The sequence below is a fragment of the Leclercia sp. 1548 genome, assembly GCF_050435045.1.
In the GTDB taxonomy this organism is placed as follows: Bacteria; Pseudomonadota; Gammaproteobacteria; order Enterobacterales; family Enterobacteriaceae; genus Enterobacter; species Enterobacter adecarboxylatus.
Genome location: NZ_JBNDJP010000002.1, coordinates 171,297 through 286,639 on the forward strand (window position 1 = coordinate 171,297; position 115,343 = coordinate 286,639).

General features: G+C 56.8%; 104 protein-coding genes and 1 tRNA gene (2 of these 105 cut by a window edge). 71 read left to right on the forward strand and 34 right to left on the reverse strand.

What is annotated here, in order from left to right:
• Positions 1-732 carry the 5' portion of a LytR/AlgR family response regulator transcription factor gene (locus ABIE02_RS06140; protein ID WP_032612936.1) on the reverse strand. 6 nt of this gene lie to the left of the window's left edge, so 732 of the gene's 738 nt are visible here — the first part of the coding sequence; it begins with the start codon at positions 730-732; its stop codon lies beyond the left edge, outside the window.
• Positions 733-735: 3 nt separating this feature from the next.
• Positions 736-2,442, reverse strand: a complete 1,707-nt coding sequence (locus ABIE02_RS06145) for a sensor histidine kinase (protein ID WP_336994452.1) — start codon at positions 2,440-2,442, stop codon at positions 736-738.
• Positions 2,443-2,825: 383 nt separating this feature from the next.
• On the opposite strand from ABIE02_RS06145, the gene alaC reads away from it, so the two are divergent.
• Positions 2,826-4,067, forward strand: a complete 1,242-nt coding sequence (alaC, locus tag ABIE02_RS06150; protein ID WP_032612932.1) for an alanine transaminase — start codon at positions 2,826-2,828, stop codon at positions 4,065-4,067.
• A 56-nt stretch (positions 4,068-4,123) separates the two neighbouring features.
• Here alaC and ypdK read toward each other — a convergent pair whose 3' ends face one another.
• The 6 genes from ypdK to ABIE02_RS06180 form a co-directional block, all read right to left on the reverse strand.
• On the reverse strand, positions 4,124-4,204 hold the full coding sequence (ypdK, locus tag ABIE02_RS06155) for a membrane protein YpdK (protein ID WP_098946261.1): 81 nt from the start codon (positions 4,202-4,204) through the stop codon (positions 4,124-4,126).
• 351 nt (positions 4,205-4,555) lie between these two features.
• The gene (gene lpxP, locus ABIE02_RS06160; RefSeq protein WP_098946260.1) at positions 4,556-5,476 is read right to left on the reverse strand and encodes a kdo(2)-lipid IV(A) palmitoleoyltransferase; all 921 of its coding nucleotides are present in this window, start codon (positions 5,474-5,476) and stop codon (positions 4,556-4,558) included.
• Between the two features lie 236 nt (positions 5,477-5,712).
• Positions 5,713-7,158, reverse strand: a complete 1,446-nt coding sequence (locus ABIE02_RS06165) for a hypothetical protein (protein ID WP_336994453.1) — start codon at positions 7,156-7,158, stop codon at positions 5,713-5,715.
• On the reverse strand, positions 7,155-7,508 hold the full coding sequence (locus ABIE02_RS06170) for a hypothetical protein (RefSeq protein ID WP_032612923.1): 354 nt from the start codon (positions 7,506-7,508) through the stop codon (positions 7,155-7,157). The genes ABIE02_RS06165 and ABIE02_RS06170 overlap by 4 nt, the downstream gene beginning before the upstream one ends.
• Positions 7,509-7,666: 158 nt before the next feature.
• A complete protein-coding gene (locus tag ABIE02_RS06175) occupies positions 7,667-11,041 on the reverse strand; it encodes a CapA family protein (protein WP_336994454.1) in 3,375 nt (1,124 codons plus the stop codon).
• A 10-nt stretch (positions 11,042-11,051) separates the two neighbouring features.
• Entirely contained in the window at positions 11,052-11,975 is a 924-nt protein-coding gene (locus ABIE02_RS06180; RefSeq protein WP_223263899.1) for an alpha/beta hydrolase family protein, read from the reverse strand.
• A gap of 85 nt (positions 11,976-12,060) precedes the next feature.
• Between ABIE02_RS06180 and ABIE02_RS06185 the strand changes: the two genes are divergently transcribed.
• The 4 genes from ABIE02_RS06185 to ABIE02_RS06200 are packed head-to-tail and all read left to right on the forward strand — an operon-like array spanning position 12,061 to position 16,751.
• The gene (locus ABIE02_RS06185; RefSeq protein WP_200142086.1) at positions 12,061-13,722 is read left to right on the forward strand and encodes a Mur ligase; all 1,662 of its coding nucleotides are present in this window, start codon (positions 12,061-12,063) and stop codon (positions 13,720-13,722) included.
• 9 nt (positions 13,723-13,731) lie between these two features.
• Positions 13,732-14,427, forward strand: coding sequence for a cysteine protease LapG (gene lapG, locus ABIE02_RS06190; RefSeq protein WP_032612919.1), 696 nt, complete (start codon positions 13,732-13,734; stop codon positions 14,425-14,427).
• A 9-nt stretch (positions 14,428-14,436) separates the two neighbouring features.
• Positions 14,437-16,383 (forward strand): cyclic di-GMP receptor LapD, encoded by a 1,947-nt coding sequence (gene lapD, locus ABIE02_RS06195; RefSeq protein ID WP_059307453.1) that lies wholly within the window; start codon positions 14,437-14,439, stop codon positions 16,381-16,383.
• A gap of 26 nt (positions 16,384-16,409) precedes the next feature.
• Positions 16,410-16,751, forward strand: coding sequence for a hypothetical protein (locus tag ABIE02_RS06200; protein WP_032612914.1), 342 nt, complete (start codon positions 16,410-16,412; stop codon positions 16,749-16,751).
• A 478-nt stretch (positions 16,752-17,229) separates the two neighbouring features.
• Here the strand turns inward: ABIE02_RS06200 and ABIE02_RS06205 are convergent, their stop codons facing one another.
• A complete protein-coding gene (locus ABIE02_RS06205) occupies positions 17,230-17,400 on the reverse strand; it encodes a hypothetical protein (RefSeq protein WP_155167102.1) in 171 nt (56 codons plus the stop codon).
• Positions 17,401-17,509: 109 nt separating this feature from the next.
• Here ABIE02_RS06205 and ABIE02_RS06210 point away from each other — a divergent pair, with 109 nt between their 5' ends.
• From ABIE02_RS06210 to ABIE02_RS06230, 5 genes are all read left to right on the forward strand, one after another.
• Positions 17,510-20,548, forward strand: a complete 3,039-nt coding sequence (locus ABIE02_RS06210) for a hypothetical protein (RefSeq protein WP_429211242.1) — start codon at positions 17,510-17,512, stop codon at positions 20,546-20,548.
• The gene (locus ABIE02_RS06215) at positions 20,545-21,888 is read left to right on the forward strand and encodes a hypothetical protein (protein ID WP_336994456.1); all 1,344 of its coding nucleotides are present in this window, start codon (positions 20,545-20,547) and stop codon (positions 21,886-21,888) included. The genes ABIE02_RS06210 and ABIE02_RS06215 overlap by 4 nt, the downstream gene beginning before the upstream one ends.
• Before the next feature lie 179 nt (positions 21,889-22,067).
• Positions 22,068-23,417, forward strand: coding sequence for a TolC family outer membrane protein (locus tag ABIE02_RS06220; protein WP_032612906.1), 1,350 nt, complete (start codon positions 22,068-22,070; stop codon positions 23,415-23,417).
• A gap of 96 nt (positions 23,418-23,513) precedes the next feature.
• A complete protein-coding gene (locus ABIE02_RS06225) occupies positions 23,514-25,700 on the forward strand; it encodes a type I secretion system permease/ATPase (protein ID WP_051916048.1) in 2,187 nt (728 codons plus the stop codon).
• Entirely contained in the window at positions 25,687-27,051 is a 1,365-nt protein-coding gene (locus ABIE02_RS06230; RefSeq protein ID WP_419720651.1) for an HlyD family type I secretion periplasmic adaptor subunit, read from the forward strand. Before ABIE02_RS06225 ends, ABIE02_RS06230 begins: the two co-directional genes overlap by 14 nt.
• A gap of 42 nt (positions 27,052-27,093) precedes the next feature.
• On the opposite strand, the gene ABIE02_RS06235 is transcribed toward ABIE02_RS06230, so the two are convergent.
• The 5 genes from ABIE02_RS06235 to ABIE02_RS06255 form a co-directional block, all read right to left on the reverse strand.
• Positions 27,094-27,633, reverse strand: a complete 540-nt coding sequence (locus ABIE02_RS06235; RefSeq protein ID WP_032612890.1) for a DUF2058 domain-containing protein — start codon at positions 27,631-27,633, stop codon at positions 27,094-27,096.
• Between the two features lie 89 nt (positions 27,634-27,722).
• Complete coding sequence (locus ABIE02_RS06240) at positions 27,723-28,262, reverse strand: cysteine hydrolase family protein (protein ID WP_336994457.1); 540 nt, start codon at positions 28,260-28,262, stop codon at positions 27,723-27,725.
• 150 nt (positions 28,263-28,412) lie between these two features.
• The gene (locus ABIE02_RS06245) at positions 28,413-28,634 is read right to left on the reverse strand and encodes a hypothetical protein (RefSeq protein WP_144883013.1); all 222 of its coding nucleotides are present in this window, start codon (positions 28,632-28,634) and stop codon (positions 28,413-28,415) included.
• Between the two features lie 131 nt (positions 28,635-28,765).
• Positions 28,766-28,837: transfer RNA gene (locus ABIE02_RS06250), tRNA-Arg, on the reverse strand.
• Between the two features lie 75 nt (positions 28,838-28,912).
• Entirely contained in the window at positions 28,913-29,854 is a 942-nt protein-coding gene (locus ABIE02_RS06255) for a formate/nitrite transporter family protein (protein ID WP_032612885.1), read from the reverse strand.
• Positions 29,855-30,169: 315 nt separating this feature from the next.
• On the opposite strand from ABIE02_RS06255, the gene mlaA reads away from it, so the two are divergent.
• Complete coding sequence (gene mlaA, locus ABIE02_RS06260; RefSeq protein WP_032612884.1) at positions 30,170-30,922, forward strand: phospholipid-binding lipoprotein MlaA; 753 nt, start codon at positions 30,170-30,172, stop codon at positions 30,920-30,922.
• 47 nt (positions 30,923-30,969) lie between these two features.
• Here the strand turns inward: mlaA and fadL are convergent, their stop codons facing one another.
• On the reverse strand, positions 30,970-32,292 hold the full coding sequence (gene fadL / locus ABIE02_RS06265) for a long-chain fatty acid transporter FadL (protein ID WP_163603158.1): 1,323 nt from the start codon (positions 32,290-32,292) through the stop codon (positions 30,970-30,972).
• A 370-nt stretch (positions 32,293-32,662) separates the two neighbouring features.
• On the opposite strand from fadL, the gene ABIE02_RS06270 reads away from it, so the two are divergent.
• The 4 genes from ABIE02_RS06270 to sixA all read left to right on the forward strand — a co-directional run bounded on the left by ABIE02_RS06270 (position 32,663) and on the right by sixA (position 37,257).
• Positions 32,663-32,947 carry a YfcZ/YiiS family protein gene (locus ABIE02_RS06270; protein WP_032612881.1) on the forward strand — a complete coding sequence of 95 codons (285 nt, stop codon included), beginning with the start codon at positions 32,663-32,665 and terminating at the stop codon, positions 32,945-32,947.
• A 156-nt stretch (positions 32,948-33,103) separates the two neighbouring features.
• Positions 33,104-34,414: an acetyl-CoA C-acyltransferase FadI gene (gene fadI, locus ABIE02_RS06275; protein ID WP_077227439.1), complete on the forward strand. Its 1,311-nt coding sequence runs from the start codon at positions 33,104-33,106 to the stop codon at positions 34,412-34,414.
• Positions 34,414-36,561, forward strand: coding sequence for a fatty acid oxidation complex subunit alpha FadJ (gene fadJ, locus ABIE02_RS06280; protein WP_144836810.1), 2,148 nt, complete (start codon positions 34,414-34,416; stop codon positions 36,559-36,561). Before fadI ends, fadJ begins: the two co-directional genes overlap by 1 nt.
• 210 nt (positions 36,562-36,771) lie before the next feature.
• Entirely contained in the window at positions 36,772-37,257 is a 486-nt protein-coding gene (gene sixA / locus ABIE02_RS06285; protein WP_032612875.1) for a phosphohistidine phosphatase SixA, read from the forward strand.
• Between the two features lie 45 nt (positions 37,258-37,302).
• Here sixA and smrB read toward each other — a convergent pair whose 3' ends face one another.
• Positions 37,303-37,854 carry an endonuclease SmrB gene (gene smrB, locus ABIE02_RS06290; protein ID WP_032612873.1) on the reverse strand — a complete coding sequence of 184 codons (552 nt, stop codon included), beginning with the start codon at positions 37,852-37,854 and terminating at the stop codon, positions 37,303-37,305.
• 157 nt (positions 37,855-38,011) lie between these two features.
• Between smrB and prmB the strand changes: the two genes are divergently transcribed.
• The 6 genes from prmB to ABIE02_RS06320 all read left to right on the forward strand — a co-directional run bounded on the left by prmB (position 38,012) and on the right by ABIE02_RS06320 (position 42,581).
• The gene (gene prmB, locus ABIE02_RS06295; RefSeq protein ID WP_032612871.1) at positions 38,012-38,944 is read left to right on the forward strand and encodes a 50S ribosomal protein L3 N(5)-glutamine methyltransferase; all 933 of its coding nucleotides are present in this window, start codon (positions 38,012-38,014) and stop codon (positions 38,942-38,944) included.
• Positions 38,945-39,019: 75 nt separating this feature from the next.
• Positions 39,020-40,105 carry a chorismate synthase gene (gene aroC / locus ABIE02_RS06300; protein WP_032612869.1) on the forward strand — a complete coding sequence of 362 codons (1,086 nt, stop codon included), beginning with the start codon at positions 39,020-39,022 and terminating at the stop codon, positions 40,103-40,105.
• Positions 40,106-40,107: 2 nt separating this feature from the next.
• Complete coding sequence (mepA, locus tag ABIE02_RS06305; RefSeq protein WP_077227437.1) at positions 40,108-40,932, forward strand: penicillin-insensitive murein endopeptidase; 825 nt, start codon at positions 40,108-40,110, stop codon at positions 40,930-40,932.
• Positions 40,932-41,741, forward strand: a complete 810-nt coding sequence (locus tag ABIE02_RS06310) for a sulfite exporter TauE/SafE family protein (protein ID WP_032612865.1) — start codon at positions 40,932-40,934, stop codon at positions 41,739-41,741. Before mepA ends, ABIE02_RS06310 begins: the two co-directional genes overlap by 1 nt.
• The gene (locus tag ABIE02_RS06315; protein ID WP_336994459.1) at positions 41,741-42,286 is read left to right on the forward strand and encodes an elongation factor P hydroxylase; all 546 of its coding nucleotides are present in this window, start codon (positions 41,741-41,743) and stop codon (positions 42,284-42,286) included. Before ABIE02_RS06310 ends, ABIE02_RS06315 begins: the two co-directional genes overlap by 1 nt.
• A gap of 13 nt (positions 42,287-42,299) precedes the next feature.
• Positions 42,300-42,581, forward strand: coding sequence for a YfcL family protein (locus ABIE02_RS06320; RefSeq protein ID WP_032612861.1), 282 nt, complete (start codon positions 42,300-42,302; stop codon positions 42,579-42,581).
• Between the two features lie 96 nt (positions 42,582-42,677).
• On the opposite strand, the gene mnmC is transcribed toward ABIE02_RS06320, so the two are convergent.
• A complete protein-coding gene (mnmC, locus tag ABIE02_RS06325) occupies positions 42,678-44,681 on the reverse strand; it encodes a bifunctional tRNA (5-methylaminomethyl-2-thiouridine)(34)-methyltransferase MnmD/FAD-dependent 5-carboxymethylaminomethyl-2-thiouridine(34) oxidoreductase MnmC (protein ID WP_336994460.1) in 2,004 nt (667 codons plus the stop codon).
• Positions 44,682-44,839: 158 nt separating this feature from the next.
• On the opposite strand from mnmC, the gene fabB reads away from it, so the two are divergent.
• Together fabB and ABIE02_RS06335 are read left to right on the forward strand one after the other, a co-directional pair.
• On the forward strand, positions 44,840-46,057 hold the full coding sequence (gene fabB / locus ABIE02_RS06330) for a beta-ketoacyl-ACP synthase I (protein WP_032612857.1): 1,218 nt from the start codon (positions 44,840-44,842) through the stop codon (positions 46,055-46,057).
• Positions 46,058-46,124: 67 nt separating this feature from the next.
• Positions 46,125-47,303 (forward strand): MFS transporter, encoded by a 1,179-nt coding sequence (locus ABIE02_RS06335; protein ID WP_077227435.1) that lies wholly within the window; start codon positions 46,125-46,127, stop codon positions 47,301-47,303.
• Positions 47,304-47,344: 41 nt separating this feature from the next.
• On the opposite strand, the gene flk is transcribed toward ABIE02_RS06335, so the two are convergent.
• A complete protein-coding gene (gene flk, locus ABIE02_RS06340) occupies positions 47,345-48,349 on the reverse strand; it encodes a flagella biosynthesis regulator Flk (protein ID WP_336994461.1) in 1,005 nt (334 codons plus the stop codon).
• Positions 48,350-48,463: 114 nt separating this feature from the next.
• Between flk and pdxB the strand changes: the two genes are divergently transcribed.
• From pdxB to hisP, 15 genes are all read left to right on the forward strand, one after another.
• A complete protein-coding gene (pdxB, locus tag ABIE02_RS06345) occupies positions 48,464-49,600 on the forward strand; it encodes a 4-phosphoerythronate dehydrogenase PdxB (protein ID WP_336994462.1) in 1,137 nt (378 codons plus the stop codon).
• 67 nt (positions 49,601-49,667) lie between these two features.
• Complete coding sequence (locus tag ABIE02_RS06350) at positions 49,668-50,681, forward strand: aspartate-semialdehyde dehydrogenase (protein ID WP_059307462.1); 1,014 nt, start codon at positions 49,668-49,670, stop codon at positions 50,679-50,681.
• Positions 50,681-51,493 (forward strand): tRNA pseudouridine(38-40) synthase TruA, encoded by an 813-nt coding sequence (gene truA / locus ABIE02_RS06355; protein WP_032612848.1) that lies wholly within the window; start codon positions 50,681-50,683, stop codon positions 51,491-51,493. Before ABIE02_RS06350 ends, truA begins: the two co-directional genes overlap by 1 nt.
• Before the next feature lie 27 nt (positions 51,494-51,520).
• Entirely contained in the window at positions 51,521-52,180 is a 660-nt protein-coding gene (locus ABIE02_RS06360) for a DedA family protein (protein WP_059307463.1), read from the forward strand.
• A gap of 142 nt (positions 52,181-52,322) precedes the next feature.
• Positions 52,323-53,228, forward strand: a complete 906-nt coding sequence (accD, locus tag ABIE02_RS06365) for an acetyl-CoA carboxylase, carboxyltransferase subunit beta (RefSeq protein ID WP_032612845.1) — start codon at positions 52,323-52,325, stop codon at positions 53,226-53,228.
• A 68-nt stretch (positions 53,229-53,296) separates the two neighbouring features.
• Positions 53,297-54,565 carry a bifunctional tetrahydrofolate synthase/dihydrofolate synthase gene (folC, locus tag ABIE02_RS06370; RefSeq protein ID WP_059307464.1) on the forward strand — a complete coding sequence of 423 codons (1,269 nt, stop codon included), beginning with the start codon at positions 53,297-53,299 and terminating at the stop codon, positions 54,563-54,565.
• Entirely contained in the window at positions 54,555-55,262 is a 708-nt protein-coding gene (dedD, locus tag ABIE02_RS06375; protein ID WP_059309083.1) for a cell division protein DedD, read from the forward strand. Before folC ends, dedD begins: the two co-directional genes overlap by 11 nt.
• Positions 55,263-55,481: 219 nt before the next feature.
• Positions 55,482-55,970, forward strand: coding sequence for a colicin V production protein (gene cvpA / locus ABIE02_RS06380; RefSeq protein ID WP_032612840.1), 489 nt, complete (start codon positions 55,482-55,484; stop codon positions 55,968-55,970).
• 33 nt (positions 55,971-56,003) lie between these two features.
• Positions 56,004-57,521, forward strand: a complete 1,518-nt coding sequence (gene purF / locus ABIE02_RS06385) for an amidophosphoribosyltransferase (RefSeq protein WP_032612838.1) — start codon at positions 56,004-56,006, stop codon at positions 57,519-57,521.
• An 89-nt stretch (positions 57,522-57,610) separates the two neighbouring features.
• The gene (locus ABIE02_RS06390) at positions 57,611-58,180 is read left to right on the forward strand and encodes a UbiX family flavin prenyltransferase (RefSeq protein WP_077227431.1); all 570 of its coding nucleotides are present in this window, start codon (positions 57,611-57,613) and stop codon (positions 58,178-58,180) included.
• A 297-nt stretch (positions 58,181-58,477) separates the two neighbouring features.
• A complete protein-coding gene (gene argT, locus ABIE02_RS06395; RefSeq protein WP_032612833.1) occupies positions 58,478-59,260 on the forward strand; it encodes a lysine/arginine/ornithine ABC transporter substrate-binding protein ArgT in 783 nt (260 codons plus the stop codon).
• A gap of 240 nt (positions 59,261-59,500) precedes the next feature.
• Positions 59,501-60,283, forward strand: coding sequence for a histidine ABC transporter substrate-binding protein HisJ (hisJ, locus tag ABIE02_RS06400; RefSeq protein WP_059307466.1), 783 nt, complete (start codon positions 59,501-59,503; stop codon positions 60,281-60,283).
• Positions 60,284-60,371: 88 nt separating this feature from the next.
• Positions 60,372-61,058: a histidine ABC transporter permease HisQ gene (locus ABIE02_RS06405; protein WP_032612829.1), complete on the forward strand. Its 687-nt coding sequence runs from the start codon at positions 60,372-60,374 to the stop codon at positions 61,056-61,058.
• Complete coding sequence (locus ABIE02_RS06410; protein ID WP_032612827.1) at positions 61,055-61,771, forward strand: ABC transporter permease; 717 nt, start codon at positions 61,055-61,057, stop codon at positions 61,769-61,771. Before ABIE02_RS06405 ends, ABIE02_RS06410 begins: the two co-directional genes overlap by 4 nt.
• 8 nt (positions 61,772-61,779) lie before the next feature.
• The gene (gene hisP, locus ABIE02_RS06415) at positions 61,780-62,553 is read left to right on the forward strand and encodes a histidine ABC transporter ATP-binding protein HisP (protein ID WP_032612825.1); all 774 of its coding nucleotides are present in this window, start codon (positions 61,780-61,782) and stop codon (positions 62,551-62,553) included.
• A 128-nt stretch (positions 62,554-62,681) separates the two neighbouring features.
• Here the strand turns inward: hisP and ABIE02_RS06420 are convergent, their stop codons facing one another.
• Genes ABIE02_RS06420 through yfcG form a run of 4 tightly spaced genes read right to left on the reverse strand, consistent with a single transcriptional unit; the run spans position 62,682 to position 65,205 of the window.
• Positions 62,682-63,191 carry a GNAT family N-acetyltransferase gene (locus tag ABIE02_RS06420; RefSeq protein WP_164540728.1) on the reverse strand — a complete coding sequence of 170 codons (510 nt, stop codon included), beginning with the start codon at positions 63,189-63,191 and terminating at the stop codon, positions 62,682-62,684.
• A 57-nt stretch (positions 63,192-63,248) separates the two neighbouring features.
• Complete coding sequence (locus ABIE02_RS06425; protein WP_059307469.1) at positions 63,249-64,142, reverse strand: TIGR01777 family oxidoreductase; 894 nt, start codon at positions 64,140-64,142, stop codon at positions 63,249-63,251.
• A 19-nt stretch (positions 64,143-64,161) separates the two neighbouring features.
• Positions 64,162-64,524, reverse strand: coding sequence for a dihydroneopterin triphosphate 2'-epimerase (gene folX, locus ABIE02_RS06430; RefSeq protein WP_032612819.1), 363 nt, complete (start codon positions 64,522-64,524; stop codon positions 64,162-64,164).
• Between the two features lie 51 nt (positions 64,525-64,575).
• Complete coding sequence (gene yfcG, locus ABIE02_RS06435; protein WP_032612817.1) at positions 64,576-65,205, reverse strand: GSH-dependent disulfide bond oxidoreductase; 630 nt, start codon at positions 65,203-65,205, stop codon at positions 64,576-64,578.
• A 143-nt stretch (positions 65,206-65,348) separates the two neighbouring features.
• Here yfcG and yfcF point away from each other — a divergent pair, with 143 nt between their 5' ends.
• The 3 genes from yfcF to yfcD are packed head-to-tail and all read left to right on the forward strand — an operon-like array spanning position 65,349 to position 67,187.
• Positions 65,349-65,993, forward strand: coding sequence for a glutathione transferase (gene yfcF / locus ABIE02_RS06440; protein WP_163603174.1), 645 nt, complete (start codon positions 65,349-65,351; stop codon positions 65,991-65,993).
• Positions 65,994-66,037: 44 nt separating this feature from the next.
• Positions 66,038-66,589 carry a phosphodiesterase gene (gene yfcE, locus ABIE02_RS06445; protein WP_164540724.1) on the forward strand — a complete coding sequence of 184 codons (552 nt, stop codon included), beginning with the start codon at positions 66,038-66,040 and terminating at the stop codon, positions 66,587-66,589.
• A gap of 55 nt (positions 66,590-66,644) precedes the next feature.
• Positions 66,645-67,187, forward strand: a complete 543-nt coding sequence (gene yfcD, locus ABIE02_RS06450; protein ID WP_032612811.1) for an NUDIX hydrolase YfcD — start codon at positions 66,645-66,647, stop codon at positions 67,185-67,187.
• A gap of 55 nt (positions 67,188-67,242) precedes the next feature.
• Here the strand turns inward: yfcD and pta are convergent, their stop codons facing one another.
• Complete coding sequence (gene pta, locus ABIE02_RS06455; protein WP_032612808.1) at positions 67,243-69,381, reverse strand: phosphate acetyltransferase; 2,139 nt, start codon at positions 69,379-69,381, stop codon at positions 67,243-67,245.
• A 76-nt stretch (positions 69,382-69,457) separates the two neighbouring features.
• A complete protein-coding gene (ackA, locus tag ABIE02_RS06460) occupies positions 69,458-70,660 on the reverse strand; it encodes an acetate kinase (RefSeq protein ID WP_032612806.1) in 1,203 nt (400 codons plus the stop codon).
• Positions 70,661-70,996: 336 nt separating this feature from the next.
• On the opposite strand from ackA, the gene yfbV reads away from it, so the two are divergent.
• The 4 genes from yfbV (at position 70,997) to ABIE02_RS06480 (ending at position 74,619) form a co-directional block, all read left to right on the forward strand.
• Positions 70,997-71,452, forward strand: coding sequence for a terminus macrodomain insulation protein YfbV (gene yfbV, locus ABIE02_RS06465; protein WP_032612804.1), 456 nt, complete (start codon positions 70,997-70,999; stop codon positions 71,450-71,452).
• 91 nt (positions 71,453-71,543) lie between these two features.
• Positions 71,544-72,038 (forward strand): YfbU family protein, encoded by a 495-nt coding sequence (locus ABIE02_RS06470; protein WP_032612801.1) that lies wholly within the window; start codon positions 71,544-71,546, stop codon positions 72,036-72,038.
• An 11-nt stretch (positions 72,039-72,049) separates the two neighbouring features.
• The gene (locus ABIE02_RS06475) at positions 72,050-72,709 is read left to right on the forward strand and encodes a sugar phosphatase (protein WP_144883003.1); all 660 of its coding nucleotides are present in this window, start codon (positions 72,050-72,052) and stop codon (positions 72,707-72,709) included.
• Positions 72,710-72,786: 77 nt separating this feature from the next.
• On the forward strand, positions 72,787-74,619 hold the full coding sequence (locus tag ABIE02_RS06480; protein ID WP_336994463.1) for an SLC13 family permease: 1,833 nt from the start codon (positions 72,787-72,789) through the stop codon (positions 74,617-74,619).
• A gap of 39 nt (positions 74,620-74,658) precedes the next feature.
• Here ABIE02_RS06480 and yfbR read toward each other — a convergent pair whose 3' ends face one another.
• Both yfbR and ABIE02_RS06490 read right to left on the reverse strand, forming a co-directional pair.
• Positions 74,659-75,258 (reverse strand): 5'-deoxynucleotidase, encoded by a 600-nt coding sequence (gene yfbR, locus ABIE02_RS06485; RefSeq protein ID WP_032612795.1) that lies wholly within the window; start codon positions 75,256-75,258, stop codon positions 74,659-74,661.
• 96 nt (positions 75,259-75,354) lie between these two features.
• The gene (locus ABIE02_RS06490) at positions 75,355-76,569 is read right to left on the reverse strand and encodes a pyridoxal phosphate-dependent aminotransferase (protein ID WP_032612793.1); all 1,215 of its coding nucleotides are present in this window, start codon (positions 76,567-76,569) and stop codon (positions 75,355-75,357) included.
• A gap of 947 nt (positions 76,570-77,516) precedes the next feature.
• On the opposite strand from ABIE02_RS06490, the gene lrhA reads away from it, so the two are divergent.
• The 14 genes from lrhA to nuoN all read left to right on the forward strand — a co-directional run bounded on the left by lrhA (position 77,517) and on the right by nuoN (position 94,120).
• On the forward strand, positions 77,517-78,455 hold the full coding sequence (lrhA, locus tag ABIE02_RS06495) for a transcriptional regulator LrhA (protein ID WP_059307472.1): 939 nt from the start codon (positions 77,517-77,519) through the stop codon (positions 78,453-78,455).
• A 631-nt stretch (positions 78,456-79,086) separates the two neighbouring features.
• Positions 79,087-79,527 carry an NADH-quinone oxidoreductase subunit NuoA gene (nuoA, locus tag ABIE02_RS06500; RefSeq protein WP_032612789.1) on the forward strand — a complete coding sequence of 147 codons (441 nt, stop codon included), beginning with the start codon at positions 79,087-79,089 and terminating at the stop codon, positions 79,525-79,527.
• Positions 79,528-79,542: 15 nt separating this feature from the next.
• Positions 79,543-80,217 (forward strand): NADH-quinone oxidoreductase subunit NuoB, encoded by a 675-nt coding sequence (nuoB, locus tag ABIE02_RS06505; RefSeq protein ID WP_032612787.1) that lies wholly within the window; start codon positions 79,543-79,545, stop codon positions 80,215-80,217.
• Between the two features lie 89 nt (positions 80,218-80,306).
• A complete protein-coding gene (gene nuoC / locus ABIE02_RS06510) occupies positions 80,307-82,109 on the forward strand; it encodes an NADH-quinone oxidoreductase subunit C/D (RefSeq protein WP_114144824.1) in 1,803 nt (600 codons plus the stop codon).
• 2 nt (positions 82,110-82,111) lie between these two features.
• Positions 82,112-82,612: an NADH-quinone oxidoreductase subunit NuoE gene (gene nuoE / locus ABIE02_RS06515; protein ID WP_014071107.1), complete on the forward strand. Its 501-nt coding sequence runs from the start codon at positions 82,112-82,114 to the stop codon at positions 82,610-82,612.
• Positions 82,609-83,946 carry an NADH-quinone oxidoreductase subunit NuoF gene (gene nuoF / locus ABIE02_RS06520; protein ID WP_032612781.1) on the forward strand — a complete coding sequence of 446 codons (1,338 nt, stop codon included), beginning with the start codon at positions 82,609-82,611 and terminating at the stop codon, positions 83,944-83,946. Before nuoE ends, nuoF begins: the two co-directional genes overlap by 4 nt.
• Positions 83,947-84,091: 145 nt before the next feature.
• Complete coding sequence (gene nuoG, locus ABIE02_RS06525) at positions 84,092-86,818, forward strand: NADH-quinone oxidoreductase subunit NuoG (RefSeq protein WP_336994464.1); 2,727 nt, start codon at positions 84,092-84,094, stop codon at positions 86,816-86,818.
• Positions 86,815-87,792, forward strand: coding sequence for an NADH-quinone oxidoreductase subunit NuoH (nuoH, locus tag ABIE02_RS06530; protein WP_032612777.1), 978 nt, complete (start codon positions 86,815-86,817; stop codon positions 87,790-87,792). The genes nuoG and nuoH overlap by 4 nt, the downstream gene beginning before the upstream one ends.
• Before the next feature lie 13 nt (positions 87,793-87,805).
• Positions 87,806-88,348, forward strand: coding sequence for an NADH-quinone oxidoreductase subunit NuoI (gene nuoI / locus ABIE02_RS06535; RefSeq protein ID WP_003861491.1), 543 nt, complete (start codon positions 87,806-87,808; stop codon positions 88,346-88,348).
• 11 nt (positions 88,349-88,359) lie between these two features.
• Complete coding sequence (gene nuoJ, locus ABIE02_RS06540; RefSeq protein WP_032612775.1) at positions 88,360-88,914, forward strand: NADH-quinone oxidoreductase subunit J; 555 nt, start codon at positions 88,360-88,362, stop codon at positions 88,912-88,914.
• Positions 88,911-89,213, forward strand: coding sequence for an NADH-quinone oxidoreductase subunit NuoK (gene nuoK / locus ABIE02_RS06545; protein WP_032612773.1), 303 nt, complete (start codon positions 88,911-88,913; stop codon positions 89,211-89,213). The genes nuoJ and nuoK overlap by 4 nt, the downstream gene beginning before the upstream one ends.
• Positions 89,210-91,051 carry an NADH-quinone oxidoreductase subunit L gene (nuoL, locus tag ABIE02_RS06550; RefSeq protein ID WP_059307474.1) on the forward strand — a complete coding sequence of 614 codons (1,842 nt, stop codon included), beginning with the start codon at positions 89,210-89,212 and terminating at the stop codon, positions 91,049-91,051. The genes nuoK and nuoL overlap by 4 nt, the downstream gene beginning before the upstream one ends.
• Positions 91,052-91,126: 75 nt before the next feature.
• Positions 91,127-92,656 carry an NADH-quinone oxidoreductase subunit M gene (gene nuoM, locus ABIE02_RS06555; RefSeq protein ID WP_032612768.1) on the forward strand — a complete coding sequence of 510 codons (1,530 nt, stop codon included), beginning with the start codon at positions 91,127-91,129 and terminating at the stop codon, positions 92,654-92,656.
• Between the two features lie 6 nt (positions 92,657-92,662).
• On the forward strand, positions 92,663-94,120 hold the full coding sequence (gene nuoN, locus ABIE02_RS06560) for an NADH-quinone oxidoreductase subunit NuoN (protein ID WP_032612766.1): 1,458 nt from the start codon (positions 92,663-92,665) through the stop codon (positions 94,118-94,120).
• Positions 94,121-94,484: 364 nt separating this feature from the next.
• Here nuoN and ABIE02_RS06565 read toward each other — a convergent pair whose 3' ends face one another.
• Positions 94,485-95,489 carry a chemotaxis protein gene (locus tag ABIE02_RS06565; protein ID WP_059307475.1) on the reverse strand — a complete coding sequence of 335 codons (1,005 nt, stop codon included), beginning with the start codon at positions 95,487-95,489 and terminating at the stop codon, positions 94,485-94,487.
• Positions 95,490-95,555: 66 nt separating this feature from the next.
• Positions 95,556-96,473, reverse strand: a complete 918-nt coding sequence (rnz, locus tag ABIE02_RS06570) for a ribonuclease Z (RefSeq protein ID WP_059307476.1) — start codon at positions 96,471-96,473, stop codon at positions 95,556-95,558.
• 73 nt (positions 96,474-96,546) lie between these two features.
• Here rnz and ABIE02_RS06575 point away from each other — a divergent pair, with 73 nt between their 5' ends.
• The 10 genes from ABIE02_RS06575 (at position 96,547) to ABIE02_RS06620 (ending at position 106,626) form a co-directional block, all read left to right on the forward strand.
• Positions 96,547-97,008 carry a GNAT family N-acetyltransferase gene (locus ABIE02_RS06575; protein ID WP_103792203.1) on the forward strand — a complete coding sequence of 154 codons (462 nt, stop codon included), beginning with the start codon at positions 96,547-96,549 and terminating at the stop codon, positions 97,006-97,008.
• A gap of 62 nt (positions 97,009-97,070) precedes the next feature.
• Positions 97,071-97,376 (forward strand): stress response protein ElaB, encoded by a 306-nt coding sequence (elaB, locus tag ABIE02_RS06580; protein WP_032612753.1) that lies wholly within the window; start codon positions 97,071-97,073, stop codon positions 97,374-97,376.
• Positions 97,377-97,472: 96 nt separating this feature from the next.
• Positions 97,473-98,768 carry an isochorismate synthase MenF gene (gene menF / locus ABIE02_RS06585; protein WP_336994466.1) on the forward strand — a complete coding sequence of 432 codons (1,296 nt, stop codon included), beginning with the start codon at positions 97,473-97,475 and terminating at the stop codon, positions 98,766-98,768.
• Between the two features lie 88 nt (positions 98,769-98,856).
• Positions 98,857-100,527: a 2-succinyl-5-enolpyruvyl-6-hydroxy-3-cyclohexene-1-carboxylic-acid synthase gene (gene menD, locus ABIE02_RS06590; protein ID WP_285126016.1), complete on the forward strand. Its 1,671-nt coding sequence runs from the start codon at positions 98,857-98,859 to the stop codon at positions 100,525-100,527.
• Positions 100,524-101,300 carry a 2-succinyl-6-hydroxy-2,4-cyclohexadiene-1-carboxylate synthase gene (menH, locus tag ABIE02_RS06595; RefSeq protein WP_336994467.1) on the forward strand — a complete coding sequence of 259 codons (777 nt, stop codon included), beginning with the start codon at positions 100,524-100,526 and terminating at the stop codon, positions 101,298-101,300. Before menD ends, menH begins: the two co-directional genes overlap by 4 nt.
• Complete coding sequence (menB, locus tag ABIE02_RS06600) at positions 101,297-102,154, forward strand: 1,4-dihydroxy-2-naphthoyl-CoA synthase (RefSeq protein WP_059307480.1); 858 nt, start codon at positions 101,297-101,299, stop codon at positions 102,152-102,154. Before menH ends, menB begins: the two co-directional genes overlap by 4 nt.
• Positions 102,154-103,119 (forward strand): o-succinylbenzoate synthase, encoded by a 966-nt coding sequence (menC, locus tag ABIE02_RS06605; protein WP_336994468.1) that lies wholly within the window; start codon positions 102,154-102,156, stop codon positions 103,117-103,119. Before menB ends, menC begins: the two co-directional genes overlap by 1 nt.
• Positions 103,116-104,477: an o-succinylbenzoate--CoA ligase gene (menE, locus tag ABIE02_RS06610; RefSeq protein WP_336994469.1), complete on the forward strand. Its 1,362-nt coding sequence runs from the start codon at positions 103,116-103,118 to the stop codon at positions 104,475-104,477. Before menC ends, menE begins: the two co-directional genes overlap by 4 nt.
• A gap of 316 nt (positions 104,478-104,793) precedes the next feature.
• Complete coding sequence (locus tag ABIE02_RS06615) at positions 104,794-105,333, forward strand: YfaZ family outer membrane protein (protein ID WP_032612739.1); 540 nt, start codon at positions 104,794-104,796, stop codon at positions 105,331-105,333.
• Between the two features lie 93 nt (positions 105,334-105,426).
• Positions 105,427-106,626 carry a nicotinamide mononucleotide deamidase-related protein YfaY gene (locus tag ABIE02_RS06620; protein WP_032612737.1) on the forward strand — a complete coding sequence of 400 codons (1,200 nt, stop codon included), beginning with the start codon at positions 105,427-105,429 and terminating at the stop codon, positions 106,624-106,626.
• Positions 106,627-106,658: 32 nt separating this feature from the next.
• On the opposite strand, the gene glpC is transcribed toward ABIE02_RS06620, so the two are convergent.
• The 3 genes from glpC to glpA are packed head-to-tail and all read right to left on the reverse strand — an operon-like array spanning position 106,659 to position 110,681.
• Complete coding sequence (gene glpC / locus ABIE02_RS06625; protein ID WP_336994470.1) at positions 106,659-107,849, reverse strand: anaerobic glycerol-3-phosphate dehydrogenase subunit GlpC; 1,191 nt, start codon at positions 107,847-107,849, stop codon at positions 106,659-106,661.
• Positions 107,846-109,063, reverse strand: coding sequence for a glycerol-3-phosphate dehydrogenase subunit GlpB (glpB, locus tag ABIE02_RS06630; protein ID WP_336994471.1), 1,218 nt, complete (start codon positions 109,061-109,063; stop codon positions 107,846-107,848). The genes glpC and glpB overlap by 4 nt, the downstream gene beginning before the upstream one ends.
• On the reverse strand, positions 109,053-110,681 hold the full coding sequence (glpA, locus tag ABIE02_RS06635; RefSeq protein ID WP_336994472.1) for an anaerobic glycerol-3-phosphate dehydrogenase subunit A: 1,629 nt from the start codon (positions 110,679-110,681) through the stop codon (positions 109,053-109,055). Before glpA ends, glpB begins: the two co-directional genes overlap by 11 nt.
• Positions 110,682-110,932: 251 nt before the next feature.
• Between glpA and glpT the strand changes: the two genes are divergently transcribed.
• Together glpT and glpQ are read left to right on the forward strand one after the other, a co-directional pair.
• Positions 110,933-112,285, forward strand: a complete 1,353-nt coding sequence (glpT, locus tag ABIE02_RS06640) for a glycerol-3-phosphate transporter (RefSeq protein ID WP_032612729.1) — start codon at positions 110,933-110,935, stop codon at positions 112,283-112,285.
• Positions 112,286-112,296: 11 nt separating this feature from the next.
• Complete coding sequence (gene glpQ / locus ABIE02_RS06645) at positions 112,297-113,355, forward strand: glycerophosphodiester phosphodiesterase (protein ID WP_032612727.1); 1,059 nt, start codon at positions 112,297-112,299, stop codon at positions 113,353-113,355.
• A gap of 68 nt (positions 113,356-113,423) precedes the next feature.
• Here the strand turns inward: glpQ and yfaE are convergent, their stop codons facing one another.
• From yfaE to nrdA, 3 genes are all read right to left on the reverse strand, one after another.
• Positions 113,424-113,678, reverse strand: coding sequence for a class I ribonucleotide reductase maintenance protein YfaE (yfaE, locus tag ABIE02_RS06650; RefSeq protein WP_165718133.1), 255 nt, complete (start codon positions 113,676-113,678; stop codon positions 113,424-113,426).
• On the reverse strand, positions 113,678-114,808 hold the full coding sequence (gene nrdB / locus ABIE02_RS06655; protein WP_032612723.1) for a class Ia ribonucleoside-diphosphate reductase subunit beta: 1,131 nt from the start codon (positions 114,806-114,808) through the stop codon (positions 113,678-113,680). Before nrdB ends, yfaE begins: the two co-directional genes overlap by 1 nt.
• Before the next feature lie 89 nt (positions 114,809-114,897).
• Positions 114,898-115,343 carry the end of a class 1a ribonucleoside-diphosphate reductase subunit alpha gene (gene nrdA / locus ABIE02_RS06660; RefSeq protein WP_032612721.1) on the reverse strand. The gene runs 1,840 nt beyond the window's last position, so only the last 446 of its 2,286 coding nucleotides appear in the window; its start codon lies off the right edge, out of view; its stop codon occupies positions 114,898-114,900.

The window sequence follows — 115,343 nt, forward strand, 5'->3', positions numbered from 1 at the left end:
GTGCATCAGCTGGCGAAACTCTTTCACTTTGCTGCGACTCACCGGCACCTGAAAATCCAGATCCTTCAGCCGCAAAATATAGGTGTTGTTAAACCATGGCTCGATCTCGCGGATCTTATGCAGGTTGACGCAGAACGAACGGTGGCAGCGGAAAAAATGGCTGGTTGATAGCTTGCTGCAAAATTCCGTGATGTTCATCGGCATGACGAACGACTCGCGGCGGGTATAAACAAACGTCATCTTTTCATGGGCTTCGGCGTAATAGATATCGTCCATCGGCGTCACGATGATGCGCTCATCCTTGATCAAATTGATGGTGTCATTTTCGCGCGTGGCAGGTGAAGCTGCGATCTGGCCTGCGCTGGACTGCTGCTGCCAGGCTTGCTCAAGCTTTTGCAGCATGCTGACGATCCGCGACTCCTGATAGGGCTTCAGAATATAGTCGAAGGCCTCCAGTTCAAAAGCCTCCACCGCATGCTCTTTCCACGCGGTGACAAAAACGATAAAAGGTTTAGTGGCAAACTGGCTGATGTTTTGCGCCAGCAGCACGCCGTCCAGCGACGGAATATTGATATCCAGAAAAATGGCGTCAACCCTGTTGTGCTGAAGATATTTCAGCACGTCCAGACCGTCCTCAAAAGTGCCGACGATCTCCATCTGGCTATGTTCTTTGATAAGCCAGCTCAGCTCCTGTTGCGCGAGTATTTCATCTTCCACAATGATGACTTTCATGGGTTACTCTCTCCAGGGCGATAACAACGTCTGCGCATGAACGGCGGACCGTTCATTGGGCACATAAAAGGCGATTTCGGTGCCCGGCTCAAGGCGGCGAATATGCAGCCCTTCACCATAGAGCAGCTTAACGCGGTGGTGAACATTCAGCAGGCCAATTTTATTGCCAGGCATCTCGTTCGACTCCACCCGCTCAATCACTTTTGGATCAATACCGTGGCCGGTATCGCGTACCGCCACCCGCACCCGGTTGCCGCACTCCGCCACGCTTATCGTCACCACGCCCTTGCCTTTGCGCGGCTGAATGCCGTGGACAATGGCATTTTCCACCAGCGGCTGGATCAGCAGGCTCGGGATCACGCAGTTTACCTCTTCATCAATGTCGTAGATGACGGTGAGCTTGTCGCCAAACCGCGCCTGCTCGATGGCGATGTAATCCTTAATCTGGTACAGCTCTTTTTTGATGTCGATCTGCTCGTCATCCTTCAGCTCGATGTTGTAGCGCAAATAGCGCGACAGGTTAAAGATCAGCTGGCGGGCGGTGTCCGGGTTCATTCGGATCGACGAGGAGATGGCATTCAGGGCATTGAACAGGAAATGGGGATTAATTTTACTTTGCAGGGCGCGCAGCTCGGCCTTGTTGGCCATCTCCCGCAGTTGCTCGGCACGGGACACCTCCAGCTGGGTGGAGATAATCTGCGACAGCCCGACCGCCATCTCCTGTAAGGAGGATGTAATCTGGTGCGCATGGCAGTAGTAAATTTTTAGCGTACCGGTGACGACCCCTTTTTCCCACAGCGGGATCACCAGCATGGAGTGGATCTCCGGGGTGCGGTGGGCTTCGTCGTTATTCTTGATAATGATTTTACCGTCGCTGATGGCCTGGCGGGTGGTGGGGCTAACGGTGTCGTCATTATCCCGGTAGTTATGTTCGCCCACGCCCACGTAGGCCAGCACCTGGTTAATATTGGTAATGGCGACGGCATCGGCGTGAATGTCGGTGCGGATGATGTCGCAAACTTTACGCAGGGATTCGGCGTTAATATCACGAAACAGCGGCAGGGTTTTATTGGCAATATCCAGCGCCAGTTTGGCCTGGCGGGCGGCGCTGGCCTCTTTTTCGCCTTCCACGCTCTGCACCAGCAGCACAATAAAGCCCACGCAGACGCTGCCGAGGATCATCGGAATGCCGATTTTCGACACGATATCCAGCCCCAGGTCGACAGTGGGGGCCCAGGCCACCACCAGGATCATGGTCAGGGTTTCGCAGATCATCCCGGCGATAATACCTGCCCGCCAGTGCTGTTTTTTGGGGATTTTACGGTTGATCCAGCCCGATAAGATCCCCGCGATGATGCTGGTGATCAGGCAGGGGACTGCCGTCACGCCGCCAATATCAATCAGGTAACGATGAAGCCCGGCGATGACGCCGGTAATGATCCCGACCCAGGGGCCAAACAGGATCCCGCCGGACATCACGGCAATGATGCGCACGTTGACCAGAGAACCTTCCACCGGCACCCCGGACCAGGTGCTGAACAGGGCAAACATGGAGAAAATGGCGGTAACCGCCAACAGCTCGCGCGGCGAGTGGGCCGATTTATGCAGCAGCTCGCGAAACAGGCGGATGCGGATGAGGAAGAACAGGCAAATCAGCATTAATGCCGCCCGATCGAAGACCGCCAGCAGCATATTGAATATTTCGTGCACAGTGTGACCTGGGAAAACGGGAAAAAACCATGATAGAAAACCTCACGCCCAATGACCAGTCATCCGTCGGTTTTATCAAATGGGGAGAAACCATACTCTTCAAAGGGGAAGGTATTCGCTTACTCTGAACGTTGCGCCTGTGAGAAAAACCACCCGGAAGTCGTAAATCTAATGATATTAAAGTGTTAACAAAAAAGCCTTGAAAAGACATCTGGTCATTTTTACTTCCCGTTTTATCCGCAGCAGAGTTCCGGTTTTTGCGCTGCGATTTTTTATTTATCCCTCTCGACAAGGTGAATTTTTTCAGGTTATTTTCAAAGCACGCCACACATCGTGGCGACGTCGCTCGGACGGTCCGGGCGCTAACGTTATCTGAGGTAGGTATGGCTGATTCCAGTCCTGAACGCCGTTTTTCGCGTATTGATCGTCTCCCCCCGTATGTTTTTAATATTACCGCTGAACTGAAAATGGCTGCGCGTCGGCGCGGCGAAGACATTATTGATTTCAGTATGGGCAACCCGGACGGCGCTACGCCGCCGCATATCGTGGAAAAACTTTGCACTGTCGCCCAGCGCCCGGATACGCATGGTTACTCCACTTCCAAAGGCATCCCACGTTTACGCCGCGCCATCTCGCGCTGGTATCAGGATCGCTATCAGGTGGAGATCGATCCCGAGAGCGAAGCCATCGTCACCATCGGCTCGAAAGAGGGGCTGGCGCATCTGATGCTGGCGACCCTGGATCATGGCGACACGGTGCTGGTGCCGAATCCCAGCTATCCAATCCATATTTACGGCGCGGTCATCGCCGGGGCGCAGGTTCGCTCCGTGCCGCTGGTGGAGGGCGTTGATTTTTTCAACGAGCTGGAGCGCGCTATCCGCGAAAGCTATCCCAAGCCGAAAATGATGATCCTCGGTTTCCCCTCCAACCCAACCGCACAGTGTGTCGAACTCGATTTCTTTGAAAAGGTGGTGGCCCTGGCGAAGCGTTACGACGTGCTGGTGGTACATGACCTGGCCTATGCCGATATCGTGTATGACGGCTGGAAAGCCCCATCGATTATGCAGGTTCCCGGCGCGCGCGACGTGGCGGTGGAGTTCTTCACCCTGTCGAAAAGCTACAACATGGCGGGCTGGCGCATCGGCTTTATGGTCGGCAACAAGACGCTGGTGAATGCGCTGGCGCGCATCAAAAGCTACCATGACTACGGCACCTTTACCCCGTTGCAGGTAGCGGCCATTGCTGCCCTCGAAGGGGACCAGCAGTGCGTGAAAGATATCGCAGCGCAGTACAAGCGTCGCCGCGATGTGCTGGTTAAAGGGCTGCATGAAGCAGGCTGGATGGTCGAGATGCCGAAAGCCTCCATGTACGTCTGGGCAAAAATCCCGGATGCCTACGCCGCGATGGGGTCGCTGGAGTTCGCCAAGAAACTGCTGCAGGACGCAAAAGTCTGTGTCTCACCAGGGGTGGGCTTTGGCGAGTACGGCGATACGCATGTGCGTTTCGCGCTGATTGAGAACAGCGACCGTATTCGTCAGGCGGTGAGGGGCATCAAGAGTATGTTCCGTGCTGACGGGCTGTTGCCTCAGGGGACAAAAACGGCGCCAGAGCAGGCCGGGCAGTAAGCAGCAAAAAAAACAGGAGCCAGTGGCTCCTGTTTTTTTAACTGCGTTTTCTTCGCTCAGTTCATCATCAGGGCAAAGGTACCGACCCAGGCGAACACAATCACTGAAAAACCCATAAAGAAATATTTCACGTTCATCGCTCCGCGTATATCGTGATACGCATTAAATTCAGAGTCCAACTGAGTATAGAGAACTGACGTCAGGCCAAAGCGGAAATGAGAATTATCCCCGTTAGGCGTCGACACCAGCTCAGAATTCTGTGCTTTCACGCTGCCAGACGGCGCTAATGTACGCTTAAATTTTTGGGGTGACAAGAGGCATTTTCTTAAATAATTTCCGCGACTTACGGGTGTCGTGGAACGGCGACAGTTTAATTTCGCAGGGTAATAAACTGCGCCTGAGCAACATAGCGTGCTAACGATAAAGCAGGGTGATCACAGGTGATTGAAAAGGTTAGTTTCAAGGTGAAACTAACCTTCAGCAGAGGGCTAACGGTAGAGGGACGGTTCACCTTCAGGACGGGTTTTGAAGCGGCGATGCACCCATAAATACTGCTCTGGCGCACGCATGATCTCTTTCTCGATCACCCGGTTGATGTAGCCTGCGGCAGCAATCTCTTCCTGCGGATAGTTTTCCAGTTCCGGCATGATAAACAGGCGATAACCGCTGTTATCGGTTTTTCTTACCATGGTCACGGTCAGCATCGCGGCTTTGGAGAGGCGTGAAATCACGAAGGTGCCGTTAGTGGTGGCGACCTTTTTTACCGCAAAGAACGGGGCGAAGCTGCTGCCATTGCGGCCATAATCCTGGTCTGGGGCAAACCACACTGCTTCCCCTTTTTTCAGGGCGCTGACCAGCCCGCGTAAATTATTACGGCTAATCATGGCTTTATTGGAACGCATGCGACCGCGGGTCTGCACCCACTCCATCAGGGCGCTGTTATGCGGCCGATAGGTGGCCATCATCGGCTGGCATAAACCCATCACACGACCACCCAGTTCCAGCGACATAAAGTGTACGCCGATCACCATCACCCCGCGGTTTTTGGCCTGGGCACGCTGCAAATTTTCCAGGCCTTCCACGTCGAACCACTTGCGTACCCGGTGATCCGGCCAGAACCAGGCCATCCCCGTTTCCAGTAACGCCATACCAATGGATTTAAAATTTCCAGTCATCAGATGCTCGCGCTCTTCGGGCGATAAAGCCGGAAAACAGAGTTCGAGGTTTCTGCGACCGATGGACTCCCGGCGTTTTAAAAAACGACGCGAGATACTACCGAGGGTGGCACCTAACCAGAGCAGCACCGGGTAAGGAAGTTGCACGAGAAGCCACAGAACACCCAGACCAAACCACGTAAACCAGTAACGCGGGTGCAAAAGGGAGAGGGTGAATTTGCATTGAGACAAGATAAAACAACCTTTATGAAGAATGTGTTGGTAGCGCCAGAAGGGCGATACGCCATACTGCTTATATGACCCGTATTAATACTAATCGTTCCGGGCTGTTACCGTACAGGTCGACTGGTCTGATAATGCGTGTTGACGTTGGGCGGCGTAATGTAGCACTGATATATCTCAACTGCTAACACTACTTCGCGCTTAAAAAATCGGCAAAAAACAGGCCAGCTTTTGGTTCGAAAAAGAGCTTATTTATCATCTGTTTCATAGCCAAAATCAAAGCCCATCAACACGTTTTCGCGTAGGGCATGGTTTAACGGATAGCTGTAACTTTGTCCGATACTGACCGCATGAATAACCCGCAACAGGGTGCCCCCGCTTAGTGCCGAGGGTTGCCCGGTAATCGCCACCTCTGCACCCTGCAACCCATGGCGTAAAGCGTGATACGCGGGAGAAGCCGTAATGCTGTTATTCATCACGCTGAATATCCCCAGCAGCAGGCAAATCAGCAGCACCGGAACGCTTAGCGGATGGCGGTTGATGAGGCGAACCGGACGCCACGACGTGAGATACAACAGGGCCGCGCTCAGGGGGAGCAGCAGCAAATAAAGCAGTTTTGCCAGATGGGTAAGCGCGCCGAGCAGCGAGAACATCAGCGCAATAGGCGGGACAATGACCGCGCGCGCCGCATCTTCTCCCTGTTTTTCATTCGCGCCGCCCGCCCCGTAGCTTGCCAGCGCGGCCTGCAGGTGGGGGAGTTGCTGTTGCACGGCGTAATCAAGATGGGGGGCATGCAGTTCAAGAGCAAACTGCTTCAGCGCATCCTCTTTGGGATATTCAGGACGAACCCTGCTCTGGACGGGAAGCGCCAGCCTCTCACGCAGCCGGTCCTGCACCACCTCCAGCATGAAAAATGTCTCCCAGTCGAGTTGAGCCGGGATCATCACGCCGTGATAACGCACGTTTTTCTGTGCAACGGTATGGTAGTCCAGATAATCCTTATAAATGTCTGCACGTGCCGCCAGCCAGGCTTTGTAATAGTTGAGGGTCCCACCCTCCTGGACGCTGATGCTGTCACGCAGGTTTTGCGCTGCCTCGCTTTCAAGCAGATCGTGATAGCGGCTGAACGAACTCATCAACAGCGGCAGCATCGCCAGAAAGGCTTTTCCCGAGGGGCTGGTCCAGGTCTGCCGCTGCCCGCCGTCCTCATCCTGCGGGATCCCCTCCAGCGTCTGGTACCCGTCAATTAAGGACTGCTGATAGAGCTGTGCCAGCAGCGATTTCTGGCGAAACTCACCGGTGCTTTGCGCGACCTGGTGCTCGATCACCCGTTCCACCGTCTGCCAGGTTACCACGCCGGTCAGCAGGCAGAGCGAAAACACCATGCTTGCCACATATAGCGGGGGAAACGCGATGCCGCGTTTTTTCAGCCGGGCGTTGCCCGCCAGCACCAGCTGTAGCACCAGCAGAGCCGCGGCGATGGCGGTTAACGCCCGGCCATAGCGTTCCATACTGTGGATGTCGTCAGGCGTGGAGAGGCTTCCCACCAGATCCAGCAGGCGCGAATTGAATGCCAGCTCGCAGATGAGGTAGATGAGGGTAAGGATAATCACCAGGCTGTTTTGCCAGAGAGGCAGCACCGGACGCCGGATATCCGGGCGGCTGCTCAGCTCGCCGAGGGCGCGTTCTGTCATGATTTCAGCTCCAGACTCGTCTGCCGGCTTATCGCCGGTTGCCAGATCTGCTCGGGCAATGAATTATCCAGCACCGGCACGGCTCTGGGCTGATGTTGTTCTGCTGCTTTGATCGGCGGGCGTTTTTTCGCTTTTACGCGGGGCGGTTCGTCTTCTGGCGCATCGTTGTACCACGCCTGCACGCGCTGCACAGGCATCACCGGGGGCTGAACGTACGCGGGGCGATAATATTTTTGCACCGGCCGCCCCCGGCTGGCGGCATTATCATGGGAAGCACAGCCGCTTAACGCGAGGATCAGGGCTAACAGCATGGACCCGCAGCGGGGGATGTTTTGCAGTGGCACGCTCATCAATTTGTCCTGACCCTGTATCACAGCGGAGTGATGTCTCCTTAACTGTAATCGGGAATTTTCATTCAGGCAGTTATAGCGCCTGAAAATTCCACATTTGCGCCGCTCCGTTGAGACGGCGTTATGGTCAGTATGTATTCCTCCTTACCCTTCACGCCTCATGATTTTTGAGTATTCATTGCGTGCCCGTCATCCGATGGCATGAGGCCAAAGCGGCTATCCAGCGTCATGGTCAGCCTACATTCGCCGTTAACACTGACGCCACGCCAGCCCGCGCCGTGCTCGCCCTCCCGCATAATCGCCATCCCCTGCGGCTTCAACTGCGCGAGCAGATCGGCAAACTCAGCCTCGTTAACCGGTCGCGGCTGCCAGAAGGTCTTTTTATTGTCGGTATAGATCGGCAGAAGCTGGATCTGCGGCGTCGGGTGGCCGAGCAGCAGACGAACAATAAAACCGTACGCGGGCATGCCACGCGCCTGATACTCGCCGTTACTGTTAAATACGGCATTGCCGATGCTGTAGACCACCAGGCTCTCGCCGAGGCGGGCGGCATCACTCACCATATGCGGCCCGGAGCCGATGATCAGGTCGGCTCCGGCTTCGCTCAGGCGTTTCGCCTGTGCCCGCTGTCCGGCGGTGGTCCAGCGGTAGTCCAGTCCCCAGTGGGCCAGCACGATAGTGGTGGCCGGATGGGAGCGGGCTTTCTCCTGCCGCAGCTGCTCGAGCAGCCCGCCGCTCAGACAGGCGACGCCCGCGCGGCGTGGGCGGGCGTAGAAGGCACACTCTTGTTCCATATAGCGTCGATACCAGTAGGCGCTGAAAATCTTGTACTGCCTGCCGCCCACCGTCAGCACCAGCGGAGCATGTGCCTGCCGGGCATCCAGCCCCGCCCCGATGCAGGCGATCCCGCCTTCATTGAACGCCGCCAGGGTGCTGTGCAGACCCGGTAGTCCGGCATCCATGGCGTGATTATTGCCCAGCGCCACCGCGTCGATGCCCTGTTTACGCAACGCGGCAACCGAGGCGGCAGGATCCCCGGTCAGACAGAACGGTTTTCGGCCTTCCAGGCTGGCGCTCAGGTCGGTGGTCAGGGCAGCTTCAAAGTTGGCGAGGGTAAAGTCGCTACCGCGCAGTAGCGGGGCGATAGCCGCGAAGCTGTGGTCGTAGCCGTGGCGCTGCAGGGCATCGTCAATTCCCCGTGCCTGGCGTCTGCGGGTATACCACTCGCCAAAATAGGTATCTCCCAGCAGGGTGAGGGTGGCGGCAGGCTGGGTGAGATGCCGTTCCACCGGCGCCGGGGCGAGAGCTGGCTGACTGTTCCCGGCGCTGGCAAGAAGTCCATCCAGCAGATAGTCGAGATGGAAGGCGTCATCCGCCCCGGCGGCGCAGGCCAGCCATAGCTCGCCGGCAATCCACTGCAACGCAACGCCCCAGCGCCCCGCACCGAAGTGCCCCCACGCGCTGCCGTCACTGTGCAGGTTGCTGCTTTTTCGGTATACCCGTTCGCCAATTGCCGCCTCAGGCTCAGCCAGCCAGGGTAACAGGTGCGGGTAGCGCTGGTGGAAATGGCGCATCAGCCTGGCGACATCCGCCAGCGTCGTGCGCTGTCCGGGGCGGGGACGACCAGAGACGTTATTGATATGGGTGTGGCGCATGCCAAGCCTGGCGCTCAGCCCCCGGAGTTGTTTCAGGGCCGCTGCGCTGCTGCCCGCCAGCAACTCAGCAAGGTGGATGGCTGCATCGCAGGCGTTATGAATCAGCATCCCCTGTACCAGCGATTTCACAGGTACGCTGCTACCCCGGGGCAGGCCAAGCGCGGGGTTGTCCTGCAGGATGGCGGCAGCTATATCGCGAACGCTGACGGGAGTCTCGAGGGTGATTTTTTTCGCCAGCAGACGCTCCGCAACGCAGGCCGTCAGCAACAACTGGCTGAGGTAGCCCGACGCAAAGGTGCTGTCGCTCAGCTCAGAAATCCGCTGTTCACCGGTAGAAAGATTGATCAGCAGACGTGCGGTTTGCCCTTTTTTGAGCGCAGGCGGGGCTGCGAGGCGGGTTTTGAGCAGGCCGACGACCCGCTTAAAGTCGGAATTACGCCTGCTGCCTTTGACCAGCACGATATCGCCGTCGCGTACCCTCGGCGCTGCGGCCTCGACCAGGGCCTCGGCAGTGAGGAAGTGACCGCCGCGAACAGGCGCTGGCAGGGCATCGTGCAGAGCCGTCATCTCCTCGCCGTGTAAAAATGCCTGCTGGCAGCCTGCCGCCAGCAGGGGTTCCGCCAGCGCGCGGTGGATCGCCCCAGCCTGGTCACCGAGGTTGACGATCCGCCCCAGCAGAGCGATCACCCGGCCCCCGCAGCTTCGGGCGCGCTGCGCCGTAACCTCAAAGGCGTTGAGCATCGACAGGTATTCAGCGTTGTAACTGTCATCAATCAGGGTGACGGCTCCGCCGTCCGGCAGCGGCAGAGCGGTAATGCCCATATGCTGTCCGTCGCCACGCCAGGTTTCGAGGCGATTAATACTCTGCGCCACGCTGACGCCCAGCAGATCGGCGGCAATCAGCGCCGCCACCGAGTTGAGCGCGCCGCCCTTACCGGGCACCGCTGGCCGGTAACTCAGGGTCTGGTTGCGCAAGGCGAGGGTGATGTGGCTTCCGTGTGCCTCCGGGGTAAACGCCCTGATACGTACGTCTGCCGCGGGGTGGAAACCGTAGCTGATGATGCGGGCGCCGTCGCGGGTAACGCCCTGCGCCACAATGTCATACCCGGCCATATCGCGGTTTAAGATGGCGTAGCCGCCCGGAATCAAACCGTGGCTGATGCGGGATTTAAACCGTGCCACGTCCTCAAGGGAGGTCACATTCTTGCCCACCTGAGTCATGCCGATTTCAGTCACGATAACGATATGCGGCTTGATCTGGGGTCCGATCCCGCCGTTGCGCATCCACAGGGCCGAGATCGCCACTTCCATTACCACTGCCTGCGGGTTGCTGACGGCGCGAGCCAGCGTGAGGCATGCCCCCGTGCGCGTATTATTGCTCTCGCGGCTCGACACCACCGACATGCCGGGAGTCAGAATGCTGCTCAGCATCGCTTTGGTTGTGGTTTTCCCTACCGTACCGGTGATCGCCACCAGTTTACCGTCCAGCTGTCGCCGCGCCTCTTCGGCCAGCCATTGCAGCGCCTGATAGCTGTTGCCGATGACCAGTTGGGGGAAGTCGGGGGGCAAATTCTCAAGCCGCCGCTGGACGATCGCCCCGCAGTAGCGCGAGGCGTGACGCGAAAGTGACAGATGGGCATCGTCCCAGCCCGCATAAATGCCGGTATTGCCGGAACCTCGCAGCCAGGTGTCGGTATCCATGGCAATGAACAGGCAGGGACGGGTGGGTTGCGACTTAGCATGATAAATGGCGACGTCTTCAGCTCGCCAGTCATCATCCGGGCGATTGTGCCAGACGCCGCCGGGCAGTTTATCGAGATCGGTGGCCGTCCATCCCGGTGCGTTAACACGGCGTTGGCGGGGTGATGTCTGGCTCATGATCGTATCCTTACCTGTGTGGGATGTGCCCGCGCTGCGGGCAACGTTTTATGGCGTTGATAGCGGCATTGCCCAGCAGATCGTGGTACTCCGGCGAGGCGGCGGGACGTTCGAGCAGGGTGACCCGGTGGCCATGCTCGCGCAGTGCAGCGGCAAAGCGCGCCTGCAGATCGAATGGCGTGTTGCGATCCTGCGGGTTGCCGACCACCAGGATCAGCCGCTGGGGATCGGCGGCGATCCCGTTAATATGATCGAGCGGATCCCAGGGGGCAGGGAGTCCGGTGCCGTCCAGCGTGGGGGCGAGAGGCTCATTGTGCTCCTGGCGCAGACGCTGCGCCCGCTCCAGCAGGCCCCAGGCACCGGAGGTCAGGACCGCGCAGTCGATATCGCGGCGACCGAAGGTCAGCAGTGCTGAAGCGGCGGTAGCGCCGCCGCTGTGCCCGCTGAGGATAAAACGCTGAATGCCGTAGCGGGCTTTGATGGCGTCGAGGGCGGCGGCAATCGCCTGAAACTCTTCCGCCTGACGGCGGCGGTAGTGATTGCCGCTGGAGCCGTAGGTGCCGGGTCGGGCAATGATAATCGTCGGCAATCCGGTCTGGCGCAGCATGGCCCGGGCCTGACGGCGTTGTGCCTCGGCGGTATTACCGGGGATGGTGTCGGGGGATCGCTTAATCTGTGAAACCCGGTCGCCTTTCAGTACCACCAGTGCCAGCGGGGCGTCACGCAGCGTGCCAGCGCTGAAATAACGCATGCAGGCCTCGCCCTTAGGGTACTGCACCCAGGCGGCGTCGTTGCTGGTCGGGCACTGTTCCCGGCTGGCCGGTTGGTTCCACAGTAGCGGCGTCTCAGCCTGAGCGAATACGCTTATCAGCAGCAGAAAACCTAACGCACACCCTCGACTCAACACACCGCCCCCGGAGGAAACAATAGACATACAGAATACACAACGCATCACACATAATGTTATCATCGGTTAGGATTTTTCTGACAGGGTTCCTTTGGCGTTATCAGGAGTTAAAATGCCGCTCAGCCACTTTTTAGCGCAAATCCGCCCGGCGATGGAGTTGCTGGACGTTGCGCCTAAACCGCCGATTTGCCCCAGCTGGGCAATCTTTTTTAGCGCCTCCAACGGTCAGCAACGTGCCCACATTGTGCTGGGTCGCGGCGACACCTTTGAGCAGGCCTGGCAGCAGGGCGTGCAGGCGTTACAGCAGTGGCAACAACAGAGCGGCACTGACGTCTGCTGGCTGCGGGTTGACCTTGTCGATAAGGTAGAGGCGCTACGCTGGGACACCCTGGAAGCCCGATTAGCCAAAACCAAACGTAACTATTTTCGCTATGGCCTGAGCCTTGATCCGGCGTTTTGCTACGCCATGCTGGAGCAGGAAATCGCCGCCAATGCGCTGCTCTACCACGGGGACCATGGCGTCGCCACGGCAAACGCCAATAATCTGGCCCATTTCTCTCGTCGTCGTTTCGGCGCGGTGCTGAGCTGGCCCGAACAGCCTGACCAGACACTGTGGCGCTTTACCACCCGGGCGCTGTTTTGCGACGGCGAGCAGTTGCTGCCCCTCGAATCGACAGGACGTAACAGCGGCTATCGTCAGCTTCCCGACTGGCAGGCAACGGCGTTGGAGCCGATGATCGCCTCGGCCACCGACTATCTGGCGCGCCAGATCACCCCTTCCGGGCGCTACCAGTACGGCTGGTTCCCTTGCTTTGATCGCGCCATTCCGACCTATAACGCGCTGCGCCACGCCAGCTCAACCTATGCCCTGCTCGAAGGCTGGGAAGTCACGCAGCAGCCGGAACATCTTGCGGCAATCGAGCGGGCGCTGGCCGATCTCTGTGCCCATTTTATTCGCACCTGTACGCTGCCGGATGGCAGCGAAGCCGATTTCCTGGTGGATACCGGGGATGAGATTAAGCTCGGCGGCAACGCGGTGTGCATCCTGGCGATGGCGAAATACAGCGAGCTGACCGGGGATAATGGCTACCTGGCGCAGATGGCGCGGCTGGCGAACGGGATCGGCTTTATGCAGGATCCCCAAACGGGCGGGTTTGTGCATGTGCTTAACGCCGGGGATCTGTCGCTAAAGGCGGCACATCGCATTATCTATTATGACGGCGAAGCGGCTTTCGCGCTGATGCGCCTCTACGGGCTGACGAAGGCACCGCGCTGGCTGGAAATGGTCGAACGGGCGATGGATCACTTTATCGAACAGAAGCACTGGCAGGCCCACGATCACTGGCTCAGCTACTGCGTGAACGAGTTGACGCTGTACCGGCCACTAGAGCGCTATTACCAGTTTGGGCTGGATAACGTGCGCGACCACCTCGACTTTGTGCAGAACCGGGTGACGACCTATCCCACGCTGCTGGAGCTGATGATGGCGGCATCGCGGATGATCGCGCGGCTTGACAGCTCACCGCATAAGCATCTGCTGGCGGGCTTCGACATGGCAGTATTCAACCAGGCGCTGGAGACCCGCGCCCGCTATCTGGCTAATGGCTTTTTCTGGCCTGAGCTGGCGATGTTCTTTAAAAACCCGGCGCGGATCGTCGGCAGCTTTTTTATACGTCACCATAGCTACCGCGTGCGGATCGACGATGTTGAACACTACCTTTCTGGCTATGTCGCGTACCGCCAACACTGGCGCGCCCTGACAGGCGAGCAGTGAGCCGTCTCCATGCGACCTCCTCGTTCCCGCCTCTCAGTGAGTTGTCGACGTTGGCTGTCGCTCTGGCTGGTGATATTGCTGGCTATTTCGCCCGGACTGGGTGCCGGGTGGGATTTCAGTGCCATCAGCACCCGCACCGAACGGCTGTATGGCCCGGCGACCCCGGCTGCCCGACAGCGAATAGATGAGTGGGCGGCCTTGCTTAACCAACCGTCGCAGGGCACGATCCAGGACAAGTTGAAGCAGGTTAACCAGTTTTTTAACGCCAGGATGGCCTTCCGGGATGATATCGTCGTCTGGAAACAGCAGGACTACTGGGCAACGCCGATTGAATTTCTGCGTAAAGGGGCAGGGGACTGCGAGGATTTTGCACTGGCGAAATATTTCACTCTGCGCGAAATGGGCGTTCCCGCGAACCAGTTACGTATTACCTATGTAAAAGCACTCGAACTGAACCAGGCGCACATGGTGGTGACATGGTATCCCACCCCCACGGCGATCCCCCTGGTTCTGGACAATCTTAAAACCGCCATTTTGCCGGCAACGCAGCGTACCGATCTGCTTCCCGTATACGCCTTCAACGGCGAAGGGTTATGGCTACCGCAGTCCGGCGGCAACAAACGCGTGGGCGACAGCAAACGGCTCTCCCGCTGGCAGGATCTTCTCACCCGAATGCGTGCAGAAGGATTTGTAATTAATGAATAGGATAGGGCCATGTCTCTTTATAAACAGCTACTGATCGGCATCTGTTTATTTACGTTTGTCATTTTCTGCGGCAACTTTGTGGTGACCCTGGAAAGCTCGCGGGAGCAGTACCGCAACCAGCTTAGCGCCCACGCGCAGGATGCCGCGACGGCGTTGGGGGTGTCGCTGACCACGCATATCGACGACCCGACCATGACCGAACTGATGGTGAACTCCATCTTCGACAGCGGCTATTTCTATCGCATCCGTGTGGTCGATATTAAGACCAATAAACCGATCATCGAGCGCAGCGATGTGCCCCAGAGTAGTCACGTACCGCAGTGGTTCGTGCGGCTGGTGCACCTCAGCCCCGGCGAAGGCGACGCCATTGTGATGCGCGGCTGGACGCAGGTCGCACGGGTTGAAGTGGTCAGCCATCCGATGTTTGCCCTGGCCCGCCTGTGGAACAGTATCGTCGCCAGCTTTCTGTGGCTGATCGGCTGTAGCCTGCTGTTTGTGCTTGCCGCCACCCTGCTGTTACGCCGTACGCTGCGCCCGCTTAACTATATTGTCGGCCAGGCGATGGCGATCTGCCGCCGCGAGTTTCTCAACGTATCGGCCCTACCGAAGACCCCGGAGTTACGCCGGGTGGTAGAGGCGACCAACATGATGGTGACCCAGCTTAAGGCGCTGTTCAGCGAGCAGGCCCGGCGCACGGAGTCCTTGCGCCAGGAGGCCTATCACGACAGCCTGACCGGCCTGAGCAACCGCCGCGCGTTTGATATTCAGCTACAGTCACGCCTGAGCGATGAAGAGAACGCCGCCGGGCACATCCTGCTGCTGCGGGTCCAGGATCTGATGGGCCTCAACCAGCGGTTGGGCGGAGCGAAATCCGATCAGCTGCTGGTGGCGGTGGCGAATATTCTCACCGGCCTGCAGCGCAACTATTTTCACAACGAAGGCTTTGTTGCCCGCGTGCGCGGCGGGGAGTTCGCCATTATCGCCCCGCAGATCCTCGGGCAGGATCTCGATAACCTGAGCAACACCCTCAGCACGCAGCTCAAGGCGCTGTCTGAGATGGGCATGAGCGACGTTTCGCCGGTAGCCCACTTCGCGCTGGTTCCTTTTAATATTGGCGATACGCCGCAGGCGGTGCTGGCGCAGGCAGACCAGGCGCTGGCGAGAGCGGAAACGGAGATGCGCTTCTTTGCCAGCCCTGATACCACCTCGGCGACGGAGCGCGAAGAGGATCATCACAGCTGGTACACCCGGCTCGACGCAGTGCTGACCCACGGCGCATTCGAGCTTTTTTCCCAGCCGGTGTATGCCTGTAATAACGCGCAGGGGGTACAGCATCATAAGATCCTGGCCCGCATCAGAACCGAGGACGGGGAACTGGTGCCAGCGGGGCGCTTTATGCCGTGGATCCACCGTCTCGATCTCAGCCGTCGCATGGATATCGTGATGCTTCAGCAGACCCTGCAAGAGCTGGCAAAATCGCCGCGCCCGCTGGCGCTGAGTATCAGCGGTGCCAGCGTGGCGGACGACCAGAGCCTGAACGCCCTGCTGCAACCGCTGAAAGGCGTACCGCAGCTCGCTGCCTGGCTGACCCTGGAGCTGGATGAAAATGAGCTTCCCGACGTTGAGCGCGTAAACGTGCTGGTCAGTCGTCTGAAGGCGTTGGGTTGTCGTCTGGGGATCCAGCATTTTGGTGGTCGTTTCCACCTTATCGGCAATTTACCGCAGTGGGGACTGGCCTGGATTAAAGTTGATGGCAGTTATATTCGCGATATAGACAGCGAGGACGATAAAAAACTGTTTATTGAGGCTATTTACTGGGCGACCCGCCAGATTAATCTGCCGCTTATTGCCGAACGTGTGGAAACAGCGGGTGAACTGGCCATTCTGGAAAAAATTGGTCTGCATGGCGCGATGGGGCGCTATTTCGCTGACGCCAGTACGCTGGGTGGAAATTAACCTCACAGTCTGAATGGAGGCTGGAAATGTATTACGTAGAACGCGATACGGAAAAACGAATTATTCGGGTGGAGCTGACACCTTTTTCCACAATGACGGAACAGCATGACCTGTGCACACCCGAGATTGACGAGTGGATGCGCCAGCGAGAGATCCGCGAAGCCACGCTGTATCAACTGCGGCAGAGCGACCTTGAGATGGTGCGTGTGCTGGAGGACCTTATCGAGGTGCTGATGAGCAAAGGTGTCATAACCATTACCGACCTGCCGCCAGCCGCGCAGGCGAAACTCACCAGTCGTGCGCAGGCGCGCCGCTCGCTGAGTGGGCTGGAAGGATTAATCGCAGATGATGATGAAGGGCTTATTTGAGTCGCTTTCGTTATACGGCGGGATTAATCAACATTAATCTGAAGTTAATGGTTTTACTCTTTTTATTGGTAGTGCATGTTATTTAGATTCCAAATGATACATGCCATCAATTAATATAGAGACCTGACACGGGCCTACATCAATAAAATTGTTGCTAAGGGGTGTATCCTTGTCGGTGTTGCACAGCAAATTACTAATACAGATTTAATTCTCTTTTAGCATTCTAAGCCTGAGCAATGGATGAATTGGGCGTGAACAGGATTGAGGGAAACAATATATGAGCGGCGTATCCGGGATCGTCAAAGCAGTAATAGGGCAGGTATTCGCAGTCAGTCCTGACGGCAGCAAGCGTTTGCTGACGGAAGGCGACAGGATCCTCGACGGAGAACAAGTTCAGACCGGGCCGACCGGCGCGATTTCCTTATCGCTGGCGGACGGCAAACAGGTTGATCTGGGACGGGACAGCCACTGGGACAGCTCAGGGCACGTGGCTACAGACGCCACGGCGGCCCAGCAGCAGGACATCGCGGCTATTCAGCAGGCCATTGCCGACGGGCAGGACCCGACGCAAACCCTGGAGGCGCCAGCCGCAGGCCCTCAGCCTGGCAACTCTGGCGGTGAGCCAGGCGGCAGCGGCGGCGGATCGCATACCCACGTCGTGCTCGATTTAACCGCTGAGGTTGTTGACCCTAATGCCGGTTACCCGACAATCGGCCTTGATTTCCCCGACGATGAGCGCCCGGAAGAAATAACGCTGCTTGATACTGACGATTCTGACGCGGATGCGGATGCTGACGCAGATGCAGATGCAGATGCAGATGCGGATGCTGATGCGGATGCTGATGCAGATGCCGACTCCGATTCTGACTCTGACTCTGACTCTGACTCTGACTCTGACTCTGACTCTGACTCTGACGCGGATGCGGATGCCGACGCTGACGCTGATGCCGATTCTGATGCAGATGCTGATGCAGATGCGGATTCTGATGCAGATGCCGACTCCGATTCTGACTCTGACTCTGACTCTGACGCGGATGCAGACGCCGATGCAGATGCTGATGCAGATGCCGATTCTGACGCCGATGCAGATGCGGATGCGGATGCGGATGCGGATTCGGATGCCGACGCTGACGCCGACGCCGACGCTGACGCCGACGCAGATGCAGATGCAGATGCAGATGCCGACTCTGACTCTGACTCTGACTCTGACTCTGACTCTGACTCTGACTCTGACTCTGACTCTGACTCTGACTCTGACTCTGACTCTGACTCTGACTCTGACGCCGACGCAGACGCAGACGCAGACGCTGACGCTGACGCAGACGCAGACGCTGACGCGGATGCCGATGCCGATGCCGATGCCGATGCCGACTCCGATTCTGACGCGGACGCGGACGCCGACGCAGATGCGGATGCAGACGCCGACTCTGACGCCGACGCCGATGCCGATGCGGACTCTGATGCAGACGCTGATGCGGATGCCGATTCTGACGCCGACGCTGATGCGGACGCAGATGCTGATTCAGATGCCGATGCCGATGCCGATTCTGACGCTGATGCGGACGCCGATGCAGATTCTGACGCTGACGCTGACGCGGATGCAGACTCGGATTCTGATGCCGACGCTGATGCCGATTCCGATTCCGATTCCGATTCCGATTCCGATTCCGATTCCGACGCGGATGCGGATGCGGATGCAGACGCTGATGCCGATGCCGATTCTGACGCTGATGCGGATTCCGACGCTGACGCGGATGCGGACTCGGATGCAGACGCTGATGCCGATGCCGATGCCGATGCCGATGCCGATGCGGATGCGGATTCGGATGCAGACGCTGATGCCGATGCCGATGCCGATGCGGATGCGGATGCGGATTCGGATGCCGACGCTGACGCAGATGCAGATGCAGACGCCGATGCGGACTCCGATTCTGATGCAGATGCGGATGCAGACGCCGACTCTGACTCTGACTCTGACTCTGACGCCGATGCAGATGCTGACGCTGACGCGGATGCCGATGCCGATGCCGACTCCGATTCTGACGCTGACGCGGATGCCGATGCGGATGCGGATGCGGATGCAGACGCTGATGCCGATGCCGATGCCGATGCCGATGCCGATTCTGACGCTGATGCGGATTCCGACGCTGACGCGGATGCGGACTCGGATGCAGACGCTGATGCCGATGCCGATGCCGATGCGGACGCCGATGCGGACTCCGATTCTGATGCAGATGCGGATGCAGATGCGGATGCGGATGCCGATGCCGATTCTGACGCCGACGCGGATGCTGATGCAGACGCAGATGCAGATTCTGATGCAGATTCCGACGCTGACGCGGATGCGGATTCTGATGCAGACGCCGATGCGGACTCCGATTCTGATGCGGATGCGGACGCCGACGCTGATGCCGATGCGGACTCCGATTCTGACGCCGATGCGGATGCCGATTCCGATTCCGACGCGGATGCTGATGCCGATGCCGATGCCGATGCTGATGCTGATGCTGATGCTGATGCTGATGCTGATGCCGATGCTGATGCAGATGCCGATTCTGACGCCGACGCTGATGCTGATTCAGATGCAGACGCTGACGCCGATTCTGATGCTGATGCCGATGCCGATGCGGATACAGACGCTGACGCCGACGCAGATGCTGATGCCGACGCGGATGCCGATGCGGATGCGGATACCGACGCGGATGCTGACGCGGATGCCGATGCCGATGCTGATGCAGACGCCGATGCAGACGCCGATGCGGATGCGGATGCTGATGCCGATTCCGATTCCGACGCGGATGCTGATGCCGATTCCGATGCCGATGCCGATGCCGATGCCGATGCCGATGCGGACTCTGATGCAGACGCTGATGCCGATTCTGACGCCGACGCTGATGCGGACGCAGATGCTGATTCAGATGCCGATGCCGATGCGGATGCGGATGCGGACGCCGATTCTGATGCCGATGCCGACTCTGACTCTGACGCCGATGCAGATGCGGATGCGGATGCGGATGCGGATGCGGACTCCGATGCTGATGCCGATGCGGACGCCGATTCCGATTCTGACGCTGATGCCGACGCTGACGCTGATGCCGATTCCGATTCTGATGCAGACGCCGACGCGGATGCCGACGCAGACGCCGATTCTGACGCCGATGCAGATGCCGATTCTGATGCAGATGCCGATGCCGATGCCGATGCCGATGCCGATGCCGATTCGGATGCCGACGCTGACGCTGACGCAGATGCAGATGCAGATGCAGACGCCGACTCTGACGCCGATGCAGACGCTGACGCTGACGCGGATGCCGACGCCGATGCCGATGCGGATGCGGATGCAGACGCCGACTCTGACGCCGACGCCGATGCCGATGCGGACTCTGATGCAGACGCTGATGCGGATGCCGATTCTGACGCCGACGCGGATGCGGACGCTGATGCGGACTCCGACGCTGATGCTGATTCAGATGCCGATGCAGACTCGGATTCTGATGCCGATTCCGATTCCGATTCCGACGCGGATGCGGATGCAGACGCTGATGCCGATGCCGATGCCGATGCCGATGCTGATGCTGATGCGGATGCGGATGCCGATTCTGATGCCGATTCCGACGCGGATGCCGATGCGGACGCCGACTCCGATTCTGATGCAGATGCCGATGCCGACGCCGACGTCAAACTCACCGTCACCGTCACCCCTGGTGATAAGACGACCGAGACGTCAGATGACAAGATCATCCACATTAACGGCGGCAGCGGCGATCCGAACGGTTACGATATCCAGAATGGCGTGATTGTAGCGATCGGCAGTAACGTGCACGTCTGGCTGACCCCGGATAGCCCGGACGGTAAGATTCAGGGCGACTTCGTGCCGAAGGCCGACAGCCCGGATCAGATCCACTACTACAACAGCCAGGGTAACGCCAACGCCAATAACGACGGCAAGACCCATACCGATATCTTTGTAGTAGGTGACCATACGGGGGGCTACTACCAGCAGGGCGACTGGCCGCAGGATCGCTATGAATTCCGGCCGATCAACGGCATCACCGGCAACCAGGGCTTACCGCATAGCGATCAAGGTAAGGACTATATCTTTGTTCAGGGTAATGAGGCTGACTATACCGTCACCGGTGTCGATCATCCGCAGAACAACAAAAACAACGACATAGATAACCTGCATGTGGTCGATAACGAGACCGGGAAATCGCCGTTCCAGAATGCCAACGGCATCGAGGGCGTTATTTTTGGTGACGGCCCATCCTCCAGCCACGGCGGCGATACCACGGTCACTACCACGGCCACACTGAACCTCGACATAAATCTCGAAAGCTCAGATAACAGTGACCACCTGACCAGCCTCTCTCTGGGGGGCATTCCTGAGAATGCGACCTTTGCGGGTAACTACACCAGTGTCAGTTACGACGCGGAGAATAAGGTCTATCACCTGACCTTTGATAATGACACCTCGCACTTTATCGGCCAGGTCAGCGTTGAACTCCCGGACGGTAAGAGCGATTTCGGTGAGATCACGCTGGAAGTAGGTTCTACCGCAGACGATCAGCATGAAACCGACTTTACCGTTGATGGCAAAGAGGGGGGCACCTTCGTGAGCGAAAGCCACGGTGGGGAAGAGCATGCTGATGATGCTATGGACGACGATCACTCGCTGATGGCCAGCCACAGCATTGAGGAGAGCCATGCCGATCATGACGTCGAGGAGAGCGATAAGCAGATCCATACCAGCAGTCTGGAGGCTGACAATCACGCCGCTTCGTTAATTGACGATGACAATCTGCTGCTTAGTACCACTGCAGAGCATAACGAGACGCCGACGGCATCGGCCGATCATGCGTTGCCGGGCGATGATCAGAGTGAAGCCTTTACCACGCTGCAGAGCGCCAGCCCGGGGCAGGACGAGCAGTTGAACTTTAGCGATCTCATCCATGACGAAGGGCATAACGATCTCAGCACCCTGATTCAGGCGGGTCCGCAGAGTGGTGCGGCCGACGGCCAGGCGGAGATTGAGCATGTGCCTGCTGAAGGCGGCGAGATCGCCGGAACGGACGGCTACGACGCCGGTAATGACGCGATGCTGGATAATCTGATCGCAAAACCGGAAGAGCATGCCTGATCGGCCGCCGCGCAGAGTGCAGTTGACTCTGCGCGGCAACAAAGATGATTTGAATTGACCTCAGACGAAGGATTCCGTCCGAACATTAACGCGCAGGATGCATTTTTCCCTCGGTCTAATGGGATTTTCTCTGGTGGGTATTGACCAATAATCAAGGGATATGAAGGAAAAGCAACAAAATGAAAAAGTACAGTCAGATTGTGATGGGTGCGGCGCTGGTGTTGAGCGCAACGCAGGGCCAGGCCACTACGCTTGAGCAGGCCGTAAAAGACAGCTTGCTCTGGCACCCGGAAGTTAACGCGTCGGTGAACAGCCGCTATTCTGCAGATCAGGATCTTCGCGCTGCCAAAGGTGGCTATCTGCCAACGCTGGATCTCACCGCCGGTACCGGTTGGGAGCAAACCGATAACGCCAGCACCCGCGCGGCAGGCGATCATCTGCGTGATTTGCACCGCAGCGAATCTGCCATCAACCTGCGCCAGAACGTCTTCAACGGTTTTGCCACGACCAGCGAAGTGGGCCGCCAGAAAGCGACGGTCAACTCGCGTGCCTGGACGGTGCTGAATACCAGCGAATCTACCGCGCTGCAGGCGATCCAGAGCTATCTCGACGTGCTGATGCGCCAGAAGATGGTGGCACTGGCAGAAGATAACCTGAAGAATCACGAACGGGTGTTCGACCAGATCCGCCTGCGTACCGAGCAAGGCGTGGGCCGTCAGGCAGACTTTGAGCAGGCACAAGCCCGTCTGGCACAGGCGCGCAACAACCTGCTGACCGAGCAAACCAACCTCGAAGACTCCCGCGCCAACTACCAGAGCATCACCGGCAAAGAGCCTGATACCCTGGTGATGCCCACTAAAATTGCCGTTCCCGCCTCGCTGGACGCCGCGCGTGCTGTGATGCTGGAAAACAACCCGCTGCTGAAACAGGCCGATGCCGATGTGGAAGCGACCCGTCAGCAGTACGAGGCGGCAAAATCGCGCTTTTACCCGGATGTGAATGTTGAAGTCGGTCGTACCATGGATAACAACATTGATGGCACCCGCGGGCACAGCCAGGAGTGGCAGGCGATGCTGCGTATGCGCTACAACCTCTATAACGGCGGCAGCGACCAGGCAACGCTCACCTCTTACGCCTACAAAATGAAAGAGGCGCAGGATGTGAAAAATAACGCCCAGCGCCAGCTGAACGAAGACCTGCGTCTGGCCTGGAACGCCCTGAGAAATGCCGGGCAGCAGGTGCCTATCGCGAAGGAGTATGCCGATCGCAGCGTGCAGGTGCGTAGCGCCTATCAGGAGCAGTTCAGCCTGGGCGACCGTACCCTGCTCGATATGCTGGACAGCGAAAACGAAGTGTTCAGCGCTCAGCGCCGCTACGTTGAACTGCAGTTTGTCGATATGTTTACCACCTACCGCATCAGCGCCCGTACCGGTGAGCTGCTCAAAAACCTGAACATTCAGGCACCGTCGGCAGCGCAGCCGCTCGATCAAGCGCAACGTACCCAGGCAGAGCTACCTGAGTTAAAATAGGGCCTTTGAAGGCTGACGGGGGTTATTCCGGCTGACACCGGGACAACCCTCTCTTTTTTATCTGCGGCATCGGTCTGCAGAACACTGAGGCAGAGAATGACGCCTGACATTGATTCCCCCGATCGCATCGAGAGCACGTCGCAGACGCAGGGCAGACAGGATCCGCGGCAAAGCCATGACGATCCGCTGCTGGATGCGCTGATGATCGTCTGTAAATTGCATAACATTGCCACCAGCCGCAACGTCCTGACCACCGGCCTGCCGCTGGAGGCCCATACGCTGACGATTGAGACCTTTCCGCGAGCCGCCGGACGGGCAGGGCTAAAGGCGCGGGTCGTGCAACGTCCGCTGGAAAACATTACCGCGATGTCTCTGCCCGCCGTTCTGCTGCTGAAAAACAACCAGACCGCGGTGCTGATTGGCTGGGATCACCAGCAGCGCGCGCGTCTGCTGCCCAGTGAAACGGAAGGCGGTGAGATTACCGTCTCACCCGAGACGCTGGCGGAAAACTACAGCGGCCGGGTGATTTTCATCTCCCCGGAACATGAGTTTGATGCTCAGCCGACGGCCACGCTGCCGCGCACCACGGCCTGGTTCCAGGACACCCTCAAGCTGTCGAAATTCCTCTACGTGGATGCGGTTGTCGCCAGCTTCCTCGTTAACCTGGTGGCGCTCGCCGCGCCGCTGTTTGTGATGAACGTCTATGACCGGGTTGTGCCCAACCAGGCGACTGCCACCCTGTGGGTACTGGCGATCGGCATTAGCATTGCGTATGTGTTCGACTTTGTGCTGAAGATCCTGCGTGGCATTTGCCTTGACCTGGCGGGTAAAAAGACCGACCTGGTGGTCTCCTCGGCGCTGTTCGAGCGGCTGCTGGGGATGAAGATGAAGCTACGCCCGCAGCGGGTGGGGAGCTTCGCGCAGAACTTCCAGGAGTTCCAGTCGATCCGCGACTTTCTTTCGTCGCTGACCCTGACCGCCTTTATCGACCTGCCGTTTACACTGCTGATCCTGCTGGTGATTGGCATCATCGGTGGCCCGCTGGTGTTTATCCCGCTGCTCTCCTATCCCCTGGCGCTGCTGGTGAACTGGCTGATCCAGCGCCCGCTGATGTCGCGGGTTAAGAAAACCTACCAGCTCTCCAATGAACGTCAGGCGATGCTGGTGGAGACGCTGACCGGCCTCGATGCCATCAAGATTAATAACGCCCAGAGCGAGCGCCAGTATCAGTGGGAACATCTGACCGGGCAACTCAGCAAGCTGGAGCTGCGAGTCAAGTCGCTTTCCTATGTAGCGGTAAACTTTACCGCCTGGCTGCAGCAGTTCAGCGGCGTGGCCATTATCGTGGCCGGGGTCTACATCATTATTGGCGGCAACCTGAGCATGGGCGGGTTGATTGCCTGCTACCTGCTGCACCGCCGCGCCATGATGCCCATTGGCCAGCTGTGCAGCCTGATCACCCGCTATCAGCGCGCGCGGATGACCAAAGGCACCATCGACCGAATGATGGGGCTGGAGCAGGAGGTGCAGGACAACGAGGTGCCGCTGAAGCGGGAGACGCTCTCCGGGGCCATTGAGCTGCGCGACGTTACCTTTGTCTACCCGGGCAACCAGTACGCCTCCCTCAGCAATGTCTCGCTGACGATCCAGCCCGGCGAGAAGGTGGGGATCATCGGCCGCAGCGGGTCGGGTAAAAGCTCACTGGCGAAACTGCTGGTGGGGTTTTACCAGCCTGACAGCGGCAATGTGCTGATAGACGGCATCGATGCCCGCCAGATCGATGTGCACGATCTGCGCCATAACATCGGCTATGCCCCGCAGGATATTCACCTGTTCAGCGGCACCCTGCGCGAGAATCTGGTCTACGGTGCCAGCTATGTTGACGACGAGACCATGCTGCGGGTCGCCACCCTGACCGGGGTCCACGAATTCGCCCGCCGCCATCCGTCCGGGTACAACATGCAGGTGGGCGAGCGGGGGATGAGTCTCTCGGGCGGCCAGCGGCAGGCGGTGGCACTGGCGCGCGCGTTGCTGCTCGATCCCCCGGTGCTGCTGATGGATGAACCTACCAGCTCGATGGATAACACCAGCGAAGATCTGATTAAAAAGGCGCTAATACCGGTCATCAGCAACAAAACGCTGCTGATGGTCACGCATCGTGCGTCGCTGCTGACGCTGGTGGACCGTCTGATCATTGTCGATAACGGTAAAATCATTGCCGACGGCCCGAAAGAGAGCGTGATGAGTGCGCTGAAGAAGGGACAAATTCATGCTAATCGTTGATACGCTTAGCCGCCTGATGAGCTGGCTGTCGGGCGATAAACAGCCCGCGCCGTTCACCACCAATGAAGTCAACAAAGCCTTGCTGGATGATGCCCCGCGGGTGGTGCGCGTCACCCTGTGGGCGATTTTTGTCTTCTTTATCGCCATGATCCTCTGGGCCTCGCTGGCCAGCATTGATGAGGTGACGCGCGGGGAAGGGCGGGCCATTCCTTCGTCCCGTTTGCAGAAGGTGCAGAACCTCGAAGGCGGGATCGTGGCTGAGGTCTTTGTACATGAAGGCGAGGTGGTGAAAGCCGGGGCGCCGCTTTTGCGTCTGGATGATACCCAGTTTCGTTCTAACGCCGGTGAGACACAAGCTGACAGGCTGGCATTACAGGCGCGCATCCAGCGGCTGACCGCTCAACTCAACGATGCCTCAACCCTGACCCTGGCCCCGGAGATTGTTCAGCAGGCACCCGATATCGCCAATGGCGAGATGGAACTGTTCGCCAGCGTGAACAAGCGTATCCAGAGCGAGCTGGCCGGGCTTAATGAACAGCTGGTACAGAAGAAGCAGGAGTTGCTCGACTTCCAGGGCAAGGCCAGCCAGTACCGGCGTAGCCTGGGGCTGCAGCAGCAGGAGGTCAGCATGTCTGAACCTCTGGTGGCAAAAGGGGCTATCTCAAAAGTAGAAGTGCTCCGTCTGCGTCGGGGTGTGGTGGAAACTCAGGGGCAACTGGACTCTGTGACCCTTGCCATTCCCCGGGCGGAAGCGGCCATCAAGGAGATTGAGAGCAAGGTCAGTGAAACGCGGGGGCGTTACCGCAGCGAGGCGCTGGGGCAGCTTAACGAGGCGCGAACCGATCTCAGTAAAATAGAGGCCTCCGGCAAAGCGATCACCGACCGGGTGAACCGTACGCTGGTCACCTCGCCGGTTCGCGGCGTCGTGCAGCAGCTGCTGGTCAACACCATCGGCGGCGTGATCCAACCGGGTAATGACCTGGTGGAGATTGTTCCGCTGGACGACAAACTGCTGGTGGAGGCCAAAATTCGGCCGCAGGACATCGCATTTTTGCGTCCGGGCCAGGAAGCAACGGTGAAATTTACTGCCTACGACTACACCATTTATGGCGGGCTGAAGGGCACCCTGGAGCAGATCAGCCCCGACACGGTGACCGACAAAGACGGGAAGAGTTTTTATATTATTCGTCTGCGTACCGACAAAAATCACCTTGGTACGGATGAGAAGCCGCTGTTGATTATTCCGGGGATGGTGGCTTCGGTGGATATCATTACCGGCAAGAAAACGGTGATGGCCTATCTGCTGAAACCGATCCTGCGCGCGAAAGCGGAGGCGTTCCGCGAGCGTTAAGCGGGGATACAGACCACCTCCCGGGGAGGTGGTCTGTAAGCATTACCACATCAGATCGTCAGGCACGACAAAATCGGCATAAGGATCGTCTTCGTCCTTCGCTTCCTGAGTCAGCTCGCTACTTAACACGATATAGCTCGCATCACGCTGCATAATTTTATTTGCCACTACCGCCGGGATAATGGCGTATTCGCTTTCGCGGCCCGCTTCGGCAACCAGACGCGCAATGGCGAGACGGCCATTGATCAGCTGCGCTTGCGTGGTTTTATCGACATAGATTTTTTTGATGAGGTTATTGTCGGTGAAGTTAAAACCGATATCGCCTCTTGTCACCACGACCCGGTTCATCTCAATTAACTGCTTGATCTGTGCCTTGTACTCTTTCGCCAGAGTCGCTTGCTTCTGTTGCTCGCTTAACTCTTTATCGCGTTCAATTTGCGCCTGTTTGTTTACTTCAACGGCTTCGCGTGCTTCACGCGCCTGTACGCGGGATTTTTTGGCGGTGCGCTGCACTTTCGCCATTTTTTTGCTGCTGACTAAGCCAGCTTTAAGCATCTGCTCTTGTAGTGTGAGTTTGGTCATGGTCGTTTCTGAAGTCTGTCATAAGATTTACAGATTATACCCTGAAGCGTTGGCGACGTGCCAGGTGATGGACGCCCAGGGCACAGTACTCAGGAAAGCTGTAAATCCGTGGCGTCTTTCACCTGCGCGAAACCGGCAGCAAGCAGCCCCAGGGTGACATCATGAATGGCCTTTGCGCTGAGTTGATGGTCTTCCAGGGCAAAACTTATCACCGAATCTTTTAGCACCGTCATTTTTAACCCCAGATCGGCACCCATTCTGACGGTTGAGTTAACACAGAATCCCGCCACGGCACCGATAACGACCACCTCTGAAATACCTGCCTCCTGAAGATAAGCCAGTAATCCCGTTGAGCTGAATGCGGAGGAGGTGTGTTTGATTAATACCGGTTCGTCAGCGCGTTCTTTAAAGGATTCAAGGGGCTGGCTTGACGGCGAGCTGTGATGGAGAGGGGAACCCTGAGCAGGCGTCTGGTGGCGAACATGAATGACCGGGTTACCTGCTGCTCTGCATTTCTCAATTACGGCGGTCATATTTTCAATGCTCGCCTGAGGGAAGTATTCAACGCCTTGTTGGATTCTTTCTGCTACGAAATTCTGCATGTCGATGATAAGGAGCGCTTTTGACATAGTACCCTCTGTAGACCGGATGGGTGGCAGGGTTATCTGCCTTCACGGGCAAATGAATTGCCCGTCATATGAACGAGACCCCAAAAGCGTATCCGTTTTGTTCAGGGGTGTCAGCGACCGGGTTTGGTGGGTTTTGGCTTATCTCGCGTCTTACCGAACCACATTACCATGCTGTACGCAGCGACCATCATTGCAGTTAACGGCATCCACTCTGGCGGCACGGTGATTTCTGGCCTGAGCGGTAACCGTCGCTGCTGCCACCGGATGTGCGGAGTTTGCCACTACCGCAGCGCGCTCGACCGGGTGAAAAATAACGCCAGCAAACGCAGAGCAAGGGGCGAGTAATGCCATCACAATGAGGATTCGTTTCATTCCATATCTCCGTTATTTTTTAAGAAGTGAATTCGTGCTAACGGCGGCAGAGTACAGTACAGCGATACGAGATGTTGTGTGTATGGGTGCTATTGGCAGGGCGGGGGCAGAAGGCGTGGCAGGTGGGCAAATGTCCCCTGCAGGAATCGAACCTGCAACTAGCCCTTAGGAGGGGCTCGTTATATCCATTTAACTAAGGGGACGAAGCGGCACGATTATAACGCCATTTATCCAGGGCGTTAAGCTCGCCACCGCCTGACTGCTTAAAGTGTCGCCATTCACGCCGATTTTTTATCTTCTTCCGCCTCTTCCTGCCGGGCCTGCTCCCTGGCTTTGATTTCGGCTTTGCGTTTGTTCGACATATCGTTACGGATTTGCGCATGGCTCAGCAGGGCAAAAATAAAGGTGCCGCCGCAGATATTGCCTGCCAGGGTAGGGATGGCGAAGGGCCAGAAAAACTCGCTCCAGTGGATGGTGCCGTTAAAGACCAGATATAGAATTTCCACCGTACCCACCACGATATGGGTGGTATCGGCCAGGGCGATCAGCCAGGTCATCAGTATGATAACCACGATTTTGGCCGAACCGGCAGCCGGGAACATCCACACCATGGTGGCAACGATCCAGCCGGAGATAATGGCATTAGAGAACATTTCGACCGGGCTGTTTTCCATCACCCCGGTTCCGATTTTCACAAACGCGTCGCGGGTGGCCTCGTCAAATATCGGCATATATTCAAACGCCCAGGCCGCGACACCGGTGCCGATAATATTACCGAGCAACACCACGCTCCACAGGCGCATCAGCAGACCGAAATTACCCCATGTCGGGCTTTGCATGATCGGCAGCACCGCGGTGACGGTATTCTCGGTAAACAGCTGCTGGCGCGCCATGATCACGATAATAAAGCCAAAGGTATAGCCCAGATTCTCCAGCACCATCCCGCCGGGGATGCCTTCAAACTGTACGTGAAAAATACCCTTTGCCAGAAAAGAGGCGCTCATTGATAACCCGGCGGCGATGGCCGACCACAGCAGGGCCATGGCATCACGTTCCAGCTCTTTTTCACCATCCTGGCGAATATGCTCGTGGATGGCCATGGCGCGGGAGGGGAGTTGGTCTTCATCGACCTCAATCTCCTTTCCCCGGCGCTTTTCCTCACTTTCAACTTCCAGTTCTTCGGTATGCTGATCTATTTTCTCTTCTTTGAGTTCGTCCATTATGGTGCTCCTGATGTGGCTGATACCTTTAAGCGTAGCGGTTTTTGTCTCAACGCCTGTGGGTAAGCTCTTAAATTCCTGTTATGGCAATAAACGCGATACATCCCCGGCAAAGGCCGTATAAAATTGCCAGCCTAACGAAAACGTAAAGCCAGGCTATTCTGAGATCATAAAAAGGGTGTTTTGTTGCCCCGATTTGTGGTCGTAGACATCAGTAAGCGTGCTGATACAATCACTTGCACATTTACAGACGGAGCGCGAAAGCGCCAGTACGGATGGCTTTTGGTGATAGCCATACTTAACAGGGAGAAAGATATGAAACTTCGGCTGTCGGTGGTTGCGCTGGGCACCACGTTGCTGATGGGCTGCGCCAGTTCTGGCGAGCAGCAGGGGCGCTCCGATCCTCTGGAAGGATTTAACCGCACCATGTACAACTTCAACTATAACGTGCTGGATCCGTATGTGGTACGTCCGGTTGCGGTGGCATGGCGTGATTATGTTCCGCAACCTGCCCGTAATGGCCTGAGCAACTTCACCAGCAACCTTGAAGAGCCAGCCGTGATGGCGAACTACTTCCTGCAGGGCAATCCCTATCAAGGCATGGTTCACTTCACGCGCTTCTTCCTGAACACCCTGTTAGGGATGGGCGGCTTTATTGACGTTGCCGGCATGGCGAATCCGAAACTGCAACGTGAGCAACCCCACCGTTTCGGGAGTACCCTGGGTCATTACAACGTGGGTTACGGCCCGTATGTTCATTTGCCGTTCTACGGTAGCTTCACCCTGCGTGAAGATGGGGGTGATGCGGTCGATACCCTCTATCCGGTGCTGTCGTGGCTCACCTGGCCGCTGTCGGTGGGTAAATGGACGCTGGAAGGGGTAGAGACGCGTGCACAGCTGCTGGATTCTGACGGCCTGCTGCGTCAGTCCTCCGATCCGTACCTTATGGTGCGTGAAGCGTACTTCCAGAACCATGACTTCATTGCTAACGGTGGCAAGCTGAAACCGGAAGACAACCCGAACGCGAAAGCGATCGAGAACGAACTCTCCGAGATTGATGCGGAATAAAAAAGAAAAGGTGAGCACGATGCTCACCTTTTTTTATCACTACGTGATTAGAACGCGTAGTTGAAGTTCATGCCATACAGCCAGGCTTTACCTTCAGAAGAGAACTCATACGGCCCTTCCTGGAACGTCACTTTCTGACCATGCATATACGAGACACCCGCATCAATTGAGGCGTCTTTGTTGAATGCATAGGTCGCACCGGCGCTCAGCCAGAAGCGATCCTGGTCCGGAATAGAGATAGAACGTTTGTCTGCCGGAACCGGGCTGTCATCGAAGGCAATACCGGTACGGAACGTCCAGTTATCATCCATATAGTAGGTGGTACCCAGCGCGATGCGGTAAGCGTCACGGAAGCTCTCATCTTTATAGAAAAGCGTATCACCGCCGCTGTTAGTGGCTTTCAGCTCCTGGAACTGGCTCCAGCTGGTGTAGGTCAGGCTATAGTGGACGGCCCATTGCGGCGCGACTCTGTTGTAGCCGGACAGTTCCCACATCTCAGGTAAATTCAGGGTCAGAGAACCGCCAGTGGTACGGCCATCCGTCCCCATTGGCAGACCAAAGTTGCCCAGAATCTGGTTGTAGGCGGAAGGCAGGCTGCTCTTATAGTCGCCATCGAAATCGATTTTTACTTCAGAACGGTAGGTCAAGCCATACCGGTTGTTTTTATCAATTTCATACAGAATACCGGCGTTCCAGCCAAAGCCCCACTCATCACCCTTCAGGTAGGCAATCTGGGTGTCTCCCGGGATCCCCGCAACCTGTCGCGCAAGAGCTGGAGGCAATCTGCCGGAGCCTGCGACGATGCGGCCCAGGTCACCCGCGTAGCGCTCAATTTTCGCTTTCGCATAGACAGCATCAAAGCCGGCACCGAAACTCCAGTGGTTATCCAGGCGATAAGCACCGCTCAGGTTCAGGTTGAGGGTTTCCAGGTCGGTTGTACCGCCGTAGGCCCCTGCTGCGTAGTTGTTATTAAACTCGGTCGCCAGTCCGTAGTTAGAGGTAACGGATGCGCCCCAGCCAAATTGTTCATTGATTGGCGCGACAAAGTGCAGATTTGGAACCCATGCCGTTGGCGCGATGTTATCTGAGTTCAGGCTTGCACCCGTTGGGGAGCGCCCGGTGATATCCACACCCGGGTCAACGAAAATGGCACCCGCGGAGAAGGTTGGACGATCAAACATCATGATCAGGGCAGGGTTACGGCTCGCGTTCCCTGCGTCATCAGCGATAGCACCTTCCCCGGAATAGGCACGGCCCAGGCCTGAGGAAGAAAACTCGTTTAACTGAAAGCCCGCTGACCAGGCGGAGGTGGAGACGATTGCCACTGCGATTGCGAGCGCAGTTTTTTTAAACAGGGTTTTCTGGCTCATGACCATAACCTCATTGAGTTATTTTTATTCAATATTTGTTACATAGAGTAACAGGAGCGCGAAGTGTAGGGTCTGTCGTAACACTTAGAAATCAGACCAGTGGCGAGAGTATAGGTCTGACCAGATAGAATGTTGCAAGTCTGTTTATTAATATTTACTGATATGTTTTTCGAAACGGGATCTGGTTGGCAAAATTGTGACCAGGTTGCTTCCTCCTAATGGGTGATTTTTGTTTTAGATCATTTTTACGTGTGATATTGCTCACTTACCCGTTTTTACGCCATTAACAACTGGAGCCACCCCCGGGCGGGGCGTAAAATATCAGCATTGTGTCTATTCGCGCCCTGCGCGACTACAGAGGAAATCTACTATGAGTAAATGCAGTGCTGATGAAACCCCGGTTTGCTGCTGTATGGATGTCGGTACCATCGTGGATAACACGGATTGCACCGCCTCTTACAGCCGTGAATTTGCCAGCCGTGCCGAAGCCGAAGAGACGCTGGCTGCGCTGACTGCCAAAGCCCGCGGCGTTGAGTCTGAACCTTGCGACATTTCTTCCACTTTCACCGAAGTGGACGGCGGGGTACGCCTGGATATCGACTTTGTGTTCAGCTGCGAAGCTGAGTCCCTGATTTTCCAGCTCGGTCTGCGTTAATTTCCCTTCAACGCCTCCTCTCCCGGAGGCGTTTCGTTTGCGCTCTGTGGCTTCGCTCGCAATTTTTCTTCTCCCCGATTGGCTAATGTAAAAATTTGGTTAAGACTGTTATCAGGTCAGACCACTTTGCGCATTTGTTATTCACAGGGGAGCGTTATGAGTCAGGCATTACCGCTAGTCACCCGTCAGGGTGATCGCATTGCCATTGTCAGTGGATTACGTACGCCATTTGCCCGTCAGGCGACGGCTTTTCATGGCATACCTGCAGTCGATCTGGGAAAAATGGTAGTGGGGGAGTTGCTGGCTCGCAGCGAAATACCTCCTGAGGTGATTGAGCAGCTGGTTTTTGGCCAGGTGGTACAAATGCCGGAAGCACCCAATATCGCCCGTGAAATCGTGCTGGGCACCGGGATGAATGTCCACACCGATGCCTACAGCGTCAGCCGCGCCTGTGCGACCAGCTTTCAGGCGGTGGCGAACGTCGCAGAAAGCCTGATGACGGGCACCATACGCGCCGGGATCGCCGGCGGCGCTGACTCGTCATCCGTTCTGCCGATTGGCGTCAGCAAAAAGCTCGCCCGCGTGCTGGTGGACGTTAACAAGGCCCGTACCACCGGGCAGCGTTTATCCCTCTTCTCGCGCCTGCGTCTGCGCGATCTGCTTCCCGTCCCGCCTGCCGTCGCGGAGTACTCAACCGGCCTGCGGATGGGCGATACCGCTGAACAGATGGCGAAGACCTATGGCATCACCCGCGAACAGCAGGATGCGCTGGCGCATCGCTCGCATCAACGCGCCGCCCAGGCCTGGGCGGAAGGCAAGCTGGCTGGAGAGGTGATGACCGCTTACACCCCGCCGTACCGCGAGCCATTAAGCGAAGACAATAATATCCGCGGCACCTCGACGCTGGCGGATTACGCCAAACTGCGTCCGGCATTCGACCGTAAGCACGGCACCGTAACCGCCGCCAACAGCACGCCGTTAACCGATGGGGCGGCGGCGGTGATCCTGATGACCGAATCGCGCGCCAGAGAGCTGGGCTTGATCCCGCTCGGCTATTTGCGCAGCTATGCCTTTACCGCCATTGATGTCTGGCAGGACATGCTGCTGGGGCCAGCCTGGTCCACGCCGCTGGCGCTGGAGCGTGCCGGACTGACGATGAACGACCTGACGCTTATCGACATGCACGAAGCCTTTGCCGCCCAGACTCTGGCTAACCTGCAACTGCTGGGTAGCGAACGCTTTGCCCGCGATGTGTTAGGCCGCACTCACGCCACAGGCGAAGTGGATGAAAGCAAATTTAACGTATTGGGTGGCTCCATTGCCTATGGCCACCCCTTCGCGGCAACCGGCGCGCGGATGATCACCCAGACGCTGCATGAGTTGCGCCGTCGCGGCGGCGGGTTTGGCCTGGTCACTGCCTGCGCGGCGGGTGGCCTGGGTGCCGCAATGGTTCTGGAGGCAGAATAATGGAGATGACAACGGCATTTACCCTGAATGTGCGGCTGGACAACGTGGCGGTGGTGACCATCGATGCGCCAGACGAAAAGATGAATACCCTGAAAGCAGAGTTTGGCGGCCAGGTCCGTGCGATCCTGAAGCAGGTCCGTGAAAACAAAACCCTTCGCGGGCTGGTGTTTATCTCGGCTAAACCGGACAACTTCATTGCCGGGGCCGATATCAACATGATTGCCCGCGCGAGCAGCGCGCAGGAAGCGGAGGCGCTGGCCCGTCAGGGACAGCAAATCATGGCCGAAATTCATGCCCTGCCGATCCCGGTGATTGCGGCGATCCACGGCGCTTGTCTTGGCGGGGGGCTGGAACTTGCCCTGGCCTGCCACGGGCGAATTTGTACTGACGACGCTAAAACGGTGCTGGGCCTGCCGGAAGTGCAGCTCGGCTTACTGCCCGGCTCGGGCGGCACCCAACGTCTGCCGCGGCTGGTGGGTGTCAGCACCGCGCTGGAGATGATCCTCACCGGCAAACAACTGCGCCCACGTCAGGCCCTGAAGGTCGGGCTGGTGGATGAGGTGGTTCCGCACGCCATCCTGCTGGAGGCTGCGGTGGCGTTAGCCCTGAAAGATAAACCGGTTGGTCGTCGCTTACCGGTGCGCGAGCGTGTGCTGGCAGGCCCGCTGGGACGCACGGTGCTGTTTAAAATGGTGGCGAACAAAACGGAACAAAAAACGCAGGGTAATTACCCGGCGGCAAAACGCATTCTTGAGGTTATCCATACCGGCCTGACGCAGGGCAGCAGTAGCGGCTATGCGGCTGAGGCCAAAGCCTTTGGCGAGCTGGCAATGACCCCGCAGTCACAGGCGCTGCGCAGCCTCTTTTTTGCCAGTACTGAGGTGAAAAAAGATCCCGGTAGCGAGGCAGAGCCAGCACCACTTGACGCTATCGGTGTGCTGGGTGGCGGACTGATGGGGGGCGGTATCGCCTTCGTCAGCGCCAGCAAAGGCAAATTACCGGTGCGAATCAAAGACATCAATCCGAAAGGCATCAACCACGCCCTGCAGTACAGCTGGCAGCTGCTTGATAAGAAGGTCAAACGCCGCCATATCAAAGCCAGTGAGCGCGATCGCGAACTGGCGCTGATCTCCGGTACGACGGATTACAGCGGATTCCGCCATCGCGACGTGGTAATTGAGGCGGTATTTGAAGATCTGGCCCTGAAACAGCAGATGGTGGCCGAGGTTGAAGCGCACTGCGCGCCGCACACCATCTTTGCTTCCAACACCTCATCGTTACCGATTGGCGATATTGCAGCGCAGGCTGCGCGTCCCGAACAGGTGATCGGGCTGCATTTCTTTAGCCCGGTAGAAAAAATGCCGCTGGTGGAGGTCATTCCTCACGCCAGTACCAGCCCGCAAACCGTTGCCACCATTGTAAAGCTGGCAAAAATGCAGGGTAAAACGCCGGTAGTGGTGGCTGATAAGGCCGGGTTCTATGTTAACCGCATTCTGGCACCTTATATCAATGAAGCGATGCGCCTGCTGACCGAAGGGGAAAAGGTGGATCACATTGATAATGCGCTGGTGAAATTTGGTTTCCCTGTTGGGCCAATCCAACTTTTGGATGAGGTGGGAATCGATACCGGCACTAAAATTATACCTGTGCTGGAAAGTGCTTACGGGGAACGATTTAGCGCGCCTGCAAATATTGTTTCTGCAATTTTGAATGACGATCGCAAAGGCAGAAAAAATGGACGCGGTTTCTATCTTTACGATGCGAAAGGGCGTAAAAGCAAGAAGCAAGTAGACCCGGCGATTTATGGGCTTATTAAACCTACTGGCGAAGGCAAACTGTCCGCGACGCAGTGCGCAGAGCGCTGCGTCATGATGATGCTCAACGAGGCGGCGCGCTGCTTTGATGAGCGGGTCATCAGAAACGCTCGCGACGGCGATATTGGCGCAGTGTTTGGCATAGGTTTTCCACCTTTCCTGGGTGGCCCGTTCCGCTATATGGATAGCGTGGGCGCGGGTGAAGTTGTTGCGATTTTACAACGACTGGCTGTGCAATATGGGCCACGGTTCACACCGTGTGACACATTATTGCAAATGGCGGATCAGGGGCTGCGATTTTGGCCAGCAAAAGAAACTGACCCTGTAAATTAAGGTCAAATAAGAGTAAATCCGCCGTTGAATGGGTAGGCGCTGTCTAAGTTGTAAACAGACATTGACTATACTTACGCCGTTGAGGTAAAAAACAGCGTTTCATTCAACGGATGGATCAGGCACAATGCCCGGCCATCGGGTTTTCTACCTCGTGATATGTTCACGCGGGGTGTTAACACCGGTGATCCTGGTCAACAAAAGCGGTGCAATATGCAAGTTTTTATCATGCGTCACGGTGACGCGGCACTCGATGCTGCCAGTGACTCTGTTCGTCCTCTGACGCCTTGCGGCTGTGACGAGTCCCGTCAAATGGCAACCTGGCTGAAAGGGCAAAAAGTGGATATTGAACGTGTCCTCGTCAGCCCGTTCCTGCGTGCTGAACAGACACTGGAAGTGGTAGGGGAGTGTATGAATCTGCCTGCCGGTGTCGATGTCCTGCCAGAGCTTACCCCTTGTGGCGATGTGGGTATGGTCAGCGCCTATCTTCAGGTGCTGAGCAATGAAGGTGTCGCCTCTGCGCTGGTGATTTCCCATCTGCCGTTAGTGGGCTACCTGGTGTCTGAACTCTGCCCGGGCGAAACGCCGCCGATGTTCAGTACGTCTGCCATTGCCAACGTCACCCTCGATGAAAAGGGTGTCGGCGTGTTCAACTGGCAAATGAGCCCCTGCAATCTGAAGATGGCGAAAGCAATCTGACGTAAACCCCATCCAGGCGGGTAGCCTTAGCCACCCGCCTGCCTGTCAGGGCAGCTCAGGCGGTTGCCACTCTTCCACTTCAATCAGCACCAGTAATGCGGCATCACCGCCGTACTCTTTGGGTGCCTGATGAAAAGCCATCACGTGTGGGTGTTGAGCAAGCCACAACGGGGTTTGCTGCTTAAGAATGTGCTTTCCGTGGCCGTGCATCACACAGGCGCAAAAGACATGTTCCCGGCGGCAGGCGGCAATCAGCGCGCCCAGTTCCTGTTTGGCCTGCATCTGGGTTAACCCGTGCAGATCGAGAAACAGCTCCGGCGAATAATCCCCACGACGCAATTTTTTCAGCTCGAAATGGCTCACATCCGAACGCACATACTTCACTGCGCCCTCGGTGTTGAGCAGCGGCTGAAACTCATCGGAAAAATAGTGGCTGGCGTCGGCCTGCTCCTGTATCAACCGTTTTACCGGCACTTCGCTCACTTTTTTGCGTAACGGAGGGTGGACGATGGTGTCCTGTTTGATTTTACGCGTGCCGGTCATCAGCTGACGAAACAGCGTTTGATCCTCCTCGCTCAGCGATGTTTTCTTTTTCATGGGTCCGTCTCATCTCTTATTTCCGACAGTGTACCTGACTCGCCGCGCGGCAAAACGCATTTTTTACCCCCAAGCCGTTAGCGACAGTGCTGATTTATCGCCGTCTTCGTGGCACACTAGCCGCCGAAAATTTAGCGAGCATGCCCTGGAGAACATAGTGGATAAAATTTTTGTCGATGAAGCGGTGAATGAGCTGCAAACCATTCAGGACATGTTGCGTTGGGCGGTCAGCCGTTTCAGCGCGGCCAATATCTGGTACGGTCACGGTACCGACAACCCGTGGGATGAGGCGGTGCAGCTGGTGCTGCCGTCTCTCTATCTGCCTCTGGATATCCCGGAAGATATGCGTTCGGCGCGCCTGACGTCCAGCGAGAAACACCGCATCGTTGAGCGTGTGATCCGTCGCGTTAACGAACGTATCCCGGTGGCTTACCTCACCAATAAAGCCTGGTTCTGCGGGCATGAGTTCTTTGTCGATGAACGCGTGCTGGTGCCGCGCTCGCCGATCGGTGAGCTTATCAATAACCAGTTTGCCGGTCTGATTGATCATCAGCCAGAGCACATTCTGGATATGTGTACTGGCAGCGCCTGCATCGCCATTGCCTGCGCCTACGCCTTCCCGGAAGCAGAAGTGGATGCCGTGGATATCTCCCCTGATGCGCTGGCGGTAGCGGAGCACAATATTGAAGAGCACGGTCTGATCCATCACGTTACGCCGATCCGTTCCGATCTGTTCCGCGACCTGCCGAAAGTGCAGTACGACCTGATTGTGACCAATCCGCCATACGTTGACGCAGAAGATATGTCCGACCTGCCGAACGAATATCGCCATGAACCTGAACTCGGTCTGGCGTCCGGCTCTGATGGTCTGAAGCTGACCCGCCGTATCCTCGCCTGCGCGCCGGATTATCTGACTGATGACGGCATTCTCATTTGTGAAGTGGGTAACAGCATGGTACATCTGATGGAGCAATACCCGGATGTGCCGTTCACCTGGCTCGAGTTCGACAACGGTGGCGACGGCGTCTTCATGCTGACCAAAGCGCAGCTTCTCGCCGCGCGTGAATACTTCAGCATCTATAAAGATTAATCCAACGGGCTTCGGCCCGTTTCACATTGCGCAAACACAGAAAGCTCAACACAGAACAACGAAAACGGAGCCGTGATGGCAGGAAACAGTATTGGACAATTATTTCGCGTGACCACCTTTGGTGAGTCGCATGGTCTGGCGCTGGGTTGCATCGTTGATGGCGTACCGCCAGGCATCGAACTGACCGAAGCCGATTTACAACACGATCTCGACAGACGTCGCCCAGGGACATCGCGCTATACCACCCAACGCCGCGAGCCGGATCAAGTCAAAATCCTGTCAGGCGTCTTTGAAGGACGCACCACCGGCACCAGCATTGGTCTGCTGATTGAGAACACCGATCAACGTTCGCAGGACTACGGCGCCATCAAGGACGTGTTCCGTCCGGGGCACGCGGATTACACCTACGAGCAAAAATACGGTTTTCGTGACTACCGCGGCGGCGGACGCTCCTCCGCCCGCGAAACCGCCATGCGTGTCGCCGCTGGCGCGATTGCCAAAAAATATCTGGCGCAGAAGTTTGGCATCGTTATTCGCGGCTGTCTGAGCCAGATGGGTGACATTCCGCTGGCGATTAACGACTGGGATCAGGTTGAACAGAACCCGTTCTTCTGCGCAGATGCGTCGAAGCTGGAAGCGCTGGACGAACTGATGCGTGGCCTGAAGAAAGAGGGCGATTCCATCGGGGCTAAAGTCACGGTCGTGGCCGATGGCGTGCCGCCAGGCTGGGGTGAGCCGGTCTTCGACCGCCTGGATGCTGACATCGCCCATGCAATGATGAGCATCAACGCGGTAAAAGGCGTCGAAATTGGCGACGGTTTTGGCGTTGTGGCGCTGCGGGGCAGCGAGAACCGCGACGAAATAACAAAAGACGGCTTCCAGAGCAACCACGCGGGCGGCGTGCTCGGCGGCATCAGCAGCGGGCAGCAAATTGTCGCCCACATCGCGCTGAAACCGACCTCCAGCATTACCGTGCCGGGGCGCACCCTTAACCGCGCGGGCGAAGAAGTCGAGATGATCACCAAAGGGCGTCACGATCCTTGCGTTGGGATCCGCGCGGTGCCGATCGCAGAAGCGATGCTGGCGATCGTGCTGATGGATCACTTCCTGCGTCAGCGCGCGCAGAATGCGGATGTGACGACTCCTCTTCCACGCTGGTAACCATGAAAAAAACCGCAATTGCTCTGCTGGCGCTGCTTGCCAGCGGCGCCTCGCTGGCGGCAACGCCATGGCAGAAAATCACCCACCCGATAGCGGGGAGCGCCCAGTCGATTGGCGCGTTTTCCAATGGCTGTATCGTCGGTGCCCAGGCGCTGCCGCTGCAATCTGACACCTTTCAGGTGATGCGTACCGATCAGCGCCGTTACTTTGGCCATCCGGATCTGGTGCTGTTTATTCAGCGGCTGGGTAATCAGGTACATAACCTGGGGCTGGGCACAATGCTGATTGGCGATATGGGGATGCCTGCCGGAGGGCGTTTCAACGGCGGTCATGCCAGCCATCAGACCGGGCTGGATGTAGATATCTTCCTCCAGCTGCCGAAAACGCGCTGGTCATCTTCCCAGTTGCTGAAGCCACAGGCGCTCGATCTGGTCGCCAGCGACGGTAAGCGTGTGGTGCCGTCGCGCTGGTCGCAGGAGGTCTCCAGCATGATTAAGCTGGCGGCGGAAGATAACGACGTGACGCGCATTTTCGTCAACCCGGCCATCAAGCAGCAACTCTGCCAGGATGCCGGAACCGACCGCGACTGGCTGCGTAAAGTGCGACCGTGGTTCCAGCACCGCGCGCATATGCACGTGCGCCTGCGTTGCCCGGCGAACAGCCTCGAGTGTGAAGACCAACCGTTACCGCCGCCAGGCGATGGCTGCGGCGCGGAATTACAAAGCTGGTTTGAGCCAGCGAAACCTGGAACCACCAAGCCTGAGAAGAAGACACCGCCTCCGTTGCCGCCTTCCTGCCAGGCGCTACTGGATGAGCATGCCCTGTGATGGACCAATTTATTGAGTTGTTTATGGTGTCGCCACTGCTGCTGGCGGGGCTGTTTTTTATCGCCATGCTGGCCGGATTTATTGACGCCCTGGCCGGCGGCGGTGGGCTGCTGACCGTTCCGGCCCTGCTGGCGGCGGGGATGAGCCCGGCGCAGGCGCTGGCAACCAACAAGCTGCAAGCCTGCGGGGGCTCCTTATCCGCGTCGATCTATTTTATCCGCCGCAAGGTGGTGAGCCTTGCCGATCAGAAGCTCAATATCCTGATGACCTTTATCGGGTCCACCAGTGGTGCGCTGCTGGTTCAGCACGTGCAGTCCGACGTGTTGCGCCAGATTTTGCCGATCCTCGTGATTTGTATTGGTCTCTACTTTTTGCTGATGCCAAAACTCGGGGAGGAGGACCGGCAGCGTCGTCTGCACGGATTGCCGTTTGCCCTGATCGCCGGGGGCTGCGTCGGCTTCTATGACGGCTTTTTCGGCCCCGGCGCCGGGTCGTTTTACGCTCTGGCCTTTGTAACGCTGGCCGGTTTTAATCTTGCCAAATCCACCGCGCACGCCAAGGTGCTGAACGCCACTTCTAACCTGGGTGGCCTGCTGCTGTTTATCATCGGCGGGAAGGTGATCTGGGCAACCGGCTTTGTGATGATGGTCGGACAGTTTCTGGGCGCACGGGTTGGATCGCGCCTGGTATTAAGCAAAGGGCAACAGCTCATCCGTCCGATGATTGTCATTGTCTCGGCCGTCATGAGTGCCAAACTTCTTTATGACAGCCACGGACAGGAGATCCTCCACTGGTTGGGGATGAACTAATGAACAGTACGCATAAATATGAACAGCTGATTGAGATTTTCGACAGCTGCTTTGCCGATGATTTTAATACCCGTCTGATTAAAGGCGACGACGAACCGATCTATCTTCCAGCAGATGCCGAACTTCCGTATAACCGTATCGTGTTCGCACATGGCTTTTATGCCAGCGGTTTGCATGAAATATCGCACTGGTGTATTGCAGGAAAAGCACGTCGCGAGCTGGTGGACTTTGGCTACTGGTACTGCCCGGACGGACGTGACGCCGCGACCCAGGGGCAGTTTGAAGATGTCGAAGTGAAACCCCAGGCGCTGGAGTGGTTGTTCTGCGTGGCGGCAGGATTCCCGTTCAACGTCAGCTGTGACAACCTCGAAGGCGACTTCGAGCCAGACCGTATTGTCTTCCAGCGCCGCGTTCACGCGCAGGTGATGGACTACCTTGAGAAAGGCATCCCGGAACGTCCGGCGCGCTTGATCAAGGCTTTACAGAATTATTACTACACGCCGGAGATCACGGCGGAATGCTTCCCGTGGCCGGAAGATCTTTAATAGAGGAAAGAAGATGATCGCAGAGTTTGAATCACGCATTCTGGCGTTAATTGATGACATGGTAGAACACGCCAGTGACGATGAGCTGTTCGCCAGCGGTTATCTGCGTGGGCACCTGACGCTGGCTGTTGCCGAGCTGGAAGCCGGGGATGACCATTCACCCGCAGCGGTACACGCTGAAGTGGCCCGCAGCCTGGAAAAAGCCATTCTGGCAGGCGAACTCTCCCCACGCGACCAGTCGCTTGTGCTGGGAATGTGGGAAACCCTGTTTCAGAAAGCCAGCCTGACGTCATAAGTTAGCGTCAGGAGAGGTAGCCGGGCAAGCGAAAGCGCCGCCCGGCGCGCGAATGGCTCCACAGCCAGACGCCCGGTGGCGCCACGTTTGCCGGGCTTAGGATTTTACCCTTTTCCCCTTAAGCAACTTCCTCACCCATAATCGATTCGGATTCAGCGCTGCCAGCGTCGCGGCATCCAGCGGGATCGGCTCATGGCTCATTTGCGCGGCAAGGATTTCAGCCGTCAGCGGGGCTGTACAAAGCCCGCGTGAACCCAGCCCGCCCAGCATAAACAGATTACGATACTCCGGGGCACTCACCGCCTGATCTTTATTGGCGGCTAAATCCTGATACGCCGACAGGGTAGCGTCATAGTCCGGCACTGTCCCGGTCATCGGCAGGTGGTCGCGGGTGGCGCAGCGAATGCCGTTGCGTGCCTCTCCGGCGCTGACATCCACCTCACGCGCCCATGCTGCCTGGGGGAAGCAGTCGAGCAGCCGCTGGCGATTATGCTGCTGATCCTCGTCGCTATACTGCGGCTCCGTCTGCCCACGATGGTAACTTGCGCCGATACAGTGCTGCCCGTTAGCCGGGTTTTGCGGAGTCAGATATCCGTCGTAGCAGAGGACCTGACGCAGTAGGCTCAAATGCGGCGCCGCCGGGATATGGCTCACCTGACCGCCTACCGGATAGACCGGCAACTGTGCGGTCTGGCTGAACTCGCTAATGCCATGCCCGTTCGCCAGCACCACGCTGCCGTGCTGCGCGGGCTCACCGTCGTCAAACTGCAGCGACCAGTGCGCCCCGGTCTGCGCCAGCGACGTCACCTTGCGGCCATATTGCACCTGCAGGCCGAGCGTTTGTGCCAGGGTGATGACCGCCGCGGTAAGCTGTGCCGGGCATAGCCAGCCGCCGAGCGGATACTGGATCCCGCCGCAGCCGGTCGGTACGCCGATACTCTCTTCTACCTGTTCGGCGTTAACCGCAACGGCGATCTGCTCGGGCAGGCCCAGGGCGAGCATGTGGTTAATTTTCTGCTGACTCTTTTCATCCCAGCCAAGCTGAGTCACGCCGCACCAGTCATGATCAAACGCGACCGGCAGGGCATCGTATAAACGACGAGCGAAGGTAAACGCCGTCGGGAAAAACTGGCTCAGCGCCGCGTCGTGGGCGCTCAGCAAAGGATAAAGCGCCCCCTGGCGATTGCCGGAAGCCCCCGTTGCCGGAGCCTCATCGGCGCAGTAGAGCGTCACCTGCCAGCCACGGCGTAGCAGCGCCAGCGACAGCAGGGCGCTGGCAATCCCGCCGCCAACCACAGCGGTTTCCCGCCCATCGCTGGCGGTGCGGGCAAACCACGGCGTGCGGGCAGGGGAAGGGTGATTTTGCTCCATCACCCCAATGAGCATTTCGCGCTTGCGGCCAAAGCCTTTGGTTTTTTGCACGGTGAAGCCCGCATCCTGCAGACCACGGCGCACAAACCCGGCACAGGTAAAAGTGGCGAGCGTCGCCCCAGGGCGCGCCAGGCGGGCCATCGCGGCAAACAGCTGCGGACTCCACATATCCGGGTTTTTGGACGGCGCAAACCCGTCGAGGAACCAGGCATCAACCTGCTGGTTGAGCGAGTCATCAAGCTTGTCAGTCAGCTCGTTAATATCACCGAGCCAGATATCGAGGGTCACTCGCCCGACGTCCAGCAGAAGACGATGGCAGCCCGCGATGGGCAGTGGCCACTGGGCCTGAAGCTGCTCTGCCCAGGGCGCTAATTCAGGCCAGTGCTGGTGCGCCAGACGCAAATCTTCGGCGGACAGCGGGAATTTCTCAAAACTGATGAAATGTAACCTTTGCAGCGTAGCGTCAGGGTGAGCGGCGCGGAAGCGATCGAAGGCTTGCCAGAGAGTGAGAAAATTCAACCCGGTGCCAAATCCGCTCTCCGCCACCACAAACAGACTGCGGGGATGATGAGGAAAACGGGAATTCAACTGGTTTCCGTCGAGGAAAACATAACGTGTCTCCTCCAGTCCGTTATCATTAGAGAAGTAGACATCATCAAAATCTCGGGAAACAGGTGTACCCTCAGCGTTGAATTCGAGGTTGGCAGGTTGTATGGCGTTTTGTTTCACGTAAGTTACTCGTCTGACAGGCTGTGCCGCGATCTTAACGATGTGCGTCTGTCGGTGCAAATTTCCGCAGAAATTGGCTGATCGGACTTGTTCGGCGTACAAGTGTACGCTATTGTGCGACTCGAAACTTAAAATAGTGCGACTTACAGAGGTATTGAATGAAACGTGCAGTGATTACTGGCTTGGGCATCGTTTCCAGCATCGGTAATAACCAGCAGGAAGTCCTGGCATCTCTGCGTGAAGGACGCTCCGGGATCACCTTCTCTGAAGAGTTTAAAGATTCTGGCATGCGTAGCCACGTATGGGGTAATGTCAAACTGGACACCACGGGCATGATCGATCGCAAAGTGGTCCGTTTCATGAACGATGCCTCTATCTACGCCTACCTCTCCATGCAGGAAGCGATTGCTGATGCAGGCCTGAGCGAAGAGGTTTACCAGAACAATCCACGTGTGGGCCTGATTGCTGGCTCCGGTGGCTCATCAAAAGCTCAGGTCTTCGGTGCCGACGCCATGCGTAGCCCGCGCGGCCTGAAAGCGGTGGGTCCATACGTTGTGACCAAGGCGATGGGTTCAGCGGTTTCCGCCTGCCTCGCAACGCCGTTCAAAATTCATGGCGTAAACTACTCCATCAGCTCTGCTTGTGCCACCTCTGCACACTGTATCGGTAACGCGGTAGAGCAGATCCAACTGGGCAAACAGGACATCGTCTTTGCTGGCGGCGGCGAAGAGCTGGGCTGGGAAATGGCCTGTGAGTTCGACGCGATGGGCGCACTGTCTACCAAATACAACGAAACCCCAGAAAAAGCCTCCCGTACCTATGATGCAAGCCGTGACGGCTTCGTTATCGCAGGCGGCGGCGGTATGGTTGTGGTTGAAGAGCTGGAACACGCTCTGGCCCGTGGCGCACACATCTACGCTGAGATCGTTGGCTACGGTGCAACTTCCGATGGCGCTGACATGGTTGCCCCATCAGGTGAAGGCGCAGTGCGCTGCATGAAGATGGCGATGCACGGTCTGGATACCCCAATCGACTATCTGAACTCCCACGGCACCTCTACGCCGGTAGGCGACGTAAAAGAGCTGGGTGCAATCCGCGAAGTGTTCGGCGACAACAGCCCGGCCATCTCCGCGACCAAAGCCATGACCGGTCACTCTCTGGGCGCCGCTGGCGTGCAGGAAGCCATTTACTCTCTGCTGATGCTGGAACACGGCTTCATCGCCCCAAGCATCAACGTGGAAGAGCTGGACGAGCAAGCTGCTGGCCTGAATATCGTTACCGCGACCACCGAGCGTGAGCTGAACACCGTGATGTCCAACAGCTTCGGTTTCGGCGGCACCAACGCCACACTGGTCATGCGTAAGCTGAAAGCATAAGCGTTTGAATGTATAGTAGAAGGGAGCCTCTGGCTCCCTTTTTTTATGCCTGAACATGGAGTTATGCATGACGGCCATCACCTCAGATAAAAACGCCTCCTCCGGGAATACCTCGCTGTTCCGTATCGCCTTTGCGGTATTTCTGACCTATATGACCGTTGGTCTGCCGTTGCCGGTGATCCCGCTGTTTGTTCACCAGGAGCTGGGCTATGGCAATACCATGGTTGGTATCGCCGTGGGCATTCAGTTTTTAGCGACGGTATTAACCCGCGGCTATGCCGGGCGTCTGGCGGATCAGCACGGGGCAAAACGCTCGGCGCTGCAGGGCATGTTCGCTTGCGGGCTGGCGGGCGGCGCATGGCTACTGGCCGCGCTGCTGCCGGTAGAGGCTGCGTATAAATTCGCGCTGCTGGTGGTGGGGCGCTTGATTCTCGGTTTTGGAGAAAGTCAGCTGTTGACCGGCACCCTGACCTGGGGAATGGGGCTGGTAGGGCCTGCACGCTCCGGCAAAGTCATGTCCTGGAACGGGATGGCCATCTATGGTGCGCTGGCCGCTGGCGCACCGCTGGGTCTGTTAATTAATAGCCAGTTTGGTTTTGCGGCCCTGGCCGCTACCACGATGGTATTGCCGTTGCTGGCATGGGCGTTTAACGGTTCGGTACGTAAAGTGCCGGCTCATAAAGGTGAGCGTCCTTCCCTGTGGAGCGTCGTGGGGCAAATCTGGCAGCCAGGTCTGGGCCTGGCATTGCAGGGGGTAGGCTTTGCGGTGATCGGGACTTTCGTCTCGCTGTACTTTATGAGCCGTGGCTGGGCGATGGCAGGTTTTACGCTTACCGCCTTTGGCGGCGCGTTTGTCCTGATGCGGGTGTTGTTCGGCTGGATGCCGGATCGTTATGGTGGAGTGAAGGTGGCAGTGGCGTCGCTGGTGATTGAAACCATTGGCCTGGTGCTGCTCTGGCAGGCACCAACCGCGCCGGTGGCACTGCTTGGCGCGGCCCTGACCGGCTGCGGCTGCTCGCTGATCTTCCCGGCATTGGGTGTCGAAGTCGTGAAGCGTGTTGCCCCACAGGTGCGCGGCACGGCACTCGGCGGCTATGCGGCGTTTCAGGATATCTCATACGGCGTAACCGGGCCGCTGGCGGGGTTGTTAGCCACGTCGTTTGGCTATCCGTCGGTATTTCTGGCCGGGGCGGTGTCGGCGGTGGTGGGGATTGTGGTGACGCTGGTGGCGTTTCGTAAGGCGTAACAGCTTGCTGCCCGGTAGCGTAGCGCCACCGGGCGATAACATCACATCACCAGCAAGAAAATCGCCAGCGCAATAATCAACGCAATAAACATCAACCCAGGACGGGCAGAAAGGGTTTTAAACGTTTCCACGACCGGGGCAAACAGCGGACTGTAGATCGGCTGGATATTGCGCACTTCAATCGTGCCATTTTCACGCTCGGTACGGCGGGTAAAGATCACGTTCAGCAGCTCCTGAACCTGGGCGGTCGTCAGCACCGTCTGCGGCGTCGCCTGCCAGTTCTGCTGAGCATAGTCCTGAATGTTGTTCCACTCCTGGGGTTCCAGCGGCTGTTTCAGCGCCGCCTGCAGAGTATGCAGCGTTGGCGCGCTTTGGGTGCTCAGTGTCTGGCGCGCCTGCAGCCAGGTGGCAAGATTAGTAAACTGTCTGGCCGGTATTAACTCACCCACTTTCACTCCCGACAACTCCAGCATCGACTGCCAGATCAGCTTGGTCGGCTCGCCCGTGGCAGCGGCAAGCCGGGTGACCATCTGCTTAAGCGTATTATGTTCGGCAGGCAGCAACGGGCGTTCGGTAGCCGGACGTTGCTGCGGCTGCGGAATGGTGAGCTGGTTATTTTGCAGCAGCGTCAGCACCGTTTTGAGCTGGTCAGGCGTCAGCTGGTGGAGCGCCGTGTGACCATACTGCTGGCGAATAAAATCGCTGACCGCCTGGCGGTTATTCCCCTGGCTTAACAGCTCCGTCAGCTGCGAGACCCTCTGCCGGGTAGTGTGGTTTTGCTGAGCGGTGTCCAGGCGCTGGTTCAGGTTTTGCTCTGCAGCAGGGAAGTGGCGCGACAGCATGGGGGCATCACTCTTCAGGCCCAGATCGTGTTTGACCCCGGCCCACACTTCCGCATTCTGCTGCGACGTCAGGGCAATCAGCCGGGTAATCAGGCGCTCCAGAACGGTGCGCTGCTGTGTGGAGAGGGGCTGTTCGCCTGCGACATGAGACGGACGCGGGCCGTCACCCGGAGGTTGCGGCGGCGTACCTGAAATGGGCTGCATCGTTAAAAAAATCCTTAAAGTCGTTACTCAGCGTAAACCAGGTTACGTATATGCCTGGCGGCCAGATTATGGCACACTTGACCGGTTAACTTCCTCTCAAACAGGTACTCAGACGTGAAAATCCTCGTTGATGAAAATATGCCTTACGCCCGCGAGCTTTTTAGCCGCCTGGGTGAGGTTAAGGCCGTTCCCGGACGCCCGATCCCGGTCGCAGAGCTGGACGATGCCGACGCCCTGATGGTGCGCTCAGTGACCAAAGTGAATGAGGCGCTGTTATCTGGCAAAGCGGTGAAGTTTGTCGGGACGGCAACCGCGGGAACCGATCATGTGGATGACGCGTGGCTGAAGCAGGCGGGGATCGGTTTTTCCGCCGCGCCGGGCTGTAATGCCATTGCGGTCGTGGAGTATGTTTTCTCTTCCCTGCTGATGCTGGCCGAGCGTGACGGGTTTAGCCTGGCCGATCGTACCGTCGGCATTGTCGGGGTTGGTAACGTCGGCAGCCGCCTGCAAAAACGCCTTGAGGCGTTAGGCATCCGCACGCTGCTGTGCGATCCTCCCCGCGCCGACCGTGGCGATGAGGGCGATTTCCACAGCCTGGACGAGCTGGTGGCCGAATGTGACGTGCTCACCTTCCATACGCCACTGTTTAAAGATGGGCCTTATAAATCCCTGCATCTGGCCGATGAGGCGCTCATCAGCCGCCTGAAGCCGGGCACCATTCTGATCAACGCCTGTCGTGGTCCGGTGGTAGACAACGCGGCCCTGCTCAAGCGTCTTGAAGCCGGTCAGGCGCTTAGCGTAGTGCTGGACGTCTGGGAGCCGGAGCCGGATCTCAACGTGGATCTGCTGAATAAAGTGGATATTGGCACCGCGCACATTGCGGGCTACACCCTGGAAGGCAAAGCGCGCGGCACCACCCAGGTGTTCGAAGCTTACAGCACCTTTATTGGTAAATCGCAGCAGGTGGCGCTGGATACTCTGCTTCCGACGCCGGAATTTGGCCGCATTACCCTGCATGGCCCGCTGGATCAGGCAACGCTGAAAAGGCTAGTGCATTTAGTGTATGATGTGCGCCGCGATGACGCGCTGCTGCGAAAAGTGGCGGGTATGCCGGGTGAATTCGACAAGCTGCGCAAGCATTATGTGGAGCGCCGCGAATGGTCTTCCCTCTATGTGATGTGTGATGACGCTGCGGCGGCATCACTGCTGCATAAGCTGGGGTTCAACGCCACTCATCATCCGGTTCGTTAATGTCTTCTTAATGCTCCCTGGCGGATAACCCGCCGGGGACGCTTTTTTATTTCTGGAGTAAACCACCATGTCTGAAGGCTGGAACATTGCCATACTGGGCGCTACGGGCGCCGTGGGTGAAGCCCTGCTCGAAACCCTTGCCGAGCGTCAGTTCCCGGTGGGGGAGATCTTTGCCCTGGCGCGTAATGAAAGCGCAGGTGAACATCTGCGTTATGAGGGCAAATCGGTACGCGTTCAGGATGCGGCTGAATTTGACTGGACCCAGGCGCAGCTGGCCTTTTTCGTAGCCGGGGCTGAAGCTTCCGCAACTTATATCGAAGAAGCCACCAACGCCGGCTGTCTGGTGATTGATTCAAGCGGCCTGTTCGCTCTTGAGCCGGATGTGCCGCTGGTGGTGCCGGACGTAAACCCGTTCGTGCTGGCCGACTACCGTAACCGTAATATCATCGCCGTACCGGACAGCCTTACCAGCCAGTTGCTCACTGCCCTGAAACCGCTGATTGACGATGGCGGCTTATCTCGTATCAACGTCACCAGCCTGCTGTCGGCCTCTGCCCACGGCAAAAAAGCGGTAGATGCGCTGGCCGGACAGAGCGCGAAGCTGCTGAACGGGATTCCGGTAGACGATGAAGATTTCTTTGGTCGTCAGCTGGCCTTCAACATGCTGCCGCTGCTGCCGGATCGCGAAGGTAGCGTGCGTGAAGAGCGCCGACTCGTCGATGAGGTACGTAAGATCCTGCAGGACGACGGGCTGATGATCTCCGCTAACTGCGTACAGTCGCCAGTGTTTTATGGTCATGCCCAGATGGTAGGCTTCGAAGCCATGCGTCCGCTGGCAGCGGAAGAGGCGCGTGACGCTTTTGCCCGCGGCGAGGACATCGAGCTGTCCGAAGAGAGCGCGTTCCCGACCCAGGTAGGCGATGCAACGGGTAACGCCCGCCTTTCCGTTGGCTGTGTCCGCAACGACTACGGCATGCCGGAGCAGATCCAGTTCTGGTCAGTGGCTGACAACGTTCGTTTCGGTGGCGCGCTGATGGCGGTGAAAGTCGCTGAAAAACTGGTGCAGGAGTATCTGTACTGATGTCAGAAGTGGAACAAAAGCCGGTCCATAAAATTGCCCTCGGGATTGAGTACGATGGCAGTAAATATTATGGCTGGCAGCGTCAGAACGAGGTGCGCAGCGTCCAGGAGAAACTGGAGAAAGCGCTCTCTCAGGTGGCAAATGAGCCTGTAAATGTCCTGTGCGCGGGGCGTACCGACGCGGGTGTCCACGGCACGGGGCAGGTGGTGCATTTTGAAACCACTGCGGTGCGCAAAGACGCGGCCTGGACGCTGGGGGTAAATGCGAATTTGCCTGGAGACATCGCGGTTCGTTGGGTCAAAACTGTGCCGGACGATTTTCACGCGCGTTTCAGCGCAACTGCGCGTCGCTACCGTTACATCATCTACAATCAGCGTCTGCGTCCGGCGGTGTTAGGCCAGGGCGTAACGCATTTTTACGAGCCGCTGGATGCCGATCGCATGCACCGCGCGGCACAGGCACTGATTGGCGAAAACGACTTTACCTCGTTTCGTGCGGTACAGTGCCAGTCGCGTACGCCGTGGCGCAACGTGATGCACATTCACGTCAGCCGGTATGGCGCGTATGTCGTGGTCGATATCAAAGCCAATGCCTTTGTACATCATATGGTGCGGAATATTGTTGGCAGCCTGATGGAAGTGGGCGCCGGACACCAGCCGGAGAGCTGGATTGCAGAGTTGCTGGCAGCGAAGGACCGAACCCTGGCAGCAGCAACGGCGAAAGCGGAAGGACTCTATCTGGTCTCGGTTGATTACCCGGATCGTTTTGACCTTCCAAAACCGCCAATGGGCCCGCTGTTTTTAGCGGACTAATAGCTGTGCAATAAAGGTTTAGACAATATGGATTTTATTCGCTTTCTGATTGATTTCATTCTGCATATTGATGTTCACCTGGCAGAGCTGGTCGCTGATTATGGCGTCTGGGTCTATGCCATTCTGTTCCTGATCCTGTTTTGTGAAACCGGGCTGGTGGTGACGCCGTTCTTACCGGGCGATTCGCTGCTGTTCGTGGCGGGGGCGCTGGCCTCTCTGGAAACCAACGACATCAACGTTCACCTGATGGTGGTTCTGATGCTTATCGCCGCGATCCTTGGCGATGCGGTGAACTACACTATAGGTCGTTTGTTTGGCGAGCGGTTGTTCAGTAACCCGGACTCGAAGATCTTCCGTCGCAGCTATCTCGATAAAACCCATGCGTTTTATGAGAAACACGGCGGTAAAACGATTATTCTTGCGCGCTTTGTGCCTATCGTCAGGACCTTTGCCCCCTTTGTTGCGGGAATGGGTCATATGTCGTACCGTCACTTCGCGCTGTATAACGTCACTGGCGCGCTGTTATGGGTGCTCAGCTTTACCTACGCAGGCTATTTCTTCGGTACCATTCCTATGATTCAGGAAAATCTCAAGCTCCTGATTGTAGGGATTATTGTGGTCTCCATTCTGCCGGGCGTGATCGAAATTATTCGTCACCGGCGCGCGGCGGCAAAACAAGCGAAATAAAAGCACAACTGCGGTTCGACCACTTTTTTATCCAAAGTTTCGGGCTGTTATGTTTTAATGTGCAACATTCATGGTCTGTCGGGGGCAAAAATGGCATTATGCGCCCCTTACAGCAAACCTGGTTCAGGCAGAAAGGTTATCAATGAGCTGGATTGAACGAATTAAAAGTAACATCACCCCAACCCGCAAAGCGAGTATTCCTGAAGGGGTGTGGACCAAATGTGACAGCTGTGGCCAGGTCCTGTACCGCGCCGAGCTGGAGCGTAATCTGGAAGTTTGTCCTAAGTGCGATCATCACATGCGTATGTCGGCGCGTAACCGCCTGCATAGCCTGCTGGATGAAGGTTCTCTGGTTGAACTGGGCAGCGAGCTTGAGCCGAAAGATGTGCTGAAGTTCCGCGACTCCAAAAAATACAAAGACCGTCTGGCCTCTGCGCAGAAAGAGACCGGCGAGAAAGACGCCCTGGTCGTGATGAAAGGCACCCTGCACGAGATGCCGGTTGTGGCGGCAGCGTTTGAGTTCTCCTTCATGGGCGGCTCAATGGGTTCCGTGGTTGGCGCGCGCTTCGTGCGTGCGGTAGAGCAGGCGCTGGAAGACAACTGTCCGCTGATCTGCTTCTCCGCCTCCGGTGGTGCCCGTATGCAGGAAGCGCTGATGTCGCTGATGCAGATGGCAAAAACCTCCGCCGCGCTGGCGAAAATGCAGGAACGCGGTCTGCCGTACATCTCCGTACTGACCGACCCGACCATGGGCGGCGTATCGGCGAGCTTCGCGATGCTGGGCGACCTGAACGTTGCTGAACCGAAAGCGTTGATCGGCTTTGCCGGCCCGCGCGTTATCGAGCAAACGGTACGTGAGAAACTGCCGCCGGGCTTCCAGCGCAGTGAATTCCTTATCGAGAAAGGCGCTATCGACATGATCGTTCGCCGCCCGGAGATGCGCCTGAAATTGGCCAGCATCCTGGCGAAGCTGATGAATCTGCCGTCGCCGAGCCCGGATGAACCGCGCGAAGGCGTGGTAGTACCGGATCAGGAACCCGAGGCCTGATAACTCAAAAGGGCAGGGCCAGTGGCGCTGCCCTTTTGCTTTCTAACCGTAACTGAAAAGCGCGCAACATGGAAAATATCACTCTTCCCCAAGCCACGTCGCCTCTGGCCGCGTGGCTTTCTTATCTGGAAAACCTGCACAGTAAAGCCATCGACATGGGACTTGAGCGCGTCAGCCAGGTAGCGGCGCGCCTTGATGTTCTGAAACCGGCTCCTTTTGTTTTTACCGTCGCGGGCACCAACGGCAAAGGCACCACCTGCCGCACGCTGGAATCCATGCTGATGGCGGCAGGCTATAAAGTGGGCGTCTACAGCTCGCCGCATCTGGTGCGCTATACCGAGCGCGTGCGGGTGCAGAACGCAGAGTTAGCCGAATCGGCGCATACTGCCGCGTTCGCAGAAATTGAAGCCGCGCGCGGTGATATCTCGCTGACCTATTTTGAATATGGCACGCTGTCGGCGCTGTGGCTGTTTAAGCAGGCGCAGCTGGACGTGGTGATCCTCGAAGTCGGGTTAGGTGGGCGTCTGGACGCCACTAACATTGTGGATCCAGACGTGGCGGTGGTGACCAGCATCGCGCTGGATCATACCGACTGGCTGGGGCCAGATCGGGAAAGCATTGGCCGTGAAAAAGCCGGTATATTCCGGGCCGGTAAACCGGCCATTGTCGGTGAACCCGATATGCCGCACACCATCGCTGACGTGGCGCAGGAGAAGGGCGCCCTGTTGCAGCGTCGGGACGTCGACTGGCGCTACAGCGTGACAGAAAGTGGCTGGCGCTTTGAAGACGCCAAAGGCGCGCTGGAGAACCTGCCGTTGCCGCAGGTGCCGCAGCCGAACGCCGCCACTGCGCTGGCCGCACTGCGCGCCAGCGGTCTGACTGTTAACGAGCAGGCTATTCGCGACGGCATTCAGCAGGCGATTCTGGCCGGACGTTTCCAGATCGTCAGCGAATCACCGCGTCTGATTCTGGATGTCGCCCATAACCCCCATGCGGCTGCCTATCTCGCCGGACGTCTCAAATCATTGCCAAAAACCGGGCGCGTGCTGGCGGTTATCGGTATGCTTCATGATAAAGATATTGGCGGCACGCTGGCCTGCATGGAGAGTGTGGTCGATAGCTGGTATTGTGCACCTCTTGAAGGTCCGCGTGGGGCTACGGCCGAACAGCTGATGCAACACCTCGGCCAGGGCCAGACCTTTGCCAGCGTGGAACTGGCGTGGCGCGCGGCAATGGCGGACGCCAGACCAGAAGATACCGTGCTGGTGTGTGGATCTTTCCACACGGTGGCACATGTCATGGACGTAATGGATGCGGGGAGAACCGGTGGCAAGTAAGTTTCAGAACCGTTTAGCAGGCACCATTGTGCTGGTGGCGCTGGGGGTCATTATTCTCCCGGGGCTGCTTGATGGACAGAAAAAACATTATCAGGATGAGTTTGCGGCGATCCCGCTGGTGCCGAAACCTGGCGACCGGGATGAGCCGGATATGCTGCCAGCGGCGACACAGGCGTTACCTGCTCAGCCGCCGGAAGGCGCGGCTGAAGAGGTGCAGGCGGGCGATGCCGCGGCACCATCCTTAGATCCGTCGCGTCTGGCGTCCGGTAACAATAACGAACTGGATCCCGTTCCGGCGCCGGTCGAGCAATATGCGCCAAAGCCGGTGCAAAAACCGAAACCGGTTGAGAAGCCGCAGCCAAAACCTCAGCGCGATAACACCAGCCAGCAGCTGGCGGCGGCGACGGAAACCCCACCGGCCAAACCGGCGGCAGAAGAGAAACCGGCGCCAACCGGTAAAGCCTATGTCGTGCAGCTCGGCGCATTGAAAAATGCCGACAAGGTTAACGAGGTGGTGGCTAAACTCCGTGGCGCGGGGTACCGCGTTTACACTTCACCTACGACGCCGGTACAGGGTAAAATCACCCGTATTCTCGTCGGCCCTGATGCATCTAAAGATAAGCTGAAAGGGTCGCTTGGAGAGCTGAACCAACTCTCCGGCCTGAGCGGCGTGGTGATGAACTACAACGTTAATTAATGTAGTTTTTTTCCCCTCCCACTGCTGCTTTTCTTTAAAGGAGAGTGCCGGAGGAGTGGAGGGCAGGCGTCCGAAGAGACGCAACGGCCAGTGGCGTTGATTATTTTTTCAGCGCCTTTTTTATTTACGCGTGGGAAGGAAATCCCTACGCAAACGTTTTCTTTTTCTGTTAGAATTCGCCCCGAACTGGATGACAGGGCGTTTAATCGTGGGACGTATATGGTCTGGATTGATTACGCCATCATTGCGGTGATAGGTTTTTCCTGTCTGGTTAGCCTGATCCGTGGCTTTGTTCGTGAAGCGTTATCGCTGGTAACCTGGGGCTGTGCCTTCTTTGTTGCCAGTCATTACTACACTTACCTGTCTGTCTGGTTCACGGGCTTTGAAGATGAACTGGTTCGAAATGGGATTGCCATCGCGGTGCTGTTTATCGCGACGCTGATTGTCGGCGCCATTGTTAACTACGTGATTGGCCAACTGGTTGAAAAAACCGGTTTGTCAGGAACGGACAGGGTGCTCGGGATCTGTTTCGGTGCATTGCGAGGCGTGTTGATTGTCGCCGCGATACTGTTCTTCCTTGATACCTTTACCGGGTTCTCAAAAAGTGAAGACTGGCAGAAATCGCAGCTGATCCCGCAGTTCAGCTTCATCATCAGATGGTTCTTCGACTATCTGCAAAGCTCGTCGAGTTTTTTGCCCAGGGCATAAACCCTGAGATGTGGCTTAACGAGGAAATGACGAATGTGCGGTATTGTCGGTATCGCCGGTTTCATGCCGGTAAACCAGTCTATTTATGACGCATTATCGGTGCTTCAGCACCGTGGGCAGGATGCCGCGGGTATCATCACCATTGATGCACACAACTGCTTCCGTTTACGTAAGGCTAACGGCCTGGTAAACGATGTGTTTGAAGCCCGCCATATGCAGCGTCTGCAGGGTAATATGGGTATTGGTCACGTTCGTTACCCTACCGCAGGCAGTTCCAGCGCCTCTGAAGCGCAGCCTTTCTACGTTAACTCTCCGTATGGCATCACGCTTGCCCACAACGGCAACCTGACCAATGCCCACGAGCTGCGTAAAAAGCTGTTTGAAGAGAAGCGTCGCCACATTAACACCACTTCAGATTCTGAAATTCTGCTTAACGTCTTTGCCAGCGAACTGGATAACTTCCGTCACTATCCGCTGGAAGCCGACAACATTTTTGCTGCCGTGGCGGCCACTAACCGTCTGATTCGCGGTGCCTATGCCTGCGTAGCGATGATTATCGGCCACGGTATGGTCGCGTTCCGCGATCCGAACGGTATTCGCCCGCTGGTGCTGGGTAAACGCGATATTGGCGATGGCCGTACCGAGTATATGGTTGCCTCCGAAAGCGTGGCGCTGGATACCCTGGGCTTTGAGTTCCTGCGTGACGTTGCCCCGGGCGAAGCGGTCTATATTACTGAAAAAGGCCAGCTGTTCACCCGCCAGTGCGCGGAAAACCCGGTCAGCAACCCGTGCCTGTTCGAGTACGTCTACTTTGCCCGTCCAGACTCCTTCATCGACAAAATCTCCGTCTACAGCGCCCGTGTGAACATGGGAACCAAGCTCGGTGAGAAGATTGCTCGCGAGTGGGAAGATCTGGATATCGACGTGGTTATCCCTATCCCGGAAACCTCCTGCGATATCGCGCTGGAGATGGCGCGTATCCTGGGTAAACCGTATCGTCAGGGCTTTGTGAAAAACCGCTACGTTGGCCGCACCTTTATTATGCCAGGCCAGCATCTGCGCAGGAAATCAGTGCGCCGTAAGCTGAATGCCAACCGCGCTGAGTTCCGCGACAAGAACGTTCTGCTGGTGGATGACTCCATCGTGCGTGGCACCACTTCAGAGCAGATTATCGAGATGGCCCGTGAAGCGGGTGCGAAGAAGGTCTATCTGGCTTCTGCGGCACCGGAAATTCGCTTCCCGAACGTGTACGGCATTGACATGCCGACCGCTAACGAGCTGATTGCTCACGGTCGCGAAGTGGATGAGATCCGCCAGATCATCGGTGCCGATGGCCTGATTTTCCAGGATCTCAACGATCTGATCGACGCGGTGCGCGCCGAGAACCCGGATATCCAGCAGTTTGAGTGTTCGGTGTTTAACGGCATCTACGTTACTAAAGACGTGGACCAGCAGTATCTCGACTACCTCGACTCTCTGCGTAACGACGATGCGAAAGCCGTGCAGATGGCAAACGATCTCGAAAGCTTAGAGATGCACAACGAAGGTTAATCGTCATTACAGGCGAGGGCGTCTGCCCTCGCTTGCAACTCCCGCCAAAATCCTGCACAGTCAGCCCAGTTACAGTAAGGGCGATAATCATGAAACGATTGATAGTAGGGATCTCAGGGGCCAGCGGCGCGATTTACGGTGTCCGTTTGCTTCAGGTATTACGCGACGTCGCAGACGTTGAAACCCATCTGGTGATGAGCCAGGCCGCGCGTCAGACTCTCTCTCTCGAAACCGACTATTCCCTGCGTGACGTTCAGGCATTGGCCGACGTGGTGCATGATGCGCGCGATATCGCCGCCAGCATCTCCTCCGGCTCGTTTAAGACCGCAGGCATGGTGATCCTGCCTTGTTCCATTAAAACCCTCTCCGGCATCGTCAACAGCTACACCGATACCCTGGTGACCCGCGCCGCTGACGTGGTGCTGAAAGAGCGCCGCCCGCTGGTACTCTGCGTACGCGAAACCCCGCTCCATCTGGGCCATCTGCGGCTGATGACTCAGGCGGCCGAACTGGGCGCGGTGATCATGCCGCCGGTCCCGGCGTTTTATCACCGTCCGCAAAGTCTGGATGAGGTCATAAATCAAACGGTGAACCGGGTGATTGACCAGTTCGACATTGAACTGCCGGACGATCTCTTTACCCGCTGGCAGGGCGTCTGACGGGAAAGATGACCTGCCGTGGGGCAGGTCAGCGCAACGTGCCCTGTTTCAGGGCAATTCTGCAACCGCGATCATATCCTCAACATTTAATTCCTTTTTTCCTTTCTTCCCACTGCGGTTCGTTTGGCAGACCTGCTATCTTTCACCATTAAGGCAATCTTGCAACCTTTCGTTAACAAATTTAACGCCGTAGTTTTGCGCCAGACGCAATCTGGCATAAGACCTGCAAGAGATCGCCTGCAACAACACACAACATCATCTATTACATAATAAAATCACGACACTTGAGGGTAATGTATGAAGAAGACGGTTCTGGCTCTGTCTTTGCTGGTGGGATTAAGCGCAGCGGCAAGCAGCTATGCGGCGCTCCCACAGACCGTACGTATCGGTACTGACGCGACCTATGCGCCGTTCTCATCGAAAGATGCGAAGGGCGACTTTGTTGGGTTTGATATCGACCTGGGGAATGAGATGTGCAAACGCATGTCCGTGAAATGCACCTGGGTGGGCAGTGACTTTGATGCGCTGATCCCATCGCTGAAAGCCAAGAAAATCGACGCGATTATCTCTTCGCTCTCTATCACTGAGAAACGCCAGCAGGAGATCGCTTTCTCTGAAAAACTGTACGCAGCCGACTCACGCCTGATTGCGGCGAAAGGCTCCCCTGTTCAGCCCACCATCGATTCCCTGAAAGGTAAGCACGTTGGCGTCCTGCAAGGCTCCACGCAGGAAGGCTTTGCCAATGCCAACTGGCGTGAAAAGGGCGTTGATGTCGTGGCTTACCAGAACCAGGATCTGATCTATTCCGACCTGGCCGCAGGGCGTCTGGATGCCGCTTTCCAGGATGAAGTCGCAGCAAGCGAAGGCTTCCTGAAACAACCGGCAGGGAAAGAGTTTGCTTTTGCTGGCCCGTCGGTTAAAGACAAAAAGTACTTTGGTGACGGTACCGGGATCGGCCTGCGTAAAGACGATACCGAGCTGAAAGCGGCCTTTGATAAAGCCTTTACCGAACTGCGTAAAGACGGCACCTACGACAAACTGGCGAAGAAATACTTCGACTTCAATGTCTACGGCGACTAACCGTTACTGACGGGTGCGCACCATAATGGCTCACCGTTATGGTGCGTAGCGGCAATTGCGAACCATCGCGGTGCAACCACTGTGCCGGGCTGGTTATAAAGTGAATAGTTAAGCACTCGCAATGCACTTTTTCGCGCGTGCGGGGCATAATCTTTTGCCTTGCCGCGGCGATTAATGGCACATTAAGAGCAGCCCGTCGGCGTTAAAATCCCGTAAGAAGACAGTCTGTTGAGGATAGATATGAAAAAACTGGTGTTGTCACTTTCTCTGGCTCTGGCCTTTTCCAGCGCCACTGCGGCGTTCGCAGCAATTCCGCAAAAAGTTCGTATTGGTACTGACCCGACTTATGCCCCCTTTGAATCGAAGAATGCGCAGGGTGAACTGGTAGGATTTGATATCGATTTGGCGAAAGAGCTGTGCAAACGTATCAAAACAGAGTGTACCTTCGTTGAAAACCCACTGGATGCGCTGATCCCTTCGTTGAAAGCGAAAAAAATCGACGCCATTATGTCGTCTCTCTCCATCACCGAAAAACGCCAGCAGGAGATTGCCTTCACCGATAAGCTTTATGCAGCGGATTCCCGTCTGGTGGTGGCAAATTCTTCTGATATCCAGCCAACCCTGGAATCGCTGAAAGGTAAGCGCGTGGGCGTGCTGCAGGGCACTACCCAGGAGACTTTCGGTAACGAACACTGGGCACCGAAAGGGATTGAAATCGTCTCTTATCAGGGCCAGGAAAATATTTATGCTGACCTGACCGCGGGCCGTATCGATGCCGCCTTCCAGGACGAAGTCGCTGCCAGCGAAGGCTTCCTGAAGCAGCCGGTAGGGAAAGATTACAAGTTCGGCGGTCCGTCTATTAAGGACGAGAAACTCTTCGGCGTAGGTACCGGCATGGGGCTGCGTAAAGAGGACAACGAACTGCGCGAAGCGCTGAACAAAGCCTTTGCCGAGATGCGTGCGGACGGTACTTACGAAAAACTGGCGAAGAAATACTTCGACTTTGATGTCTACGGTGGCTAAACCCCCCACTCAATAACGTGCGGCCCCTCCTGTTACGGGAGGGGAAAAGACACGGCGTCACCACTCACGACACGACAGGGCAGGCGGTATGCTGTACGGATTTTCTGGCGTAATTTTACAAGGCGCACTCGTCACCCTTGAACTGGCTCTCAGTTCGGTGGTGCTGGCGGTGTTAATAGGCCTGGTGGGCGCGGGCGCGAAGCTTTCGACCAATCGGGCACTGGTTCTGCTGTTTGAAGGCTATACCACCCTGATCCGTGGTGTGCCTGACCTGGTGCTGATGCTGCTGATTTTCTACGGTCTGCAAATCGCTCTCAACGGCATTACGGATGCCATCGGTATGGCGCAGATTGATATCGATCCTATGGTGGCCGGTATCATTACCCTGGGCTTTATCTACGGGGCCTACTTTACTGAAACCTTCCGCGGAGCCTATCTCGCAGTGCCGAAAGGGCATATCGAAGCGGCCACTGCATTCGGTTTTACCTCCTCTCAAACCTTCCGCCGTATTATGTTTCCGGCCATGATGCGCTTTGCGCTGCCGGGCATCGGCAACAACTGGCAGGTTATCCTCAAGGCAACGGCGCTGGTCTCGTTACTGGGGCTGGAAGATGTGGTGAAAGCCACGCAGCTCGCGGGCAAAAGCACCTGGGAACCGTTCTACTTCGCCATCGTGTGCGGGCTGATTTATCTGGTGTTTACCACCGTTTCCAATGGTGTGCTGCTGCTGCTCGAGCGTCGCTACTCCGTGGGTGTGAAGAGGGCTGACCTGTGATCGAGATTATTCAGGAATACTGGAAATCACTGCTGTGGACCGACGGATACCGCTTTACCGGTGTGGCGATCACCCTCTGGCTGCTGATTGCGTCTGTGGTGATGGGTGGCATTCTGGCGATATTCCTTGCCATTGGCCGCGTGTCGAATAACAAATACATTCGCTTCCCTATCTGGCTGTTTACCTACATTTTCCGCGGTACGCCGCTCTATGTGCAGCTGCTGGTCTTCTACTCCGGGATGTATACCCTGGAGATCGTGAAGGGCACAGAGATGCTGAACGCGTTCTTCCGTAGCGGGCTGAACTGTACCGTGCTGGCATTGACGCTGAATACCTGTGCCTACACCACCGAAATCTTCGCCGGGGCGATTCGTTCCGTTCCCTATGGCGAGATTGAGGCGGCGCGGGCCTACGGTTTTTCCTCTGTGAAGCTCTACCGCTGCATTATTCTGCCGTCGGCGCTGCGCATTGCGCTGCCTGCCTACAGCAACGAAGTGATTTTAATGCTGCACTCCACCGCGCTGGCGTTTACCGCCACCGTACCGGATCTGCTGAAGATTGCCCGTGACATTAACTCGGCAACCTATCAGCCGTTTACTGCCTTCGGGATCGCGGCTGTGCTCTATTTAATCATTTCTTACGTCCTGATTAGCCTGTTCCGCAAAGCGGAAAAACGCTGGTTGCAGCACATAAAACCTTCTTCGACGCACTGAGAATTAAGATGGCTGAGAACAAATTAAACGTTATCGATTTGCACAAACGCTACGGCGAACATGAAGTGCTGAAAGGGGTGTCGCTGCAGGCAAATGCGGGCGATGTGATCAGTATTATCGGCTCATCAGGGTCGGGTAAAAGTACCTTCCTGCGCTGCATCAACTTCCTCGAAAAACCGAGTGCCGGCAAGATTGTGGTCAGCGGCGAGAACATTAATCTGGTGCAGGACAAAGATGGTCAGCTGAAGGTGGCGGATAAACACCAGCTGCGGATGTTGCGTACCCGCCTGACGATGGTGTTCCAGCACTTCAACCTCTGGAGCCATATGACGGTGCTGGAGAACGTGATGGAAGCGCCGGTGCAGGTGCTGGGCTTAAGCAAGCAGGAAGCCCGCGCCCGTGCGGAAAAATACCTGGCGAAGGTGGGCATCGACGCGCGTCAGCAGATTAAATACCCGGTGCATCTGTCCGGTGGTCAGCAGCAGCGTGTCTCTATCGCCCGTGCGCTGGCGATGGAGCCGGAAGTGCTGCTGTTCGACGAACCGACCTCGGCGCTCGATCCTGAACTGGTGGGTGAAGTGCTGCGTATTATGCAGCAGCTGGCCGAAGAGGGAAAAACGATGGTGGTGGTAACTCACGAGATGGGCTTCGCCCGTAACGTCTCCAACCACGTGATTTTCCTGCATCAGGGCATAATCGAAGAGCAGGGGCACCCGGATGAGGTGCTGGCGAATCCGAAGAGCCCACGTCTGCAGCAGTTCCTGAAAGGATCCTTGAAGTAGATGAGATGTCCGCCCCCTTCCTGTGGGAGAGGGCATCAGGCCGCACGACCGCTGTTAACGCCCGGTGGCGCTACGCTTACCGGGCATACGGTTTTGGCAGGTCGGGTAAACGCAGTCCCGCCCTGCATTCAGGCCACATCACTCTCCAGCCGGTACACCCAGTCGTCGTAGCGCACACCGTTAATCTCATACGCCTTTTCCAGTATCTGGGTGCGCACAAATCCTGCTTTTTCTAATACCCGGACCGAACCGCCGTTATCCGCCAGCACGTACGCATTAACCGCATTTACCCCCACCCGAATAAACGCATATTCACAGACGGCGCGCAGCGCCTCGCTGGCAATCCCCCGGCCCTGTGCGGCGGGGATCACCGTATAACCAATATCGGCTTCTTCAGGATACGTATTGCTAATTTGCAGCCCAATATCCCCCAGCGGGGTGTCATCATCGTGAGTGCGAATAACAAAGGTATGCGGAGCAGTCAGGCGGATGGCAAACAGGCGTCGGGTCTCTTTTTCCGGCGCGATAGCGGCCATATAGCGCATGATCTCAGGCGATTCGCGTAGCGTACGGAAAAAGGGCCAGTCAGATGGCTCAAAGGGGGAAAGTGTTAGCCTGGAAGTGGTGATCGTTGCCATTGTTACGCCTGAACCTGAGATCGGGCATAACAATGTAGCACAGCCGATCGGGCAGATTTAACCTACCACATCTCCCAGGGCCTCTTCTAAATCGTACCACCTGAAGGCAAACCCGGCGGCCTCAAGGCGCTTCGGTAGCGCGCGCTGACCGCCCAGCACCAGCACTGAGGATTCTCCCATCAGCATGCGGACAGCGGTGGCCGGTGCGCGAATGACAGCAGGGCGATGCACTGCATGCCCCAGAGCATGGGCGAACTGCTCGTTACGAACCGGGTAAGGGGAGACCATATTGAACGGGCCGCGCAGATCGTTATCCAGCAGCCAGAGAATGCCGTTTACCATATCATCAATATGGATCCACGCCAGATACTGACGGCCAGTGCCGATCGGCCCGCCCAGTCCCAGCTTAAATACCGGCAGCATCTTCGCCAGAATCCCGCCTTTCGGCGCCAGCACCACGCCAGTGCGGAGCAGGCAGACGCGAGTATGATCGCTCTGTGCCCCGCAGGCGATCTGCTCCCAGCGGGCACACAGTTTATGGGTAAATTCGTTGTGCGGCGGTTCCTCTTCGGTGACCACCACTTCGCCTAAATCGCCGTAATACCCCGTTGCTGAACCGGAGATGAATACCGAGGGCGGGTTGTCGCTGGCCTTGAACATATCCACCAGTCGTTGGGTAATGTTCCAGCGGCTGTTGCACAGCCGCTGCTTCTGATCTTCAGTCCAGCGTTTGTCGGCGATGGGTTCCCCCGCCAGATTGATGACGGCGTCAAACCCATTAAGATCCTGATGCTCGGTTAGCCCTTTCCAGATAGTGATGCCGGAGCCGAGTGCCTGACGCGCTTTCTCGGGACTGCGTGTCACCACCGTTATCTCATGGCCCAGCGTCTGTAAGCGGGGGATGAGATGCCGGCCAATCAGGCCAGTACCGCCGGTTACCAGGATCTTCATACAACCTCCAGGGTTGCGCCTAGCGTTGCCAGCTTAACGTCATTGAGACGGAGTCGGCATAGCGCAGCGCGTGAAGTTTATCGATTTCTACTTCAGCATAGGTGACCCAGTGATGTTCGCGTGCGATATCCAGCACATCCTGAGTTAATTTTTCCAGCAAAGAGAATCGGTTACTCTCGACGTGCTGAATAATGCTTTTAGTGACGGTGCGATAGTTAAGTGCGTCATTGATATCTTCACTGTCCCGGGCTTTATCGGCCGGGTAGTGGATCACCACATTAACCACGATATCCTGACGGTTAGCGCGCTCCTCCTCTTTGATACCGATATAGGTGCGCAGGCGTAAATTTTTAATACGAATAATCGCGTCGTTCTGGGACATTGCAGGCTTCCTCCGTGTCATTATCGGCACCATAATACATGAGGAAAGCGTTTATATCTGCTGTGCTTTTTGCATGGCGCGTTCGGTTGCCGGTCGGGTACGGATGCGCTCAAACCAGTTATTCACCGCTGGCCACGACGCCAGGTCTACGCGATGGCTTTCTCGGGTATTGACCCACGGCCAGCAGGCGATATCTGCGATGCTGTAATGATCGCCTCCCAGCCACGGTGATTTTTCCAGACGCTTATTCAGAACGTTATAGAGCCGTTGCGTCTCCACCTGGAAACGTTCGATAGCGTAGGGGATCGGCTGCGGCGCAACGTGGTTAAAGTGGGCGTTCTGACCGACCATCGGCCCCAGCCCGCCCACCTGCCAGAAGAGCCACTGTAGGGTGACATGGCGTTCCCGTAATTCACCGCTCAGCAATTTACCGGTTTTTTCCGCCAGATAGAGCAGGATCTCGCCGGACTCAAACAGGCTCAGCGGTGCACCGCCATCGTCAGGATCATGATCGACGATGGCCGGAATTTTATTGTTAGGCGAAATGGCAAGAAATTCAGGGCGGAACTGCTCACCTTTGCTGATATCAACCGGCAGGATGCGGTAATCCAGCTGGGCCTCCTCCATAAAAAGCGTGATTTTATGCCCGTTGGGGGTCGGGGCGTAGTAAAGGTCAATCATCGCAACTCCTGTCATAACGATTATCGCGGCATAGGATCGAGTATAGGCGGTGATGATAAATCGTGAGTTTTCATCAAGTGACAGCCGGAGCAGGAGGTTATATTTTGGATATCAACCATCACCCGAAGCGTTACGAGGACCTTATGAGCCAACCTGCAATTACCTTGTGGTCAGATGCCGATTATTACTCCCCTTATGTCATGAGCGTGTATGTCGCGCTGGCCGAGAAAGGTTTGCCCTTTACCCTGAAAACCGTTGACCTCAGCCGGGGTGAAAACCGCCAGCCGCATTGGCGGGGCTATGCCCTGACCCGTCGCGTGCCGGTGCTGGAGAATGACGGCTTTGAACTGAGCGAATCTTCTGCCATCACTGAATATCTGGAGGAGCATTTTGCGCCGCCGGAGTGGGAGCGGATCTACCCCCTGGACCTGCAAAAACGCGCCCGTGCGCGGCAAATTCAGGCGTGGCTGCGCAGCGATTTGGTGCCGATCCGCGAGGAGCGCTCTACCGACGTAGTATTTGGTGGAGTGAAAAAACCGGCCCTGAGTGAAACCGCACAGCGGGCAGCCAACCAGCTTTATGATATCGCCGCTTCCCTGCTTGCCCACGGCCAGCAAAACCTGTTCGGCGAGTGGTGTATCGCAGATGCGGATTTGGCTCTGATGCTCAACCGTCTGGTGCTCAATGGTGATGACGTGCCGCAGCAGCTGGTGGATTACGCTAACTTCCAGTGGCAGCGGGCTTCCATACAGCGCTACGTGGCGTTGTCGGCGAAGCGGGCGGGCTGATATTCCGGTATGATGGGGCAGCATTTCGACATAAGGAAACTCTGATGAAGTTGATGTTTGCCTCGGACATCCACGGCTCGCTGCCGGCGACCGAACGGGTGCTTTCGCTGTTCAACCAGAGCGGGGCGCAATGGCTGGTGATCCTCGGAGATGTGCTGAACCATGGCCCACGCAATCCGCTGCCCGAAGGCTATGCGCCTGCTGAGGTCGCTGGGCGGCTCAACGCTTACGCGTCGCGGATTATCGCCGTTCGCGGCAACTGCGACAGCGAAGTTGACCAGATGCTGCTGAACTTTCCCATTACCGCGCCCTGGCAGCAAATCCTGCTGGAGAATAGCCGCCTGTTTGTTACCCACGGTCATCTTTTTGGCCCGGAGAATCTGCCCACGCTGAATGCTGGCGATGTGCTGGTTTACGGCCATACTCATATTCCGGTCGCCGGGAAACAGGGCGACCTTATACATTTCAATCCTGGCTCGGTCAGCCTGCCCAAAGGCGGCTTTCCCCCCAGCTACGGCATGCTGGAAGGAAACCATTTGTGCGTTATGACGCTGAATGACGGCCAGGTTATTGCGCAGTCAGAGATTAATCCGTAATTTACTCCTCAACAGTAAAACGCGCCGCGAGAGCGCTTTAAAGAGAAGGTTTCCGATGGTGGAGCACAGTCATTTGGCAAGTACGGAATGGGTGGATATTGTCAACGAAGACAATGAGGTAATTGCACAGGCGAGCCGCGAGCAGATGCGGGCGCAGCGTCTGCGTCATCGCGCGACCTATATCGTGGTGCATGATGGGATGGGCAATATTCTGGTTCAGCGCCGTACCGAAACGAAAGACTTCATGCCCGGGATGCTTGATGCTACCGCCGGTGGCGTGGTGCAGGCCGATGAACAGTTACTCGATTCCGCCCGCCGCGAAGCGGAAGAGGAGCTGGGGATTGCTGGCGTACCGTTCGCCGAACATGGGCAGTTCTATTTCGAAGATGACCACTGCCGCGTCTGGGGAGGCCTTTTCAGCTGCGTCTCCCACGGCCCGTTTGCGCTGCAGGAAGAAGAGGTGAGTGAAGTCTGCTGGATGACCCCGGCTGAAATCACCGCCCGTTGTGATGACTTCACCCCCGATTCGCTGAAAGCGCTGGCCCTGTGGATGAGCCGCAACGCCAGCAACGAGCCGGTTAAGCACGAAGAAGCGTAATCGCGACCATAAAAAAAGGCGACCATCAGGTCGCCTTTTTGCGTTTAGATACTGCTTACTGCTGGGAAGACTGGATCGCGGTCAGGGCGATGGTGTAGACGATATCGTCTACCAGCGCGCCACGAGACAGGTCGTTCACCGGCTTGCGCATACCCTGCAGCATCGGCCCGATGGAGATCAGGTCGGCTGAACGCTGTACCGCTTTATAGGTGGTGTTACCGGTGTTCAGATCCGGGAAGATGAACACGGTAGCACGACCCGCAACTGGCGAGTTAGGCGCTTTGGATTTCGCTACGTCAGCCATAACCGCGGCGTCATACTGCAGCGGGCCATCGATAACCAGATCCGGGCGTTTTTCCTGTGCAATACGGGTCGCTTCACGCACTTTCTCAACGTCGCTACCTGCACCAGAAGTACCGGTGGAGTAGGAGAGCATTGCAACGCGCGGTTCGATACCGAAGGCAATCGCGGAGTCCGCAGACTGGATGGCGATCTCGGCCAGCTGTTCAGCGGTCGGATCCGGGTTGATCGCGCAGTCACCGTACACGTATACCTGTTCCGGCAGCAGCATGAAGAACACAGAAGAGACCAGCGAGCTGCCTGGGGCTGTTTTGATCAGCTGCAGCGGTGGACGGATGGTGTTCGCAGTCGTGTGAACAGCACCGGAAACCAGACCATCAACTTCGTCCTGCTCCAGCATCAGCGTACCGAGCACCACGTTGTCTTCCAGCTGTTCGCGGGCAACGGCTTCAGTCATGCCCTTGCTCTTACGCAGCTCGACCAGACGGGCAACGTAGCTTTCGCGCACCACTTCCGGGTCAACGATTTCAATACCAGAACCCAGCTCAACGCCCTGAGAGGCGGCAACACGGGTGATCTCATCCGGGTTACCCAGCAGCACACAGGTCGCGATACCGCGCTCGGCACAGATGGCAGCCGCTTTAACGGTACGCGGTTCGTCGCCTTCTGGCAGAACAACACGTTTGCCCGCTTTACGCGCCAGCTCGGTGAGCTGATAACGGAAGGCTGGTGGAGAGAGGCGACGGCTGCGCTCGGAGGTAGCAGTCAGGGATTCAATCCAGTCAGCATTGATGCAACCGGCAACGTATTCCTGCACTTTCTCGATGCGCTGATGGTCATCAACCGGCACTTCCAGGTTGAAGCTCTGCAGGCTCAGAGAGGTCTGCCAGGTGTTGGTGTTAACCATGAAGACCGGCAGGCCGGTAGCAAAGGCGCGTTCGCACAGCTTGCTGACGCGTGGGTCCATTTCATAGGCACCGGTCAGCAGGATCGCACCGATTTCCACGCCGTTCATCGCCGCGAGGCAGGCTGCAACCAGCACGTCAGGACGGTCTGCGGAGGTCACCAGCAGGGAACCTGCACGGAAGTGCTCCAGCATGTGCGGAATGCTACGCGCACAGAAGGTCACGGACTTCACGCGACGGGTGTTGATATCGCCTTCGTTAACGATGGTCGCGTTCAGGTGGCGCGCCATGTCGATCGCACGGGTCGCGATCAGGTCGAAGCTCCAGGTCACCGCGCCCAGCACTGGCAGAGAACTGTATTCCTGCAGCTTAGCGGGATCGATTTTCACGATCTGCGCTTTGGACGAGTCGTCGAAAATTTCAGACAGGTCAGGGCGGGTACGGCCTTGCTCATCCACCGGGGCGTTCAGTTTGTTCACGATCACGCCGGTGATGTTGCTGTTTTTCGCGCCGCCGAAGCTGCTGCGGGTCAGCTCAATACGCTCTTTCAGCTGTTCCGGGGTATCAGTTCCCTGGGACATTACGAACACGATTTCTGCGTTCAGCGTTTTGGCAATTTCGAAGTTCAGGGACTGGGCAAACTGATGCTTGCGCGTCGGAACCAGACCTTCAACCAGCACGACTTCCGCATCCTGTGCGTTAGCGTGATAGTTAGCGATGATCTCTTCCATCAGCACGTCTTTCTGGTTGCTGGAAAGCAGAGACTCAACGTGGCTCATCTTCAGCGGTTCAGCGGCGGGCAGATTAGAGTTCGCACGAACGATAGTGGTGGTCTGGTCTGGCGCATCGCCACCAGCACGTGGTTGAGCGATAGGCTTGAACACGCTCAGGCGAACGCCTTTACGTTCCATCGCACGGATCACACCGAGGCTGACGCTGGTCAGGCCTACGCTGGTTCCGGTCGGGATCAGCATAATAGTACGGGACACGATTTATCCTCTTTCGTTACCGCCGAAAACGGGCGGGCTACAAAACAGCACCGCCAGCATTGCTGGCGGTGTGGAATCAGGCAGTCAGACGGCTCGCGTCTTGCGCGATGACCAGCTCTTCATTGGTTGGGATAACCATTGCCAGAGTGGTGCCTTCTTTGTTGATGAAGCCAGACTTACCAAAGCGCGCAGCCAGGTTACGGTCATGGTCAACTTCAAAGCCCAGCACGCCCAGTTTGCCCAGGGACAGCTCGCGCACCATTGCCGCGTTCTCACCGATACCACCGGTGAAGACCACGCCGTCCAGACGACCGTCCATCAGCGCAGTGTAAGAACCGATGTATTTCGCCAGACGGTGGCAGTAAACGTCCATTGCACGTTTAGCGTCTTCTTTCTCTGCGTAGTTGTCTTCAACGTAACGGCAGTCGCTGGTGACTTCGGTCAGACCCAGCAGGCCAGACTCTTTGGTCAGCATTTTGTTGATATCTTCAACGCTCATGCCCAGGGTATCGTGCAGGTGGAAGATGATCGCCGGGTCGATATCACCGGAGCGAGTACCCATCACCAGACCTTCCAGCGGGGTCAGACCCATAGAGGTATCAACGCATTTGCCGTTACGGATAGCAGAAACGGAACCGCCATTGCCCAGGTGGCAAGTGATGATGTTCACTTCTTCTACCGGCTTGTTCAGCATTTTCGCGGCTTCTTGCGTCACGTAGAAGTGGCTGGTGCCGTGCGCGCCATAGCGGCGAACGCCGTGCTCTTTATACAGTTTGTACGGCAGGGCGTAGAGGTAAGACTCTTCCGGCATGGTCTGGTGGAACGCGGTATCAAACACGGCCACGTTTTTGTCTTTCAGATGCGGGAAGGCTTTCAGCGCTTCAGTGATACCGATCAGGTGAGCCGGGTTATGCAGCGGTGCAAAAGAAGCGGAGTCTTTAATGCCCTGAATAACAGAGTCATCGATGATCACAGACTTGGTGTACTTCTCGCCACCATGAACGATACGGTGACCGATAGCGGTCAGCTGAGCGGACAGTTCTGGTTTTTGTGCCAGAATAGTGTTAACGATAAAGTTCAGCGCTTCGCTGTGAGCGGCGCCTGCACCTAAAGCCGCTTCCTGTTTGCTGCCGTCCATTTTCCACTTAAGACGTGCTTCAGGAAGATGGAAACATTCGGCCAAACCAGAAAGGTACTCTTCACCGTTGATCGCATCGATGATAGCGAATTTAAGTGAGGAGCTACCGCAGTTCAGAACCAGTACTAACTTACTCGACATGGAAGTACCTATTATTGATACGTGGCTAAAAAAACGTCAGTGAGTCAAGGATCGTAGCGCAAGATATCGCTGACATTTATGATTAACATCATGCCCGAAGTACATTTTGGCATGACGAAAAGAATACATATGATTTTATGCCATTTTGCGCATTTTTCCGGCAATGGCATAATGTGCGATAATTTGACGAGTGAACATTCCTCGTCTAAGGCCTTTGCAGGCCGGCACAGGATACCCGATACTGGGTAGCCCTGACAAAAGTTTTTGAACGTTGTCATGACCAGTTGTGGTTTTGCACGAATATTTTAATTTTTATATGTGAAGTTGAGGTAAGCCATGTCGACACCTGTGAACCCTTCCGTGAGCTTTTTTAGCCTGTTTCGCCGGGGACAGCATTACTCTAAGACGTGGCCACTGGAAAAGCGCCTCGCGCCCGTCTTTATTGAAAACCGGGTGATTCGCGCCACCCGCCACGCTATCCGGCTGATGCCGCCCATCGCGGTCTTCACCCTGTGCTGGCAGATTGCGCTGGGTGGGCAACTTGGCCCAGCGGTAGCTACCGCCCTGTTTGCCCTGAGCCTGCCGATGCAGGGATTGTGGTGGTTGGGCAAGCGTTCGGTCACCCCGTTGCCACCATCGGTGTTGTCCTGGTTCTATGAAGTGCGCGGTAAGTTGCAGGATGCCGGTCAGGCGCTGGCGCCGGTCGAGGGTAAACCCGACTATCAGGCGCTGGCAGATACCCTGAAGCGGGCATTTAAGCAACTTGATAAAACATTCCTCGATGACTTGTGATTGATCATCGAAACGATGAATAAAAGAAGGCACAGTAACCCAACGTTACCGTGTCTTTTTTTTACGCTGCCATGTGCAACAGGAGTCGAAGATGGAAATGACCCACGCTCAACGTCTGATTTTGTCTAATCAGTACAAAATGATGACAATGCTTGATCCCGACAACGCAGAGCGCTATCGCCGCTTGCAGACTATCGTCGAACGTGGTTTCGGTTTACAGATGCGCGAGCTGGATCGCGAGTTTGGCGAACTTAAGGAAGAGACCTGTCGTACCGTTATTGACATCATGGAGATGTATCACGCCCTGCATGTTTCATGGACCAACCTGAAGGATGCACAGACCATTGACGAGCGTCGTGTTACCTTCCTGGGCTATGATGCGGCCACTGAATCCCGTTACCTGAGCTATGTTCGCTTTATGGTCAATGTGGAAGGGCGCTATACCCATTTCGATGCCGGTACTCATGGCTTTAATGCCCAGACCCCAATGTGGGACAAATACCAACGTATGCTCAGCGTGTGGCATGCCTGCCCGCGTCAGTACCATCTGAGCAGCAATGAGATTCAACAAATTATTAACGCCTGACGGAGGTTGATGTGCAGTGTAAAGGTTTTCTGTTTGATCTGGACGGTACGCTGGTAGATTCGTTACCGGTGGTGGAGCGCTCCTGGTGTCGCTGGGCCGACAGGCATGGCATCGACCATCAGGCGGTGCTGAATTTTATCCATGGCAAACAGGCCATAACCTCTTTACGGCACTTTCTCCAGGGAAGAAGCGAAGCAGATATCCAGGCGGAGTTTACCTGGCTTGAGCAGGTTGAGGCCACCGATACTGACGGCATCACCGCCTTGCCGGGAGCGCTTGAACTGCTCCAGCATCTGAATGAAGCGGAGATCCCGTGGGCTATCGTCACTTCCGGCTCTGTTCCTGTGGCCCATGCGCGGCATAAAGCGGCAGGGTTGCCAGTACCAGAAGTGTTTATCACCGCCGAACAGGTGACGCGCGGCAAGCCGGAACCCGATGCCTTTTTACTCGGCGCGAAGCGTCTGGGGCTGGCACCGGAAGAGTGCGTGGTGGTGGAAGATGCCGCCGCTGGCGTGCTGGCGGGCCTTAACGCAGGCTGTCACGTCATCGCTGTGAAGGTTCCCGCCGATTCGCCACGACTGGACGAAGCGGACCTGGTACTCACCACGCTGGAGGCCGTAGACGTCACCCGCTCTGCCGACGGGAATGTAACAGTCTCCCGAAAAATGTAATCCCATGATATAGCCCCACATTGTTGGGGCTTTTTTATGGCACTATCGGCCTCACTCTCTTCTGACAAGGACCTGTTTTGAACGGTGAACTAATTTGGGTCTTAAGCCTGCTCCTTATCGCGATTATTCTTTTTGCGACGGGCAAAGTCCGTATGGATGCCGTGGCTCTGCTGGTGATCGTAGCCTTTGTCCTCAGCGGCACCTTAACCCTCCCGGAAGCCTTTTCAGGCTTTAGCGATCCCAACGTTATTTTGATTGCCGCCCTGTTTATCATCGGTGATGGACTGGTACGTACCGGCGTGGCCACCAGCATGGGCTCCTGGCTGGTGAGCGTGGCGGGCAACAGCGAAACCAAAATGTTGGTCTTTTTGATGCTGACCGTCGCCGGTCTGGGCGCGTTTATGAGTTCCACCGGGGTCGTGGCCATCTTTATTCCGGTGGTGCTGAGCGTCTCTATGCGCATGCAGATCTCGCCATCGCGCCTGATGATGCCCCTCAGCTTCGCCGGGCTTATCAGCGGCATGATGACGCTGGTGGCCACGCCGCCGAACCTGGTGGTCAACAGCGAACTGCTGCGTGAAGGGCTGGAGGGCTTCAGCTTCTTTAGCGTGACGCCGCTGGGGCTGGTGATCCTCGTATTGGGCATTATCTATATGCTGCTGACCCGTTTTGCCCTCAAGAGCGACAAGCAGGATAAACCCCGCGACGGCTGGAAGCACCGCACCTTCCGCGATCTGATTAAAGAGTATCGCCTGACCGGACGCGCCCGCCGTCTGGCGATCCGCCCCGGCTCGCCGCTGATTGGTCAACGCCTGGATGATTTGAAACTCCGTGAACGTTACGGGGCTAACGTCATCGGGGTAGAGCGCTGGCGTCGTTTTCGCCGTGTCATTGTGAACGTTAATGGTGTATCGGAGTTTCGCGCCCGGGACGTGTTGCTGATTGATATGTCTTCGGCAGAGGTCGATCTCCGCGAGTTTTGTAGCGAACAGTTGCTGGAGCCGATGGTGCTGCGCGGGGAGTACTTCTCCGATCAGGCGCTGGACGTGGGGATGGCGGAGGTATCGCTGATCCCCGAGTCGGAACTGCTCGGCAAAACCGTCCGCGAAATAGGTTTCCGCACCCGTTATGGTCTGAACGTGGTGGGGTTAAAACGCGATGGCGTGGCGATGGACGGCTCGGTGGTGGATGAACCTCTTGAATTGGGGGATATCTTCCTTGTAGTGGGCAACTGGAAGCTGATCACCCAACTGGGCCAGAGAGGCCGGGACTTTGTGGTGATGAACTTACCCGTTGAGGTGAGCGATGCGTCTCCCGCCCACAGCCAGGCGCCGCATGCCATTTTCTGTCTGGTGCTGATGGTCGCGCTGATGTTGACCGACGAAATCCCGAACCCGATCGCGGCCATTATTGCCTGTCTGCTGATGGGGAAATTCCGCTGCATCGACGCTGAAAGCGCTTACAAAGCGATCCACTGGCCGAGCATCATTCTGATTGTCGGCATGATGCCTTTCGCGCTGGCGTTGCAAAAAACCGGTGGTGTCGATTTGGTGGTGAAGGGATTGATGGAGCTGGGGGGCGGTTATGGCCCTTACATGATGTTGATGTGCCTGTTTATCATGTGCGCCACCATCGGGTTGTTTATCTCTAATACCGCGACTGCGGTATTGATGGCACCTATAGCGTTGGCAATGGCGAAATCGATGGGGGTATCGCCTTATCCGTTCGCGATGATGGTGGCGATGGCCGCCTCAGCCGCCTTTATGACCCCGGTCTCTTCACCGGTTAATACGCTGGTGCTTGGGCCAGGCAAATACACCTTTAGTGACTTCGTGAAACTCGGCGTACCTTTTACCATCCTGGTGATGGTGGTGTGCGTCGTGATGATCCCGATGCTGTTTCCGTTCTGACAATTCGCCGGGTAAGGCTGCGCCTTACCCGGCAAAACATTATAAAGGTGAATCCTGACTGATCTCATCCAGGGACAGCTGGAAGCTCGGAACGAAGACCTCCATAAAGTAGTCCATCTCCTCGCTGCGACGCGCTTCCAGGGTCTTTTCCAGCCGGGTTTTTGCCAGTAAAAACTCGTGGTTCCCGGCAGACAGCTCTTCCAGACATTTCAGGTAGGCGCAGAGCGCGTCAGCCTGCTTCACAATCGACCGCTCCTCTTCGCTATAGCTCTGCTCATCAACCAGCGGTTCAAAGATATCCCGCAGCTCATCCGGCACCATATCGACCAGTTTCTGCTGGGCGATTTTCTCAATCGCTTTGTACTCCTGGGCGATTTGCGAATTAAAGTACTTCACCGGGGTCGGCAGATCGCCCGTCAGCACCTCGGAGGCATCATGGTACATGGCCAGCAGGGCGATACGTTCGGCATTCACCTGACCATTGAACTTGCGGTTCTTGATGGCCGCCAGCGCGTGGGCAACCATAGCGACCTGCAGGCTGTGTTCGGAGACGTTTTCGGTGCGCACATTACGCATCAGCGGCCAGCGGTTGATCAGTTTCAGGCGGGAAAGATGGGCGAAAAAATGACTCTGACTCATAAGTTACCTTTGGTCTTGCACAGCGACAGATTTCATTGTGAGGGGAGGGGCGGTGAGATGCAAATCGGGCTGCCAGTGGCAGCCCGAGGGTTATGTTTACTGATGGTATCCGCCGAGGAAACGCCCGAAGCGGCTGATGGCCATCTCCAGCTCATCCTCACGCGGTAGCGTAACGATACGCACATGGTCCGGCCACGGCCAGTTAAACGCCGTCCCCTGAACCAGTAATACTTTCTCCTGCAACAGGAAGTCGAGCACCATCTTCTGGTCGTCAAAGATGTTAAAGCGTTTGATGTCGATTTTCGGGAACATATAGAGCGCGCCGTTTGGCTTCACGCAGGAGACGCCCGGAATATCGTTAATCAGCTCCCACGCGCGTTGACGCTGCTCATACAAACGCCCGCCAGGCACGATAAATTCACTGATACTCTGATAGCCGCCCAGTGCCGTCTGGATAGCGTGCTGTGCCGGTACGTTGGCGCACAGGCGCATGGAGGCCAGCATTTCCAGACCTTCGATATAGCCTTTGGCGTGTTTTTTCGGCCCGTTCAGCACCATCCAGCCCTGACGGAAACCGGCGACGCGGTAGGTTTTCGACAGGCCGTTAAAGGTGACGGTTAACAGATCCGGTGCCAGCGCGGCAATAGAATGGTGCTGCGCCGCGTCGTAGAGAATTTTGTCGTAGATCTCGTCTGCGAAGATGATCAGGTTATGCTGGCGGGCCAGCTCAACAATCTCCAGCAGCAGCTCTTTAGAGTAAACGGCACCGGTCGGGTTGTTCGGGTTAATGATGACGATCCCGCGGGTGCGCGGCGTAATTTTGGCGCGAATATCATCCAGATCCGGGAACCAGTCAGCGGACTCATCACACAGGTAGTGCACAGCTTTACCGCTGGAGAGCGATACCGCCGCCGTCCAGAGCGGGTAATCCGGAGCCGGAACAAGCATTTCGTCACCGCTGTTCAGCAGGGCCTGCATCGCCTGGACGATCAGTTCCGAAACACCGTTACCGATATAGATATCTTCTACGGTCACATCGCGCATGCCCTGCGCCTGATAGTGCTGCATGATGGCTTTACGCGCTGAGTAGAGACCTTTGGAGTCGCTGTAGCCTTGCGCTGTCGGCAGGTTGCGGATCACATCAACCAGAATTTCATCCGGTGCATCAAAACCAAATGGCGCCGGGTTGCCTATATTGAGCTTAAGTACTTTATTACCTTCTTCTTCGAGACGTTTTGCCTCTTTAAGAACCGGGCCACGAATGTCGTAACAAACGTTATCTAACTTGCTGGATTTTTCGATGGGTGACATGAATCTTTAACCTTTTCGCTGTGATTGCGACTTCCTGCCGTGGAAGCCAGCACGAAACAATGTACTCCTCGCTTGGCCAATTTTGAAGCGTCGGCAGAAGAAGATTTTGTTCATCTCTCAGAAGCGATATCGACATTTTTAACTGTTTTTGAAGTAATGATGTATTTTATAATCCACATTTTTATTGCTATTTGGTTATTTATTTTGGTTGTTGCATATTAAAATGGATTTTACGCTGCAAAAAAGACGATTATTGAGAGGTTCAGGGCAGCAGTGCTACAGTTTCCTTAAGCAACATTTCGTAAAAGCTGAATGAAATGCACTAGCATTTACTTCACGGCGTCTTTATATAAAGGTTGCCCATGTGAAATTAATGTTAAGCATTATTAATCATTAAGTCCTGGGCGAATTATTAGTTATTTCCAAATAAAGACAAAATCACAACTTTCGTTAATATAAATAAAATTAGTTTAGCGAGTTATCAACCAGGTTAAATCACTGGAAGCGCAATAAGGCTTATAAATAAAAAGGTTTTAGGGTAAGATGTCACCAGGTTTAGCGAGTAAAGATAACAGGCCACAGCAGGTCTTGTTGGCTGAACCTTTGAAAGTTTGTTGTAATTGTTTGAATTATCTCTGCCTTGAGAAGTTAAGTAACACCATTGCTGCTTAACCTCTACTGCGATAAAGTTGACGTCGGAAAGGCATTGTCTTTAACGGAATTTACATCAACCGACAAACTTCTATTTATCTCAATCGTTTTTGAGAATAAAAATATCGTCAGATAAGTTGTTTCTGACCACTGATATACCCAGCACAATTACATTACGCAGGCACTCTGCCAGACCGGGACGTCAGAGGATTTTTTTCAGAAGGAACTGTATTACTTTTACGCACACAGCTTAAACCCGGGGCAGCTCCGTACGAGCAACCTGTAAGTGAAAAGATATGATTAATGCAAATCGTCCGATACTGAATCTCGACCTCGATCTGCTGAGAACCTTTGTGGCGGTCGCCGATCTGAACACCTTTGCTGCTGCCGCGGCCGCAGTTTGCCGCACGCAATCTGCGGTCAGCCAACAAATGCAACGCCTGGAGCAACTGGTGGGTAAAGAGCTTTTTGCCCGTCATGGTCGCAATAAGCTGTTAACGGAACACGGTATTCAGCTGCTGGGTTATGCCAGAAAAATCTTACGTTTCAACGATGAAGCGTGTACATCTTTAATGTTTAGTAATCTGCAGGGCGTCTTAACCTTAGGCGCATCTGATGAGTCGGCCGATACCATTCTGCCGTTCCTGCTCAACCGAATCAGTTCGGTTTATCCGAAGCTTGCGCTGGACGTCAGAGTTAAACGCAATGCCTTTATGGTTGATATGTTGCAGGAGCAGGAGGTCGATCTGGTGGTGACAACCCACCGCACCGGCCAGTTTGAGAGTCTGACGCTGCGGACTTCGCCAACCCACTGGTACTGTGCCGCGGAGTTTTCTCTGCAGCGCGGCGAGCCCGTTCCTCTGGTGCTGCTGGACGATCCTAGTCCGTTCCGCGACATCGTGCTGGCAACGCTCAATGCTGCCAACGTGCCATGGCGACTCGCCTATGTGGCCTCCACCTTGCCTGCGGTTCGCGCAGCGGTGAAAGCGGGGCTGGGCGTCACAGCACGTCCGGTTGAGATGATGAGCCCGGATTTACGGGTGCTAGGCAAAGCGGATGGGCTGCCTGCGCTGCCGGATACGGAGTATATGCTGTGCCACAACCCGCTCAGCAAAAACGAACTGGCGCAGACTATTTTCAATGCCATGGAAAATTACGATAACCCCTGGCAGTACAATAATGTTACTCCGGAAGGGGGGGATGACTCCCTGGTGATTGAGCGCGATTTCGAGTAAACGAACTTCTCATGCTTTGTTAACATTTTGTTCCCGTAAAAAGAACCACTCAGGCTGATAACCCGCAGAGTGGTTCTTTTTTTGCATCTGCTTCCGTACACATTAGCGTTATCATTTGACAATTGTCTTCTTTATCAAATTGATAATTGTCGATGGCGCCCTGCCTGAACCGCTCACCCGCTTCTCTCCAAAGTCAATGGGCATGTTAAAAAAGCAGCTAAGATGTTGCTGTTTTTTTGATTGAATTAACAAAAGCGTGTCACAGATCAAGAAAATACTCCTCTTTGGGGGGAGGAATCGGTAGCAAATCCTGTCAAAATAGGCAGGTAATCTTTGTGTTAGATCACTACGGACACGATTCAACACCCCAACGCCGGAACGCGCCTCACACGTTTTGAGGGTAAAGGGCATTAAATGTTAATGAAGTTCGAACAATGTAATCTAATGTGAAGAAACTTTTGTTAAAGTTGACAAAAGGTTATAGAAAGGAGTAAAAAACCACATCATTTTGCTGTCTATGTCTCATTTTTCGACAGTTAGTGTAAGGTTATTTGTTCCTCCCCATGAATCGATGTGATGCCCATCTGCCAGAAAGAGCAGGATTTTAGGTATCACTTTTGATGAGTAAGCAATGAGTATGTCAACATCCACAGAAGTCATCGCTCATCACTGGGCATTCGCAATCTTTCTTATCGTAGCCATTGGCCTGTGCTGCCTGATGCTTGTCGGCGGCTGGTTCCTCGGCGGTCGCGCCCGGGCAAGGCACAAAAACACGCCATTTGAATCGGGTATCGATTCGGTAGGTACTGCGCGTTTACGTTTGTCCGCCAAGTTCTATCTGGTGGCCATGTTCTTCGTCATTTTTGACGTGGAAGCGCTTTACCTGTTCGCATGGTCAACCTCCATTCGTGAGAGTGGTTGGGTCGGCTTTGTCGAGGCCGCAATTTTCATTTTAGTGTTACTGGCCGGTCTGGTTTATCTGGTGCGTATTGGCGCGCTGGACTGGACACCTGCGCGTTCACGCCGTGAACGTATCAACCCGGAAAACAGTATCTCTAATCGTCAGCAGTAACAGCGAGGCAATAAGATGGATTATACGCTCACCCGCATAGATCCTAACGGTGAGAATGACCGTTACCCCCTGCAAAAACAGGAGATCGTAACCGACCCCCTGGAGCAAGAAGTCAATAAAAGCGTGTACATGGGCAAGCTCGAAAATGCCATGCACGATATGGTCAACTGGGGTCGTAAAAACTCCATCTGGCCTTACAACTTTGGCCTTTCTTGCTGCTACGTTGAAATGGTGACGTCATTCACTGCGGTGCATGACGTTGCGCGTTTTGGTGCAGAAGTACTCCGTGCCTCTCCGCGTCAGGCTGACCTGATGGTGGTGGCAGGAACCTGTTTTACCAAAATGGCGCCGGTCATTCAGCGTCTGTACGACCAGATGCTCGAGCCAAAATGGGTTATCTCCATGGGTGCTTGTGCAAACTCTGGCGGTATGTACGACATTTATTCTGTCGTGCAAGGCGTAGATAAGTTCATCCCGGTGGACGTTTACATCCCGGGCTGCCCACCGCGTCCAGAAGCCTATATGCAGGCGCTGATGCTGTTGCAGGAGTCGATTGGCAAAGAACGCCGTCCGCTCTCCTGGGTCGTGGGCGACCAGGGTGTATACCGCGCTAACATGCAGTCCGAGCGCGAGCGTAAACGCGGCGAACGTATTGCAGTGACCAATCTGCGTACACCAGACGAAATTTAATTTGCGCCTGTGGGCATGGAGATAACCTTCGCATATCACTATTCAAATAGCGCGAAGCCACGCCCGACAGTCACCACGGACCTTTTGCAATGGTGAACACTATGACCGACTTAACCGCGCAAGACGCCGCCTGGCAAACACGGGATCATCTGGATGACCCGGTCATTGGCGAACTGCGCAACCGTTTTGGGCCGGATGCCTTTACTGTTCAGGCCACCCGCACCGGGGTACCCGTTGTTTGGGTGAAGCGTGAACAGTTACTGGAAGTGGTTGATTTCCTCAAGAAACTGCCTAAACCGTACGTTATGCTGTTTGACTTACACGGCATGGACGAACGTCTGCGTACTCACCGCCAGGGTTTACCCGCGGCGGATTTTTCCGTTTTCTACCACCTGATCTCAATAGACCGCAACACGGATATCATGCTCAAGGTGGCATTGTCTGAAAACGACATGCATCTGCCGACCCTCACAAAACTTTTCCCGAACGCCAACTGGTATGAGCGTGAAACCTGGGAAATGTTCGGCATGACCTTCGACGGCCACCCGCACCTGACGCGCATCATGATGCCGCCAACCTGGACGGGTCACCCGCTGCGTAAAGACTATCCGGCGCGCGCCACCGAATTCGACCCGTTTGAGCTGACCAAAGCCAAACAGGATCTGGAGATGGAAGCGCTGACTTTCAAGCCGGAAGACTGGGGCATGAAGCGCGGTACCGACAATGAGGACTTCATGTTCCTCAACCTCGGTCCAAACCACCCGTCTGCGCACGGTGCATTCCGTATTATTCTTCAGCTTGATGGCGAAGAGATTGTCGACTGCGTGCCTGATATCGGTTACCACCACCGTGGTGCTGAGAAGATGGGCGAGCGTCAATCCTGGCACAGCTACATTCCGTATACCGACCGTATCGAGTACCTCGGCGGCTGCGTAAACGAAATGCCTTACGTGCTGGCCGTTGAGAAACTGGCAGGGATCACCACCCCGGATCGCGTTAACGTGATTCGCGTGATGCTGTCAGAACTGTTCCGTATTAACAGCCACCTGCTGTACATCTCCACGTTCATTCAGGACGTCGGCGCAATGACCCCGGTCTTCTTCGCCTTTACCGATCGTCAGAAAATCTACGATCTGGTAGAAGCGATTACCGGTTTCCGTATGCACCCGGCCTGGTTCCGTATCGGCGGTGTAGCACACGATCTGCCGCGCGGCTGGGATCGTCTGCTGCGTGAATTCCTCGACTGGATGCCGAAACGTCTGGCGTCGTATGAGAAAGCCGCACTGCGTAACACCATTCTGATTGGTCGTTCGAAGGGCGTTGCTGCCTACGGCGCGAAAGAGGCGCTGGAGTGGGGGACAACGGGTGCAGGTCTGCGTGCCACCGGTATTGATTTCGACGTGCGTAAAGCCCGTCCTTACTCTGGCTACGAGAACTTCGACTTTGAAGTCCCGGTGGGCGGCGGTGTTTCCGACTGCTACACCCGTGTGATGCTGAAAGTGGAAGAGCTGCGCCAGAGCCTGCGCATTCTTGAGCAGTGCCTCAACAACATGCCGGAAGGCCCGTTCAAGGCGGATCACCCGCTGACCACGCCGCCACCGAAAGAGCGCACGCTGCAGCATATCGAAACCCTGATCACGCACTTCCTGCAGGTTTCCTGGGGTCCGGTCATGCCGGCGCAAGAATCCTTCCAGATGATCGAAGCGACCAAGGGTATCAACAGTTACTACCTGACCAGCGACGGCAGCACCATGAGCTACCGTACCCGTGTGCGTACGCCAAGCTTCGCGCACCTGCAGCAGATCCCGGCCGCCATTCGCGGCAGTCTGGTCTCCGACCTGATTGTGTATCTGGGTAGTATCGATTTTGTTATGTCAGATGTGGACCGCTAATTATGCACGAGAATCAACAACCACAAACCGAGGCTTTTGAGCTGAGTGAAGCAGAGCGTGCCGCCATTGAGCACGAGATGCACCACTACGAAGACCCGCGTGCGGCGTCCATTGAAGCGCTGAAAATCGTACAGAAACAGCGTGGTTGGGTGCCGGATGGCGCGATCTATGAGATCGCAAAAGTACTGGGGATCCCGGCAAGCGACGTAGAAGGCGTAGCCACCTTCTATAGCCAGATCTTCCGCCAGCCAGTTGGCCGCCATGTGATCCGCTATTGTGACAGCGTTGTTTGTCACATCACCGGTTATCAGGGCATTCAGGCCGCTATCGAGAAAAAACTCGATATCAAGCCGGGGCAGACCACATTTGATGGTCGCTTTACGCTGCTGCCAACCTGCTGCCTGGGTAACTGCGACAAGGGGCCGACCATGATGATTGATGAGGATACTCACAGCCATCTGACGCCGGAAGCCATTCCTGACCTGCTGGAGCAGTACAAATGAAAACTGTAATTCGTACTGCTGAGACTCATCCGCTGACCTGGCGTCTGCGCGATGACAAACAGCCGGTATGGCTTGAAGAATACCAAAGCAAAAACGGTTACGCCGGGGCGCGCAAAGCCCTGGGCGGTATGGCGCCTGATGAGATCGTCAATGCAGTAAAAGACGCTGGCCTGAAAGGGCGCGGCGGCGCAGGCTTTTCCACCGGTCTGAAGTGGAGCCTGATGCCGAAAGACGAATCCATGAACATCCGTTACCTGCTGTGTAACGCCGATGAGATGGAGCCAGGGACTTATAAAGACCGTCTGCTGATGGAGCAGCTGCCACACCTGCTGGTGGAAGGCATGCTGATCTCCGCGTTCGCACTGAAAGCCTACCGCGGCTACATCTTCCTGCGCGGTGAGTACATCGAAGCGGCAGAGAACCTGCGTCGCGCGATCGCTGAAGCCACCGAAGCGGGCCTGCTGGGCAAAAACATTCTCGGCACCGGTTTTGACTTTGAGCTGTTCGTGCACACTGGGGCAGGGCGTTATATCTGTGGTGAAGAGACCGCGCTGATTAACTCCCTTGAAGGCCGCCGTGCTAACCCACGTTCCAAGCCACCGTTCCCGGCAAGCTCCGGCGTGTGGGGTAAACCGACCTGTGTAAACAACGTTGAAACCCTGTGCAACGTCCCGGCTATCCTTGCTAATGGCGTGGAGTGGTATCAGGGCATCTCTTCAAGTAAAGATGCCGGTACCAAGCTGATGGGCTTCTCCGGTCGCGTGAAGAATCCGGGCGTCTGGGAACTGCCGTTTGGCACCACCGCACGTGAAATTCTTGAAGACTACGCCGGCGGCATGCGTGATGGCCTGAAATTTAAAGCCTGGCAGCCAGGTGGGGCAGGAACAGACTTCCTGACCGAAGCCCACCTTGACCTGCCGATGGAATTCGAAAGCATTGGTAAAGCAGGCAGCCGTCTGGGTACGGCGCTGGCGATGGCCGTCGACCACGAGATCGGCATGGTATCGCTGGTGCGTAACCTGGAAGAGTTCTTCGCCCGTGAGTCCTGCGGCTGGTGTACCCCGTGCCGTGATGGTCTGCCGTGGAGCGTTAAGATCCTGCGTGCTATCGAGCGTGGCGAAGGCCAGCCTGGTGATATCGAGACACTTGAGCAACTGTGTCGATTCCTGGGTCCAGGTAAAACCTTCTGTGCGCATGCGCCAGGTGCGGTTGAACCCCTGCAGAGCGCGATTAAATATTTCCGCGACGAATTCGAAGCAGGCATCAAGCAGCCGTTCAGCAATACCCATTCAATCAATGGTATTCAGCCGAACCTGCTGAAAGCGCGCTGGTAATTCCCCCTCAAGCCGGCTCTCTCCCTCAAGGGAGAGGGAGAAAACCGGGCTATATCCTCTCCTTCAGGGAGAGGGGTAGGGTGAGGGTGATAAGAAGAATTTTGATTAACGCTCGGTTTATACCGAGCCAACTGGAAGCATGCTAATGGCTACGATTCATGTAGACGGCAAAGAATACGAGGTCAATGGCGCGGACAACCTGCTGGAAGCTTGTCTGTCCCTCGGCCTTGATATTCCGTATTTTTGCTGGCATCCGGCGCTGGGGAGCGTCGGTGCTTGCCGCCAGTGTGCGGTGAAGCAATATCAAAACGCGGAAGACACGCGTGGTCGCCTGGTGATGTCCTGTATGACGCCAGCCGCCGAAGGTACCTTTATTTCTATCGACGACGCGGAAGCCAAACAGTTCCGCGAAAGCGTGGTGGAGTGGTTGATGACCAACCACCCGCACGATTGTCCGGTGTGTGAAGAGGGCGGTAACTGCCACCTTCAGGATATGACCGTGATGACCGGGCACAGCTTCCGTCGTTACCGTTTCACCAAACGTACCCACCGCAACCAGGATCTGGGGCCGTTCATCTCTCACGAAATGAACCGCTGCATCGCCTGCTACCGCTGCGTGCGTTACTACAAAGACTACGCAGACGGCGAAGATCTGGGCGTGTATGGCGCACATGACAACGTCTACTTTGGTCGCCCGGAAGACGGCGTACTGGAGAGCGAATTCTCCGGTAACCTGGTCGAAATCTGTCCGACCGGCGTCTTCACGGATAAAACGCACTCCGAGCGTTACAACCGTAAGTGGGACATGCAGTTTGCACCAAGCATCTGCCAGCAGTGCTCCCTCGGCTGTAACACCAGCCCGGGTGAACGTTACGGCGAACTGCGTCGTATCGAAAACCGCTACAACGGTACCGTTAACCACTACTTCCTCTGCGACCGTGGTCGTTTCGGCTATGGCTATGTGAACCTGAAAGACCGTCCGCGTCAGCCGGTTCAGCGCCGTGGCGATGACGTGATCACGCTGAACGCCGAACAGGCGATGCAGGGCGCGGCAGATATTCTGCGACAGTCGAAGAAAGTGATCGGTATCGGCTCCCCGCGCGCCAGCATCGAAAGCAACTTCGCGCTGCGTGAACTGGTAGGCGCGGAAAACTTCTACACCGGTATCGCTAAGGGCGAGCAGGAACGTCTGCAACTGGTGCTGAAAGTGCTGCGTGAAGGCGGTATTCATACCCCTGCGCTGCGCGAAATCGAATCTTATGATGCGGTTCTGGTATTGGGTGAAGATTTAACCCAGACCGGTGCGCGCGCTGCCCTGGCGGTTCGTCAGGCGGTGAAGGGTAAAGCACGTGAAATGGCAGCGGCTCAGAAAGTGGCTGACTGGCAGATCGCGGCGATCCTCAACATCGGTCAGCGCGCCAAGCATCCGCTGTTTGTCACTAACGTCGATAACACCCGTCTGGACGACATCGCAGCCTGGACCTACCGTGCCCCGGTTGAAGATCAGGCGCGTCTTGGCTTTGCTATCGCTCACGCGCTGGACAACAGCGCCCCGGCCGTTGAAGGTCTGGATCGCGATCTGCAGAACAAGGTTGACGTGATTGTGCAGGCGCTGGCCGGTGCGAAAAAACCACTGATTATTTCCGGTACTAACGCCGGTAGCACAGAGATCATTGAAGCGGCGGCCAACGTGGCTAAAGCCCTGAAAGGTCGCGGTGCTGACGTTGGCGTGACCATGATCGCCCGTGCGGTAAACAGCATCGGTCTGGGCATGATCGGCGGCGGCTCGCTGGAAGAGGCGTTAAGCGAACTGGAATCCGGTGCTGCAGACGCTGTCGTGGTGCTGGAAAACGATCTCCATCGTCATGCTTCTGCTGCCCGCGTGGACGCTGCTCTGTCTAAAGCGCCGCTGGTGATGGTTATCGACCATCAGCGCACGGCGATCATGGACAAAGCGCATCTGGTGCTCTCTGCAGCAAGCTTCGCAGAAAGCGACGGTACCGTTGTGAACAACGAAGGCCGTGCCCAGCGCTTCTTCCAGGTTTATGACCCGGCGTACTACGACAACAGCATTGTGATGCTGGAAAGCTGGCGCTGGCTGCACTCCCTGCACAGCACCGTGCTGAGCCGTGAAGTGGACTGGACCCAGCTCGACCACGTGATCGACGCCGCCGTGGCACAACTGCCGCAGCTGGCTGGCATTAAAGATGCGGCGCCGGAAGCGAGCTTCCGTATTCGCGGCCAGAAACTGGCGCGTGAACCGCACCGCTACAGCGGCCGTACCGCCATGCGCGCCAACATCAGCGTGCACGAACCGCGTCAGCCGCAGGATAAAGACACCATGTTCGCCTTCTCAATGGAAGGGAACAACCAGCCGTCTGCTCCGCGTTCGCAGATCCCGTTCGCATGGGCGCCAGGCTGGAACTCACCACAGGCATGGAACAAGTTCCAGGCTGAAGTGGGCGGTTCTCTGCGTCACGGCGATCCGGGCGTGCGCCTGATTGAAGCCTCCGAAACCGGTCTGGCGTTCTTCTCCACCGTTCCGGCAAGCTTCCAGGCGGAAGAGGGTAACTGGCGTATTGCGCCGTACTACCATCTGTTCGGTAGCGACGAATTGTCTCAGCGTTCCCCGGTCTTCCAGACCCGTATGCCGCAGCCGTACATCAAGCTCAACCCGACAGATGCCGCGAAGCTTGGCGTGAACGCAGGCGCTAACATCAGCTTTAGCTACGAAGGCCAGACAATCAGCCTGCCGCTGATTATCTCTGAAGGTCTGACAGCAGGGCAGGTGGGTCTGCCAATGGGTATGCCTGGCATCGCGCCAGTGCTGGCGGGCGCGCGTCTTGATAACCTGCAGGAGGCAAAAGCATGAGTTGGTTAACGCCTGATCTTATCGACATCCTGCTGAACATCCTGAAAGCGGTTGTTATTCTGCTGGTGGTCGTCACCTGCGGCGCGTTCATGAGCTTCGGTGAGCGTCGTCTGCTCGGTCTGTTCCAGAACCGTTACGGACCGAACCGCGTGGGCTGGGGTGGTTCACTCCAGCTGGTCGCGGACATGATCAAGATGTTCTTTAAAGAGGACTGGGTTCCGCGCTTCTCGGATCGCGTGATCTTTACTCTGGCACCAATGATCGCCTTTACCTCGCTGCTGCTGGCGTTTGCTATCGTTCCGGTTAGCCCGACCTGGGTTGTGGCGGATCTGAACATCGGGATCCTGTTCTTCCTGATGATGGCAGGCCTTGCGGTCTACGCGGTGCTGTTCGCCGGCTGGTCCAGTAACAACAAATACTCCCTGCTGGGTGCGATGCGTGCGTCTGCGCAGACCCTGAGCTACGAAGTGTTCCTGGGTCTTTCCCTGATGGGCGTGGTGGCGCAGGCCGGTTCATTCAACATGACCGACATCGTCAACAACCAGGCCGATATCTGGAACGTGATCCCGCAGTTCTTTGGGTTTGTTACCTTTGCTATCGCGGGCGTGGCGGTGTGTCACCGTCACCCGTTTGACCAGCCAGAAGCCGAACAGGAACTGGCCGACGGTTACCACATTGAATATTCCGGTATGAAGTTCGGTCTGTTCTTCGTGGGCGAGTACATCGGTATCGTCACCATTTCCGCGTTGATGGTAACGCTGTTCTTTGGTGGCTGGCATGGCCCGTTCTTACCGCCGTTCATCTGGTTCGCGCTGAAAACCGCGTTCTTCATGATGATGTTCATTTTGATTCGCGCAGCGTTACCGCGTCCGCGTTATGACCAGGTAATGTCCTTCGGCTGGAAAGTGTGCCTGCCGCTGACGCTCGTCAACTTGTTGGTAACGGCGGCTGTCATTCTCTGGCAGCAGCCATAAGGGGCTTTAGACCATGACCTTGAAAGAATTATTGGTAGGTTTCGGCACCCAGGTACGCAGTATCTGGATGATCGGCCTGCACGCGTTTGCCAAACGCGAAACCCGGATGTACCCGGAAGAGCCGGTATATCTGCCGCCGCGCTACCGTGGCCGTATCGTGCTGACGCGCGATCCAGACGGCTCAGAGCGCTGCGTTGCCTGTAACCTGTGTGCGGTAGCCTGTCCGGTAGGCTGTATCTCTCTGCAAAAAGCCGAGACGGTAGACGGTCGCTGGTACCCGGAGTTCTTCCGCATCAACTTCTCACGCTGCATCTTCTGCGGTCTGTGCGAAGAAGCGTGCCCGACCACGGCGATTCAGTTGACCCCGGACTTCGAGCTGGGCGAATACAAGCGTCAGGACCTGGTGTACGAAAAAGAGGATCTGCTGATTTCCGGTCCGGGCAAATACCCGGAATATAACTTCTACCGGATGGCGGGTATGGCAATCGACGGCAAAGATAAGGGCGAAGCAGAGAACGAAGCCAAGCCTATCGACGTCAAGAGCCTGTTACCGTAAGGAGAGGGGCAATGGAATTCGCTTTTTATATCTGTGGCCTGATCGCCATCCTGGCTACGCTGCGAGTGATTACGCACACCAACCCGGTGCATGCGCTGCTCTATTTAATCATTTCGCTGCTGGCCATTTCCGGGGTGTTCTTTGCGCTGGGCGCACACTTTGCGGGTGCGCTTGAGATCATCGTTTACGCCGGTGCCATTATGGTTCTGTTCGTCTTCGTGGTGATGATGCTGAACCTGGGCGGCTCGGAAATCGAACAGGAACGTCAGTGGCTGAAACCGCAGGTGTGGATTGGTCCGGCAATTCTGTCGGCCATCATGCTGGCGGTGATCGTCTACGCCATTCTGGGTGTCAACGACCAGGGTATCGACGGTACGCCAATCAGCGCCAAAGCAGTGGGTATCACCCTGTTTGGGCCATACGTACTGGCGGTTGAACTGGCCTCGATGCTGCTGCTGGCAGGTCTGGTTGTCGCGTTCCACGTGGGCCGCGAAGAGCGTAGTGGTGAAGTGCTGAGCAACCGCAAGGACGACAGCGCGAAAAGAAAAACGGAGGAACGCGCATGATTCCTTTACAACATGGACTGATCCTCGCAGCGATTTTATTCGTGCTGGGCTTAACCGGTCTGGTTATCCGCCGCAATCTGCTGTTTATGCTGATTGGCCTGGAGATCATGATCAACGCTGCCGCGCTGGCCTTCGTGGTCGCCGGGAGCTACTGGGGCCAGACCGATGGTCAGGTGATGTACATTCTCGCCATCAGCCTTGCGGCTGCCGAAGCGAGTATTGGCCTGGCGCTGTTACTGCAGCTCCACCGTCGCCGCCAGAACCTGAACATCGATTCAGTAAGTGAGTTGCGTGGATGAACATGCTTGCCTTAACCATTATTTTTCCGCTGATTGGCTTCCTGCTGCTGGCATTTTCTCGCGGCCGCTGGTCTGAGAATCTGTCTGCTACCGTTGGCATTGGCTCTATTGGTCTGGCTGCGCTGGTTACAGCGTATGCGGGTATCGACTTCTTCAGTAACGGACGTCAGCCTCACAGCGTGCCGCTGTGGACCTGGATGTCGGTCGGTGATTTCAACATCGGTTTCAACCTGGTGCTGGATGGTCTCTCCCTGACCATGCTCTCCGTGGTGACCGGCGTGGGCTTCCTGATCCACATGTTCGCCTCCTGGTATATGCGCGGTGAAGAGGGTTACTCCCGCTTCTTCGCCTACACCAACCTGTTTATCGCCAGCATGGTCGTTCTGGTGCTGGCCGATAACCTGCTGCTGATGTATCTCGGCTGGGAAGGCGTGGGTCTCTGCTCTTACCTGCTGATCGGTTTCTACTACACCGATCCGAAGAATGGCGCAGCAGCCATGAAAGCGTTCGTCGTGACCCGTGTGGGTGACGTCTTCCTCGCCTTCGCGCTGTTCATTCTCTACAACGAACTGGGCACGCTGAACTTCCGCGAAATGGTGGAGCTGGCGCCAGCGCACTTCGAAGCAGGCAACAACATGCTGTGGTGGGCAACGCTGATGCTGCTGGGTGGTGCTGTGGGTAAATCCGCACAGCTGCCTCTGCAAACATGGCTGGCCGACGCGATGGCGGGTCCAACCCCTGTCTCCGCGCTGATCCACGCCGCGACCATGGTTACCGCCGGTGTTTACCTGATTGCGCGTACCCACGGTCTGTTCCTGATGACCCCGGAAATTCTGCACCTGGTCGGTATCGTCGGTGCAGTGACGCTGGTGCTGGCAGGCTTTGCCGCGCTGGTGCAAACCGACATCAAACGCGTTCTCGCTTACTCCACCATGAGCCAGATTGGCTACATGTTCCTGGCGCTGGGCGTACAGGCGTGGGATGCGGCGATTTTCCATCTGATGACGCACGCGTTCTTTAAAGCGCTGCTGTTCCTCTCGTCTGGTTCGGTGATCCTTGCCTGCCACCACGAGCAGAACATCTTCAAGATGGGCGGTCTGCGCAAATCCATTCCGCTGGTTTACGTCTGCTTCCTGGTAGGTGGCGCGGCGCTGGCGGCACTGCCGCTGATCACCGCGGGCTTCTTCAGTAAGGACGAAATCCTTGCGGGCGCCATGGCAAATGGTCATATCAATCTGATGGTTGCGGGTCTGGTCGGTGCATTCATGACCTCTCTGTATACCTTCCGTATGATTTTCATCGTCTTCCACGGTAAAGAACAAATTCACGCTCACGCAGGGAAGGGGATCACCCACCACCTGCCGCTGATTGTGCTGCTGGTGCTGTCCACCTTCGTTGGCGCGATGATTGTGCCACCGCTGCAGGGCGTACTGCCGGACACCACCGAGCTTGAGCACGGTCGCGTTCTGACGCTTGAAATCACCTCCGGTGTGGTCGCTATCGCGGGCATCCTGATTGCTGCATGGCTGTGGCTGGGCAAACGTACGCTGGTGACTGCCGTTGCCAACAGTGCGCCGGGCCGTCTGCTGGGCACCTGGTGGTACAACGCGTGGGGCTTCGACTGGCTGTACGACATGATCTTCGTGAAACCATTCCTCGGCATTGCGTGGCTGATTAAACGCGATCCGCTGAACTCACTGATGAACACTCCGGCGATCCTCTCCCGCTTTGCAGGTAAAGGCCTGCTGTTCAGCGAGAACGGGTATCTGCGCTGGTATGTGGCGTCCATGAGCATCGGTGCGGTTGTGGTGCTGGCGCTGCTGATGGTGTTGCGTTGATCGTTAAGTGAATTTATTCGAATTCGTTGAAAATCAGGCCCCTGCTGGGGGCCTTAAAAAGGAATGCAAATCGCCATGTTACTACCCTGGCTAATATTAATTCCCTTCATCGGCGGCTTCCTGTGCTGGCAGACCGAACGCTTTGGCGTGAAGATGCCGCGCTGGATTGCGCTGATCACCATGGGATTGACGCTTGCGCTTGGCCTGCAACTCTGGTTGCAGGGCGGCTATTCTCTGACCCAGTCTGCGGGCATTCCGCAGTGGCAGTCTGAATTCATTCTGCCGTGGATCCCGCGCTTCGGTATTACCATTCACCTGGCGATTGATGGTCTGTCGCTGCTGATGGTGGTGCTGACCGGTCTGCTCGGCGTTCTGGCGGTCCTGTGCTCCTGGCGAGAAATCGAAAAATATCAGGGCTTCTTCCACCTGAACCTGATGTGGATCCTGGGCGGCGTTATCGGCGTGTTCCTTGCCATCGACATGTTCCTGTTCTTCTTCTTCTGGGAAATGATGCTGGTGCCGATGTACTTCCTGATCGCGCTGTGGGGCCATAAGGCGTCCGACGGTAAAACGCGTATCACGGCGGCAACCAAGTTCTTCATTTACACCCAGGCGAGTGGTCTGGTGATGTTGATTGCCATCCTGGCGCTGGTGTTCGTGCATTACAACGCGACCGGCGTCTGGACCTTCAACTATCAGGACCTGCTGAAGACCCCGATGTCACACGGTGTTGAATACCTGCTGATGCTGGGCTTCTTTATCGCGTTTGCGGTGAAAATGCCGGTGGTTCCACTGCACGGCTGGCTGCCGGATGCGCACTCCCAGGCACCAACGGCGGGTTCCGTTGACCTGGCGGGCATCTTGCTGAAAACCGCGGCCTACGGTCTGCTGCGTTTCGCTCTGCCGCTGTTCCCGAACGCCTCCGCAGAGTTCGCGCCAATTGCCATGTGGCTCGGCGTGATCGGTATCTTCTACGGCGCGTGGATGGCCTTCACGCAGTACGACATCAAACGTCTGATCGCCTATACCTCCGTTTCCCACATGGGCTTCGTGCTGATTGCTATCTACACCGGCAGCCAGCTGGCGTACCAGGGCGCGGTGATCCAGATGATTGCGCACGGTCTGTCCGCAGCCGGCCTCTTCATCCTGTGCGGCCAGCTTTACGAACGTCTACACACCCGTGACATGCGTCAGATGGGCGGTTTGTGGGGCAAAATGAAATGGCTGCCAGCGATGTCGATGTTCTTCGCTGTTGCCACCCTCGGGATGCCGGGTACCGGTAACTTTGTTGGCGAATTCATGATCCTGTTCGGCAGCTTCAAAGTGGTGCCGATGATCACCGTGATTTCGACCTTCGGTCTGGTGTTCGCTTCGGTTTACTCACTGGCGATGCTGCACCGCGCTTACTTCGGTAAAGCGAAGAGTGAAATCGCTGCCAAAGAGCTGCCGGGGATGTCGCTGCGCGAGCTGTTCATCATCCTGCTGCTGGTCGTACTGCTGGTGCTGCTGGGCTTCTATCCGCAGCCGATTCTGGATACCTCGCACTCCGCGATGGGCAACATCCAGCAGTGGTTTGTTAATTCTGCTTCTACTACAAGGCCGTAAATCGCCATGACAATAACTCCACAACAACTGATTGCGCTGCTACCGCTGCTGATCGTCGGATTGACGGTGGTGGTTGTGATGCTCTCCATTGCGTGGCGACGCAATCACTTCCTGAATGCCACCCTGGCGGTTCTGGGTCTGAACGCTGCGTTAGTCTCCCTCTGGTTTGTTGGCCAGGCGGGTGCGATGGATGTCACTCCGCTGATGCGCGTTGACGGCTTCGCCATGCTGTACACCGGGCTGGTGCTGTTAGCCAGCCTGGCAACCTGTACCTTTGCGTACCCGTGGCTGGAAGGCTACAACGACAACAGAGAAGAGTTTTACCTGCTGGTTCTGATTGCCGCCCTGGGTGGTATTCTGCTGGCGAACGCAAACCATCTGGCGGCGCTGTTCCTCGGTATTGAGCTGATCTCTCTGCCGCTGTTCGGCCTGATTGGTTATGCCTTCCGTCAGAAGCGCTCTCTGGAAGCGAGTATCAAGTATACGATCCTGTCTGCTGCTGCTTCGTCCTTCCTGCTGTTCGGTATTGCGCTGATCTATGCTCAGTCCGGTAACCTCTCCTTCGAAGCGCTTGGCAAGAGCCTCGGCGACGGCATGCTGCATGAGCCGCTGCTGCTGGCAGGTCTGGGCATGATGATTGTAGGCCTCGGCTTTAAACTCTCTCTGGTGCCGTTCCACCTGTGGACGCCAGACGTTTACCAGGGTGCTCCGGCACCGGTCTCCACCTTCCTGGCGACAGCGAGCAAAATCGCTATCTTCGGTGTGGTGATGCGTCTGTTCCTGTACGCACCGGTAGGCGAGAGCGAAGCGGTTCGTGTGGTTCTGGGTATCATTGCCTTCGTCTCCATCATCTTCGGTAACCTGATGGCGCTGAGCCAGACCAATATCAAACGTCTGCTCGGTTACTCCTCCATCTCGCACCTGGGCTATCTGATGGTGGCACTGATTGCGCTGCAGAGCGGCCAGATGTCCATGGAGACCGTAGGTGTCTACCTGGCCGGTTACCTGTTCAGCAGCCTCGGCGCGTTCGGCGTGGTAAGCCTGATGTCCAGCCCGTACCGTGGCCCGGACGCAGATTCACTGTTCTCCTACCGTGGTCTGTTCTGGCACCGTCCGATCCTGTCCGCGGTGATGACCGTGATGATGCTCTCTCTGGCGGGTATCCCGATGACGCTGGGCTTTATCGGTAAGTTCTACGTGCTGGCAGTGGGTGTGCAGGCGGGTCTGTGGTGGCTGACAGCGGGTGTCGTTATCGGCTCCGCGATTGGTCTCTACTACTACCTGCGCGTGGCCGTGAGCCTGTACCTGAGCGCACCTCAGCAGCTCAACCGCGATGCGCCAGGCAACTGGCAGTACAGCGCCGGGGGTATTGTGGTGCTGATCTCGGCCTTGCTGGTACTGATCTTCGGTATCTATCCGCAGCCGCTGATCACCATCGTGCAGCACGCGATGCCGCTGATGTAAGCAAGGTAAAAACAAAAACCCGCCTCGGCGGGTTTTTTTATGGTCTTCTCCCTCTCCTTGTGGGAGAGGGCTGGGGTGAGGGCAACAGCCCGCACTGAACGAAAACCCGCCTCGGCGGGTTTTTTTTATGGTCTTCTCCCTCTCCTTGTGGGAGGGGGCCGGGTGAGGGCAACAGCCCGCACTGAACGAAAACCCACCTCGGCGGGTTTTTTTATGGTCTTCTCCCTCTCCTTGTGGGAGAGGGCTGGGGTGAGGGCACCAGCCCGCACTGAACGAAAAAAACCGCCTCAGCGGGTTTTTTTATGCTTTCTATTTGCTGCCTCTGCCCGTGCAAGCGACGCACTGCCGGGCAAAAAAACGCAAATCAGGCCAACTGCTTACGACTAATCAACGGTCCATCAATCTTCTTCGTCGAGCGCTCCAGCACCTCTTCAATCACCGAAGACAGCTCATTCAGCTCGAACTTCGCCACGTAGCCATCGGCTTTCACCTTGCGGATATGGTCTTCGTTGGCGTTGCCGGAAAGGGAAGAGTGGATCACCACCGGAATGTCCTTCAGGATGGCGTCGGTTTTAATTTTGCGCGTCAGGGTAAAGCCGTCCATCTCCGGCATCTCAAGGTCAGTCAGGACCAGAGCGATCTTATCGGTGATCGGTACGCCTTCTGCCTGCGCCTGCGCTGCCAGCACGCCAATTTTCTCCCACGCCTCTTTGCCGGTGATATGCATCAGCGCCGGGATCGCCATCGCCTGCAGCCCTTTTTCCAGCATCGAACGCGCCACTTTGGAGTCTTCCGCCACAATCGCCACGGCACCCGGCTTAATATTAAATTGGGTGGTTTTCAGGTCGGTCGCGTGCAGGTCATGATTGGCCGGGGTGATGTCATACAGGATCTGCTCAACGTCCAGCACCATCGCCAGATCGTTGGTATCCGTCTTCTCGTCCAGGCAGGCAATACTGGTGATATAGCGTCCGCTGACGGCGGTTTCAGCCGCATGCACCTGCTTCCAGTCCAGTCGCATAATGTTTTCGACCGACTCGACGGCAAAGGCCTGCACGCTGCGGGCATACTCGGTGATCAGCAGAATGTTCAGACCCGTCGCCGGTTTGCAGCCTGCCACGGCGGCCAGGTCGATAACCGGGATCACCTGGTCACGAATATTGACCATCCCCATCAGGGGTGACTTCATGCCCGCCGGTTTGGTGAACGCTGGCATGGGCACAATCTCGCGAAGCTTAAAGACGTTGATGCCAAACAGCTCAGATTTATTTTCGTTCATCGATGTGCCGAGACGGAACAGCAACAGCTCAAAACGGTTCGACAGAGTAAGATTTGCCCTGTCATCAATGTCTTTCTGGAAATTATCCATTCTACCCTCGAGTGAAAAATACCTGCCTGTTAAGGGTTATCGGCAGACCCGGGGAAAAATAGAGCGTTAAACGCGCACCACGGCAAAATCTTCTGCAAGCTGACTGTCGGCAAACAGGTCGCGGCACTCGGTCAGCAGCATGGCGCAGCCCCCGGCGTCATAGCGCGAGCTGACGTGGGTGATCACCAGTTTTTTCACCTGCGCTTCGCGGGCCAGCATGGCGGCCTGACGCGTTGAACTGTGGCCGCGGCTGTTGGCTTTCTCCTCCATCGCCGATTCCAGGGTGGCTTCATGCACCAGCAGATCGACGCCCCTGGCCAGCGCGAGGGCGTTCTCACAGGGGGCGGTATCCCCGAAGATAGCCAGTTTCTTGCCCGGGCGGGGCGGCGAGAGATAGTCTGCGCCATCGATCGTCCGGCCATCGTCCAGCGTGATGCGTTCACCGCGCTTGAGCTGCTGGAACAGGGGGCCGAAAGGAACTCCGGCGGCAATCAGCGCCGCGCCATCCAGGGCGCCGGGTTTATCCTGCTCTTCAATGCGATAGCCGTAACACTCCACGGGATGATTCAGCGCGGCCGCGGTCACGGTCCAGGCATCATCGCTGAAAACCACTCCTGCGCTTATCTCGACAATCTCAAGCGGATAATCGGTCCAGGAGCCACTGATGCGCAGGCTGGTTTCGACAAATTCACGGATCCCGGGCGGGCCGTAAATGGTCAGCGGGTGGAGATTGCCCGCCATCGAGCGACTGCACAGCAGCCCCGGTAGACCAAAAAGGTGATCGCCATGCAGGTGGGTAATGAAAATTTTATCCAGCTTGCCGGGATGGCTGGCGGTCTGGAGCAGCTGGTGCTGCGTGCCTTCGCCACAGTCAAACATCCACAAGCCACCGCGGGTCGGGTGCTGTAAATCCAGCAAAATTGAGGTGACGTTGCGCGTCCGGGTCGGCACGCCAGCAGATGTTCCTAAAAAAAGCAGCTCCATAATGCACTCAGCCTCTGTGCCAGGGACGAAAAGTCATTAGTATAACGGCTACCGACACGATAAGGAGACCCCCATGATCCAGTGGCAAGATCTGCACCATAGCGAGCTGACCGTTCCCGTGCTTTACGCGCTACTCAAGCTTCGCTGCGAAGTCTTTGTAGTGGAACAAACCTGCCCTTACCAGGATATTGATGGCGACGATCTGGTGGGGGAGAACCGGCACATCCTCGGCTGGAAAGATAACCAACTGGTGGCGTATGCGAGGATTCTGAAAAGCGACGACGATTTTTCTCCCGTTGTGATTGGCCGGGTGATTATCAGCCAGCAAGCGCGGGGCGAAAAGCTCGGATATGCGCTGATGGAGCACACCCTGCATTCCTGCGAAAAACAGTGGCCGAACAAAGCGTTATATCTTGGCGCGCAGGCCCATTTGCAGGCGTTTTATGCCCGTTTTGGCTTTGTGCCCGTGACGGATATTTACGATGAAGATGGCATTCCGCATATCGGGATGGCGAAAGAGGCAGAACAAGCGTAGCAGGCAGAATCGGCAAGGATTGTCTATAGTTAGCGAACTGATGCAACTACAAGGAGAAAACTATGTCCTTCCAATCTTCGGAATCGCACGTTGATGATGATCTGACGCTGTTAAGTGAAACGCTGGAAGAAGTCCTTCGTTCTTCAGGCGATCCGGCCGATCAAAAGTACATTGAGCTAAAGGCGCGTGCTGAACAGGCACTGCATGACGTGAAAACGCGCGTAAGCCATGCGTCGGACACTTACTATTATCGGGCGAAAAAAGCGGTCTATCGTGCGGACGATTATGTCCGTGAAAAACCGTGGCAGGGTATCGGAGTAGGCGCCGCCGCCGGTCTGGTGCTCGGTCTGCTGCTCGCCCGCCGTTAATCCTACACGCACGCTTCTCCCTGTCAAATCGTGGGTACTGCTTTTTCCAGCCAGTACCCCGTATAATGTAAGGTCTTTGAGCTGGGAGAAGTTCGCGTGCACTCGATTTCCACCGCGCTGGCAGGCCTTTGCCACCAGTTAGCAGACGATATTCCTGATGTACCTGGCCTGCATCACCTCGATGTTTCCTTTGCGCTCAACGATGCGTTTGACCCGCTCGCCTGGCTGAATGCCCAGCACTGTTTTCCTCAGTTCTACTGGCAGCAGCGTAACGGTGATGAAGAGTACGCCGCGCTGGGGGCCACAAAACACTTCGCCTCTCTCTCTGATGCCCGTCATTTTTTGCACTGTTATCCGCAATGTCCTGACGTTCGGGTGGTGGGGGTTAACGCCTTCGATCCGCACCAGGGCAATCTGTTCCTGCCGCGTCTGCTGTGGCAGCGCAGCGGCGGAACCGCGACGCTGCGGCTGATACTTTGCAGCGCAACCTCGCTGAAAAACGATGCGCAACACGCACACGAATTCTTGCGCTCCCTCAGGGACAGCCAGCCCGTTAAGGCGCTTAACCAGCCGGTGGTGAGCGAAACCCATCGGCCTGAGAAATCCGGCTGGCTGGCGTTAATCACCCGTGCAACCGACGCCATTGCCCGCGGGGAGTTCGATAAAGTAGTGTTGGCCCGGGCAACGGATCTGCATTTCAACCTGCCGGTCAATCCTGTCGCTCTGATAGCCGCCAGCCGTCGGGTGAATTTCCAGTGCTACCACTTTCTGATGCGCCCTGATGCTACCCGGGCCTTTCTCGGTTCGTCGCCGGAACGGCTGTGGCGGCGGCGTGGAACCCTGCTGCGTACCGAGGCGTTGGCCGGTACGGTCGCCAGTCACCCGGATGATGCCCAGGCCGCCCGCATGGGGGACTGGCTGATGCATGACGATAAAAACCAGCGTGAAAATATGCTGGTGGTCGAGGATATCTGTCAGCGCCTGCAACGTGATGGCGGCGTGCTTGACGTGCTGCCGCCGCAAATTATGCGCTTGCGTAAGGTGCAGCATTTACGCCGCTGCATCTGGACTGCATTGCAACAGCCGGACGATGAACAGTGCCTGATGCGGCTGCAACCTACCGCCGCCGTCGCCGGTCTGCCGCGCCAAAATGCGTGGGATTTTATCGCCCGCAATGAACCCTTCGATCGGGAGTGGTATGCCGGGTCCGCTGGCTATCTGTCGTTAGCGCAAAGCGAATTCTGCGTGGCGTTGCGTTCGGCCAGGGTGCAGGAGACCTGCGTGCGCCTGTACGCCGGGGCGGGGATCGTCAGTGGTTCCGACCCTGAACAGGAGTGGCAGGAGATTGAAAATAAAGCTGCCGGACTGCGTTCTCTCCTCCTAAAGGATTAATACTGAGTCGTACTTACCCGATTCATATCAAAATTACATCTTTTCCTATTATTTATACTTAGTCGCAATATTGATACCGGACAATTCCATGTCAGTGAGTTCCTTTAACCGGCGCTGGGCGGCGGTGATCCTTGAAGCCCTGACCCGCCATGGCGTCAGGCACGTTTGCATCGCACCCGGCTCGCGTTCAACGCCGTTGACCCTGGCTGCCGCAGAGAACCGTGCTTTTATTCATCACACCCATTTTGATGAACGCGGTCTCGGGCATCTGGCGCTGGGGCTGGCCAAAGCCAGTAATACCCCGGTGGCGGTTATTGTAACTTCCGGTACCGCGGTGGCTAACCTCTATCCGGCGCTGATTGAAGCCGGTCTGACCGGCGAAAAGCTGGTGCTGCTAACGGCGGATCGTCCCCCGGAGCTGATCGACTGTGGCGCAAACCAGGCCATTCGTCAGCCGGGTCTCTTCGCCTCACATCCCTCGGAAACCTTATCCCTGCCGCGTCCGACCCGGGATATTCCCGCCCGCTGGCTGGTCTCCACAGTGGATAACGCCATGGGCGCATTGCGCGCGGGGGCGCTGCACATTAACTGTCCGTTTGCCGAGCCGCTGTATGGCGAAATGGATGATACCGATCTTGCCTGGCACCAGGCGCTGGGTGACTGGTGGCAGAGCGATAAACCCTGGCTGCGCGCCCCCGCAGCGCTTTCAAGCCCTGAACAGCGCGACTGGTTCTTCTGGCGGCAAAAACGCGGCGTGGTGCTGGCGGGCAGAATGAGCGCGGCGGAAGGAAAAAAGGTGGCAGAGTGGGCGCAAACCCTGGGCTGGCCGCTGATTGGCGACGTACTTTCCCAGACCGGGCAGCCGCTGCCGTGTGCGGATCTGTGGCTGGGCAATGCGAAGGCCGTTACCGAACTGGAGCAGGCGCAGATTGTGGTCCAGCTGGGCGGCAGTCTGACGGGGAAACGGCTGCTGCAGTGGCAGGCAACCTGCACGCCGGAAGAGTACTGGCTGGTCGATCCGCGGGAAGGGCGGCTGGATCCGGCGCACCATTGCGGTCGTCGGCTGGTCTCGAATGTCGCCGACTGGCTGGAACTGCATCCGGCGGAAAAACGCGGCCCCTGGGCCACGGCGATCCCGGAACTCTCCCGCCAGGCCTGGCAGCTGACAGCGCAACACAGCGAGGCGTTTGGCGAGGCGCAGCTGGCGCACCGTATTCGCCACTATCTGCCCGAGCAGGGGCAGCTGTTTGTCGGCAACAGCCTGGTGGTGCGTCTGATTGATGCCTTTTCCCGCCTGCCGGCAGGCTATCCGGTGTTCAGTAACCGTGGCGCCAGCGGCATTGACGGGCTGATCTCCACCGCAGCCGGGGTCCAGCGTGCCAACGCACGCCCGACGCTGGCGATTATTGGCGATCTGTCGGCGTTGTACGATCTCAACGCGCTGGCCTTGTTACGTCAGGCTTCGGCGCCCTTTGTGCTGCTGGTGATCAACAACAACGGCGGGCAGATTTTCTCCCTGCTCCCGACGCCGCAGAGTGAGCGTGAGCGCTTCTATCTGATGCCGCAAAACGTGCAGTTTGAACACGCGGCAGCCATGTTCAGCCTCCGCTATCAGCGCCCTACAAGCTGGGGGGAGTTGGAGAGCGCCCTGAATACGGCGTGGAGCAAACCTCGCGCCACGCTTATCGAAGTGGTGGTTAACGACAGCGATGGCGCGCAGATGCTGCAAAACCTGCTGGCGCAGGTAAGCCATCTATGATCCTGCAAGGCACGCACTGCACCAGCGCGGCAGGAAAACCCTGGCTGGTTTTCCTGCACGGCTTTTCCGGCGATCGCCGTGAATGGCAGTTGCCCGAAGCGTGCCTGGAGGATTACCCCCGCTTATATCTTGATTTGCCGGGACACGGCGAATCGGCGCACGCTGCGGTGCACGATTTCAACGACATGCATACATTGCTGAATCGCACCCTTATTAGTTACAACATACTAAAGTACTGGCTGGTGGGGTACTCCCTCGGCGGCCGCATTGCGATGTATCACGCCTGCCAGCGCCCGAAAGGGCTACAGGGATTGATTGTTGAAGGGGCGCATCCGGGGTTGCGTGATGATGACGAACGGGCAAGGCGCCGCGCCTCTGATGCTCACTGGGCTGCGCGTTTTCGCCATGAACCCTTAGAGGCGGTGTTTGCAGACTGGTATCAACAGCCGGTCTTTGCCTCATTAACTGACGCGCAGCGTCGTGCGCTCGTAGCCCTGCGCAGCCGTAACAACGGCGCGACCCTCGCCGCCATGTTGCAGGCGACATCCCTGGCTGAACAACCCGATTTAAGGGCTGCGCTCGCTGAGTGCGCAGTTCCCTTTTTCTATCTGTATGGCGAGCGGGACGACAAGTTCAGGGCGATTGCCCGGGAGCTTCCCGCGATCGGCCATCAAATTTCCCATGCCGGACATAACGCCCATCGGGAAAATCCCGTTGCGGTGGCCGAGCGTCTGGCTCAGATACTCCGTTTATCCATAAAGGACACTCTATGATCTACCCTGATGAAAACATGCTCTACGCACCGGTGGAATGGCAGGACTGCTCCGAAGGTTACACCGACATTCGTTACCACAAATCGGCGGACGGGATCGCCAAAATCACCATCAACCGTCCCGAGGTGCGTAACGCGTTTCGTCCGGTCACCGTTAAAGAGATGATCCAGGCGCTGGCAGATGCCCGTTACGACGACAATATCGGCGTGATTGTCCTTACCGGGGAAGGCGAAAAAGCGTTCTGTTCCGGCGGCGATCAGAAAGTGCGCGGCGACTACGGCGGATACCAGGATGACTCTGGCGTGCACCACCTGAACGTGCTCGACTTCCAGCGCCAGATCCGCACCTGTCCAAAACCGGTTGTTGCGATGGTGGCTGGCTACTCCATCGGGGGCGGTCACGTGCTGCACATGATGTGCGACCTGACGATCGCGGCAGAAAATGCCATCTTCGGCCAGACCGGCCCGAAAGTCGGCTCCTTCGACGGCGGCTGGGGCGCCTCCTACATGGCCCGTATCGTGGGGCAGAAAAAAGCGCGCGAGATCTGGTTCCTGTGCCGTCAGTACAATGCCCAGGAAGCGCTGGACATGGGGCTGGTTAACACCGTGGTGCCGATTGCCGATCTGGAAAAAGAGACCGTGCGCTGGTGCCGTGAAATGCTGCAAAACAGCCCGATGGCGCTGCGCTGCCTGAAGGCGGCACTGAACGCCGACTGCGATGGTCAGGCCGGGCTGCAGGAGCTGGCAGGCAATGCCACTATGCTGTTCTACATGACCGAAGAGGGTCAGGAAGGGCGTAACGCGTTCAACGAGAAGCGCCAGCCGGACTTCAGCAAATACAAACGGAATCCGTAATGCGCAGCGTACAGATCTACCGCTGGCAGGTACCGATGGACGCGGGTGTGGTTCTGCGCGAACGGCGGTTAAAAACGCGCGACGGTCTGTTCGTTCATCTGCAGCAGGGCGATCGGCAAGGGTGGGGAGAAATCGCCCCCCTGCCGGGCTTCAGCCGCGAGTCGCTGGAGGAGGCGGAAGCCTCGCTGCGGGCCTGGTGCCTGGCCTGGCGCGACGGCGCAGATCCGCAGTTGCCCGGTCAGCCTGCGGTGGATTTTGGCATCAGCTGTGCGCTGGCCGAACTGGACGGTACGCTGCCGCAGAAAGCCAATTATCGCGCAGCCCCGCTCTGTACCGGGGATCCTGACGAACTCTTTGCCGTGCTCGCCGCCATGCCGGGCGAAAAAGTGGCGAAGATCAAAGTGGGGCTGTACGAAGCGGTGCGCGACGGCATGGTGGCGAATCTGCTGCTGGAGGCCATCCCGGATCTGCGTCTGCGCCTTGATGCCAACCGTGCCTGGACACCGTTGAAAGCGCAGCAGTTTGCGAAGTACGTTAACCCGGCGTATCGGGATCGTATCGCCTTTCTGGAGGAACCCTGTAAAACGCGCGCGGACTCGCTGGCGTTTGCCCGGGAGACAGGGATTGCCATCGCCTGGGATGAAAGCCTGCGCGAGGATGATTTTGCGTTTGTTGCCGAGCCGGGTGTCAGCGCCGTGGTGATCAAACCGACCCTGACCGGCAGCCTGGAGAAAGTGCGCCAGCAGGTCTCTGCGGCACAGGCGGCAGGCCTGACGGCGGTGATAAGCTCCTCCATTGAATCCAGTCTTGGGCTGACACAGCTGGCACGTATCGCAGCCTGGCTGACGCCAGACACTGTCCCCGGCCTGGACACGCTAAACCTGATGCAAGCTCAGCTTATCCGCTCCTGGCCTGACAGTACGCTGCCGCAACTCGACGTCGAGGCGCTGGAGCCGCTGCTATGAGTTTTACCGACTGGCCGTGGCGGCACTGGTGCGCGCGGCAGGCTGATAAACCTGCGCTACGCCTGAACGAAGAGACGCTCACCTGGCAACAGCTGTGCGATCGTGTAGATCGCCTGGCGACGGGTTTTCATCGTCAGGGCGTACAGGAAGGTGACGGCGTAATGCTGCTCGCCCACAATCATCCGCACACCCTGCTGGCGTGGCTGGCGCTGCTTCAGTGCGGGGCGCGCATTCTGCCCGTTAATCCTCAGCTGCCGCGTCCGCTGCTGGATATCTTATTGCCGCAAATGACACTGCGTTTTGCGCTGGTGTTAACCGGCGTGTTCGACGGGCTGCCTGGACTGGCTTTACGCGATGACAAGGGGCACTACAGCGTTGCATGGCAACCAGAACGTCTGGCCTCCATGACGCTTACCTCCGGTTCGACCGGTTTACCCAAAGCGGCGGTGCATACCTGTTCGGCCCACCTTGCCAGCGCGCAGGGCGTTCTGGCCCTCATGCCGTTTAGCGGCAACGATGACTGGCTGCTTTCGCTGCCGCTTTTTCATGTCTCCGGGCAGGGCATTTTATGGCGCTGGCTGCATGCGGGCGCGCGCCTGACCGTGCGTGAGAAACAGCCGCTGGAGCAGGCATTGCAGGGCTGTACTCACGCCTCGCTGGTACCAACTCAGCTGTGGCGCCTGATCAATGGCGAGCATCGCGTCGCCCTGAAAGCCGTCCTTCTCGGCGGGGCGGCCATTCCTGTGGCGCTGACGGAGAAGGCACGCGAGCAGGGCATTCGGACCTTCTGCGGTTACGGTCTGACTGAATTTGCCTCCACCGTCTGCGCCAAAGAGGCGGACGGAGAACCAGATGTCGGTTTCCCCTTGCCGGGGCGAGAAATACAGGTCGTCGAGGGAGAAGTCTGGATCAAGGCACGCAGTATGGCGGCGGGTTACTGGCGAGACGGCGCATTGCTCCCGCTGACCAATGCGCAGGGCTGGTTCGCCACCCGCGATCGCGGTGCGTTATGCGACGGTCGGCTGACTATCCTGGGTCGGATGGATAATCTCTTTTTCAGCGGCGGGGAGGGGATCCAGCCGGAAGAGCTGGAGCGGGTGATCGGCACCCATCCTCAGGTAAACCAGGTGTATGTGGTTCCCTTCGATGATGTCGAGTTTGGTCAACGGCCGGTGGCGGTCGTCGAGTGCGAAGCGGGAACGGATATCGCCCAGCTACCGCACTGGGTGAGCGATAAGCTGGCGCGCTTTCAGCAGCCGGTACACTGGCTTATGCTCCCGGCTGAACTGAAAAATGGCGGAATTAAAATCGCCCGCCGCGCCCTGCAACAGTGGGTTCATCAGTCGTTACGAGGTTGAGTTGCGAGTCTTCCCGGTGATCGGCTGCGGGTAAAGGGCAGGGCGCAGGCATTCATCCTGCGATAAAAACGGGAGCTCAGGCTCCCGTTTCGTTTTTAACTTCGCTGCCATTCAACGCATCCGTGCCGTTAAACTGACGTCGCTGGCATCCTCAGGGTAACGCTTTTTCCGAATTTAACATTGTTAAAACCTGTAAGTATCAACTCGTTACAATCTAATTTTTTTATTATCTCGCCGCAGCGTTGATCGCAGGCCGACTCACGTTAAAATCTCGCGGTTTTGAATAATTCTAATCACATTGCGCGGGATCACGACAATGAAAAAAGTGGCATTACTGGGCTTAGGCCTGATGTTTGCGTCAGCAGCGGCAAACGCAATCTCTTTTAACGGCTCGGCGGGTAAGGACTATACCCACCTGGGCTTTGGCCTTGGCACCGAGACGTCCGGTCTGGCGATGACCGGTGGCTGGACCCATAACGACGATGATGGCGATGCCGCCAGCCTCGGTCTCGGTCTGAACGTTCCTCTCGGTCCATTCCTGGCCACCGTCGGCGGAAAAGGGATCTACACCAACCCAAACAACGGCGACGAAGGTTACGCCGCGGCGGTGGGCGGCGGTCTGCAGTGGAAGATTGGCGACAGCTTCGGCCTGTTTGGCGAGTACTATTACTCTCCAGACTCGCTCTCCAGCGGCATCAACAGCTATAAAGAAGCCAACGCCGGTGCGCGCTGGACCATCATGCGTCCAATCACCATTGAAGCCGGTTATCGTTATCTGAACCTGGCCGGTAAAGACGGCAATCGCGATAACGCCCTGGCCGATGGCCCATATGTTGGCGTGAGCGCGGGCTTCTAATCTATTTCGGCGCAGTGCTCTGCTGCGCCAGTTTCTCTTTTCACCCATCACCATTGCGCTATAGTGTTTTGACCATAGAAGTGGGAGAACACAATGATTAACGTGGAAATGTTATCCACTGGCGACGAAGTGCTGCATGGGCAAATTATTGATACCAATGCGGCCTGGCTTGCCGATTTATTCTTTGAGCAGGGATTACCACTCACGCGCCGCAATACGGTGGGCGACAACCTTGAGTCACTGGTGAACATTCTGCGCGAGCGCAGCGAACAGGCTGACGTGCTGATTGTGAACGGCGGACTCGGCCCGACCAGCGACGATCTTAGCGCTCTGGCCGCCGCGACAGCGAAAGGCGAAGGGCTGGTGATGCATGAAGAGTGGCTGGCACAGATGGAGCGCTTTTTCTCCGATCGTGGCCGCGTCATGGCCCCGAGCAACCGCAAACAGGCTGAGATCCCCGCCAGTGCCGAACTGGTTGATAACCCGGTTGGCACCGCCTGCGGGTTTGCCATTCAACTCAACCGCTGCCTGATGTTCTTCACGCCGGGCGTGCCGTCTGAATTTAAAGTGATGGTTGAGCAGCAGATCCTGCCGCGCCTTCGTCAGCGTTTTACCCTGCCGGAGCCGCCGCTGTGTCTGCGCCTGACCACCTTTGGCCGCTCTGAAAGCGATCTGGCCCAGAGTCTGGATCACCTGCAACTCCCGCCGGGCGTGTCGATGGGCTATCGCTCCTCGATGCCGATTATCGAGCTTAAGCTCACCGGCCCGGCAACAGAGAAAGCCGCCATGCTGGCGTTGTGGCCGGAAGTGCAGCGTGTCGCGGGTGAAAGCCTGATTTTTGAGGGCACCGAAGGGCTGCCAGCGCAGATCGCCCGTGAGTTGCAGTCCCGCCAGTTGAGCGTGACCCTGAGCGAGCAGTTTACCGGTGGATTGCTGGCATTACAGCTTTCACGCGCCAGCGCGCCGCTGCTGGCCAGTGAAGTGGTGCCGTTCCAGCAGGAAACCCTGGCGCAGACCGCTCGCTGGGCATCAGAACGCAGAGTGAAACATTTTGCCGGACTGGCGCTGGCCATCGGTGGAGTGGATGACGAGCACCTTAACTTTGCGCTGGCGACGCCGGAAGGCACACACGCGCTGCGGGTGAAAATGAGTATCACCCGTCACAGTGTGGCGGTGCGTCAGGAGGTGTGCGCCATGATGGCGCTCAACATGCTGCGCCGCTGGCTGAACGGGAAAGAGGTCGCCAGCGAACACGGCTGGATCAACGTTGTTGAGTCGGTGTTTGTCGAGTGATGAATCTGCCGGGGCGGACACCCCGGCAACCTCTAGCCCAGTGCCTTTGCCAGTAAGGTAATGGGATGCTCGCAACGTTTGCGGGTGGACATTTCAATCTGCCATTTGCAGGTTTCGCAGTCCGTCACCACGATATCTGCGCCGCTCTCTTCAATCTGACGGAACAGCGGCGCGCCAATCGCCTGCGAGGTGGGGTAGTTTTCTCGCTTAAACCCGTAGGTGCCCGCGATGCCGCAGCAGCGCGAATCCAGCACCGTCAACGTTAGCCCCGGTATCAGCCGTAGCAATTCCAGCGTATACAGCGACCAGCCCATTTTTTCCATATGACAGGGCGTGTGATAAACCACGTTCAGTGGCAATGGTTTCAGTGGCAGGGTCTGTCCACTGTCCAGCATGCGCCACAGGAAGCGAGTCGCCAGTTCAATATGGTCGCGCAGGTCGGTGTTATCCACATCCAAAAGATGCGGATATTCATCCCGCAATGTGAAGGTGCAGGTAGACGACGTGGCGAGCACCGGGATCCCTTTTCCGACAATGGCTTCGCGCAAGGCGGTGACGTTGCTGGTCGCCTGCTTGCGCGCTTTATCCGTGAAGCCGTTGGCAATCAGTGGCACACCGCAGCACTTCTCTTTATTCAGTAGCTGTACGCCAGTGCCCATCGCATTCAGGACATTGAGCAGATCTTTTCCCAACTGAGGGTGATTGTAATTCACGTAGCAGCCGTGGAAGAAAGCCACCTGATCGCTAAACTGCGCCTGTTCCGCCGCCACCGATTTGTACCAGCCGCGAAACGTCCCCTGAGAATATTTCGGCAGGCTGCGACGGTGGTCGATTTTCAGGGTGGCGTCCAGCAACTGGCGTACCGGTTTCAGCGAGGTCGCAGCGTTCACCAGCGGGGCGAACGGCGTTGAAACCCTGCCCATCAGGTCGGTATGGCTGAGGATGGCATCACGCAACGTCGGTTTTTGGGTGCTATAACGCGCGCGGGCACGCTGAATGATATCGCCGATTTTGACATCTGACGGGCAAGCCACTTCGCAGCGCTTGCAGTTGATGCAGTATTTCAGTGCTTCATCGTACAGCGCGCCGTCCTTCAGGCGCAGGCGCTCCCCGTCTGGACCGGCCTGCTTCGGCCCCGGGTATTGCGGGTTTACGCCGCTGACCGGGCAGACCGTAGTGCAGACCGTGCATTTAATGCAGCTTTCAAAGCGGGTGTCGTTCATTGTTCGGCCTCCATACTGTGGATAATCTGCCCGGCGACATGCAGTGCCGTTATCGCGCATATGCCGCCGCCGCAACCCTGGGCAATAGGATCGTAGCCACCCAGAATCGAGCCGATGGCGTAGAGATTTTCAACGGGTGTACCGGAGAGTTGAGGACGCAGATGTTCATCGACGATCACCCCGAACTGTTGCCAGGGCTGCGGCGTGAAGAAATCACTCTGGTACCAGTCTGCACGCGAGGCGCTTTGACGAACATCCAGCCCGAGGATGGCCTCGCGGATGCCTTCCCGGCTGCTCAACAAGCCGTTGCTGAAGAAACTGCCGCTGGCGAGCACCGTATGGCGGGCGCGCAACGGAATATCGCCGTGGTTACGGGTCCAGATTTCGCTTACCGCGCCCTGCGCCAGCGTGATTTTTTTGACTTCGTCGCCTGCCATCCATACGCCACCCTGGGCAATAAATTGCCGCTGGAGCTGATTATGCAGACGAATGCCCGGCACCGAAGGGGGAAGCGTCGGCAGTAAACCCAGAGAGCAGGGCAAGCGATCGGACAGCCAGTGCCAGAGGCGATTGTCCGTTAAGCCGAAACAGGCCGGCATAAACAGAGCATCGCAGGTTTCGCCGAGCGGCCGGAGTGCCTCATACAGTTGCGGCCATTTATCTTCATGATCCAGCAGGCGGGCAATATTCACCGCACGAAACTCGCTGGGGTTGTCACGCAGTACGTCGAGTTCAGGAAGGTCGATCTCAGCGGCATCGACGTTAATCCCCCGCTGGCTCAGCGAGGCGGCGGCCAGGTGCGGCTGGAAATCAAGAAAACCGCTGATCCCGACCACCAGCACACGCTTCGCGTCGAAGGGGGCGACGGGAACCTCTTCCGGGCTGAGCCAGGCAGATCGCAGGGTGCCAAGCGGGGTCACACGCTGATGATTTTTCTGCGCGTTGCCCTGTAAGCCTGCGCCGCTGCGTGCCAGCAGCGTTTCCGCTTCCCTGGCGTAGCGTAAAACGTTTTCGACGCCCGTCAGGCGGTAGGGGTGCGCTGGCGGCAAATCGTCAAAGGCCATCGGCCCTAACAGATCCAGCGAGCCAGAAGAGAAGTGCAGCGCGCTCTGTCCCCGGGTCACGATGGCGCAGCGAAGCCCGTGCGTCGTGAGTTTGATGCCGCAGAGCAAACCCGCCAGGCCACCGCCGACAATCAGGGTATCAAAATTCATCCTGCGTCTCCTTCTCCAGACCACAAAGCCCCTGGTAGACCCAGCGGGTAAACTCGCTTTCACGCAGGGCATCGCCCCAGGCGACAGGCTGAATGCCTTTCCAGCGCTCGTTTAAAAATTCACTCAACTGGCTCAGTGACTGGCTTGAGGTAGTGACATGAAAGCGCTGTAACAGTCCTGCTGCCCGGCAGGCGCACAGTTCACCCTGACAGGTTCCCATGCCGACGCGGGTACGGCGGCGCAAGTCCAGCAGATTATTCACCGTCAGGTTCTCCACGGCGTATTGAACCTCCCCGGCGGTCACCGCCTCACACTCGCACACCAGGCTGCGGCTAAGCCGCCCTCCGCCAATCCATGCGGGTGTTCTGTCACCGTGGCGATAGAGTGCAGAGCCGCGCAGCGGGGCGGGGAGCGAGATGATTTTTTGCAGGGTTTTTTCGGTTGCTTCACGCGAGCCGGGCAGAGGCTTTTCCGCCGTGACGCACGCGTTGGTGTTGCCCAGTTTCCGGCACACGGCATCGGTGGTCCATTGCGCCATCAGGCGATAGGTCATCAGCTTGCCGCCGGTAATGGTGATAAAGCCCTCCATCCCGTCACGTTCGGCGTGATCGAGCAGCACAATGCCGCGGCTAACGTTACGTCCACTCGGATCGTCATCGCTGGCTACCAGCGGGCGAACGCCGGCATACGCCCGCAGAATACGGGTTTGTGCCATGACAGGTGCCAGTTTTTCACCTTCACGCAGCAGGATATCCACCTCGTCAGCCGTCACCCGGTTGGCGTCAATTTCGCTGTAGTCAACGTGGGTTGAGGTGGTGCCAATCAATGAAATGGTATCCCCCGGCACCAGGATATCGGCATCAGAAGGTTTACGGCAGCGGTTAATGACGTGGTTGTTGATGCGGTGATCGAGGATCAGCAGGGAACCTTTTGCCGGAAACATACGAACGGAGAGGTCGGCATATTCCGCGATGCGCTGGCCCCAGATCCCCGCCGCGTTCACCACGACGGCGGCAAACAGGTCGCTGTGTTCTTTGTATTGCGTATCAAATATCCGCACACCGCGAACGGTGTTGCCTTCGCGGATCAGCCCGGTGACCTCATGCCCGGTCAGGATACGCGCGCCGTGCTCGCGGGCGTCCAGCATATTGGCGGCCGTCAGGCGGAAGGGATCCACCGTGCCGTCCGGGACCGTAACTGCGCCGATCAGGGCAGGGTTTACGGCGGGTTCTATACGGCGGGCCTGCGCAGGGTCAATCGCTTCAGCAGCGATCCCGGCTGCGGTACAGGCGGAAATAAAGGTTTGTTGAAACGAAAGATCATCTTCAGGCAGCGTGATAAACAGACCATTGGTTGGTTCAACGCAGTGACGGGCAATGCGCCTGAGGATCTGGTTTTCAGCAATACACTCCCGTGCGGATTCCGCATCCGTGACCGCATAGCGCGCGCCGCTGTGGAGCAGGCCGTGATTACGCCCGGTCGCCCCTGTCGCGATATCATGGCGTTCAAGAAGCGTCACGCTTAAGCCCCGCAGCGCACAGTCCCGGGCAATCCCCGCCCCGGTTGCGCCACCGCCAATGATTATCACATCGCTGTAACGAGGATCCTGAAGCATCATCGTCTTTCCTCTATGTTCGTTTTTCTATCATTTAGCCACATGAAAGTTGTGGTTTGTTTGATTTCGAACATAAACGCGCCTGATACGAAAATGAAACACGATTCCATGCGTCTTTATGCGCATTCTGTCATATTTCTGTAACAATTTGTGCGTTGATTCACAGTAACAATCGCTGTGATTTCTTAACATCCCCGCCTCTGGAATCAGGTGCGAGCCACCTGCTCACTTTCTCTAAGGCCACGGAGGCTGTCATGCTCAGTATCTTTAAACCTGCGCCGCATCAGGCGCGTCTGCCAGAGGCAGAAATAGATCCGCTTTATCGCCGCCTGCGCTGGCAAATCTTCCTGGGGATTTTCTTCGGGTATGCGGCTTATTACCTGGTGCGTAAGAACTTTGCGCTTGCCATGCCCTATCTGGTGGAGCAGGGCTTTTCGCGCGGCGATCTGGGGTTCGCGTTGTCAGGGATCTCCATTGCCTATGGTTTTTCCAAGTTCATCATGGGGTCGGTGTCGGATCGTTCGAATCCGCGCGTGTTCCTGCCTGCCGGGCTGATTCTGGCGGCAGCGGTGATGCTCTTTATGGGCTTCGTTCCCTGGGCGACCTCCAGTATTGCGGTCATGTTTGTGCTGCTGTTCCTCTGCGGCTGGTTCCAGGGGATGGGCTGGCCGCCGTGCGGACGCACCATGGTGCACTGGTGGTCGCAGAAAGAGCGTGGCGGCATCGTGTCGGTGTGGAACTGCGCGCATAACGTCGGCGGCGGTATTCCGCCACTGCTGTTCCTGCTCGGTATGGCCTGGTTCAACGACTGGAAAGCGGCGCTCTATATGCCTGCCTTTGGTGCCATCGTGGTGGCGATTATCGCTTTTGCCCTGATGCGTGATACACCGCAGTCCTGTGGCCTGCCGCCGATCGAAGAGTACAAAAACGACTACCCCGATGATTACAGCGAGCAGCACGAAGAAGAGCTGTCGGCAAAACAGATCTTCATGAAATATGTGCTGCCAAACAAACTGCTGTGGTACATCGCGGTGGCGAACGTGTTTGTTTATCTGCTGCGCTACGGCATTCTGGACTGGTCGCCAACCTATCTGAAAGAAGTGAAGCACTTCGCGCTGGATAAATCTTCCTGGGCCTACTTCCTGTATGAGTATGCAGGGATCCCGGGCACGCTTCTATGCGGCTGGATGTCGGACAAAGTCTTCCGGGGCAACCGTGGTGCGACGGGCGTCTTCTTTATGACTCTGGTGACCATTGCGACCATCGTTTACTGGCTCAACCCGCCGGGTAATCCATCCGTAGACATGGCGTGCATGATCGTCATCGGCTTCCTGATCTATGGCCCGGTAATGCTGATTGGCCTGCACGCCCTGGAGCTGGCACCGAAAAAAGCGGCAGGGACAGCGGCGGGCTTTACCGGTCTGTTTGGCTATCTGGGCGGTTCGGTCGCGGCCAGCGCCATTGTTGGCTATACCGTTGACTTCTTCGGCTGGGACGGCGGCTTTATGGTGATGATTGGCGGGAGCGTCCTGGCGGTACTGCTGCTGATTGTGGTCATGATCGGGGAAAAACGTCACCACGCTGAAGTGCTGGCACGTCGTCAATAAGGAGAAGGGCTTTGAAACTGACCCAATTAGCGACTGGCCTGCTGCTGGCGGGGCTGATGACCGGCTCCGCGCTGGCGGCCGATAAAATTGTTATCGCCCACCGTGGCGCGAGCGGTTATTTGCCGGAGCACACGCTTCCGGCAAAAGCGATGGCCTATGCACAGGGCGCGGACTATCTGGAGCAGGATCTGGTGATGACGAAGGACGACCAACTGGTTGTCCTGCATGATCATTATCTGGATCGCGTGACGGATGTGGCGGAACGTTTCCCGGACCGCGCCCGTAAAGATGGCCGTTATTACGCCATCGACTTTACGCTGGCGGAAATCCGTTCGCTGAAATTTACCGAAGGTTTTGAGATCGAAAACGGCAAGAAGGTGCAGGTCTATCCGGGACGTTTCCCGATGGGCAAATCTGACTTCCGCATTCACACTTTCGAAGAGGAAATAGAGTTTGTTCAGGGGCTGAACCACTCCACCGGTAAAAACATCGGTATCTACCCGGAAATCAAAGCGCCGTGGTTCCACCATCAGGAAGGCAAAGATATTGCGGCGAAAACGCTGGCAGTGCTAAAGGAGTATGGCTACACCCGCAAAGAGGACAAGGTGTATCTCCAGTGTTTTGATGCCGCTGAACTGAAACGCATCAAAACCGAGCTGGAGCCGAAGATGGGGATGGACCTCAATCTGGTGCAACTGATTGCCTATACCGACTGGAATGAAACCCAGGAGAAACAGCCTGACGGCAAGTGGATCAACTACAGCTACGACTGGATGTTTAAACCGGGAGCAATGCAGCAAATTGCGCAGTACGCGGACGGTATTGGGCCGGATTACCACATGCTGGTGGCGGACGGCTCAACGCCGGGTCACGTTAAGCTGACGGCGATGGTAAAAGACGCCCATGCCAGCAAGCTGCAGGTGCACCCGTACACGGTGCGTGCAGACCAGTTGCCGGACTATGCGACGGACGTGAATCAGCTTTACGACGTGCTGTATAACCAGGCGGGTGTGGACGGGTTGTTTACGGACTTCCCGGATAAGGCGGTCGAGTTTATTCAGCGGAAGTAGATTTGGTTGGTCGGGTAAGACGAAGACATCACCTTAACCCTCTCCCACGGGAGAGGGGATAAGGGCGCTTACATTTCGATTTCGATATCCCCTTTTGCCCGGCAGCAGCAAGGCAAAATTTCCCCTTCGTTAATGAAGGCCAGCGGCTCGGTGATCCAGTCGACCTGGCCTATCACCAGACGGCAGCGGCAGGAGCCGCAGTAACCTTCACGGCACTGGTATTCAACTTCAATCTGGTGAGATTCCAGCGCAACGAGCAGGGAAGGGTGCTCTTCCTGGCACAGGATCTCTGTGCCAGAAAGACGAAGCGTCACGCGGCTCATCAGAGCTGGAAATCGCTCAAATCGTCAGTGTTGACTTCGGAGTCAATCTGACCGACGAGGTAGGAACTTACTTCCACTTCCTGCGGCGCCACCTGCACGTTATCGGAAACCAGCCAGGTGTTGATCCACGGGATCGGGTTGGAGCGGGTCTGGAACGGCAGATCGAGACCAACCGCCTGCATACGGATGTTGGTGATGTACTCCACGTACTGGCAGAGAATATCTTTGTTCAGGCCGATCATGGAGCCGCCCTGGAACAGGTATTCCGCCCACTCTTTCTCCTGCTGCGCCGCCTGAACAAACAGGTCGTAACTTTCCTGTTTGCACTCTTCAGCAATTTCGGCCATCTCGGGATCGTCCACGCCGCTGCGCAGCAAGTTCAGCATATGCTGGGTGCCGGTCAGGTGCAGGGCTTCATCGCGGGCAATCAGGCGGATGATTTTGGCGTTGCCTTCCATCAACTCGCGTTCTGCGAAAGCGAAGGAGCAGGCAAAACTGACGTAGAAGCGGATCGCTTCCAGCGCGTTCACGCTCATCAGGCACAGGTAGAGCTTTTTCTTCAGCTCACGCAGATTCACGGTCACGGTTTTGCCGTTCACGGTGTGCGTGCCTTCACCCAGCAGATGCCAGTAGCTGGTCATCTCGATCAGGTCGTCATAGAAGTGAGAAATGCCTTCGGCGCGCTTCAGGATCTGATCGTTGGTGACGATATCATCAAACACAATCGCCGGATCGTTGACGATGTTACGAATGATATGGGTATAAGAGCGGGAGTGGATCGTCTCGGAGAACGCCCAGGTCTCAACCCAGGTTTCCAGCTCCGGGATAGAGATCAGCGGCAGCAGCGCCACGTTCGGGCTACGGCCCTGGATGGAGTCCAGCAGCGTCTGATACTTCAGGTTGCTGAGGAAGATGTGCTTTTCGTGTTCTGGCAGAGCCTGGAAATCGATACGGTCGCGGGAAACGTCAACCTCTTCCGGGCGCCAGAAGAAGGAGAGTTGCTTTTCAATCAGCTTTTCGAAGATGTCATATTTTTGCTGATCGTAGCGTGCCACGTTGACCGGCTGGCCGAAGAACATCGGCTCTTTGAGCTGGTCGTTTTTCGTCTGTGAAAAGGTGGTGTATGCCATGAGTGTGTCCTGTTGAGATTGTACTGCCCGGCGGGCCGGGCCTACAAAAACGTAAGCCGGGTAAGCGTAACGCTACCCGGCAAAATTACTTAGATCTTACATGCGCCGCTTTCGCAGCCATCATCCTGAATGGACGGGACCAGATCGTCCTGCGCATCTTCCGCACCGTCACGGGTGTTTTGATAGTACAGGGTTTTCACGCCAAATTTATAGGCGGTGAGCAGGTCTTTCAGCAGCTGCTGCATCGGTACTTTCCCTGACGGGAAGCGTGATGGATCGTAGTTGGTGTTCGCAGAGATCGACTGGTCGATAAACTTCTGCATGATGCCCACCAGTTGCAGGTAGCCGTCGTTGTTTGGCATTTCCCACAGCAGCTCGTAGTTGTTTTTCAGCAGCTCGTAGTCTGGCACCACCTGGCGCAGGATCCCGTCTTTCGACGCTTTGATGCTCACGTGACCGCGCGGCGGCTCGATGCCGTTGGTGGCGTTGGAGATCTGCGAGGAGGTCTCGGACGGCATCAGGGCAGAGAGCGTAG

Excerpts from the sequence above, each read along its gene's own strand:
- alaC (WP_032612932.1), top strand. The coding sequence starts at position 2,826 with ATGGCTGATTCCAGTCCTGAACGCCGTTTTTCGCGTATTGATCGTCTC.
- ypdK (WP_098946261.1), bottom strand. The coding sequence starts at position 4,204 with ATGAACGTGAAATATTTCTTTATGGGTTTTTCAGTGATTGTGTTCGCC.
- ABIE02_RS06165 (WP_336994453.1), bottom strand. The coding sequence starts at position 7,158 with ATGACAGAACGCGCCCTCGGCGAGCTGAGCAGCCGCCCGGATATCCGG.
- ABIE02_RS06170 (WP_032612923.1), bottom strand. The coding sequence starts at position 7,508 with ATGAGCGTGCCACTGCAAAACATCCCCCGCTGCGGGTCCATGCTGTTA.
- ABIE02_RS06175 (WP_336994454.1), bottom strand. The coding sequence starts at position 11,041 with ATGAGCCAGACATCACCCCGCCAACGCCGTGTTAACGCACCGGGATGG.
- ABIE02_RS06180 (WP_223263899.1), bottom strand. The coding sequence starts at position 11,975 with ATGTCTATTGTTTCCTCCGGGGGCGGTGTGTTGAGTCGAGGGTGTGCG.
- ABIE02_RS06185 (WP_200142086.1), top strand. The coding sequence starts at position 12,061 with ATGCCGCTCAGCCACTTTTTAGCGCAAATCCGCCCGGCGATGGAGTTG.
- lapG (WP_032612919.1), top strand. The coding sequence starts at position 13,732 with ATGCGACCTCCTCGTTCCCGCCTCTCAGTGAGTTGTCGACGTTGGCTG.
- lapD (WP_059307453.1), top strand. The coding sequence starts at position 14,437 with ATGTCTCTTTATAAACAGCTACTGATCGGCATCTGTTTATTTACGTTT.
- ABIE02_RS06200 (WP_032612914.1), top strand. The coding sequence starts at position 16,410 with ATGTATTACGTAGAACGCGATACGGAAAAACGAATTATTCGGGTGGAG.
- ABIE02_RS06205 (WP_155167102.1), bottom strand. The coding sequence starts at position 17,400 with ATGCGATCCGCCGCCGCTGCCGCCTGGCTCACCGCCAGAGTTGCCAGG.
- ABIE02_RS06220 (WP_032612906.1), top strand. The coding sequence starts at position 22,068 with ATGAAAAAGTACAGTCAGATTGTGATGGGTGCGGCGCTGGTGTTGAGC.
- ABIE02_RS06225 (WP_051916048.1), top strand. The coding sequence starts at position 23,514 with ATGACGCCTGACATTGATTCCCCCGATCGCATCGAGAGCACGTCGCAG.
- ABIE02_RS06230 (WP_419720651.1), top strand. The coding sequence starts at position 25,687 with ATGCTAATCGTTGATACGCTTAGCCGCCTGATGAGCTGGCTGTCGGGC.
- ABIE02_RS06235 (WP_032612890.1), bottom strand. The coding sequence starts at position 27,633 with ATGACCAAACTCACACTACAAGAGCAGATGCTTAAAGCTGGCTTAGTC.
- ABIE02_RS06240 (WP_336994457.1), bottom strand. The coding sequence starts at position 28,262 with ATGTCAAAAGCGCTCCTTATCATCGACATGCAGAATTTCGTAGCAGAA.
- ABIE02_RS06245 (WP_144883013.1), bottom strand. The coding sequence starts at position 28,634 with ATGAAACGAATCCTCATTGTGATGGCATTACTCGCCCCTTGCTCTGCG.
- ABIE02_RS06255 (WP_032612885.1), bottom strand. The coding sequence starts at position 29,854 with ATGGACGAACTCAAAGAAGAGAAAATAGATCAGCATACCGAAGAACTG.
- mlaA (WP_032612884.1), top strand. The coding sequence starts at position 30,170 with ATGAAACTTCGGCTGTCGGTGGTTGCGCTGGGCACCACGTTGCTGATG.
- fadL (WP_163603158.1), bottom strand. The coding sequence starts at position 32,292 with ATGAGCCAGAAAACCCTGTTTAAAAAAACTGCGCTCGCAATCGCAGTG.
- ABIE02_RS06270 (WP_032612881.1), top strand. The coding sequence starts at position 32,663 with ATGAGTAAATGCAGTGCTGATGAAACCCCGGTTTGCTGCTGTATGGAT.
- fadI (WP_077227439.1), top strand. The coding sequence starts at position 33,104 with ATGAGTCAGGCATTACCGCTAGTCACCCGTCAGGGTGATCGCATTGCC.
- fadJ (WP_144836810.1), top strand. The coding sequence starts at position 34,414 with ATGGAGATGACAACGGCATTTACCCTGAATGTGCGGCTGGACAACGTG.
- sixA (WP_032612875.1), top strand. The coding sequence starts at position 36,772 with ATGCAAGTTTTTATCATGCGTCACGGTGACGCGGCACTCGATGCTGCC.
- smrB (WP_032612873.1), bottom strand. The coding sequence starts at position 37,854 with ATGAAAAAGAAAACATCGCTGAGCGAGGAGGATCAAACGCTGTTTCGT.
- aroC (WP_032612869.1), top strand. The coding sequence starts at position 39,020 with ATGGCAGGAAACAGTATTGGACAATTATTTCGCGTGACCACCTTTGGT.
- mepA (WP_077227437.1), top strand. The coding sequence starts at position 40,108 with ATGAAAAAAACCGCAATTGCTCTGCTGGCGCTGCTTGCCAGCGGCGCC.
- ABIE02_RS06310 (WP_032612865.1), top strand. The coding sequence starts at position 40,932 with ATGGACCAATTTATTGAGTTGTTTATGGTGTCGCCACTGCTGCTGGCG.
- ABIE02_RS06315 (WP_336994459.1), top strand. The coding sequence starts at position 41,741 with ATGAACAGTACGCATAAATATGAACAGCTGATTGAGATTTTCGACAGC.
- ABIE02_RS06320 (WP_032612861.1), top strand. The coding sequence starts at position 42,300 with ATGATCGCAGAGTTTGAATCACGCATTCTGGCGTTAATTGATGACATG.
- fabB (WP_032612857.1), top strand. The coding sequence starts at position 44,840 with ATGAAACGTGCAGTGATTACTGGCTTGGGCATCGTTTCCAGCATCGGT.
- ABIE02_RS06335 (WP_077227435.1), top strand. The coding sequence starts at position 46,125 with ATGACGGCCATCACCTCAGATAAAAACGCCTCCTCCGGGAATACCTCG.
- flk (WP_336994461.1), bottom strand. The coding sequence starts at position 48,349 with ATGCAGCCCATTTCAGGTACGCCGCCGCAACCTCCGGGTGACGGCCCG.
- ABIE02_RS06350 (WP_059307462.1), top strand. The coding sequence starts at position 49,668 with ATGTCTGAAGGCTGGAACATTGCCATACTGGGCGCTACGGGCGCCGTG.
- truA (WP_032612848.1), top strand. The coding sequence starts at position 50,681 with ATGTCAGAAGTGGAACAAAAGCCGGTCCATAAAATTGCCCTCGGGATT.
- ABIE02_RS06360 (WP_059307463.1), top strand. The coding sequence starts at position 51,521 with ATGGATTTTATTCGCTTTCTGATTGATTTCATTCTGCATATTGATGTT.
- accD (WP_032612845.1), top strand. The coding sequence starts at position 52,323 with ATGAGCTGGATTGAACGAATTAAAAGTAACATCACCCCAACCCGCAAA.
- folC (WP_059307464.1), top strand. The coding sequence starts at position 53,297 with ATGGAAAATATCACTCTTCCCCAAGCCACGTCGCCTCTGGCCGCGTGG.
- cvpA (WP_032612840.1), top strand. The coding sequence starts at position 55,482 with ATGGTCTGGATTGATTACGCCATCATTGCGGTGATAGGTTTTTCCTGT.
- purF (WP_032612838.1), top strand. The coding sequence starts at position 56,004 with ATGTGCGGTATTGTCGGTATCGCCGGTTTCATGCCGGTAAACCAGTCT.
- ABIE02_RS06390 (WP_077227431.1), top strand. The coding sequence starts at position 57,611 with ATGAAACGATTGATAGTAGGGATCTCAGGGGCCAGCGGCGCGATTTAC.
- argT (WP_032612833.1), top strand. The coding sequence starts at position 58,478 with ATGAAGAAGACGGTTCTGGCTCTGTCTTTGCTGGTGGGATTAAGCGCA.
- hisJ (WP_059307466.1), top strand. The coding sequence starts at position 59,501 with ATGAAAAAACTGGTGTTGTCACTTTCTCTGGCTCTGGCCTTTTCCAGC.
- ABIE02_RS06405 (WP_032612829.1), top strand. The coding sequence starts at position 60,372 with ATGCTGTACGGATTTTCTGGCGTAATTTTACAAGGCGCACTCGTCACC.
- hisP (WP_032612825.1), top strand. The coding sequence starts at position 61,780 with ATGGCTGAGAACAAATTAAACGTTATCGATTTGCACAAACGCTACGGC.
- ABIE02_RS06420 (WP_164540728.1), bottom strand. The coding sequence starts at position 63,191 with ATGGCAACGATCACCACTTCCAGGCTAACACTTTCCCCCTTTGAGCCA.
- ABIE02_RS06425 (WP_059307469.1), bottom strand. The coding sequence starts at position 64,142 with ATGAAGATCCTGGTAACCGGCGGTACTGGCCTGATTGGCCGGCATCTC.
- folX (WP_032612819.1), bottom strand. The coding sequence starts at position 64,524 with ATGTCCCAGAACGACGCGATTATTCGTATTAAAAATTTACGCCTGCGC.
- yfcG (WP_032612817.1), bottom strand. The coding sequence starts at position 65,205 with ATGATTGACCTTTACTACGCCCCGACCCCCAACGGGCATAAAATCACG.
- yfcF (WP_163603174.1), top strand. The coding sequence starts at position 65,349 with ATGAGCCAACCTGCAATTACCTTGTGGTCAGATGCCGATTATTACTCC.
- yfcE (WP_164540724.1), top strand. The coding sequence starts at position 66,038 with ATGAAGTTGATGTTTGCCTCGGACATCCACGGCTCGCTGCCGGCGACC.
- yfcD (WP_032612811.1), top strand. The coding sequence starts at position 66,645 with ATGGTGGAGCACAGTCATTTGGCAAGTACGGAATGGGTGGATATTGTC.
- ackA (WP_032612806.1), bottom strand. The coding sequence starts at position 70,660 with ATGTCGAGTAAGTTAGTACTGGTTCTGAACTGCGGTAGCTCCTCACTT.
- yfbV (WP_032612804.1), top strand. The coding sequence starts at position 70,997 with ATGTCGACACCTGTGAACCCTTCCGTGAGCTTTTTTAGCCTGTTTCGC.
- ABIE02_RS06470 (WP_032612801.1), top strand. The coding sequence starts at position 71,544 with ATGGAAATGACCCACGCTCAACGTCTGATTTTGTCTAATCAGTACAAA.
- yfbR (WP_032612795.1), bottom strand. The coding sequence starts at position 75,258 with ATGAGTCAGAGTCATTTTTTCGCCCATCTTTCCCGCCTGAAACTGATC.
- ABIE02_RS06490 (WP_032612793.1), bottom strand. The coding sequence starts at position 76,569 with ATGTCACCCATCGAAAAATCCAGCAAGTTAGATAACGTTTGTTACGAC.
- lrhA (WP_059307472.1), top strand. The coding sequence starts at position 77,517 with ATGATTAATGCAAATCGTCCGATACTGAATCTCGACCTCGATCTGCTG.
- nuoA (WP_032612789.1), top strand. The coding sequence starts at position 79,087 with ATGAGTATGTCAACATCCACAGAAGTCATCGCTCATCACTGGGCATTC.
- nuoB (WP_032612787.1), top strand. The coding sequence starts at position 79,543 with ATGGATTATACGCTCACCCGCATAGATCCTAACGGTGAGAATGACCGT.
- nuoC (WP_114144824.1), top strand. The coding sequence starts at position 80,307 with ATGGTGAACACTATGACCGACTTAACCGCGCAAGACGCCGCCTGGCAA.
- nuoE (WP_014071107.1), top strand. The coding sequence starts at position 82,112 with ATGCACGAGAATCAACAACCACAAACCGAGGCTTTTGAGCTGAGTGAA.
- nuoF (WP_032612781.1), top strand. The coding sequence starts at position 82,609 with ATGAAAACTGTAATTCGTACTGCTGAGACTCATCCGCTGACCTGGCGT.
- nuoG (WP_336994464.1), top strand. The coding sequence starts at position 84,092 with ATGGCTACGATTCATGTAGACGGCAAAGAATACGAGGTCAATGGCGCG.
- nuoH (WP_032612777.1), top strand. The coding sequence starts at position 86,815 with ATGAGTTGGTTAACGCCTGATCTTATCGACATCCTGCTGAACATCCTG.
- nuoI (WP_003861491.1), top strand. The coding sequence starts at position 87,806 with ATGACCTTGAAAGAATTATTGGTAGGTTTCGGCACCCAGGTACGCAGT.
- nuoJ (WP_032612775.1), top strand. The coding sequence starts at position 88,360 with ATGGAATTCGCTTTTTATATCTGTGGCCTGATCGCCATCCTGGCTACG.
- nuoK (WP_032612773.1), top strand. The coding sequence starts at position 88,911 with ATGATTCCTTTACAACATGGACTGATCCTCGCAGCGATTTTATTCGTG.
- nuoL (WP_059307474.1), top strand. The coding sequence starts at position 89,210 with ATGAACATGCTTGCCTTAACCATTATTTTTCCGCTGATTGGCTTCCTG.
- nuoM (WP_032612768.1), top strand. The coding sequence starts at position 91,127 with ATGTTACTACCCTGGCTAATATTAATTCCCTTCATCGGCGGCTTCCTG.
- nuoN (WP_032612766.1), top strand. The coding sequence starts at position 92,663 with ATGACAATAACTCCACAACAACTGATTGCGCTGCTACCGCTGCTGATC.
- ABIE02_RS06565 (WP_059307475.1), bottom strand. The coding sequence starts at position 95,489 with ATGGATAATTTCCAGAAAGACATTGATGACAGGGCAAATCTTACTCTG.
- rnz (WP_059307476.1), bottom strand. The coding sequence starts at position 96,473 with ATGGAGCTGCTTTTTTTAGGAACATCTGCTGGCGTGCCGACCCGGACG.
- ABIE02_RS06575 (WP_103792203.1), top strand. The coding sequence starts at position 96,547 with ATGATCCAGTGGCAAGATCTGCACCATAGCGAGCTGACCGTTCCCGTG.
- elaB (WP_032612753.1), top strand. The coding sequence starts at position 97,071 with ATGTCCTTCCAATCTTCGGAATCGCACGTTGATGATGATCTGACGCTG.
- menD (WP_285126016.1), top strand. The coding sequence starts at position 98,857 with ATGTCAGTGAGTTCCTTTAACCGGCGCTGGGCGGCGGTGATCCTTGAA.
- menH (WP_336994467.1), top strand. The coding sequence starts at position 100,524 with ATGATCCTGCAAGGCACGCACTGCACCAGCGCGGCAGGAAAACCCTGG.
- menB (WP_059307480.1), top strand. The coding sequence starts at position 101,297 with ATGATCTACCCTGATGAAAACATGCTCTACGCACCGGTGGAATGGCAG.
- menC (WP_336994468.1), top strand. The coding sequence starts at position 102,154 with ATGCGCAGCGTACAGATCTACCGCTGGCAGGTACCGATGGACGCGGGT.
- menE (WP_336994469.1), top strand. The coding sequence starts at position 103,116 with ATGAGTTTTACCGACTGGCCGTGGCGGCACTGGTGCGCGCGGCAGGCT.
- ABIE02_RS06615 (WP_032612739.1), top strand. The coding sequence starts at position 104,794 with ATGAAAAAAGTGGCATTACTGGGCTTAGGCCTGATGTTTGCGTCAGCA.
- ABIE02_RS06620 (WP_032612737.1), top strand. The coding sequence starts at position 105,427 with ATGATTAACGTGGAAATGTTATCCACTGGCGACGAAGTGCTGCATGGG.
- glpC (WP_336994470.1), bottom strand. The coding sequence starts at position 107,849 with ATGAACGACACCCGCTTTGAAAGCTGCATTAAATGCACGGTCTGCACT.
- glpB (WP_336994471.1), bottom strand. The coding sequence starts at position 109,063 with ATGAATTTTGATACCCTGATTGTCGGCGGTGGCCTGGCGGGTTTGCTC.
- glpA (WP_336994472.1), bottom strand. The coding sequence starts at position 110,681 with ATGATGCTTCAGGATCCTCGTTACAGCGATGTGATAATCATTGGCGGT.
- glpT (WP_032612729.1), top strand. The coding sequence starts at position 110,933 with ATGCTCAGTATCTTTAAACCTGCGCCGCATCAGGCGCGTCTGCCAGAG.
- yfaE (WP_165718133.1), bottom strand. The coding sequence starts at position 113,678 with ATGAGCCGCGTGACGCTTCGTCTTTCTGGCACAGAGATCCTGTGCCAG.
- nrdB (WP_032612723.1), bottom strand. The coding sequence starts at position 114,808 with ATGGCATACACCACCTTTTCACAGACGAAAAACGACCAGCTCAAAGAG.